The following is a 112,106-nucleotide window of genomic DNA, read 5'->3' on the forward strand; positions in this document are numbered from 1 at the left end:
AGGAACGGACGCTTCCTTTGTACTCACCCGAGAGACTCTCTCGCGGCTTTCCTCCGGGCGCTTCCCTTCGGTCTTGCGTTTCCGACTCTATCAGACTGTTTCCGGTCCGATTTCCTCGGTGCTTTCCAGGTTCCCGCTCTCGCGTTTCCCTTTCCGGCGGTCCCAACATTATCAGAAGGTTTGATCCGGACTGACCGGCCATCAATTTCCGATTCTTCGGGAAGGTGCTTCTTCGAAATCTACGTTTCTAGAAGCTGACAGACACTCACCGTCGCCGAGCCGGTTCAACGCCGAGCTCCAGGCAACTGTTCGAATCTACCTCCCCACACGCTCCGTGTCAACGGCTCCTGTGGGGCGAAGGAGACAGTAGCAGTTCAGTCGCGGCATCCGCACATCAGGCGGCCGTCGGGACGCCGGCACTGCGTTCGGCGGCCTCGACGTCGCCCGTGTCACCGGCGCGGACTGCCCGCCCGCCCAGGACATAGACGTACGCGAGGAACGCCAGCTCGGCGGCGATGCCGATGCCGATGCGGGCCCAGGTCGGCAGGCCGGACGGGGTGACGAAGCCTTCGATGGCACCGGAGACGAAGAGAACGAGTGCGAGACCTATCGCCATGCCCACGGCGGCTCGGCCTTCCTCCGCGAGGGCCGAGCGGCGAGTGCGCGGGCCCGGGTCGATCAGGGTCCAGCCCAGGCGCAGGCCTGTGCCGGCAGCCACGAAGACCGCGGTCAGCTCCAGCAGGCCGTGCGGGAGGATGAGGCCGAGGAAGGTGTCGAGACGGCCCGCGGAGGACATCAGGCCGAAGCCGACCCCGAGGTTGAGCATGTTCTGGAAGAGGATCCAGAGCACCGGGAGACCGAGGAAAACGCCCAGGACCAGGCACATGGCGGCGGCTTGGGCGTTGTTCGTCCAGACCTGGGCGGCGAAGGAGGCCGCGGGGTGACTGGAGTAGTAGGTCTCGTACTCGCCACCGGGGCGGGTGAGTTCGCGCAGTTGGCTCGGGGCGGCGATGGTCGACTGGACTTCGGGGTGGGTGCCGATCCACCAGCCCAGGAGGGTCGCGACGACCGTGGACAGCAGCGCGGTGGGTACCCACCAGTGGCGGGACCCGTAGACCGCGGCCGGGAATCCGTGGGTGAGGAAGCGAGTGACGTCCCGCCACGAGGAGCGTCGGGTGCCTGTCACGGCACTACGCGCGCGTGCCACCAGTCGACTGAGCCGCCCTGTCAGCTGTGGGTCGGGGGCGCTGGACTGGATCAGGGAGAGGTGGGTGGCGGTGCGTTGGTAGAGGGCGACGAGTTCGTCGGCCTCGGCTCCATTGAGCCGACGCTGGCGCCGCAGCAGCGCATCCAGGCGGTCCCATTCGGCTCGGTGGGCGGTGACGAAGACGTCGAGGTCCATCGGTTTGCGTGCTCCTCCGCTGGTTGTCGGCGGCTCGTCATGGATGTCAGCTTGTCGTACTGCGGCGCGATGCGCCCTCAGCTTGGCAGACTGGCCGTTCGCAGGGCAGGTCAGGGAAAGGGCGGCAGGCGTGAGTGAGCTGGTGACGGGCGAGGCGGTGGCGCTCGAGTTGCGCCCTGCGAGGCTGCCCAGCAGGGCGTTGGCCGTGCTGATCGATCTGGCCGTGGCCGTCACCGTGTACATCGTCGTCACGATCGTGCTGGTGGCGTCCACCTCTTCGCTGGACGAGGCGGCGCAGGTCGCGTTGTCGATCGCCACGTTCCTGCTGGTGTTGGTGGGCGGCCCGATAGCCGTCGAGACGCTCAGCCATGGACGCTCGCTCGGGAAGCTGGCGTGCGGATTGCGCGTGGTGCGGGACGACGGTGGGCCGATCCGGTTCCGGCATGCGCTGGTGCGGGGAGCGATCGGAACGGTCGAGATCGTGATGACCTTCGGGGTCGTGGCGTGTATCGCTTCGCTGGTGTCGGCACGTGGGCGTCGGCTCGGCGACGTGTTCGCGGGAACTCTGGTCGTACGCGAGCGAGTGCCGGTATCTCAGGTGCGCTTCGTGCCGCCGCCACCGCCATGGCTGTCCGGGCGCTTCTCGGCGCTTGATCTGTCGGCGGTCCCGGACTGGCTGTGGCTTGCGATCCGCCAGTACCTGACGCGGATGCAGCAGTTGGATCCGCAGGTCGGTTGGACCATGGCTCAGCAGCTCGCCGCCGACCTCGCCTCTCACACGGGGGCCCCGGCTCCCCAGGGCGTTGCCCCTGCGGCATATCTGGCTGCGGTGGTGCAGGAGCGGCAGGCCCGGGAGGTTCAGCGGAACGTCGCCGCCGGAGCGGCTGTGCCGTCGGCCGGCACGGGATCTCCGGATGGCGCGCCAGGCACCTACGGGGCCACGCCGGTGCCGCCTGCTACCGCCCCCGCTCCTGCTCCTGCTCCTGCTCCTGCTCCTGCTCCTGCTCCTGCTCCTGCTCCTCAGCCTGCCGGGCATGTCGCCGGGGCTTCGCCTGCGGTCGAGCGGGAGACGACCGAGCGGTCCGACGACCGTCCCGGTACTGGATTCGCGCCGCCCGCGTAGCTCTGCGGGGCCGCCGGCGCCGTAAGAGTGGCGTGAGTCCGCCGGTCCCCCGCATCGGCCTCAATCGGGCGGAGACCGGAATACCGACGGGGGCGAGTCGAGGTCCTCCAGCTCGATGCCAGGGGCGGCGAGGACCACGTCGCCGGCGATGTGCACCACGTGCTGTTCGCCGGTGTCCAGGGCTGTGACCTGGTACTCCTCCACGGTCAGGGGGCCGTTGTCAGTGGCGTGTGCTTCGATCTTCAGCAAGGTCCAGGACTGGTCCACGGTGCGCGGGGCGAGGACCGGGTCCGTGAAGGCGACGAGGCGTACACGGGTGGCCGAGCTGGAAGGGGTGAGGCGAAGGAGACGGGTGGTGGCGATGAGAAATGCCGGGGAAGTGCCGGTGAAGGCATGGGCGCGCACGTTGCCTTCTGTGGCCTGAGTCCCGGTGGGGTCCGTGCGGACCCAGGTGACGCCGTCGAGGGCGGCGCCGCGGACCTGCCAGCTCGCGGCGTGCAGTTCGAGGCGGATGGGGCGGCCGAGTTCGTCGAGGGTGAGATCGACGGAGCCGCTGTGGTCGCCCGAGGGGGTGGTCAGCTGGGAGACGTAGCGCCAGCCGGACGGACCGGGGGCGCAGTGGAAGTGCTCTTCTGCGAGGTGGGTGTGATCGTGCGGATCATGGAGCGAATAACGGCCGCGGGGCATCGGGGTCCTGGGGCTTGACGGGCTGGTCCGGCCGCGGTGGCCGAAGGGGCAGGCCCCCGACACGGGGGTGCGGGGGCCTGCCTCGGAGGACCTGCTGGTGAGAGCGCGTCAGCGCACCGGCGCGCTCATCATCGGCGGCAGTGGTGCGGTCAGTAGCGGTAGTGGTCGGGCTTGAACGGGCCGTCGACCTCGACGCCGATGTAGGCGGCCTGCTCGGGGCGGAGCTTGGTGAGCTTCACGCCGAGCGCGTCCAGGTGGAGGGCGGCGACCTTCTCGTCGAGGTGCTTGGGCAGCACGTAGACGTCGGTCGGGTACTCGTCGGGCTTGGTGAACAGCTCGATCTGGGCCAGCGTCTGGTCCGCGAAGGAGTTGGACATCACGAACGACGGGTGACCGGTGGCGTTGCCCAGGTTCAGCAGGCGGCCCTCGGACAGGACGATGAGCACCTTGCCGTCGGGGAACTTCCAGGTGTGGACCTGCGGCTTGACCTCGTCCTTGACGATGCCCGGGATCTGCGCGAGGCCGGCCATGTCGATCTCGTTGTCGAAGTGGCCGATGTTGCCGACGATCGCCTGGTGCTTCATCTTGGCCATGTCCGAGGCCATGATGATGTCCTTGTTGCCGGTCGTGGTGATGAAGATGTCGGCCTTGTCGACGACCTCGTCGAGGGTCGTGACCTGGTAGCCGTCCATCGCCGCCTGGAGGGCGCAGATCGGGTCGATCTCGGTGACGATGACACGGGCACCCTGTCCGCGCAGGGACTCCGCGCAGCCCTTGCCCACATCGCCGTAGCCGCACACGACCGCGGTCTTGCCGCCGATGAGGACGTCCGTGGCGCGGTTGATGCCGTCGATCAGGGAGTGGCGGCAGCCGTACTTGTTGTCGAACTTCGACTTGGTGACGGCGTCGTTGACGTTGATCGCCGGGAACAGGAGGGTGCCGTCGCGGTGCATCTCGTACAGGCGGTGGACGCCGGTCGTGGTCTCCTCGGTCACGCCGCGGATCTCCGAGGCGAGCTGGGTCCACTTCTGCGAGCCGTCGGTGATGGTGCGGTTCAGGAGTTCGAGGATGACGCGGTGCTCGTCGTTCTCGGCAGTGTCGACGGACGGGACCTTGCCGGCCTTCTCGTACTCGACGCCCTTGTGGACGAGGAGGGTGGCGTCACCGCCGTCGTCCAGGATCATGTTCGGGCCGCCGGTGGGGGTGTTCGGCCAGGTCAGCGCCTGCTCCGTGCACCACCAGTACTCCTCCAGGGTCTCGCCCTTCCAGGCGAAGACGGGGATGCCCTGCGGGTTGTCGGGCGTGCCGTTCGGGCCGACGGCGATGGCGGCGGCCGCGTGGTCCTGGGTGGAGAAGATGTTGCAGGAGGCCCAGCGGACCTCGGCGCCCAGGGCGGCCAGGGTCTCGATGAGGACCGCGGTCTGGACGGTCATGTGCAGGGAGCCGGTGACGCGCGCGCCGGCCAGGGGCTGTGCCTCGGCGTATTCCTTGCGGATCGACATCAGGCCGGGCATCTCGTGCTCGGCGAGGGTGATCTCCTTGCGGCCGAACTCGGCCAGGGAGAGGTCGGCGACCTTGAAGTCCTGTCGGGTGTCGACAGTCGTCATGGGGAGCTGCTCCTCAGGGTTGGGGGCGCGATGGATACGGCTGGTCTGCGCGGCGGCGGACACAGGAGTGCCCCGAAGGAGGACACAGGCATGCCCGCGTGCGCGCAGCGCAGTCCGTCGGAGGCCCTCTCTCCCTCGGTCGGTCCGCGGTGGGACCGCCCGACCGCCATCAGCAGCGACGTCTGGCTCCAACCAAGCTACACCGGTGGCCCGGGGCATCCCCAGTCCGCCTCCGAACACATCGCGCCATCACATCAGCCGATACTCTCTGCGGCCGCGGGAGTTCCGTGTGGGGAGGAGTGTGTCGGTGAGCAAGGTGCGGAAGCTGGGGGTGGCCGCGGGGGTTCTCGGGCCGCTGGGGCTGTTGCTGCTGATCGGGTCCGTTGTGGGTCTGTGGACGGGGTACCACGGGAGCACCGTACGCAGCGACAGCATGGCGCCGACGTACGAGGAGGGGCAGCAGCTCGTCTACGAGCGCGTCGACGGGACTCGGGTGCGGCGCGGCGACGTGGTGCTCTTCACGGCGCCCGAGCGCTACGGCTTTGACGGCCCCGTCATGGAGCGGGTCATCGGAGTCGGCGGCGATCACCTCGTGTGCTGCACGGGCGAGGGTGCGCGGGAGCGGCTCACCGTCAACGGGAAGCCGCTCGACGAGCGGTACGTGGCGGACGGCATCGCCGACGGTTTGCACCGGCCGTACGACGTGAAGGTGCCGAAGGGGCGGTTGTTCCTGCTCGGCGATCACCGGCTTAACGCGCGGGACTCGCGGTTCTTCGCCGACGACCATGGCGGGACGGTGCCCGTCGGCTCGGTGCGCGGCCGGGTGACGGGCGACTACACGGCGCCGGTGCTGCTCGGCGTCGGCGCGCTGGTCGGGATCCTTGCCGGGCTCACCGGGCTCGGCCTGGGGATCGCTGCTCTGGCCCTGCGGCGGCCGAAGCCGGTTCCGGTGCGGCCGCCGTGGATGGCACAGGTGTGACGGTGTCGGACGGGGGCCGCCGAACGCTCGGCGGCCCCCGTCGCCGTACGTGATCGCCTGCCGGAGATCAGTGGTCGGCGGGGTGTGGTGCCGGTCCTCCGGGGGTGGCCTCGCGGTCGGGGCCCTTGGCGGCCTCGGACTCGCTGTAGATGTCGGGTTCGAGGTAGATCACGCGGGCGATCGGTACGGTCTCGCGGATGCGGGCCTCGGCGGCGTTGATGGCGGAGGCGACCTGGGCGGCGGTGTCGTCGTGCTGGACGGCGATCTTGGCGGCGACCAGGAGTTCCTCGGGGCCGAGGTGGAGCGTGCGCATGTGGATGATGCCGGTGACGGTGTCGCCGTCGACGATCGCGGTCTCGATCCTCTTGACCTGGTCGGCGCCCGCGGACTCGCCGAGCAGCAGGGACTTGGTCTCGGCGGCCAGGACGAGGGCGATCAGGATGAGCAGTATGCCGATGCAGAGGGTGCCGATGCCGTCCCAGACGCCGTCGTCGGTGAGCAGGGCGAGGCCCACGCCGCCGAGAGCGAGGACCAGACCGACGAGCGCGCCGAAGTCCTCCAGGAGGACGACGGGGAGTTCGGGGGCCTTGGCCCGGCGCACGAACTCCTTCCAGGAGAGGTCACCGCGCTGCGGGTTGGACTCCTTGATGGCCGTACGGAAGGAGAAGCCCTCGGCGATGATCGCGAAGATCAGGACGCCCACCGGCCAGTACCAGTGCTCGATCTCGTGCGGGGTCTTGATCTTCTCGTAGCCCTCGTAGATGGCGAACATGCCGCCGACCGAGAAGAGGACGATGGAGACGAGGAAGGCGTAGATGTAGCGCTCGCGGCCGTAGCCGAAGGGGTGTTGGGGGGTTGCCTCGCGCTGGGCCTTCTTACCGCCGAGGAGCAGCAGGAACTGGTTGCCGGAGTCGGCGAGCGAGTGCACACCCTCGGCGAGCATGGACGACGAGCCGCTGAACGCGAACGCCACGAACTTCGATGCCGCGATCGCGAGGTTGGCTCCGAGTGCCGCCACGATCGCCCTGGTACCGCCTGACGCGCTCATGTGTTCGCGTTGTCCCTTCGCCTTCGTCTGTACGCGGGCGCCCGAGGAGGGTCGTCCAAGGACCGGGCCTTTGCCGGGCCTTTGCCGGTGGGCCATTCTTGCAGCCCGGTGTGGCACCAGCGCGTCAGGTATCCACAGGCGTGGTCACACAATCACAGTGGCTCGGAAGAGCGTGCCCGCCCCGGACACCTGCGCCTTCTCGCCCGCCGGCACGAACACGGATTGCCCGGGCGTCAGCTCGTACTCCCCCGCCCGTACCGAACCGGCCGTGCAGAGCAGGATCTGCGGGGTCGCTCGGGTGAGGTCGTGGGGGCCGGCGGCCTCGGGAAGGACGTACCTCGACAGCCGGAACTCGTCGATGGGGGTCTCGTAGACCTCCTCGCCGTCGGGGGCCGCCTCCGGGCGCAGGACGCCGGGGTCGCTCGGCTCGAAGCGGACGATGCGCAGGAGTTCGGGGACGTCGACGTGCTTGGGCGTCAGGCCGCAGCGCAGGACGTTGTCGGAGTTCGCCATGATCTCGACGCCGAGACCGTTCAGGTACGCGTGCGGGATGCCCGCGCCGAGGAACAGGGCCTCGCCGGGCTGGAGTCGGACGTGGTTGAGGAGCATCGCGGCGATGACGCCGGGGTCGCCCGGGTAGTGGTGGGCGATGTCCGCGTAGGGGGCGTAGGCGCCGCCGAGGTGGGTGCAGGCGGCCGTGGCCGCGGCGACCGTGCGGGTCATCTCGTCCGGGTCGGCGGTGAGGACGGCCGTGAGGACCTCGCGCAGGGCCGCGTCCTCGGGGTGGGCGTGCAACAGGTCGACGTACGGCTTGAGGGTGTCCACGCCGAGCCCGTCGAGGAGGTCGGCGGCCTCGGACGGGTCGCGGAAGCCGCACAGGCCGTCGAACTCGGTGAGCGCGCAGATGAGTTCGGGCTTGTGGTTGGCGTCCTTGTAGTTGCGGTACGGGGCGTCGACCGGGATCTTCCGGCGCTCCTCGTCCTCGTAACCCTCCTTGGCCTGCTCCAGGTCGGGGTGCACCTGCAGGGAGAGGGGGGCGCCGGCGGCGAGGATCTTGAGCAGGAAGGGCAGGCGCGGGCCGAACCTGGCGACGGCGGGCCCGCCCAACTCACGCTCCGGGTCGGCCTCGATGACCTCGACGAGCGTGCCACGCCCGGTGCGGGAGGGTGCGCCCGGGTGAGCGCCCATCCACATCTCCGCTTGCGGCTCGCCGCTCGGCTCGATGCCGAGCAGCTGGGGGATCGCGGTGGTGGAACCCCAGGCGTAGGGGCGGATCGTGTTGTCGAGGCGGTCCATGGGGTTCTTTCTGCCGGGTCTTGCTGCGTACGACGGTCAGGGCGCCGTGTCTACGACGGTCAGGGGGCCGTGTCTACGACTGTCAGGGCGTCCTGGGCAAGATCAGGCCCCGGAGGCGAGCGCCAGGTAAACGGCGGCGAAATCCGTCATGGCGATCAGTTCCGCGAGGCTCTCCAAGTCGCCACCGGCCTCCGGCTCCAGCTCACTGATCGGCGTGTCGTGGCTGAGGGCCAGGTCACGGGCGGCGGGGGCGGCGGTGAGGCCACCGATCGGGCGGTCGCGAAGCAGCACCACGCGCGCGTGGAGGGCAGGTGGGTCCTCCACACGGTCGCGGAAGAAGTCGTCGGGGTCGGCACTGGCAGCCAGCGGGCCCGCGAGCAGCGCGCTGTGCGCGGCGAGCGCCTCGGGCAGCTCGGCGACGACCGCCGGGGTGCCGGACAGCTCGGCGAGGGCGGCGGCGAACCGGCGTCCGGCGGGGCCCGCCGAGGTGCCCTCGGTCCAGATCACCGGGAGGGCGTCGGCCAGTTCGGCGGCCAGTGTCTTGGCCGGGTTGCTGTAGGTCGCGATGGCGGGACCGCAGCGCTCGGCGACCTGGTCGAGTCGGTCGGCGACCTTCTCGAGGGCGTCCGGCGGGGAGGTGAGCAGCCCGGTGCGGTCGAGGATCGCCAGCAGCGGGGTGAGCAGCGCCCACAGGACGCCGGGGGCGGACGCGGTGAGGACCTCTTCGTCCTGCTCGTCGTACGGGGCTGTCGCCATCGGGACGAAGAGTCCGTGGGCGCCTTCCACCGCCTCGCTGAGCGGGGTGCGGGCGGGGGCCACGGCGACGACCGTGCAGCCGCGCCGGTAGGCCGCGTCGGCGAGCAGGGACAGTCCCGGCTCGGTGCCGTCGGGGGTGGCGATCAGCAGCAGGTCCACGGAGCCGGCCCAGCCGGGCAGTTCCCAGCGCAGGGCGCCCGCGGCGGGGGCGACACCGGTGGGGGCGAGGCGGGTGACCGGGCTGCCGGGGCCGGCGAGCGTGCCGAGGAGGTCGGCGACGCCGGTGGCGGCGGCGCCGGGGCCCGCGATCAGGACGGCGCGCGGGCGGCCGTCCGGCTTGAGGTCGGGCACCCCGGCCTCGGCTGCGTGCCGCGCGGCGGTGCGGACGCGGGCGCCGGCCTCCGCGGCTCCGCGGAGCAGGCCGCGGTGGTCGGCCGCCGCGAGTGCGTCGGGGGTGTCGAGCAGCGATTCGTCGAGCATGGGCGGCAGCCTCCGGTCGCCGGGTTCGTCGGATGCGCGGTCGTCGGATGCGCGCGTCTCCGGGTCGCCAGGTGGTCGCTTACGCGGGGCGGCGGGCCTCGTCGACGAGGAGGACGGGGATGCCGTCGCGGACGGGATACGCCAGGCCGCAGTCCTGTCCGATGCAGATCAACTCGGCGTCCTGCTCCTTGAGGGGGGCGTGGCAGGCCGGGCAGGCGAGGATCTCCAGGAGGCCGGCTTCGAGCGGCATGAGTGTTCCCTTCGGGAGCGGGCGTGCGCGTACGTGTACCTGTGCGGATGTGCCTGGTCAGGGTACCGCCGGGTCGGGGGCCGCGGCGGGGTTGAGTCGGGCCGGGGTTCGCGGTCGGGTTTCTCGCCCTCTCGTCAGTGGGCTGCCCTCTCTATGCGCACCCGTCAAAGGATGTACACCCGTCAAAGGGCTCCCCCTCTAGGCACTCCCTCCAGAGCGCCCGACCAATGGTCACTCCCTCCAAAGAGCCCGTCCAATGGGCACCCCTTCAGGGACTCCCCAGGCCGGCCCCCGAACCCAGGCCTGTCCTACTCCCGGATGATCCCCAGCACCTCGTCCCGCACCTTCGTCATCGTCGCCTCGTCCCTCGCCTCCGCGTTGAGCCGCAGCAGCGGTTCCGTGTTGGAAGGGCGGACGTTGAACCACCAGTCCGCCGAGGACACCGTCAGGCCGTCCAGTTCGTCCAGGGTGATGCCCTGGACGTTCTCGTACGCGGCGCGGATCGCCGCCAGGCGGGCCCGCTGGTCGGCCACCGTGGAGTTGATCTCGCCGGAGCCCACATAGCGGTCGTACTGCGCCACCAGGGCCGAGAGGGTGCCCTCCTGGCCGCCCAGGGCTGCCAGGACGTGCAGGGCGGCCAGCATGCCCGTGTCGGCGTTCCAGAAGTCCTTGAAGTAGTAGTGGGCGGAGTGCTCGCCGCCGAAGATCGCGCCGGACTTCGCCATCTCGGCCTTGATGAAGGAGTGGCCCACGCGGGTGCGGACCGGTGTGCCTCCCTCCTCCTTGACGACCTCCGGCACGGACCAGGACGTGATCAGGTTGTGGATGATCGTGCCCCTGCCGCCGTTCCGGGCGAGTTCGCGGGCGGCGACCAGGGCGGTGATGGCGGACGGGGAGACCGGGTCGCCGTTCTCGTCGACGACGAAGCAGCGGTCGGCGTCGCCGTCGAAGGCGATGCCCAGATCGGCGGACTCCTCGCGGACGCGCTTCTGAAGGTCGATGATGTTCGCCGGGTCGAGGGGATTGGCCTCGTGGTTGGGGAAGGTGCCGTCGAGTTCGAAGTACATCGGGACGACGTCCAGCGGAAGGCCCGCGAAGACCGTCGGGACGGTGTGGCCGCCCATGCCGTTGCCCGCGTCGACGACGACCTTCAGGGGGCGGATGGAGGTGAGGTCGACGAGGGAGCGGAGGTGGGCCGCGTAGTCCTCCAACGTGTCCCGCCGCGTGATCGTTCCGGGTGTCGCGGCCGGCGCGGGGGCGCCCGACTCGCTCCATCCCTCGACCAGTTCGCGGACCTCGGTGAGGCCCGTGTCCTGGCCGACCGGGGCGGCGCCCGCGCGGCACATCTTGATGCCGTTGTACTGGGCCGGGTTGTGCGAGGCCGTGAACATCGCGCCCGGCAGGTTCAGCGCGCCGGATGCGTAGTACAGCTGGTCGGTCGAGCACAGGCCGATCTCGGTGACGTCCGCTCCACGGGCTGTCGCCCCGCGCGCGAAGGCTCGCGACAGACCTGGGGACGACGGCCGCATGTCGTGCCCGGTCACGATCGCGCTCGCGCCGGTCACCTGGACGAACGCGGCCCCGAAGAGTTCGGCCAGCGGCTCGTCCCACTGGTCGGGGACGACCCCGCGCACGTCGTACGCCTTCACGAGCTGTGAGAGATCAGCAGCCACGGCCAGCCCTTCTGAAAGTCCTGTCGGTCGCCCCAAGCTACCCGTACCGACTGACAGTGCGCCGTGCGGTAGCCGAGTGGACTCCGAGACGTAACCTCAGGTCAGAAGCGGAGGAGCGCCGTCGGGGCACCATCCCGTCCGGTACGGGCGAGCTCTGCTGTCGACTGGAGCCGGCTCAACTCCGGTTGTACGGGGTGTCGACCACTCCAGGTGCCGGGCGCAGTCATCGGCCCCTGCCGCTCACCGAGCAGTTGGACGCCCGGACGGGCTCCGCGGCCGGCCCGCGCGCGGTACGTCGACCAGGACGCCGACGTCTGCCAAGGCGTCCCCGATGTCGGCGAGTTGCGCCGAGACGTAGTTCGAGTTCCTGGACGTACCCGGGCGCCTGCCCGGACCCGTCACCCGGAAAGCGATTTCCCACTTCAGCTTGCGGGACGGTGGTGTCCGCGTCGACAACCCGTCAGTGGGCGGGCGCCAACCAGTGCCCGCTCAGGGGGAGGTGACAGCCCGCTCAGTTGTCGGGCGAGCGCAGCACGCGCAGGTGGCCGCGGCGCGCGACCTCCATCGGGTCCGCCCGGCGCCCCCCGCCGCCGGCCTCGGCCGCGCGCTCCTGGGGGCGTGCCGCCTCGCGGACCGCGTTGGCAAGCGCTTCCAGATCGTCGCCGCTGGGGCGGGCCGGGGCCGAACCGTCGAGGAGACGGACGACCTCCCAGCCACGCGGGGCGGTGAGGCGCTCGGAGTGCTCGGCGCACAGGTCGTAGCAGTGAGGTTCGGCGTAGGTGGCGAGCGGGCCGAGGACCGCGGTCGAGTCGGCATAGACGTACGTCAGCGTCGCGACGGCGGGACGGCCGCAAGCGGTTCGCGAACAGCGACGTACAGGGCTCACGACGTTGGACGGTACCGCACTCTTGAGCGGGCCGCGACGACTCTCCCCCAGGTCACTCCACCGTGTCGTGCTGTGAAACGCCCCACACACCTCTCCGGCCCCACCGCGCTGACCTGCACCGACACCCGCCGCCGAGGGGTCGGACGGTTCCGCACCCGATCATCACTCGACACAAACCCTGCCAATTGCCTTGATATCGAGGGTCGCGCAGAGATATGGAATCGAGCCCAACCTTGGCTGGAATGGTCAACTGGCGGCCTGCCACAGGGGATGACGGCCTGCCGTCCGCAGGGCCGCGTGGAGGTCGGGCCCCCGGGTCCGGCGAGGACTACGCTTCACCAGTGATGGACAACCCCGTAACGCCCCGTGCCGCCGGCCCCGGGCCCCGCCGTCGTGATCGCCACGGACGGGGCATGCGCGGCCCGATCGCGCCACCGCAGGTGCCGCTCGCCGCGAGCCGTGCGGAGGCGTTCGCGGATCTGGTGCAGGACTCCGTGGAGCGGCTGGAACGGCGCTGGCCGCAGCTCGCCGACATCGACTTCCTGGTGCTCGAAGTGCCCCACCTCGACGGGCCGGGGCAGGGCTGGAACGACGAGGCGGTGCCCCTGGGCGGCACGATGGCCGCCCGAGAGGGGCGGCGGGCCCGGGTGGTCGTCTATCGGCGGCCGGTGGAGATCCGCACCAAGGGACGCGACGAGCGGGCGGCGCTGGTGCACGAGATCGTCGTCGAGCAGGTGGCCGAACTGCTGGGGCTGACTCCCGAGACGGTGGACCCCCGGTACGGGGAGGACTGAACCGCACGTCCCGGGAGGGGCGGTCGGCGGGCTGCTTTCCCAGGACGGGACTGCTTTCCCAGGACCGGACTGCTTTGCCAGGACCGGACTGCTCGCCCAGGACCGGTCTACTTCTGCAGCACGGACAGGTCCTCGTCCGCCTCCGGCACCGCCACCGTGCCCCGGTCGTCCGGGAGCGTCTGGATCGTGAAGCCCGGAACGCCCTCCTCCGTGGCCGCGAGGGTGCGGGCCGCGTAGACCGGGCCCCCGGAGACCGTCTCCACCGTCAGCGCGTACGTGCCCTTCAGTCCGCTCGGAACCGGGGCCTCCACGTTCTGCGTGGTGCCCGCCTTGATCGTGAACGTCTTCGACTGGGCCGTACCGCCGTCGCTGCCCGCCGAGGCGGTGACCTTGACCTTCGCGGTGCCGGTGGGGGCGGTCAGGGAGAGCGTGGTGCCCTTGGAGCTGTTGTCGGCGGACGTCGCGCGCGTGCCGACCGGAGCGGTGGCGGGGATGAACGCCGTCTCCTGTTTGTTCCCCCTGCCACGTACGACCCGCAGGGCGGCCACCACCGGCACGGCCTGGTCGGTGGGGGTCAGGATCAGGGAGCCGGCCTCGCCGCGGGTGACGTCACCGAGGTCGACGGCGGTCGTCATACCGGCCTTGACGTGCAGCGTCTCGTTCCCGGCCGGGGTGATCGACCCGGATGGGGAGGCGAGGCGCACCTTCACGTCGGCGTCGGAGTCGCCGGGGGTGAAGGCGACCAGGCGTACGGCCGTGGCGTCCTTCGGGATACCGGGCAGGACGAGGCCGGCGGCCGGCTCCGTGGCCGCGGCCAGCCAGTCGCCGCCGAGCCGGTCGTCCAGGGCCTGGACGGCCGCGCTCACGCGTCCGCTGCGGACGTTCACATGGACGGTGAGGCTCTCCTGCTTCTCGGCCGTGAGCGTGGACAGCAGGACCGGCTCGCTGGAGTGCGGCGGGACCGTGATGCCCTCCCCCACCGTGGTCTGCAGGGCGCCGTCCTTGCCGTAGAGCTCGATATCGACGACGGCGGCGGAGTCGTCGGGGTTGGTCAGGTGCACGTAGTCGGTGCGGTCGGCGGCCGTGCTGGCGCCGGGGAACCAGAACTCCGTGTCAGGGGCGGTGCAGTTGACGCCCTGCAGGCCGCGGCCCGTGCCCGCGGCGACCTCGGTGGTCTCCTGGAGGGCCCAGCCGGGCGCGAACTTGCCCTCCGCGGTGCCGAGAAGCGCGGGGGTGTCGGAGCCCGATGTGTCGCCGGTGGCCGGAGTGCCGGGTTCCTTCGGCGTCAGGACCGGCTTGGCGGCCTTTTTCTTGCCGCCGGCCTTGTCACTCTTGCCGCCCGTACCGTTACCCGACTGCGCGGCGGCGGGTTGCAGTTCGGCCTTTCCGGTGCTCCCGGTGCCCTTGGTGACGGGCGTGAAGGACGTGTACGACGTCTCCGCGAGGTCGGAGAGGCTGGGCGCCGGGCACAGCAGGCTGGTGCGCTCCACGGGCAGTTCGGCGGCCGCCTTCGCGGTGTGGGCACCGGCGGTGTCCGGGGTGTCGAGCACGGCGACCCCGGTGACGGCGGCGAGCGCTGCGACGCCGGCGATCAGGGACACGGTGGTGCGGTTCACTGCTGACTCCCGTCGGGGCGCTGCTCGTTGCCGGTGCCGTGCGGGTGCGGCTGCCGCGCCGGGTCGTACGTCGGGTCGTAGCCCTGCTCATAGCCCTGCTGCGGGTACTGCGCGCCGTAGCTCTCGTCGTAGCTCTCGTCGTACGGCGCCTGCTGCGGCCGGCCGTAGGCGTACGGGTCGTACTGGCCGCCCTGGTACGGGTCCGCCTGGTAGGGCTGTTGGTCGTAGCCGCCCGCCGGGTACTGCTGCGGGGCGTCCGGGTACTGCTCGTTGCCGTAGCCGCCGTACTCCGTGCCCGCATAGCCCGGGGTGTCCCATTCTCCGTAGGACTGCTGCTGCGGGACGGGAGCGGGTGCGGGGGCCTCCTCCGGAGGAGGAGGCGGGAACTCGTCGCTCCGGCCGTCCTCTTCGGCCTCGGCCTGGGCGCGCAGCCGGCGGGCGCGGCGGCCCTCGCCGGCCACCGGCTCCGCGGAGACGACGGGCTCCTCGGGGAGGTCGTCGTCGACGTCCCGGCGACGGCCCGGCAGGGCCAGCACGACGAGGACGACGGCGAGCGCGCCCTGGACCCACAGCCAGACGGTGTGGGTGAAGGGGTCGTCGTAGGTGACGTCCAGTTTGCCGCCGGACGCGGGCAGTTCGAAGCCCTGGGCCCAGCCGTCGACCGTGGTGCGGGTGAGCGGTCTGCCGTCGAGGGTGGCCGTCCAGCCTTCGGCCGCGGTGTCGGCGAGGCGCAGGACCCGGCCGTCGGCGCCGGACGGGACCGTGGTGTGGATGTCGACGGGGCCGGCGGGGACCGTCTGCGGGGCCCCGGACCCGGTGACGACGGTGGCCCGGGCGACCTCCTGGTCGACCCGCCACAGCCCGCTGCCGTCCTGCTGGCTGAGCCGGCTCAGGCCGGGCGTGGCGTCCAGGACGCGGATGACCTCGCGGGGCGCACCCCTGTGGACGAGGACGTAACGCACCGCGAACTTGCCGAGCTGGTCGCTCTGGTCGGCGCCGGAACCGGCGACGAGGTTGGCGACGACCTTGTCGAGGCTGCTGTTCTCTCCGGCGGCCGCGGCGAGTTCGGCGTCGCCGAGGCGGGCGCCGGAGCCGCGGACCAGCATGTAGCCGACATGGGCGTCGGAGTCGCTGTCGAGGACGAGGGTGCGGGCCTGGTCGCTGCCGCCGCTCTCCTCGGCGACGAACGCGGGCACCTGCACGGGGTCGCGCCGCTCCAGCGGGCCGTCGGCCCCGCCGATCACCCAGCCGGCCGCGACGAGCAGCGGGCCCGCGGCCGAGGCGAAGGCGATCAGCGCGGCGACCGGCTGGCGCCAGCCGAAGCTCTGCTCGGCCACCCGCGCGCGTGCCCCGTCGGCGCCGAGGACGGCGGCGGACAGGAGCGCGAGGCCGTAGACGAGGGTGGCGGGGCCGGCCCAGGTGGAGGCGTTGGAGAGGACCGCGAAGATCAGGCCGACGAGGGCGGCGGCCCAGGCCGCCCAGATGCCGAACTGCCGGTCGGTGCGCAGCAGGGCGGCGAGCGCGGCCAGGACGACGCCGATGAGCATCAGTCCGCTGACCGTGCCGGGGCCGCCGGGGCTGATGCCGAGCAGATCCAGGGCGGAGGCCGCCGAGGAGCCGTACTCCAGGCCGGCCTCCTGGAAGAAGCCGAACGAGAGCAAGGTCAGCGACCAGGGCGCGAGGATCAGCAGGGGGGTGCCGAGCTGGGCCAGGAAGCGCAGGCCGTAGGGGGTGATCTCGGCGCGGCGCACGGCCAGCAGGCCGGTGCCGAGGACCAGCGCGATGGGCCAGATGATCGGCGTGAACGCGGTGGTGACGGTCAGGAGCAGGGCGTACGCCCAGGTGGCGCGCCAACTGCCGCGCGCGCCGGAGCTGTTTCCGAAGCCGCCTGCGGCGACGCCCGCGCGCGCGATGAGCGGCAACAGGACGGCCAGGACGGCGGTGCCGAGGCGGCCGCCGGCGAGGGCGCCGGTGGCGGCGGGCAGGAAGGCGTAGACGACGGCGGCCCACGCGCGCAGGAGGCGCGACTCCACCAGCGGGCGGGAGGCGAAGTAGGCGGTGAAGCCGGCCAACGGGACCGAGAAGACCAGCAGGACGGTGACCGCGAGGCCGGTCGAGCCGAACAGCACGGAGGCGAGCATCGCGACCAGCGCGAGGTACGGCGGGGCGGACGGGGTGCCGCCGGCGCCCACCGTGTGCCAGGCGTCCAGATAACGCGACCACAGCTCACTGGAGTCGGCCGGGGCGGGCAGCAGGGCGCCGCCCGCGAGCGCGCCGGAGCGGAGGAGGGCGCGGCAGGCGGCCAGGGACACCAGCAGCAGCACCAGGAAGAGCACCGGGCCGGGTTTGCGCGCGATGCGTTTGACCCGGGCGAACTGCTCGATCTCCAGGAAGTCGGCGTCGTCGCCGCCGGGTCCGGACTCGATCCCGCCGCCGTGCCGTCCGGCGCCGGAGGTCGCATCGGGGTCGGAGCTGCCGAAGAGGTCGCCGACGGCCTGCTCGACCGTGGCACGGATCGTCGCGCCGGGCGGTGGGAACAGCGGCCGCAGTTCCTCCTTGTCGGCGGACGCGCCGCCGCGTCTGCGGCGCCCGGCGAGGATCCGCTCGGGCCGCAGCAGGGTCCCCAGCAGACCGCGGATCTCGTCGACGGCCTGTCCGGGGACCTTGCCGACGAGGTAGGCGACGGTCCGCAGCAGGGTGCCGACGACGACACGCAGCAGCACCCAGGGCAGCAGGGAGGCGCGCGTGTTGACGAGCAGGGTGTAGACCGCGCCGGCCTTGTCGACCTTGTGCGGCGAGGCGGTGGTACGGCCCGCGCAGTCGACGGCGCGGCGCTCGCGCGAGGCGGCCTCGGCGTGGCGTACGACGGCTTCCGGGGCGATCAGGACGCGGTAGCCGGCCGCGTGGGCGCGCCAGCACAGGTCGACGTCGTCCCGCATCAGGGGCAGCCGGCGGTCGAAGCCGCCGAGCTGCTCGAAGACGTCGCGGCGGATGAGCATGCCGGCGGTGGAGACGGACAGCACCGGCCGGACGTGGTCGTGCTGGCCCTGGTCCTGTTCGCGGCGGTCGAGTCCGGTCCAGCGGCGGCCGGAGTGGGCGATGGAGACGCCGACCTCCAGCAGTTGCCGCCGGTCGTACCAACCGCGGAGCTTGGGGCCGACGACGGCGACGTCGTCCCGCCCCAGTTCGTACTCGGTGTCCACGACCCGCAGCAGCTGGGCCAGGGCGTCCGGTTCGGGGGCGCAGTCGTCGTGCAGCAGCCACAGCCACTGGACCGGCTCTCCGTGCGGGAGTTCCGGCAGGTCGTAGGCGTCGTCGCGCCAGCTGCGGGTGACCGGGTCCCAGCCGCTGGGCCGCTTCAGGTACGGCAAATCGTCGGGCGTGAGGACGGGGGCGGTGCGGCCCGCCTCCTCCACGGCCTGGCCGAAGCCGGTGCGCCGGGCGAGGTGCAGCACGTGATCGGCGCCGAGGACGTCGGTGACCAGTCGGGCGGAGTCGTCCGCGCTGCCGGTGTCGGCGCCCACGGCGAACTGCACGGGGCGCTCCTGGCCGAGCAGCCCGGCGAGCGTGTCGGGCAGCCAGCGGGCGCCGTCGTGGGAGACGAGGACCGCGGTCACCACATGACGTGGGAACTCGGGCGGGTGGGCCGGGTCAAACACTGCTGTGGCAGCGCTGTCTTGCTGGGCTGCCGTGTGGCTGTGCACGGACATCGAGGTACGGGCCCCGGTTCGGTGGACTGCGGTGGACGCCTGTGCCCCGAGGGGACGACGAGGTGTCTCGGACGAGCGCCCACACTATCGGCTGGGCACAACGGCAGCCCGCCGCCTGTGGACAACCCACCTGCGACGGGCGGTTCGTGACGAATGTATGTGCTTGTCCATGGACGTACCTGTGGATGTACGGACTGACGCAAGGGGCCGCGCCCTGAGGGTCCGTGCCCTTCGATTCAGACGGCGGCCTTCTTCAGTCTGCGGCGTTCGCGCTCGGACAGGCCGCCCCAGATACCGAACCGTTCGTCGTTGGCGAGGGCGTATTCGAGGCACTCGGAGCGGACCTCACAGGCGAGGCAGACCTTCTTGGCCTCGCGGGTGGAGCCGCCCTTCTCGGGGAAGAAGGACTCGGGGTCGGTCTGGGCGCACAGCGCGCGCTCCTGCCAGCCGAGTTCCTCGTCCGCGTCGTCGACCAGCAGTTGCTGCACCGTCTCGGTCATGTGCGCCCCTCGTCTGTCTACTCGCGTCCCCGTGATGTAGCCGTTACCGATTTCGGCTGAACGACACGAGTGAAATTACAAGTGTGCTGCTCCGGGCGAGTCAAGCCGAGATCTGCTATTGGGCCCCTTATTCACTCTGCGGAACCAAGGCCTAGCGGAAAGTGTTCAAATCGGCATAAACCTTGACAAGCAGATGAGGCCCGAGAGGATGCCCCGCGCCGCACAGTGCCTTTCCGGACCTGTACGGAGAAGGACGCCCAGGAGTTCGATCCCGTTCCGACGCGCGCGTCGAAGCGAACCGGATCACAGTCGGATCACGGGATCGCAACGGGGCTTGCGCGCCCGGTTGTGCGCCATGTGTCCCGGGTGACGCCTGAACAAACCTTTCATCGTGGAGTTGGACCGGATGAGGTGAAACATGTCCCACTTGCCGGGTGTCGAGTTGACAGTGAACGTGTGAACCGATGTCCTTGTGGGCATGCTCGCGAACTTGGCACTCACCTCGACCCGCTCGGCCGGGTCCCTCGGTGCTGCCCACGCTCGCTGTAGCTGTTGTTGCTGTCCCAGCTGTTGAGCCGAACTCGCTCCAGCTGCGTCTGAGTCCACCGCGACTCGGCTGCCGCCTCCTTTGAGCCCTACCAGGGGCGAGCCCCACCCGGGCACCCCTCCCGCCCGCGACCCGGGCGGACGGTACGCGACACCCAGGTCAGCCCCCCACTCTTCCGCCGAGGAAAACCCCACCCCATGAACAGCGACAGCGACCTCCAGATCGCCGGCGACATCCTTGAGGTCCGGCACCTGCTTCAGAGTCCGCGCGAGCACCCGGCCACCGTCGCCGAGTTCGTCGGCCTGTCCCGATCCATCGCCGCCGACCCCTCCCAGTGGGAGCACCTCGTCCGGTACGACGCGACGACACGCTGGTACCACCGGCTGCGTACCGGACCCGGCTACGAGGTGTGGCTGCTGTCGTGGGTGCCCGGGCAGGGCAGCGGACCGCACGACCACGGCCCTTCCTCCGGCGTCCTGACCGTTCTGAAGGGCACGCTGACGGAGCGGACCGAGCGGCGCACGCGCGCGTTGGGGCACGGTGCGCAGCGGGTCTTCGCGCCGGGGTACGTGCACGAGGTGATCAACGACACGCTCGAACCGGCCGTAAGCCTGCACGTCTACTACCCGGGCCTGACCGAGATGCCCATGCACATGCCCGGGCACACGGCCTGCACGGCTCCGGCGACGTACGACGACATCGACGTCGTGAGCGCATGACGCCGGTGGACACGTCGTCACCGCGTGACGCCGGTGGACACGTCGTCACCGCGTGACGCCGGCGGGTGCCGTAACCGCCTGACGCGATGTCGTACCCGCCTGCAAGACTTGGCCCATGCGCATTGTGGTTCTGGCAGGCGGCATCGGTGGTGCCCGGTTCCTGCGTGGTTTGAAGAAGGCCGCGCCGGACGCGGACATCACGGTGATCGGCAACACCGGGGACGACATCCACCTCTTCGGGCTGAAGGTCTGCCCGGACCTCGACACGGTGATGTACACGCTCGGCAGCGGCATCAACGAGGAGCAGGGCTGGGGGCGGGCCGACGAGACCTTCCACCTCAAGGAGGAGCTCGCGGCGTACGGGGTGGGGCCCGAGTGGTTCGGGCTCGGTGACCGGGACTTCGCCACCCACATCGTGCGGACGCAGATGATCAGTGCGGGATATCCGCTGAGTGCGGTGACCGAGGCGCTGTGCGACCGGTGGAAGCCCGGTGTACGGCTGATCCCCATGACCGACGACCGGGTCGAGACCCATGTCGCCGTCGAGGTCGACGGGGAGCGCAAGGCGATCCACTTCCAGGAGTACTGGGTGCGGCTGCGGGCCTCCGTGCCGGCCGAGGCGGTGGTGCCGGTCGGGGCGGAGCAGTCGAAGCCCGCGCCCGGGGTGCTGGAGGCGATCGCGGAGGCGGACGTCGTGCTGTTCCCGCCCTCCAACCCGGTCGTGTCCATCGGCACGATCCTCGCTGTGCCCGGCATCCGGGAGGCGATCGCCGACGCCGGGGTGCCGGTGGTGGGCCTGTCCCCCATCGTCGGGGACGCGCCCGTGCGCGGGATGGCCGACAAGGTGCTCGCGGCGGTCGGCGTGGAGTCGTCGGCCGCAGCGGTCGCCGAGCACTACGGCTCGGGGATGCTGGACGGCTGGCTGGTCGACACCGTGGACGTGGGCGTGGTGGAGCGGGTCGAGGCCGCCGGGATCCGGTGCCGGGCCGTACCACTGATGATGACCGACCTCGACGCGACCGCGCGGATGGCACAGGAGGCGCTGACGCTGGCGGAGGAGGTGCGAGCGGTTTGAGCGGAGTGTCTGGTGTGTCGGGCGTGTCTGGCGGCGGTTATCGGGTCTGGGCGGTGCCCGGGCTGCCCGAGGTGCAGCAGGGCGACGACCTCGCCAAGCTGATCGCCGCCGTCGAACCGGGGCTGGCCGACGGGGACGTCCTCCTCGTCACCTCGAAGATCGTGTCCAAGGCGGAGGGACGCGTCGTCCAGGCGACCGACCGGGAAGCCGCGATCGACGCCGAGACCGTCCGGGTCGTGGCGCGGCGCGGACCGCTCCGGATCGTCGAGACCCGGCAGGGTCTGGTGATGGCCGCCGCCGGGGTCGACGCCTCCAACACCCCTTCCGGGACAGTGCTGTTGCTGCCCGAGGACCCGGACGCGTCCGCGCGGTCGATCCGGGACGGGCTGCGGGACGCTCTCGGCGTCAATGTCGGCGTGGTCGTCACCGACACCTTCGGGCGACCCTGGCGCGCGGGGCTCACGGATGTGGCGATCGGCGCGGCCGGCGTGCGGGTCCTCGACGATCTGCGCGGGGGCACGGACGCGTACGGCAATCCGCTCAGCGCGACGGTCGTCGCGACGGCGGACGAGTTGGCCGCCGCCGGTGACCTGGTGAAGGGAAAGGCCGCCGGGCTGCCCGTCGCCGTGGTGCGCGGATTGCCGCATGTGGTGGCCGAAGGCCACGAAGAGCACGGTGAGGGAGCGCGGGCCATGGTGCGGGGCGCGCGCGACGACATGTTCCGGCTGGGCACCTCGGAAGCGGTACGGGCAGCCGTGACCCAGCGGCGTACGGTGCGGGCCTTCACGGACGAACCCGTCGACCCGGGGTCGGTGCGGCGAGCGGTCGCGGCGGCCGTGACCGCGCCTGCCCCGCACCACACCACGCCGTGGCGGTTCGTGCTGCTGGAGTCCGAAGAGTCGCGGGCCCGACTGCTGGACGCCATGCGGGACGCCTGGATCGCGGATCTGCGGCGGGACGGGAAGTCGGAGGAGTCCATCGCCAAGCGGGTCCGGCGGGGGGACGTGCTGCGCGACGCGCCGTATCTCGTCGTTCCGTGTCTCGTCATGGACGGGTCGCACACGTACGGCGATCCGCGGCGGGACGGGGCCGAACGGGAGATGTTCGTGGTCGCCGCCGGGGCCGGGGTGCAGAACCTCCTCGTCGCGCTGGCCGGGGAGCGGCTCGGGTCGGCGTGGGTGTCGTCCACGATGTTCTGCCGGGACGTGGTGCGTGAGGTGTTGGGGCTGCCTGAGGACTGGGATCCGATGGGGGCGGTGGCGGTCGGGCATCCGGCACAGGAGCCGCCGGCCAGGGCGGAGCGGGATGCCGGGGCGTTCATCGCGGTTCGGTGAGTCCGGGGTTCAGTGAGGCCGTGCGGTGCGTCGGTTCGGTGTGTCCGCTCGGTGTGTTCGAGGTTCGGTCAGCGTGAAGTTCGGTGAGCCTGGGCGTACGGCCTCTTGTTCCTCGTACGAGCGCCTAGTCTCTTAGGAAATCTCAGACGCCCCCTACTTCTCCGGGATCTCATTCGTGGCTGGACGGTTCGCTCCTCGGTCCACGCGTACCACGGTGCGCGGTGGGGAGGTCGTCGTGCCCGCCGCGCGCCGGGGAGCGCCGGTGGCCGCGGGGCGGGTGCGGACGTGGGTGCCGGACGGGCCGCTGGATCTCGGGCTGGTGCTCGGGCCGCTGCGGCGGGGGCCTGCGGATCCGACGTTCCGGGCGATGCCGGACGGTTCCGTGTGGCGGGCCAGTCTCACGCCGGTCGGGCCGGGCACACTGCGGGTCACCGCGGCCGGGGGTGCGGTGCGTGGGGAGGCGTGGGGGCCGGGGGGCGAGTGGCTGCTGGAGCAGTTGCCCGGGATGTTGGGGGCGGATGACGATCCGTCCGCCTTCACTCCTCGGCACCGGGTGGTGGCGATGGCACGGCATCGGCGGCCGGGGCTGCGGCTGACGCGGACCGGGCTGGTGCTGGAGTCGTTGATTCCGTCGGTTCTGGAGCAGAAGGTCACGACGGACGAGGCGTACCGGGCGTGGCGGTTGCTCGTGCGGAAGTTCGGGGAGCCCGCGCCGGGACCTGCGGCGGGCGGGCGGCTGTGGGTGATGCCGGCGCCTCGGACGTGGGCGTTGATTCCGTCGTGGGAGTGGCATCGGGCGGGAGTCGACAACAAGCGGGCGTCGACGGTTCTGCGGGCCGTGCGGGTTGCTGCGCGGCTGGAGGAGGCGGTGCGGATGCCTCCGGCTCAGGCTCAGGCCCGGTTGGAGGTTGTGCCGGGGGTCGGGCCGTGGACGTCGGCGGAGGTCGTGCAGCGGAGTCACGGGGCGGCGGATGCGGTGACGGTGGGGGATCTGCACCTGCCGGGGATCGTCGGCTGGGCGCTGGCCGGGGATCGGTTCGCGGATGACGCGCTGATGCTGGAGCTGCTGGAGCCGTATGCGGGCCAGCGGCATCGAGCGGCTCGGTTGATCTTGTTGAGTGGGCAGGTGCCGGCCCGGCGGGCGCCGCGGATGCCGCGGGGGGATATCGGGCGCTTGTGACGTGCCCGGTGCGGTGACCGTTGCTGGGGGCTCCGCCCCCGGACCCGGACCTACGTCCACCCGCCACCCGACTCGCTCGGGCAAGAGGCCGGGCTTGCCCAGGGCTCCACCCGCAGACCCTCGGGCCTGAGGCCACCCACCGCCCGACCCGCTTCCGCAAGACTCCGAGCCGAGTCCGAGTCCCACCCTCAGACCCACAGCCGCTCGGGCCAGAGGCCGCCCATCGCCCGACCCACTTCCGCAAGACGCCGGGCCGGGTCAGGGGCTTCGCCGGCAGACCCTCCCGGACCCGCGCCCCCACCACCCACTCGCTTGCGCGCCAAGCCGGGCCCGCCTGGAGGTCGCCGGCCCCCGAGGCAGGCCGACCCGTCGATCCGTCTACTGGTCCGAGGAGAACCGCACCGCCCCTGCCGGGATCCGCGCGTCGCACCACACCCGCATGCCGTCCCGGAGTTCGTTGTCGGCGCCGATGACCGCGCCGTCGCCGATGACCGTGCCGGTGAGGATGGAACGTTCCCCCACGCGGGCGCGGGTGCCGATGAGGGAGTCGGTGATGACGGCGCCGGGTTCGATGACGGCGCCGGGGAGGATCGTCGAGCCGAAGACCCTCGCGCCCTCCGCGACGAACGCGCCCTCGCCGACGACCGTACCGCCGGTGAGCTTGGCGTCGGGGGCGACCCGTGCCGTGGGAAGGACCAGGCGATCGCCGCAGCGGCCGGGGACCGCCGGGGACGGGGCGCGGCCCAGGACCAGGTCGGCCGAGCCGCGGACGAAGGCCGCCGGGGTGCCGAGGTCCAGCCAGTACGTGGAGTCGACCATGCCCTGGAGGTGGGCTCCGGCGGACAGCAGGTCGGGGAAGGTCTCCCGCTCCACCGACACCGGGCGGCCGGCCGGAATCGTGTCGATGACCGAGCGGCGGAAGACGTACGCCCCCGCGTTGATCTGGTCGGTGACGATCTCCTCCGGAGTCTGCGGCTTCTCCAGGAACGCCAGGACCTTGCCCGTCTCGTCCGTGGGGACCAGGCCGTAGGCCCGCGGGTCCGTGACCTTGGTCAGGTGCAGGGAGACATCCGCGCCGGTCGTCTCGTGCGTCCGCACCAACGCCCTGATGTCCAGGCCGGTCAGGATGTCGCCGTTGAAGATGAGGACCGGGTCGTCGGGGCCCGAGTGGAGGCGGGAGGCCACGTTGCGGATCGCGCCGCCCGTACCGAGGGGTTCCTCCTCGGTGACGTACTCGATGTGGAGGCCCAGCGAGGAGCCGTCGCCGAAGTGCGGCTCGAAGACCTCCGCGAGGTAGGAGGTGGCGAGCACTATGTGGTCGACGCCCGCCGCTCTCGCTCTCGCCAGTTGGTGCGTGAGGAAGGGGACCCCGGCCGCGCGGACCATGGGTTTCGGCGTGTGCACCGTGAGGGGGCGCAGCCGGGTTCCCTTGCCGCCGACCAGGAGGATCGCTTCTGTCACCTGTCGTCTCCGCTTCCTGCCGGGACCGGCCGAACTGTCTTTCGGCCGGCCAGTGTATGCAGACCGTTGTGCGACGCCTTCGACGGCCGTGCGGCATTCAGCCTCGTGTCCCCCGACGGCGATGAACGTGTCCCCCGAAGCGCCCGGAGCCCGCGGAACCTCCCCGGAACCTCCGAGTCCCCCGAGCCCCCCGGACAGTCCGATAGACCATCCCAAGCCCCGCGCGGTTCCCTTTCCGACCTGTCCGGGACGGTGTCCGAGCCCCCTGGACCCCGAACCGGGTGCTAGCGGCCCTGATAGCGGGCAGCGGTCGTGCGGGCATTGCCGAGCTTGCGGTAGAGCTGCCGGCCGGGGCACTCCGTGGCGAAGCCGTCCCGATGGCCGGAGATCACATCCAGTCGTACCTTCTTGCCCTTTCGGTAGAGATTGCCACCGCCGGACTTCAGATATGTCTTTCCACGCGGATTGCCCCCGTGCAGACCGAGCTTCCACGCCGTGAGGCCGGCGATGGCCTTCACCGCGGCGGCGGGCGGCTTGTGGGAGCTGAAGGTGCCGAGGACGGCGATCCCCATGCTGTTGGTGTTGAAACCGAGCGTGTGTGCGCCCAGGACGGGCTTCGCCACGCCCCCGGCCCGCCCCTCGTAGATGTTTCCGCACTTGTCGACGAGGAAGTTGTAGCCGATGTCGCGCCAGCCCATGCTCTTGACGTGATAGCGGTAGATACCACGGATGACGGAGGGTGCCTGCGCACAGCGGTATCCGTTGCCGGAGGCCGTGTGGTGGACGAAGGCCACGTCGACCTTCTTCGTGTAGACGAACCCGCGCTCCCGCAGCTTCTCGTCGGCGCCCCAGCCGCGCCGGGTCACGATGCGCGGACGGGGTCCGATGTACGGCTTCACGCGCTGCTCCGACGTCAACTTCCCGGACCGCAGGGTCAACAGCTCCCGCTCGGTCGCGCGCCGGCCGAGCGCGGGGATCTCGGTGGCGCCGAGGGAGACCGACAGTTCGGTGTTGACGCGGGAGGCTTCCGCGGCGGCGAGGGCCTCGGCGGGATCGGCGGTCGGGGCGATGTTCCGGACGGCGGCTCGGTGGCCGCCGGTGGCTCGATGGCCGACGGTGGTGTCACCGACGGCGGTGCCGGCGACCCCGGTGCGATGCGCGCCCCCGGTGCCATGCGCACCCCCCGTGTCATCCGCGCCCCCCATGCCATCCGCGACCGCAGCGCCGGCGGTGGCGTGCGCTGCCGTCCGGGCGGTCGGCGGGGCCGCCTCGCCCGGGTCGACCAGTTCGAGGCGCAGTCCGGAGGGGAGGGAGGAGTACGACGTCGTCGACGCGCGAGAGCCGCGAGCCGTTCCTGTCGGCCCGGGCTCGGACTCCGGCCGTACCCGTACCTCCACGCCGTCCGAGTCGCCGACCCACAGCGGGGCCGTCGCGCCGCGCACCGGGCCGGAGGTGCGCTCGGCGGTGTCCGGGTCGGCCGCGTGGTCGGCGTTGTGTGTCTCGACGTCCTGCCAGCCGGACCAGGTGCCCGTGCCGGCCGCGCGGGTGCGGACCTGGACGCGGCCGTGGAGTTCGGCGTCCGGGTCGTCCCAGACCACGCCGACGAGCGAGAAATGCCGTACGTCCCGGCGGGGCAGGCCCTGTTCGGCGGTGGGGCCGAGGGCGCGGTCGCGGGCGAGGGGCACCAGCGGCAGCGACTGCGTGCTGCCGGGCGCTTCCGTGGTCGGCGCCCGTCTCCCGGTCGCCGTGGCCACGTTGACCGCCGGGGCCGCCGCGTCCGGAGCCCTCGCCGGGGCCGGAGCGTGTGCCGCGGCCGCGGGCGGGGTCAGCGGAAGGGCCAGGGCGGCCGCGCAGGTGACACCGATCGAGGAAGCAAGGAATCCACGCATGCTCCTGATCCTGGACATAGTCATACATATCTGTCCATTGGGGAGTTGACGGGACGTCGAGCGGGGTTCCACCGAACCGACTACGGGGCGAGGGCCCGGCGGCTCGAAGCGCGGGGGCGGGCCCGCGTACCCTTCTGCGAGTGAACGCCACCGACCGCACCCCTGCCGACCTGCTGCGTTCCGCGCTCGCCGCGGATCCCGGACGCCCGCTGGTGACCTTCTACGACGACGCCACCGGCGAACGGGTCGAACTGTCCGTGGCCACCTTCGCCAATTGGGTGGCCAAGACCTCGAACCTCCTCCAGGGCGATCTCGCCGCCGCGCCCGGTGACCGGGTGGCGCTGCTGCTGCCCGCGCACTGGCAGACGGCGGTGTGGCTGCTGGCCTGTGCGTCGGTGGGGGTGATCGCGGACGTCGGAGGGGATCCGGCGGCGGCGGACGTGGTGGTGAGCGGACCGGACACCCTGGAGGCGGCACGGGCATGCCCCGGGGAACGGGTCGCGCTGGCGCTACGGCCGCTCGGCGGGCGCTTCCCGCAGGCCCCGGCGGGTTTCGCGGACTATGCCGTCGAAGTTCCGAGCCAGGGCGACCGGTTCGTGCCGTTCGCGCCGGTGGACCCGGAGGAGCCGGCACTGATCGTGGCCGGACGGGAGTTCAGCGGGGCGGAGGTCGTCGAGCGGGCCGGGGCGGAGGCGCCGGAACTGGGGCTCACGGGGCCCGGATCGCGGCTGCTGTCCGGGCTGCCGTACGACACGTGGGAGGGGCTGAACGCGGGGCTCTACGCGCCCCTGGCCACCGGAGGCTCGGTGGTGCTCTGCCGCAACCTCGACCGGCTGGGCGAGGAGGGGCTGGCCAAGCGGATCGAGAGCGAGCGGGTCAGCGTCACGGCACGGTAGAGGAGGGCAGGGCCCCAGCTTGATCTCAGGCACCGGATGCTGGTGCCGACGCACGGAGGGGGCTCCACCCCCAGCCCGTAAGGGCCCTGAACGGACGTCGCCCCCAGCCCCCCATCGGGCCCGAACCGGCCTCACCCCCCCATCGGCCCGAACCGGCCTCACCCCCAGCCCCCCCACATCGCCCCTGAACACACCTCGCCCCCCAACGCCGGACGGGCTGAAATCACCTCCACCGGCGCTGACACCAGCTCTTTCCCCCGTTCGGCCCACCTCCACCCGCCCCCCGCCCCCCACGCGCGCCATCGTCGTAGCAGCAGCCCGCACGACGCTCTCGTACGCCATGAGGGGTGGATCCGACGTGACCGACACCGCAGGCGCGCCCTCCGGACGGAGCGGTGCCGATGCCGGCCTCGGTCCGGGGGTGGGGGCATCGGCCAGTGGGCGGGGGCTGATACGGCGGCGCAGACGGCGGTGGGTGCGCGGGGCGGAACTGACCGTGGTGCTCGTGGTGCTCGCGGCGGGCGGGACCGGGTGGGCCGTGTACGCGAAGCTCGACAGCAACATCACGCCGGACCGGGCGGCCGCGACCGAACTCAGGCGGCACGAGCGGGAGCGGCCGGCCACGCGGGTGCAGGGCGCGCAGAACATCCTGGTGATCGGGTCGGACTCGCGGTCGGGGGGCGACAACCGGCGTTACGGGCGGGACTCGGGGACCGAGCGGTCGGACACGACGATCCTGCTGCACCTGTCCGCCGGGCGGCGCAGCGCCACCGCCGTGTCGCTGCCCCGCGATCTGATGGTGGACGTCCCGAGTTGCGCGCGGCCCGACGGCAGTCGCACCGACCCCATGTTCGTGATGTTCAACTACGCCTTCCAGGTGGGCGGTTCGGGGTGCACGGTCCGGACCGTCGAGCGGCTCACCGACATCCGGATCAATCATTACGTGGTCGTCGACTTCCACGGCTTCAAGGACATGGTGGACGCGGTCGACGGTGTCGAGGTGTGCCTGAAGGAGCCGATCCATGACAAGGACGCCAAACTGAGGCTCCCGGCGGGGCGGGTGACGCTGAACGGCGAACAGGCGCTCGGCTACGTGCGGGCGCGCAAGACCCTCGGCGACGGCAGCGACACCGACCGGATGGACCGCCAGCAGCGTTTCCTCGGCGCCCTCGTCACCAAGGTGCGCGGAAATGACGTGCTGCTGAATCCGGCGAAGCTCTATCCCGTGCTGGACGCGGCCACGTCGTCGCTCACGACCGACCCCGGCCTGGCGAGCTTGCACAGTTTGTACGAACTCGTTCGCGGCGTGCGCCACATCCCCACCGCACGTGTGCAATTCCTGACGGTGCCCCGGGAGTCGTACGTCTACAACTCCAATCGCGACCAACTCGTGGAACCCGAGGCAGAGAAGCTGTTCGAACGGCTGCGCAAGGACGCCCCGATCGAGGTGACACGGAACCCCGGGCGGCATTCGACGGCGAAAAGCGGCAATTCGGCCCCGGATGCCGAAGGCGACTACAGCGCGTACGACGCCGATGACGCCGATGACGCCCATGGAGACCTCCGCGGAGACCTCGGCGCGGACGAGAAGTCCGGCGGAAAGCGTCCCGGCGAACCCGTCGGCGGCGTTTCCCCGGCACCCACGTTCCGGGGCAACACGGCCGCCGAACACCCCTGTGAGTAAAGCAATTGTCAAGGTGGCGAGCCTCCGTCCGATAAAATGAGTGGATTGCCCAGTTGTAGGGAAGTGGAATGCGTCACCGGCGTCGCTTCACGGCTGAGCGTGCGGTTAGTGTGAGCGATCCGGTGCACCCGGCCATGAGGTCCGTCCTGAGGTCGTGCACTGCGTGACCGAGACCGGGCGCCTTTGGAGGGGAAAGGCGCCGCGTGCCCCGACGGAGGAACGGACAACCGTGGACGCGCAAGGCCGTGGGCGGGCGGGCGACATCGACCCCGCAGACCAGTGGGTGCTCAATCCGAACACCGGTGAATACGAACTGCGACTGACCCCTTCCGCACCGCAGTCGGCGGTCCCCAGACCGCGCGCCGCCGTGCCGACCGGAGCGGTCGGCACGGGCAGGGCACGCGGACGTACGGCGACGCCGCCCGCGCCGGGCCCCGCGGTCCCGGCGCCGCGCAGGCGCCGTGGTGTGCCGGAGGAGCCTTTGCCGGGCCGGCGCGGGCGCCGGCCGGTGAAGAAGAAGCCGAAGGCCAAAAAGATCCTGCTGTGGACCGGCGGCACGATGGCTTTCGTACTGGTGGCCGGGACCGGCGCCGCGTACCTCTACGTCGAGCACCTCAACCGCAACATAAAATCCGTCGCCGATGACGGCGCGAGCACCGGCGGCTTCAGCAAGGACAAGGCGATCAACATCCTGTTGATCGGCACGGACAAGCGCACCGGTTCCGGCAACGAGGGCTACGGCGACGCCGGCAGCGTCGGCCACGCCGACACCACGATCCTGCTGCACGTCTCGAAGGACCGGACGAACGCGACCGCGCTCAGCATCCCCCGCGACCTGATCACGGACGTCCCGGACTGCCCGACCACGCAGAAGGACGGCACGACCAAGGTCATCCCCGGCACCACCGGCGTCCGCTTCAACACCAGCCTCGGCCAGGACGACCGGACGCCCAGTTGCACCATGCGGACCGTGACCGAGCTGACGGGGATCAAGCCGGACGACTTCATGGTCGCCGACTTCAACGCGGTCAAGACGCTGACCACGGCGGTCGGCGGGGTCGACGTCTGTCTCGGCAAGGACATCAAGGACCCGGACTCGCACCTGAACTTGAAGAAGGGCACTCAGCACATTTCCGGCGAGACGGCGCTCGCCTTCGTCCGTACCCGGCACGCGGTCGGGTTCGGCGGCGACCTGAGCCGGATCACCCTGCAGCAGCAGTTCCTGAGCGCCCTGATGCGGAAGCTGAAGTCCAACGACACGCTGACCAGCCCGACCAAGATGATCAAGCTGGCGGAGGCGGGCACGAAGGCGCTGACCGTCGACTCCCAGCTGGACAGCATCAACAAGCTGAAGGACCTCGGTCTGGAGCTGGGCAAGCTCAACGTCAAGAATCTGACGTTCACCACCGTGCCGGTGATCGACAACCCGGCGGAGAAGGTGAAGGCGACCGTCGTCGTCAACCCCTCGTCGGCGCCGCAGGTCTTCGACATGATCAAGAACGATGTGTCGTTCACCGAGGTCAAGGCCCAGAAGAAGAAGGAGGCGGCCGCGGTGGCCGCCCGCCTGAAGGGCACCAAGGCGGACGCCTCCCAGGTGCGGGTGCGCATCCTCAACGGCGGCGCGGAGGCCGGCAGCGCGCAGGCGCAGCTGGAGTACCTGCAGAACGAAGCGGGCGTGCTGAAGTCCGAGAACGCCGGCAACGCGCCAGCGGAGCTGAGCAGGACGACGCTTGAGTACGCTCCCGACCAGGCCGACCAGGCCCGACGGCTCGCGGCCATCATGGGGCTGTCCGGATCGGCGTTGAAGCCGGGCAAGAGCGTCACCAACTCCCAGGGCCTGCCCACGATGACGCTGACCCTGGGCAAGGACTTCAAGGGCGCGGGCGAATCGCTCACCACTCCGACAAAGGCGCCGGAGGGAGTCCAGAAGTCCACGGCCGACAAGGTCGAGTGCGCCAAGTGACCTGAGGGGCCTGTCGTACGTCTAAGGGGACGTACGACAGGCCCGTTCAATGGTGCGAGGGTGGGGAGACAGGGGACATGACGCACAGCAGTGTGCACGGGGAGGGGACCCGGCCGGATGTCCGGCCGGACGACGCGGGCCGGGAGGGCGGCCGGCGCGGGGAGCGGTCCGGCGGCGAGGCGGGCGGCGGGGACGGCTCCGGCAGACGCCGAACGGCGGGCGGCCACGGCGGACGGCGCGGCGGGCAGCGGCGCGGCGGGAAAGGCCGCGGGCAGCGGCCCGGGCGCAAGCACCGGGTGCTGCGTTGGTCGGCTACGACGCTCGCGGTGCTGATACTCGGCACGGCCGGCGCCGGATACCTGTACATCCAGCACCTCAACCACAACATCCAGAAGGGCGCGCGCAGCAGCGGCGACTCCAAGGCGCACAAGGCGGAGCCGAACGCCGCCGGCCAGACGCCGGTGAACATTCTGCTGATCGGCTCCGACAGCCGTAACTCCGCCGAGAACCTGAAGCTCGGCGGACACCGGGAGAGCGTGGGCGCTCCGCCGCTGGCCGACGTGCAGATGCTCATCCACCTGTCGGCGGACCGCAAGAGCGCCGCGGTGGTCAGCATTCCGCGCGACACCCGGGTCGACATCCCCAAGTGCGAGGACCCGAAGACAGGCGAGAAATACCCGGCGACCAACAGGATCATCAACGAGACGCTGGCCCGCGGCGGCGCCGGCTGCACGTTGACCACCTGGGAGAACCTCACCGGGATCTACATCGACCACTGGATGACGATCGACTTCGCGGGCGTGGTGAGCATGGCCGACGCCATCGGCGGCGTCGAGGTCTGCGTGAACCAGAACGTGTGGGACCGCCCGCTGCCCAGGGTGTCCGGCGGCTCCGGACTGAAGTTGAGGGCCGGCAAGACGAAGGTGCGGGACGAGCAGGCGCTGCAGTGGCTGCGTACCCGGCACGCCTGGGGCAGCGACCCGCTGCGGGCGCGCGCCCAGCACATGTACATGAACTCGATGATCCGCACGCTGAAGGACCAGAACGTCTTCACCGACACCGGCCGGCTGATGGACCTCGCGGAGGCGGCCACCAAGTCCCTGAAGGTCTCGGAGGAGCTCGGCACGGTCAAGAAGCTGTACGACCTCGGCATGCAGCTCAAGACGGTACCCACGGACCGCATCACCATGACGACGATGCCGACCGTGCAGGACCCGCAGAACAGCGACCACCTGCTGCCCGCCGGCGCCGACGCCGAGAAGATGTGGGCGATGATCCGCGACGACGTGCCCTTCGACGACAAGGGCTCGAAGACGGAGGCGAAGCAGACCGCGAGCGCCCAGAAGACCAGCGAGGACCCCGCCGCGGCGAAGGACCAGATCGGTGTGCTGGTGCAGAACGCCACCCGCACCTCCACGCTCGGCCCGGTCTCCGGACGCGCGGGCGCCATCGCCGACGCGCTCGTCGGCAAGGGCTTCACGAGGGCGGCCCGGGACACCTCGGCGTCCACCTCCGAGGAGCGGACCGTGGTGCGCTACCCGAGCGCCGAACTGGAGGGCGACGCCCAGGCGGTCGCCAAGTCCCTCGGGATTCCGGTGAGTTCGGTGAAGAAGTCGACGGACGTGTCCGGCGTCACGGTCGTCGTCGGCGCCGACTGGCGTACGGGGACGGCGTATCCGGAGGAGTCGGCGCCCAAGGCCGGTGACCTGCCCGACAACTCCGATGCCCTCAACGGGGCGGACACCGGCAAGTGCATGGACGTGTACCCGCCGTACCAGTGGTAGCCGGCCCGCATCTGGCCCTCAACTCCCTTCATCCGCCCCTCAATCCTCAGGAATATTCACTCGACGCGGAAGTGTGCGGATAGTGTGAGCGCTCCAGGTGATCCCCGGCCACGAGATCTGGCCCAGACGGAGGATTCCTACAACGGTGGACACACAAGGCCGTGGGCGGGCGGAGCACATCGACCCCGCCGACCAGTGGGTGTTAAACCCGAAGACCGGCGAATACGAACTGCGACTGGGCCCTTCCGCACCGCAGTCGGCGGTTCCCCGGTCGCGCGGAGCGGGTGCGGGCGGTGCGCGTACGGCGCCGCCCGCGTCCCCCGGGCGTGACGTCCCGTCCCCGCGCAGACGGCCCACCGGGCCGGGGGAGCCGCTGCCGGGGCGGCGCGGACGCCGGCCGGAGAAGAAGAAGTCGAAGGCCAAGAAGGCCCTGTTATGGACCGGCGGCACCATGGCGTTCGTCCTGGTCGCCGCCGCGGGGGCCGGCTACTTCTACCTCCGGCATCTGGAGGGCAACGTCAAGACGACCGACGTCGGTGACGCGGGCGCCGGCAGCTTCAAGAAGGACGAGGCCTTCAACATCCTCGTCATCGGCACCGACAAGCGCACCGGCGAGGGCAACGAGGGCTACGGCGACGCCGGCAGCGTCGGCCACGCCGACACCAACATCCTGCTGCACGTGGCCAAGGACCGCTCGAACGCGACCGCGCTCAGCATCCCCCGCGACCTGATCGTGGACATCCCGGACTGCCCGACGAAGCAGGAGGACGGCACCGAGAAGGTCGTTCCCGGGCTGCGGGGCGCCCGGTTCAACCGGAGCCTCGGCGAGGGCGGCCGGGACCCGGGCTGCACGATGCGCACGGTGAAGGAGACGACCGGCATCCAGCCCGACCACTTCATGATGGCCGACTTCAACGCGGTGAAGACCCTGACCACGGCGGTCGGGGGCGTCAAGGTGTGCGTGACGAAGCCGGTCAACGACAAGGAGTCGAAGCTCGTCCTGCCGGCCGGCGAGTCCACGGTCGCGGGCGAGAAGGCGCTCGCCTTCCTGCGCACCCGGCACAGCTTCGGCAACCGGGGCGACCTGGACCGGATCAAGGCGCAGCAGCAGTTCCTGGGCTCGCTGATGCGCGAGATGTCCTCCGGCGACACCCTCACCAGCCCGACCAAGCTGCTGAAGCTGGCCGAGGCCGCGACCAAGGCGCTGACCGTGGACGAGGCGATCGGCAAGGTCGGCACCCTCAAGGACATCGCGCTGGAGCTGAAGAAGGTTCCGACGAAGAACATCACCTTCACCACGATCCCGGTGAAGGACAACCCCGCCGAGAAAATCCCGGCGACGGTCGTCGTCAACGAGGTGACGGCCCCCCAGGTCTTCCAGATGATCAAGGAGGATGTGTCCTTCACGGAGGTCAAGCAGCAGCAGGTGAAGGAGAAGGCCGAGGTGGCCGCCCGTCTCAAGGGCCCCAAGGCGGACGCCTCCCAGGTGCGGGTGCGCATCCTCAACGGCGGCGCCCCGGCCGGCAGCGCGCAGCAGCAGCTCTCCTGGCTGCAGACCCAGGCGGGCGTCAGCAAGTCCGAGAACGCGGGCAACGCGGGTGTCACCCAGCCGAAGACCACCCTGGAGTACGCCCCCGACCAGGCCGACCAGGCCCGTCGGCTCGCCGACCTGATGGGCCTGTCCGGGGCCGCGATGAAGCCGGGCAAAAGCGTCACCAACGCCCAGGGGCTGCCCACGATGACCCTGACCCTCGGCGCGGACTTCAAGGGCGCGGGCGTCAAGCTCAACGCCGCTTCGGTGAAGACGCCGGACCTGGACAACAAGTCCACGGCGGACAAGGTGCAGTGCGCGAGCTGAGCCGGTGAGCTGAGCGGGACCGCGAGCTGAGCCGGTGAGCTGGCGGGACGGGGGCGACCGTCGGTCCGAGGTCGCCCCCTCGCTTCTCGTCAGCCGGCGGTGGCGTCCGCGTGGACCGCCGGGCGCCGGGAGGCGATGACCTTCCTCGCCAGCGACTTCGGGCTGGTCAGAAAGCCCCAGCCCCACGACATGTGCATGGTGGCGAGAGCCACCGGGATCTGCAGCCGGGCCTTCATCGGCAGCCCCTTGCCCGCGGGCAGGGACCCGAGGACGATCGCCGCGAGATAGCCGCCGGGGATCACGAAGCCCCACGGGGTGAGCGCGGCGCCCACCACGATCCCGGCCGCGATCGCGCACACCGCGGTCGGCGGGGCGAGGTAGCGCAGGTTGATGGAGCCCTCGTGGTAGCGGGCGACGACGTGCCGCCAGCGGCCGTAGTCCTTGTACTGCTTGGCCAGGGCCCGCACGCTCGGCCGCGGCCGGTACGACACCCTCAGTTCGGGCGAGAACCAGATCAGTCCCCCGGCCTCGCGGATCCGGAAGTTGAGCTCCCAGTCCTGGGCGCGGATGAACTCCTCGTTGTAGCCGCCCTGTTGCTCCAGCGCCTCGCGCCGGAACACGCCGAGGTAGACGGTCTCGGCCGGGCCTGCCTCGCCTCCCGTGTGGAAGGACGCGTTGCCGACGCCGATCTTCGAGGTCATCGCGGCGGCGACCGCGTGCTCCCAGTCGTTCTCACCCTCGGCGTGCATGATGCCGCCGACGTTCTGCGCGCCGGTCTCCTCCAGGAGCCGGACGGCGGTCGCTATGTAGTTCGGCGAGAGCATGCCGTGCCCGTCGACGCGGACGACGATCGGATGGCGGGAAGCCCTGATCGCGGCGTTCAGCGCGGCGGGCGTACGACCGGTGGGGTTCGGGACGGTGTGGACGCGCGGGTCTTCCCGTACGAGCTCGGCCGCGATCTCGTCCGTGCGGTCCGTGGACGGACCGAGGGCGATCACGACCTCCATCTCGCCGGCGTACTCCTGCGCGAGGATCGCTTGGACGGCTCCGCGCAGATGCCGCTCCTCGTCGAGGACAGGCATGATCACAGATACGGCGGGGAGCTGCACGTCGGGATTGGCGTTCATAGGGGGATCACGTTACCGCGAACGGGGGACGCCCTTGCGCGCCGCCCGGGAGGTGCCCCGGGTCGCAGATCGTATGGGCCTACGGTGCTCACGATCCCACGTACGGCCCCCCATCCGAGTCGGCCCGGTCCGGCCGGACCGGCCCCAGCGGAGGTGTCCTTCCATGCCCACGCCGCCCCGCCGATCCCCCGCCGCCCGTCCGCCCCAGCGCCGCCCACGGCCGCCCGTACGGCGGAAGAAACCTCGCTGGGCCATGCGGGCGGTGACCATCCTGTCCGTCGTCGTCCTCGCCTCCGCCGGGATCGGCCACGCGGTGGTCACGAGCATCGACGCGGACATCGCCCGGGTCGACCCCTTCAAGGACATGAAGAACCGGCCCCGGGCCGGCCACGGGATGAACGTCCTGCTGGTCGGCACCGACGGCCGTGACCACATCACCGCCGCCGAGCGGCACGCGTACCGGCTCGGCGGCGCGCCCTGCCACTGCACCGACACGATCATGATCGTGCACATCTCGGAGGGCCGGAAGCGGGCGAGCGTGGTGAGCCTGCCACGCGACTCGTACGCCGTGACGCCCGAGCACACCGACCGGACCACCGGGGAACGGCACCACGGCCACCCCATCAAGATCAACGCGGCGTACGCGGAGGGCGGACCGAACCTCACCGTGCGCACGGTAGAGAGCATGACCCATGTGAAGATCGACCACTATCTGGAGGTCGATTTCACCAGCTTCATGAAGACGGTGGACGTGCTCGGCGGGGTGCGGATCTGCACCGTCGAGCCGATGAAGGACACGTACACCGGCCTCGACCTCCGGCCCGGACCGCACGTCCTGCGGGGCGGGCCGGCCCTCCAGTACGTCCGCGCCCGGCACGTCGACGGCGCCTCCGACCTGAGCCGGATGCAGCGCCAGCAGCTTTTCCTGGCCGCGCTGATCGACCGGGCGACCTCCTCCGGGATCCTGCTGAACCCGATGAAGTTCCGGGACGTGGCCCGGGCCGTCCTGGGTTCCGTACGCGCCGACAAGGGCTTCGGCACGGCCGAGCTGCTGGACCTGGGCCGGGCGATGCGGAACTTCTCCCCGTCGTCCTCGGAGTTCACGACCGTACCGATCGGGCGGATGGGATACGTCGTCAAGGGCGTCGGCTCGACGCTGAAGTGGGACCCGGAGAAGTCCGAGCGGCTCTTCCGCTCCCTGCGCGAGGACGAACCGCTGGCCGTGCACCGCCCGAGGAGCAGGGCCGTGCGGGTGGCGGTGGCCCCGCAGCAGATCCGGGTCCAGGTGGAGAACGGGACTCCGACGGACGGGCTCGGCAGCCGGGTGGACGCGGCACTGGCGGCGACCGGGTTCCGTACGACGCGGCAGCCCGTACGCGCGGCGGACCGCGCCGTGAAGCGGACCGTCGTCGCCTACGACCCCCGCTGGGACCGCTCGGCGAAGTCGCTGGCGACAGCCCTGCCGGGCAGCGAGCTGCGGGCGGTGAAAGGGCTGGGGGCGACGCTGAAGGTGGTCGCCGGGGCGGACTTCCGAAAGGTGCGGAAGGTGAAGGCCGAGGATCCGTATCAGGGGGAGTTCGGGGTGATGCGGGGGGACGACGCGGGGTGTGCGTGACGGCCGGGGGCGGCCGGGGCCTGCCGGGTCGGTCAGGGCGGCCGGGGCGGCCGGGGGGATCGGGGCAGTCGGCACCCGGCGCCGGCGACGACCCCGACGCCGAGACCGCAGGGCAGCCGGGGCGGTCGTGACGTCGGGACGCGTCGGGGTTCCGGCCCCGGTGTCCCCGGTTCCACCGTTGGACGTCCCGCGCCCTCAGTCCTCGAACCCGTCCGCCGCCCGTCGCTCCCGCAGCTCCAGGATCTCCCGGCGGCGGGCCAGGCGGTGGGTGCGGCGGATCTGGGCCTCCTGGTTGCGGCGCTTGTCCCGCTCGGTCTCCGGGAGCGCCGGAGGCACCCGGCGGGGCTTGCCGTCGGCGTCGACGGCGGCGAAGACGAGGTAGGCCGAGCCGACATGGGTGGCCGGGGTGGACTCGTTCCAGCGCTCGGCCAGCACCCGCACCCCGACCTCCATCGAGGTCCGGCCGGTCCAGTTGACCTGGGCCTTCACATGGACAAGGTCGCCGACCCGGACCGGCTCCAGGAACGCCATCTCGTCCATGGACGCGGTGACGGCGGGGCCGCCGCTGTGCCGGCCGGCCACGGCGCCCGCCGCGTCGTCTACCAGCTTCATGATCACTCCGCCGTGGACCGTGCCCAGGAGGTTGGTGTCGGCGTGGGTCATGATGTGGCTCAGCGTGGTGCGGGAGGCCGAGATCGGCTTGCCCGGGATATCCGGAGTTTCCGATTCCGCAGTGGGGGCCTGGTCTGTCATGGCCTCCACCTTATGCGGACGTGACAAGCCGGGATTTTGTGTCAGCTTCGCAACAGCACTGCCCTTATTTTCCGACGAACCTTGTAAGGGGCGTACCTCCGCCCTGCACACTGGGCCCCATGAGCGATTGGCCCGAGGCAAGGTCCGACGACAACCGTGGCAGCCGGTACGGACGCGGCAGCGCGAGCGCACAGCCCGAGAGCGCCCGCGTGATGCGGCAGGTCCGCCGCGGTCCGGCGGCGCCCCCCGGGCAGGGAGGGTACGGCCCCGGCCCCGCGTCCCCGCCGTACGCCGGCGGGGTCCCGCAGCAGCCGTCGTACGTCAACGGCGGTGACGACTCCGCCTACGGCAACGGGTACGACAGCGGCTACAACACCGGCCAGGTCTACGGCGGCGATGGCGCCGGCGGTCCGGGCGGCCCCGGCGGCGGCCGTGGTCCGCGGCCCGCGCCGAACTGGCGCCGCCGGATCAAGTGGACGGCGATCACCGTGACGACCCTGCTGGTCGTGACCACCGTGGCCACGTACTTCTGGGCCGACTCCAAGCTGAACCGCGAGGTCGACCTGTCCAAGGTCATCGACCGGCCCGAGACCGGCGAGGGCACGAACTACCTGATCGTCGGCTCCGACAGCCGCGCGGGCATGTCCTCGGAGGAGAAGAAGAAGCTGCACACCGGGTCCGCCGAGGGCAAGCGCACGGACTCGATGATGATCCTGCACACCGGCGGCAACGGCGACACGCTGATCTCGCTGCCGCGTGACTCGGACGTGGAGATCCCGACGTTCGTGGGCTCCGAGTCCGGCAAGACGTACAAGGGCACGGGCCGCCACGTGAAGCTGAACGCGGCCTACGCCGAGGACGGCCCCGAGCTGCTGGTGCGCACCGTCGAGTTCAACACCGGCCTGCACATCGACCATTACGTGGAGATCGGCTTCGCCGGCTTCGCGAACATCGTGGACGCGGTCGGCGGGGTCGAGATCGACATCCCGAAGGGCGGCATGAAGGACACCAAGTCCGGCGCCGACTTCGCGGCGGGCAAGCAGACCCTCAACGGCGAGCAGGCCCTCGCCTTCGTCCGTACCCGGTACGCGCTGGCGGGCTCCGACCTGGACCGCACGAAGAACCAGCAGAAGTTCCTCAACGCGCTCGCCAACCAGGTCGCCACCCCCGGCACGATCCTCAACCCGTTCAAGCTGTACCCGACGATGGGCGCGGGACTGGACTCGCTGATCGTCGACAAGGACATGGGCCTGTACGACCTGGGCAAGATGTTCTGGGCGATGAAGGGCGTCAACGGCGGCGACGGCACGTCGATGAACATGCCGATCTCCGGCTCCACCGGAGGCAACCTCGTCTGGGACAAGGCCAAGGTGAAGACCCTGGTGGACGAGCTGAAGAACGACGAGAAGGTCACGGTCAAGTAGGCGGCCCGGGCGGCAACGGAGCACCGTTCGACGCGGTGCTCCGCCGCGTCGGGACCAGGGGCTGTCCAAACGACAGCCCCTGGGGCACCCCGGTGGGGTGCCCTGGGGTGCGGCGGGTGGGTCACGTCGTGGCGCCCGCCATCGTCCGGCAGGTCTGCGCGCAGCGGCGGCAGGCCTGCGCGCAGGCCATCATCTGGGGGTCGTCGGGCATCGACATGCAGGCCTCGGCACACATGTCGCAGGCCTTGGCGCACAGGGCGCACATGTCGGCGGACATCGGGGAGCGGCGCATCATCATGTCCGAGCACATGCGGGTCGTCTCGGAACAGTCGATCAGCGCGCGCATGATCTGCATCTGGGCCTGGCCGCCGCCCTTCTGCATACAGGAGCTCATCGTCTCCTCGCATGCGCTGTGACAGGCCATGCACGCCTCGATGCAGTCCTGGGTCTCCTTGCTGAGTTCGGTCGTGGTGGGTTGCATGGTTCCTCCTCCGGTGGCGGGAACCGCGGGATCGGACCCCGCACCTCCGTCCTACGCCCGTCGGCGCGTGTCCGCCACGGGGCGGACGGAGGGAATCCGAAGAGGGAAACCAGAGGGGAGCTCTACGGGAGGTTGCGGGCCATGACGATGCGCTGGACCTGGTTCGTGCCTTCGTATATCTGCGTGATCTTCGCGTCGCGCATCATCCGCTCCACCGGGTAGTCCCGCGTGTAGCCGTAACCGCCGAGCAGCTGGACCGCGTCCGTGGTGACCTCCATGGCCACGTCGGAGGCGAAGCACTTGGCGGCGGCTCCCAGGTAGGTGAGGTCGGCGTCGCCGCGTTCCGAGGCGGCGGCGGCCTGGTAGGTCAGGGCGCGGGCGGCGGAGACCTTCATGGCCATGTCGGCGAGCATGAACTGGATGCCCTGGAAGTCGGCGATCGGCTTGCCGAACTGCTTGCGCTCCTTGACGTAGCCCTTGGCGTAGTCGAGGGCGCCCTGGGCGATGCCGAGGGCCTGGGCGGCGATGGTGATGCGGGTGTGGTCCAGGGTCTTCATCGCCGTGGCGAAGCCGGTGCCCTCCTCGCCGATCATGCGGTCGGCCGGGATGCGCACGTTGTCGAGGTAGACCTCGCGGGTCGGGGAGCCCTTGATGCCGAGCTTCTTCTCGGGGGCGCCGAAGGAGACGCCCTCGTCCGACTTCTCGACCACGAAGGCGCTGATGCCCTTCGAGCGCTTCGACGGGTCCGTCACCGCCATCACCGTGTAGTACTCGGACTCGCCCGCGTTGGTGATCCAGCGCTTCACGCCGTTCAGCACGTAGTGGTCGCCGTCACGGACCGCCTTCGTCTTCATGCCGGCCGCGTCGGAGCCGGCGTCCGGCTCGGACAGGGCGTACGAGAACATCGCGTCGCCCTTGGACAGCGGGGAGAGGTACTTCTTCTTCAGGTCCTCGGAGCCGGAGAGGATCACCGGGAGCGAGCCCAGCTTGTTCACCGCGGGGATGAGCGAGGAGCTCGCGCAGGCACGGGCGACCTCCTCGATCACGATCACCGTGGCCAGCGCGTCGGCACCCGCGCCGCCGTACTCCTCCGGTACGTGCACCGCGTGCAGGTCGGCCGCCACCAGAGCGTCGTGCGCCTCCTGCGGGAAGCGGGCCTCCTCGTCCACCGCGGCGGCGTACGGGGCGATCTTCGCCTCGGCCAGTGAACGGATCGCGTCACGGAGCATGTCGTGCTCCTCGGACGGGCGGTACAGGTCGAAGTCAGCCGATCCGGCCAAGGTCTCTCACGCTCCAAAGACGCTGCGATGCTGGCGCTAATTACCGTTAAGTAACTCAAATTTTAGGGGTCCGCCCATCCGAGTGATACGTGACCTTGGCGACAAAGGGAAAGCTGCCCGTCAAGGCTCGTACGCACACCCCGACTATGCTCTCCACCGCACGCCCGCGGCCGTCCCACCTGGAGCACCCATGAGCCTCAAGATCACCGTGATCGGTACCGGCTACCTCGGCGCCACGCACGCCGCGGCCATGGCCGACCTCGGGTTCGAGGTGCTGGGGCTCGATGTGGTGCCCGAGAAGATCGAGATGCTCCAACGGGGCGAAGTCCCCATCTACGAGCCCGGCCTGGAGGATCTGCTGCGCAAGCACGTCGCCGGGATCGAGGGCTCCACCGGCCGGCTGCGGTTCACCATGGACTTCGCGGAGGCGGCGGCCTTCGGTGACGTCCACTTCGTGTGCGTGAACACGCCCCAGCGGCACGGTGAGTACGCCTGCGACATGTCGTACGTCGACTCCGCGATCGCCTCGCTCGCCCCGCATCTGACCGGGCCCGCGCTCGTCGTCGGCAAGTCCACGGTGCCGGTCGGGTCCGCCGACCGGCTCGCCGCCTACCTGGCCGCGAACTCCCCGGCCGGCGCGGACGCCGAGCTGGCCTGGAACCCGGAGTTCCTCCGCGAGGGCTTCGCGGTCGAGGACACGCTGCACCCGGACCGGATCGTGGTGGGCGTACGCAGCGAGCGGGCGGAGAAGCTGCTGCGCGAGGTGTACGCCGGTCCGATCGCCGACGGCTCCCCTTTCGTCGTCACCGACTTCCCGACCGCCGAGCTGGTGAAGACCTCCGCGAACTCCTTCCTGGCGACCAAGATCTCGTTCATCAACGCGATGGCGGAGATGTGCGAGGCCGCCGGCGGCGATGTCGCCAAACTGGCCGAGGCCATCGGGTACGACGACCGGATCGGCAGGAAGTTCCTGCGGGCCGGAATCGGCTTCGGCGGCGGGTGTCTGCCGAAGGACATTCGCGCCTTCATGGCCCGTGCCGGTGAACTCGGTGCCGACCAGGCACTGACCTTCCTGCGCGAGATCGACTCGATCAACATGCGCCAGCGCGGTCAGATGGTGGAGCTGGCCCGGCAGGCGCTGGGCGGCGGGCCTTTCCTGGGCAAGCGGATCGCGGTGCTCGGTGCCACCTTCAAGCCGGACTCGGACGACGTCCGGGACTCGCCCGCGCTCAATGTCGCCGGGCAGATCCACCTCCAGGGCGGCCAGGTGACGGTGTACGACCCGAAGGGCATGGACAACGCCCGCCGGGTCTTCCCGACGCTCGGCTACGCCGACTCCGCGGTGGCGGCCGTACGGGGCGCGGACGCCGTACTTCACCTCACCGAATGGCGGGAGTTCCGTGAGCTGGACCCCGCGGCGCTCGGCGAGGTCGCGGCGACCCGGCTGATCCTGGACGGGCGCAACGCCCTCGACCCTCAGTTGTGGCGGAAGGCCGGCTGGACGTACCGGGCGATGGGCCGGCCGAAGGCCTGAGCCGTTCCGATATCGAGTTCCGCGAATTCCCGACGGGTTTGCGGCAGGTTCGGGAATTCTCGCGGGTTCGGTGAAGAACCGATGTGCTCCGCGGATTTTCTCTGTGCGAATTTCGCCGTCCCTGCGGACGGCGAGCTCCCCCATGGACAACTACCCGCCTGGCAGGGGCCCTTCACACCCACGGCACATGCAATCCGTCCGCATAATCATCATCACGAGTTCGAATTCCATTCGAGCGATATGCGGAATCGACCGTTCTCACAGGTGGGCCCCCCATGAAAGAGAGGCAGGCAACAATCGGTTAACCACCGCGTAGCGACGCGGAATCCCCCTTCCACTCCACTGGTCGTCATTCGCCACACCCTTCATGTGGATTGAACCGACCATGCCAGGAGAGAAAATGCCCTTGTTCCGTAGGGCGGAGTGGCCAGGGGATCACCGCGACGAACTGGTGGCGGGGGCGCTCGTCGGTGCCGTGGTGATCGTGCTGGGTTACGCGTCGGGCATCGGCGCCCCCTCCGCCTCCGGAGAGGCCGCCGTCTCCCCGACCCCGCCGCCCGCGGCCACGGCACCGGTGAGCCCCACGCCGGCCGCTCCGGGCGGGGCGGGTGCCCAGGACGCGGGAGCCGGCGCGGGCCAGTTCCCGGCCGGCGGCGGTGCGTTGCCCGGCTACGGCGGGATCGGCGGGGACGCCGGTTACGGCAGCGGTGGCCCGGTGGGCGGCGTCGGCGGCGTCGGCGGCACGGGCGGTACCGGCGGGGCCGGTCAGCCCGGCCCGTCGAGCGCCCCGCCCACCGGTTCCGCCTCCCCCACGCCCACCCCGTCCCCCTCGGGCTCCACGCCCGGTGACGACACCTGCCAGGAGGGCGAGGTCACCCTCGCGCGGCCGCTCCTCGGCGGGCTCACCGAGCCCGTGTTCGGGCTGCTCGACGGCACGGACGAGACGCCCGAGCCGCAGCCCTCGCCCTGTGTCGGTATCGCCCCCGTCTCGCTGCCCGGGCTGCTCGGCATCGACGCCTCCCCCCAGCCGGAGGCGACCCCGTGACCCGAAGCCTTCGGCGCACCCTGCTCCTGTTCCTTCTCACCCCGCTGCTCTACGCCCTGGTCGGCGCGCCCCAGGCCGCCTTGGCCCACACGGAACTGGTGTCCTCCACCCCCAAGGACGGCGCGCACCTCAAGAAGGCACCGGACCGTCTCACGCTCACCTTCGACGAGCCCGTCGCCCTCGACGACGTCCGGGTGCTGACGGTGGACGGCGACCGGCTGCCGGTGACCCGGGCGGCGAAGGGCGGCACCCGTGCCGTGCGGGTCGCGCTCGCCGCACCGGAACACGGTGACCTCGCCGTCGTCTGGTCCGTCGTCGACGAGGAGGACGGGCACCCCTCCTCCGGCCGGATCGCCCTCAGCATCGGCGCACCGGCCGAGAAGGCCGCCACGACCGGCGGCGACCAGGCCGCGTCCCCCGTTCCCACACCGTCCCCCTCGGTGCGCAAGGGCCTCGTCGCCGCCCGCTGGACCGGCTATCTCGCCCTCGCCGTGTTCCTCGGCGGGCTCGGCTTCCTCGTGCTGCTGTGGCCGCGCGGCGCGGACGAGCCGCGGGCCCGGGCGCTGCTCGCGCTCGCCTGGACCGCCGGACTGCTGGCGACGGTCGTCAGTGTCGGCCTCCAGGGCGCGTACACCACGCTCGGCGGCTTCCGGGACGCCCTGCGCCTGGAGACGTACGCCGACATGCTGACCACCGAACCGGGGATCGTGCTCGCCGCGCGCACCCTGCTGTGGGTGCTGGCGGCCGTGGTGCTCGGCGCGCTGCTCCAGGGCGGGGCCCGCACCTCCCGCTCCCCGGGCTGGCGGGTGGGCGCCCTCGCGGTCACCTTCGGCCTGCTGCGGACCACCGGGATGACCGGCCACAACTCCGAGGGCGGCGAGCCCACGTGGGGCGCGGTCGCCGACTTCGTCCACCTGCTCGGCGCCTCCCTGTGGATCGGCGGACTGGCCATGCTCGCGCTGGCCGTACTGCCGCGCAGGCGGGCCGGGGAGCTGGCGGAGGTGGTACCGGGCTACTCGCGGCTCGCGGCCGTGAGCGTCACCGGCATCGTCTGCGCCGGGCTGGTGCTCGCCTGGCAGGTGGTGGGCTCCTACCACGCCCTGCTGCACACCTCGTACGGGCAGCTGCTGCTGCTCAAGACGGTCGTTCTCGGGTGCGTCCTGCTCGCCGCCTACGCGAGCCGACAGTGGGTGCGCACCCGCCTCGATCTCGCCGTGCTGTTGCGCGGCGACGCCGCCACCGTGCGGCCCTTCGGCTACTCGGTCGCGGCCGAGACGGGGCTTGTCCTCGTCGTGCTCGCCGTGACGAGTCTGCTGGTCACGGCCGACCCCGGCCGCTGAACTCTCCACAAGCACAAAGGAGTTGTAGTGAAGCAGAACAATGAAACCGGTGAACGGCGGCGCACGCCGCCCACCGGGAACCGGGGCCTGCTGGTCGCCGGGGTGGGTGCGGCGCTGGCCGCCGTGCTCAGCCTCGGACTGCTGAGCGCGCTCTCGGGCTCCAAGACCGACTCGGTGCAGAACGCGGGCGCGGCTCAGGCGCCCGCCGCTGCCGCCGAGGCCCGGCCGGCCGCCGCCGCCAAGGCGGACTACCAGGTCGACATCATGGGCAACAAGTTCGGCAACGGGAAGCAGCTCGTCGTCGAGGTCGGCCAGACCGTGCAGTGGACCAACCACGACAGCGTGCCGCACACGGTCACCACGACGAAGGCCCCGGTCAAGTTCGACTCGGGCACCCTGAACAAGGGCGACTCGTGGTCGTACAAGTTCACCAAGGTGGGGACGTACGAGTACTACTGCGCGGTGCACCCGGACATGGTCTCGTCCGTGAAGGTCGTCGCGGCCGGTGGCGGAGGTGGCGGTACGACGCCGGCGCCCACCCCGACGACGGCTCCCACGGGCACGCCCACGACCGGCCCCACGGCCACGCCGACCGGAACGCCCACCACGGGGCCGACCGGCATGCCGATGCCGACCGGCACCGGTGGCACGGGCGGCGGTTCCGGTGACGACGAGCAGTGCGCCAGCGCCAAGGACGTGCTGATGCCGATCCTCCAGCACCTCTACTCGGCGCACCTGGAGCGGTCGCCGGGCGAGCAGGTGCAGGACGCGCTCGCGCTCGACTCGTACATCAAGACGCACACCGTCTGGGTCGAGAGCATCCTCAAGCCGGCCGTCGCAGGTGGCAGCACGGTGCTCGACAGCACGCTCAGCACCCTGCTGAACCACGTCAACAACGCGCACCTGGGTGAGTCGCTCGGACAGCAGGTCACCGACCTGCTGAACGCCGACAGCTACGTGAAGATGCACACCGTCTGGGCCGGGCAGATGCTCACGCCCACCACGGACTTCATCACCGACAACTGCTGACGCGATCCGCGACACGGAAAGACGCCGCTCCGGCCGGGGCTCAGCCGGCCGGAGCGGCGCCCGTGTCCATTCTCCACGCCCAAGCCACGCATCGGGAACCGCATTCCAAGGAGACCGGGATGACGACCGTCACCCTGCCCACCGTTACTCCGCCACCGGACTCGCGCGGCGACGCCGACCGCCGGTGGCCCCTGCCCGGCCGGTACACCGTGGCCTCCGGCCGCTCGCTCGTCGAACTCACCGCCTGGTACGGGCCGTTGCCCACGCTGCGCCGCCGCGTGGCCCTGGCGGGGGCGAGCCTCACCGTGCCCGACCGCTCCACCGAGGCGGAGTCCGGCACCGCGTCCGACGCCGCCCTCGCCGACACCTTCGCCGAGACGGTGCCCGGCCCCTCCTCCGGCACCGGCCTGCCCTCGTTCCGCTTCGAGTTCGGCGGCCGTGACCTCACGGCCTCCCTCGTCTCCGAGCGGGTCGACGAGGCGTACGGCCGGCTCCAGGTGACCGGTGACCTGGAGGTGAACGGCGTCGCCTTCCCCGTGCTGCTCAAGCTGCGGGTGGTCGAGCGGACCGACGACCGGCTGCTCGTCGTGGGCCGGGCCCGGCTTCCGTACCGGCTGCTGCGCCGGGCCACGGGGTTCGGGTTGCCCTGGCGCAGGCCGGCCACCCGGCTGCGGCTGCTCGTCGCGGCGGAGTTCGCGTGAGGGCGGCCGGGACGGCACGGCGTGCGGCCCGGGGCGCCGCCGTGTCCGCCGTCCTCACCCTCGTCGCCCTGCCGTTGCTGCCGTTGCTGCCGGCCCAGCAGGCGTCGGCTGCCTCGTTCAGCGTGACCATGAAGGGGTACGCCTTCTCGCCCGCGAGCCTGTCCGTCCCCGTCGGCTCCACGGTGACCTGGACCAACCAGGACACGGCACCGCACGACGTGAAGACCACCTCCGGCCCGGTCTCGATCCACTCCCCCATGCTGAACAAGGGCCAGAGCTGGAGCTTCACGTTCAGCACGGCCGGGTCGTACGGCTACTACTGCACCGTCCACCCGAACATGACGGCCGGCATCACGGTCCGCCCGGCGGCACCGGCACCGACGCACGAGCACAGCGGAGGCTCGAACTCCTCGAACTCCTCAGGCGGGTCGGGCTCGTCGGGCTCGTCGCGGTCCTCCGGCGGCTCCTCGGCGGGAGGCGGGGCGACGACACCGACCCGAGCCCCGGCAGGCGGCTCCGCACCGCCGATGGACATGGGCTCGTCCTCGTCCCCGTCCGCCAGCGCCCCGGGAGCGGCCGCGCCGCAGACGTCCCCGTCATCGCAGGGCGCGCCGGCGGCGCAGATGCCGGCGACCCAGACCACGGCCTCGACGGCCCGCCCCCTGGACCCCCTGCTCGTCCTGGCCGGCATCGTCGCCGGGGTAGCGGTGCTGTGCCTGCTGCTGGTGGGATCCAGGGCTTCGGCGCCCCGGAAGGAGGAGGGGTAGGGGATCGCCGGGGCGGTACGGGGCTTGACCGCCGGTCACGCCTTGGCCCGATAGCGCCGCATCTTCGCGCGGGCCCCGCACACCTGCATCGAGCACCAGCGGCCGCGGCCGGCCGGGCTGCGGTCGTAGTACGCCCAGTGGCAGTCGGGAGCCTCGCAGGCCTTGAGGCGGGGCCAGGTGCCGTCGGCGAGGGACTGGGCGATGGCCGCCGCGACTCGGGAGAGCAGGGAGCCCTCGTCGGCCGCGGCGAGGGTGGCTGAGCCGTCGGCCGTGTCGACGGTCACCACCAGCGGGGCCGCCGCCAGGAGTTCGCCCAGCGGGGTCACCTCGCGGTGCGGGGGGTGGCCCGCGTGGGCGAGGAGGGTCGCCCGGAGGGACTCGCGCAGTTCGCGTGCCCCGGGTACCTCGTCCTCGGACAGTCCGAACCGTGCCCTGGCCTCCGGCCCGTCCAGCGAGTCGGCGTCCGACTCGATGTCGAGGGTGTTCACCAGGGACTGGACCAGGGCCAGACCGCCGGGCGCGGGCGATCTCTCACTCATGCTTGCGACGTTACCGCTTATAGGGGTGCATGCAGTAACCGTTACTGGTTACTCTGCTCTACAGGTAACCGCGACTTCGAGGAGGAAGTCATGCCGCTCGCCAAGCTGGACGTCGTCGTCCTGGACTGCCCCGACCCTCACGCCCTCGCCAGGTTCTACGCCGACGTGCTCGGCGGCACCGTGGAGGACCAGGGAGAGTGGGTGGACCTCAAGCTGCCCGACGGACAGGCCCTGGCGTTCCAGGCCGCCCCGGGGTACGTACCGCCGAAGTGGCCCTCTCCCGACCACTCGCAGCAGTTCCATCTGGATCTCACCGTGCCGGACCTGGACGCGGCCGAGAAGGAGGTACTGGCGCTGGGCGCGAAGCCGCTGGACGTCGAGGACCGCTCGCGGACCTTCCGGGTTTACGCGGATCCGGCGGGGCACCCGTTCTGTCTCTGCGCCGGCTGAGCTGCTGACCCGCTGAACTGGGAGGAGAGGATCTCATGGCACCCGTGGCACGTATCCGTTCCGTGGTCGTCGACTGCCCCGACCCGCGAGCGCTCGCCGAGTTCTACGCGCAGGTCGGCGGCGGCACCCCCGAGGCGGAGGACGACGACTGGGTCGTCCTGCGCGTCCCGGACGGGCCGCGGCTGGCCTTCCAGCGGGCGCCCGGCCTCACCGCGCCGGAGTGGCCGCGCGCGGACCGCAACGCGCAGCAGTTCCACCTCGACTTCGACGCGGGGACCACCTGGGAGGAGATCGACGCGGCGGAGGAGAAGGTCCTCGCGCTGGGGGCGCGGGTGCTGGACCGGGAGGACTACGAGAAGAAGGACTTCCGGGTGTACGCCGATCCGGCCGGCCACCCGTTCTGCCTGTGCCGGATCGACCCGCTCTAGGACCGGGACGTCAGCCGTCCAGGTCGGCGATCTTCGCCGTCGACGGTTCTCGGCGCAGCTGCGCGGCGCGGGCGGTGAAGTCGGCGCCGCGCAGCACGCGTTGGACGTTGCCCCAGGTCAGCAGGGCGACGTCGGGCTCGCTCCAGTCGCGCTGGAGCAGTTCGGCGATGAGGTTCGGATAGCAGGAGGCGTCGCCGAGTTCCTGCGGGTGGGCGGTTCCGGAGTCGTAGGTGCCGGACAGGCCCACGCACTGCGGACCCGCGAGCGTCCGGACCCGGTCGAGGTGGTCGGCGACGTCCCGGACGGTGGGGCCGGTCTGCTCGGCGGTCAGCGGCACCATGCACAGCCCCTGCGCGGCGCCCAGTTCGGCGAGCAGGTCGTCGGGGAGGTTGGCCGGGTGGGGGCGCAGGGCGCGGGCGGCGGAGCGGGTGCACACGACCGGCGTCTTGGACAGCGCGAGGGCCCGCCTGATGGTCTCCTCGGAGGCGCCGGAGAGGTCCGCGACCACGCCGAGGCGGTTCATCTCACGCAGCATCTCCTCGCCGAACCGGGTCAGCCCGGCCTCGCCGGCCCAGGACACCCCGGACAGGGTGAGGACGCGCAGGCCGAGCGCGCTCAGGGAACGCAGGATGCCGAGGGAGTCGCCGACGGCGGCGGCTTGGGCGGGCCCGAGCAGTACGGCGATCCGGCCGCAGTTGCGGGCGTCGGTGGTCTCGCCGGCGGTGCAGGCCAGCCGCAGGCCCTCCGGGTGCCTGCGGACGACCGTCTTGACCAGGTCCAGCTGTTCCAGGGTGGCGCCGACGGCCCGGTCACCGTCGAGGCTCTCGGGCAGGTGCAAGGACCCCAGCAGCGCGCCGACATGGCCCTCGCGCAGCCGCGGTACGTCCGTGTCGACGGCGCTCTCGCCGAGCTCCAGGTCGTACCAGGGCCGGTGGCGCAGCGCCCAGGGCAGCCCGCTGTAGCCGTCGGCGACGGGATGGGCGGCCAGCAGGGCGTGGGCCCGCTCCAGGGGCGTGCCGTCCGGGTCGGTGACGGGGACGTACGGCGCCTCGAAGGGGTCGGGGAGGGGCTCCGTCAGGTCGTCGAGCTCGCCGGCCTCGGTGATGGGGTGCAGTTCGTGCTGGAGGTCTGCCATGGCGGGCTCCGTATGTCGTGATCCTTTGCCGTGAACTGTTGCCTCGGTCCTTTGCCGTGATCGCGCCTGATCGCAGTACCGCCACCGTCCCACGGAGCCAGGGGGCCTTCCTGGTGGGCGGGGCGTTCGGGGTACCGGACGGGCACCATCGCGGCTGGATCGTCGTCCTCTCGTACGTGAACTTTCAAAGTCCAACCCCCGTCCGTGCCCTGGTGATCGACGCGGACCCCCGCACCCGGCCGCTGATCACGGAGCTCAGCAAGCTGGGCTTCGAGGTGTACGCGGCCAGTCGCGGCCGGTTCGCGATCCCCGTCGGCCGTTCCACCCGTCCCGACGTCGTCGTCCTGTCCGTGGCCCTGCCGTACGACGAAGGCCTGGAGACGTACGACGGGCTGCGCGCCGCCGGGGTGAACGCGCCGGTGCTGTTCCTCTCCGGCGACGACGACCCGCGGGCCGGGACCGCGGTGCGCCGGGTGATGACGAACGCCGACGGCCATGTCACCAAGCCGTTCGCCCTCGCGGACGCGCTCGCGCGCCTTCAGGAGCTGATGGCCCGGGATCTGGCCGACGAGAGCCGGCTGCTGCGCAGCGGGAACCTCACGGTGCACGCGGAGCGCCGCGCGGTCTGGCGGGACGGCAGCCGGGTGAAGCTGTCGCTGCGGGAGTTCGAGCTGCTGAGCTGCCTCATGGACAACGCCGGCCAGGTGGTCACGAAGAAGCAGATCCTGGAGCGGGTCTGGGGGACACCGTCCCGCTCCGGGGTCGTGGAGACGTACGTCTACTACCTGCGCCGCAAGCTGGGCGACGAGAGCCAGTCGCTGATCCGGACGGTCCGCGGCGTCGGCTACACGATGCCGCGCGGCTGACGCCGAGCCCGTCGGCTCTCCCTCCGGAGACTTCAGCCGTCCAGCGACTCGATCGTCGCGTTGGACGGCCCCCGTGTCGCCCGCAGGTCCCGGGCCACGTCCTCCGCCGCGCCCAGCACGCGGACCGCGTTCTGCCAGGTCAGCTTGGCCAGGTCGGGCCTGGACCAGCCGCGGTCGAGGAGTTCGGCGATGAGGTGGGGGTAGCCGGAGACGTCGTTCAGGCCGTCAGGGGTGAAGGCGGTGCCGTCGTAGTCGCCGCCGATGCCGAGGTGGTCGATACCGGCGACCTCGCGCATGTGGTCCAGGTGGTCGGCCACCGTCGAGACCGTGGCGACCGGGCGGGGGTTGCGCTCCTCGAAGGCCCGGTGGACCTTCATCGCCTCGGGGGTGGTGTCGAGGTGGTGGAAGCCGTGCGCGCTCATGTTCTCGTCGGCCGCGGCCGTCCAGTCCACGGCCGCCTGGAGGACGAACTTCGGCACGAACGTCACCATCGCCATGCCGCCGTTGACGGGAAGGCGTTCCAGGACGTCGTCCGGGACGTTGCGGGGGTGGTCGCAGACCGCCCGGGACGAGGAGTGGGAGAAGATCACCGGGGCGGCCGACGTGTCCAGCGCGTCCCGCATGGTCGTGGCGGCCACGTGCGAGAGGTCGACCAGCATGCCGAGGCGGTTCATCTCCCGTACGACCTCACGGCCGAACGCCGACAGTCCGCCGACTCCCGGTTTGTCGGTCGCCGAGTCCGCCCACGCCACGTTGTCGTTGTGGGTGAGCGTCAGGTAGCGCACGCCGAGCCGGTACAACGCCCGCAGCGTGCCGAGGGAGTCGGCGATGGAGTGGCCGCCCTCCGCTCCCATGAGCGAGGCGATACGGCCCTCGTCCCGGGCCGTCTCCATGTCCGCCGCCGTCAGCGCCGGGCGCAGGTCCCGCGGGTAGCGCGCCAGCAACTGCCGTACGCAGTCGATCTGTTCCAGCGTCGCCGGGACCGGGTCGGGCAGGTCCGAGCGGACGTACACCGACCAGTACTGCGCGCCGACGCCGCCCGCGCGCAGCCGGGGGATGTCGGTGTGCAGGTGGGCGTTCTGGGCGGTGGCGATGTCGCGGGCGTCGAGGTCGTAGCGGACCTGTTCGCGCAGCGCCCAGGGCAGGTCGTTGTGGCCGTCGACGACCGGGAACTCGCGCAGGAGTTCCCGGGCGCTCTCCACGGAGTTCACGGCCGTCACTGCCCGAAGCCGAAGCCGTTGCCCGACCCCTCGGCCTTGGCGCGCAGCCGCTTGCCCTTCTCGGCGGCCTGGTCGTTCAGCTCCTGCTGGAACTCCCGCATCCGGCCGAGGAGTTCCTCGTCGTGCGTGGCCAGGATCCGGGCCGCGAGCAGACCCGCGTTGCGGGCGCCGGCCACGGAGACCGTGGCGACCGGGACACCGGCCGGCATCTGCACGATCGACAGCAGCGAGTCCATGCCGTCGAGGTACTTCAGGGGCACCGGGACGCCGATCACCGGCAGCGGGGTCACGGACGCGAGCATGCCGGGCAGGTGGGCCGCGCCGCCCGCGCCCGCGATGATCACCTTCAGCCCGCGCTCGGCCGCCTGCTCGCCGTACGTGATCATCTCGCGCGGCATCCGGTGCGCGGAGACGACGTCCACCTCGTACGCGATCTCGAACTCGTCGAGGGCCTGGGCGGCGGCCTCCATGACGGGCCAGTCGGAGTCGGACCCCATGACGATGCCAACAACGCTCATTCGGTGATCGTGCCTCTCAGGTAGCCGGCTGCGTGACGGGCGCGTTCCAGCACGTCGTCCAGGTCGTCGCCGTAGGTGTTGACGTGCCCCACCTTGCGGCCGGGCTTCACGTCCTTGCCGTACATGTGGATCTTGAGCTGGGGGTCGCGGGCCATGCAGTGCAGGTACGCGGAGTACATGTCCGGGTAGTCGCCGCCCAGGACGTTGACCATGACCGTCCACGGGGCGCGCGGGCGCGGGTCGCCGAGCGGGAGGTCGAGGACGGCCCGGACGTGGTTGGCGAACTGGGACGTTATCGCGCCGTCCATGGACCAGTGGCCGGAGTTGTGCGGGCGCATCGCGAGTTCGTTGACGAGGATGCGTCCGTCGCGGGTCTGGAACAGCTCGACGGCGAGGTGGCCGACCACGTCCAGTTCCTTGGCGATGCTCAGTGCCATCTCCTCGGCCCTCAGGGCCAGGCCCTGGTCGAGGTCGGGAGCGGGCGCGATCACCGTGTCGCAGACACCGTTGACCTGCTGGGACTCCACCACCGGGTACGCCACAGCCTGGCCGTGCGGGGAGCGCACGACGTTGGCGGCCAGCTCGCGGACGAAGTCGACCTTCTCCTCGGCAAGGACGGGGACGCCGGCACGGAACGGTTCCTCGGCCTGAGCCACGTTGTCGACGACCCACACGCCCTTGCCGTCGTAACCGCCGCGGACGGTCTTGAGGACGACGGGGAAACCGTCCCCCTCGGCTCCCTCGGGAAGACCCTCCGCCGCGAACGCGGCCACGTCGGCCGGGTCGCTCACGATCCGGTGCCGCGGGCACGGCACCCCGATCGCGTCGAGTCTCGCCCGCATCACGCCCTTGTCCTGGGCGTGCACGAGCGCGTCCGGGCCGGGGCGGACGGGGATGCCGTCCGCCTCCAGCGCCCGGAGGTGCTCGGTGGGGACGTGTTCGTGATCGAAGGTGATCACATCGCACCCGCGCGCGAAGTCACGCAGCGTGTCGAGGTCGCGATAGTCGCCGATGACGACATCGCTCACGACCTGCGCCGCGGAATCCTGGGGAGTGTCACTGAGAAGCTTGAACCTGATGCCCAACGGGATGCCCGCTTCGTGTGTCATACGCGCGAGCTGGCCACCGCCGACCATGCCGACTACCGGGAACGTCACGCTCCTAGGGTATCGGCCGCGCCATGGTGGCCGGTTTCCCGCCCTCCGAGCCGGTCTTTGCCGAGCTATGAGGCAGTCCACAGGCGATCACTCATGGGGGGTGGTTAGCATGGCTGAGTTGACGAAAACCTAGGGACGGGGGCCTGGAAAGCCATGGGACGTGGTTCCTCAAGGCTCTCTACGACGCCGCGCAGTGCGGCGCGGCAGCGGATCGACCGGCTCCTGCGTGAGGCCGCCAAGTTCGGCGCGGTGGGCGGCGCGGGGGTGCTGGTCAACCTGCTCGTGTTCAACCTGGTCCGGAACTCGACCCATCTGCAGGTCGTTCGGGCGAGTGTCATCGCGACCGTCGTGGCCATCGCCTTCAACTATGTGGGTTTCCGGTACTTCACCTACCGTGACCGCGACAAGGGCGGCCGTACCAAGGAACTCACACTGTTCCTGCTGTTCAGCGCGGTCGGCCTGGTGATCGAGAACGGTCTGCTCTACACGGCGACGTACGGTTTCGGCTGGGACAGCCCGCTCCAGAGCAACATCTTCAAGTTCGTCGGCATCGGCGTCGCGACCCTGTTCCGTTTCTGGTCGTACCGCACCTGGGTGTTCAAGGCGCTGCCCGCCAAAGAGGCGGTGGCGAGCGCGGAATCGTTCCTGGCGACGGAAGTGAAGAAGCGGCGGACGAAGCAGCCCCTCCCGTAGCCCGGTTCTCCGGCCCTCCAGCGGACCGTCGGCTCCCGTACCCCGTTCCCTCGTTCTCCGGCCTCAGCGGACCGTCGGCTCCCCGTCGTCCGGTACCGGTGGTTTCCTCGCCGGCGTACGCGACAGGAACAGGCCAAACACCGGCGGCTGGGTCTGGAGCATCTCCAGGCGGCCCCCGTCGGCCTCCGCGAGGTCCCGGGCCACCGCCAGTCCGATGCCGGTGGAGTTGCGGCCGCTGATCGCCCGCTCGAAGATCCGCGCCCCGAGGTCGGCGGGCACCCCGGGCCCCTCGTCGGTGACCTCGATGACCGTCTGGTTGCCGGTGACGCGGGTGCGCAGCGCCACCGTGCCGCCGCCGTGCATGAGGGAGTTCTCGATCAGCGCGGCCAGCACCTGTGCGACCGCGCCCGGCGTACCGACCGCCGTCAGGTGCCGCTTCCCGGAGCTGACGATGGCCCGGCCGGCGCTGCGGTAGGCGGGGCGCCACTCGGCGAGCTGCTGCTGGATGACCTTGTCGAGGTCGAAGGTGACGGCGGAACCGGTGCGCGGGTCGCGGGAGTTGGTGAGCAGCCGCTCGACCACGTCCGTGAGCCGCTCGACCTGGGTCAGGGCCACGTTCGCCTCCTCCTTCACCGTGTCCGGGTCGTCGGTGAGGGTGATCTCCTCCAGCCGCATCGACAGCGCGGTCAGCGGCGTACGGAGCTGGTGGGAGGCGTCGGCGGCGAGCCGGCGTTCCGCGGTGAGCATGCGGGCGATGCGCTCGGCGGAGGAGTCCAGCACGTCGGCGACCCGGTCCAGTTCGGGGACGCCGTACCGCTTGTGCCGGGGGCGCGGATCGCCCGAGCCGAGGCGTTCGGCGGTCTCCGCGAGGTCGGTGAGCGGGGAGGCGAGCCGGTTGGCCTGGCGGATCGCGAGCAGTACGGCGGCGATCACCGCGAGCAGCGCCACCAGCCCGATGATCAGCAGGGTCCGGCCGACCTCCTTGGTCACCGAGGAGCGCGGCTCCTCGACGAGGACGGTCTCGCCCTTCTCGCCCTCCGCCTGGCCCCGTATGACGTCGCCGACCGGCCGGGTGCCGACCTCGATGTCGGGCTTCCCGGGGATCCGGATCACGGCGTACCGTTCCGGCGCGACCTGGCCCCGCAGCACCCTCGCGTCGACGGTCCCGGAGGCGATCAGCCGGCTTTCGACGATGCTGGCCAGTCGCTGCGCCTCGGAGTCCACCTTCTCCTGGGCGCTGGTGGAGATGGTGCGGGTCTCGACGATGACGAGGGACACGCCGAACACCGCGATGACGACGAGCACCACGGCGAGGGTGGACTGGATCAGTCGACGGCGCATGACCTCTTACCTGTGCCGGTGGGACGCCTTCCCGGGGGGCGCGGGCGGGGGCTCAGCTCTTCTCGAACCGGAAACCCACACCCCGCACGGTGGCGATGTAGCGCGGGTTCGCCGCGTCGTCGCCCAGCTTCTTCCGCAGCCACGAGATGTGCATGTCGAGCGTCTTGGTCGACGACCACCACGTGGTGTCCCAGACCTCCCGCATCAGCTGGTCGCGGGTCACGACCCGTCCCGCGTCGCGCACCAGGACCCGCAGCAGGTCGAACTCCTTGGCGGTGAGCTGGAGCTCCTCGTCCCCCATCCATGCCCGGTGCGACTCCACGTCGATCCGCACCCCGTGGGTGGCCGGTGCCTGGGCGGGTTCGGCGGCGCCGCGCCGGAGCAGTGCCCGGACCCGGGCGAGCAGTTCGGCGAGCCGGAAGGGCTTGGTGACGTAGTCGTCGGCGCCCGCGTCGAGGCCGACGACGGTGTCCACCTCGTCGGCCCGCGCGGTCAGGATGAGGATCGGCACGGTGAGGCCCTCGGCGCGCAGCCGGCGGGCCACTTCGAGGCCGTCCATTCCGGGCAGCCCCAGGTCGAGCACGACCAGGTCGACGCCGCCCTGCGCTCCGGCGTCGAGCGCGGTGGGGCCGTCCTCACGCACCTCGACCTCGTACCCTTCCCGGCGCAGTGCGCGGGCCAGCGGCTCCGAAATGGACGCGTCGTCCTCGGCGAGCAGTACACGGGTCATGAGGTGATGGTAGTCCGCGCAGGCCAGGAGCTGGGTGTGATCGACAGTCGGTCCTTCTTACCTTTCGGCTTACTGATGCGAACCTGTGCCTGTGGGGTGATAACTCCGCGGAGACCTTGGAAAGGGTGCGTACGGTTCCCTTCTCACCTGTGATTCACCTCTCAAGTCCTTCCATTTCCGCTTCTGTCCTGCCGTATGGTGAATGAAAGCCTGTAGCACCGCGGGGACCTTTGGCGAGGAGTTGACGCTGAAGGTCTCTTTTGTGTGCTGGGCCGGTCACCCGCCGGCCTCGAAAGGAAAGCACCCCAGCAAGGATCGACCATGGCGTCCAGCCTGACGAAGGGCTCGGTGACTCCGGGCACCCCCGGTTCCGAGCGGACCTTCTTCGGCCACCCCCGCGGACTGGCCACTCTCTTCATGACCGAGATGTGGGAGCGATTCTCCTACTACGGCATGAAGGCCCTCCTCGCCGTCTACCTGCTGTCCGGCGGCCCAGACGCCGGCAAGGGCAGCATGGGCGGCGGTCTGGCCATGAACGTGGCCACCACCACGATGATCGTCTCCGTCTACTCGGCGATGGTGTACCTGCTCACCATGCCCGGCGGCTGGCTCGGTGACCGCCTCTGGGGCCCGCGCAGGACGGTGGCCATCGCCGCCGTCACGATCATGGCCGGCCACCTCGTGCTGGCCCTGCCCGGCGGTCAGGCACCGTTCTTCGCAGGCCTGGCGCTGGTCGCGGTCGGTTCGGGTCTGCTCAAGGCCAACATCTCCACGATGGTGGGCCACTTGTACGACGGCCCGGACGACCCGCGCCGCGACGGCGGCTTCACGATCTTCTACATGGGCATCAACGTGGGCGCGTTCTTCGCCCCGCTGGCCATCGGCACCGTCGGCCAGGAGGTCAACTGGCACCTGGGCTTCGGCATGGCCGCGGTCGGCATGGCGATCGGCCTCGCCGCGTTCCTGCTCGGCACCCGCAACCTCAGCCCGAAGAGCAGCGTCGTCCCCAAGCCGCTGGCGGCCGAGGAGCGCGCGGCCTGGCTCCGCAAGGGTCTGATCTGGGTGATCGCGGCGGCCGTCTTCTACGGCGTCGTCGGCGTCACCGGCCACTTCACCCTGAACTGGGCGATGATCCCGCTCACCGTCATCGGTCTGGTCGTCCCGGCGGGCGTGCTGCTGCGCATCAAGCGGGACAAGGAACTCTCGGCAAGCGAGCAGTCGAAGATGACCGGCTACATCTGGTTCTTCGTCGCGGCCGCCGTGTTCTGGATGATCTACGACCAGGGCGCCTCCACCGTCCAGGCGTTCGGCGAGGGCAAGGCCGCCGGCTCGCTGCTCGGATTCGACTTTCCGTCCTCCTGGTACCAGTCGCTGAACCCGCTGTTCATCATGGCGCTGGCCCCGGTGTTCGCCTTCCTCTGGGTGTGGCTGAACCGGAACGGCAAGGAGCCGAGCACCATCGTGAAGTTCTCGATGGGTCTGGTCCTGGTCGGGGTGTCGTTCTTCTTCTTCCTGATCCCGCTCGGCATGGCGGCGAACGGCACCGCGGTCAGCCCGATGTGGCTGGTGGGCATCTACTTCATCCAGACCGTCGGTGAGCTGTGCCTCTCCCCGGTGGGCCTGTCGGTGACGACGAAGATGGCCCCGGCGAAGTACGCAAGCCAGATGATGGGCGTCTGGTTCCTCGCGGTCACCGCGGGCGACTCGGTCACGGGTCTGCTGTCCAACCCGGCCGTCGCCGGTGTCGACCTCAGCGGCACGCCCGCGGTGTTCGGGGAGGCGGCGCTGGCCGCGCTGGCCGGGTTCGCGGTGTGGATGTACCGGCGGAAGGTGAAGTCGCTGATGGGGGATGTTCGCTGAGACCTGCCGCCTGGCTGAGGTGACGGAGGTCGTCGCACCCACGTGGGTGCGACGACCTCTCTTCGCACGGTCCCCGCGCCTCTCCAGGCCGGCTACCGCGCCCTCCGGCCCGGCATGAACGTGAACACCGCGCCGCCCAGGAGGACCGCGGTCCCGGCCACCAGTCCCAGCGCCTTCAGGGCACCGTTGCTCTCCGCGCCCGTCTCGGCCAGTCCCCCGTTGGGCGTCGTACCGGAGGAACCGCCCGAGGAACCACCGGAACCGGAGGAGCCCGCCGAGCCTCCGCCGGACGCCCCGCTCGCCTGTTCCTCCGTGTTCAGCGTGAGCGAGACCTCCGACTTCGTCGGTGTGCACGTCGTGGTCGTGCCCAGGGCCTTGACCGTCAGGACACCCGGCGACAGCGTCGACTCACCGCTCGCCCCCGGCTTGTACGTCCCCGTCAGGTCCGGGATCGCGATCGGGTCGCCCGACTTGATGGCCCCCGCGTTCACCGGGCCCTCCACATGCACCGTGCCCTTGTCGGAGCCGCCCAGGACCACCTCCATCGACGGCTTCACCGAGCCCGCCGGAATGTCGGCCGGGCTGTCCATCACCGACTTCTCGAACCGTACGGTCAGATCGAAACTCCCGCCGCTCTTCCTGGCGTTGATCTGCACGGGCGAGGTCGCGTCCTTGTCGCCGATGGGCGTCTTGCAGGCGTACGGCACCTGGACGGCCTTGCCGGTGAAGTCGGTCTGCCCGGCACCGCCGCCGGAACCCCCGGTGTCCGTGCCCCCGCTCCCGCTCTCGGAGGCGGTCGGTGTCCCGCTCGGTGTGTGCGTCGGCGTCGGGGACGTACTGCCGGTCGGGTCAGGGGTCCCGCTCGGCGGCGGACTCCCCTCCCCCGCCGTCACGTTGATGGTCGCGGCCGGCTGCACGGCCGCCGTCGGCGCGCACTTCGTGTCCGTCGACATGGCGTTGACGACGTACGCGTCCGGCGTCAGCGTCAACTGCCCCGGCGCGGTCGGCTTCAGCGTGCCCTTCATGTCGGACAGCACCATCGCCCCGCCCTTGGGGATCGCCGGGTTCTCCCGCGGCCCCCGCATCGCCACGTCGGCGGACTGCGCCCCGGCGACCTTCAGCGTCCCCGACGGCTGGACGGAGTTCGCCGGCAGGTCGATGATGTCCGGGTTCTTCGAGGCGGCCTGCACGAACTTCCAGACCACCTGCACCTCCTCGCCGACCTTCGCGGTGACCGGTGCGGTGATCTCCACCTTGGTGGTGCCGTCGATCGGGTCGAGCCCGATCCCGGCGGGCGGGACGCACCTCGTCGCGTACGTCACCTCCGCGGCCTGCGCCGGACCCACGGCCACCCCGAGCAGGGCCCCGGCCCCGCCCAGCACCAGCGCGAGGCCCGCGGCACCCGTTCCTCTCCGTCTGCCGGCCGGCAGGACTCTCCTTCGCTCGCTCACGTCGGTCCCTTCCTGGTGGGAGTCGTAGGACTCGTGGAAGTCCCAGGACTCGTCGGAGTCACAGGACCCGTGGGAGTCGAGGGACTCGTCGGAGCCGTAGGACTCGTCGGACTGTCGTCGTGCGGTGCGGAGAGTCGACCGGCCGTACCCGGATCGGCGTCCGGGGTGAACCACGGCAGGGTCGAAGCGGATGGGGGTGCCCGGTGCGCGGCCTCGGAGGGCTTCAACCCGGGCAGGCGCAGGGCGAGTTCGGACAGCGGCAGTCCGATGCCCCGGTGCCGGATCCCGCCGGCCCGGCGCGGCCGGACACGGTCCACGACCGCCATGCCGGCCCGGAACACCGCGGCCGGTACGACCAGGCCGACCAGGACCCAGAACAGGGTCACGCCCCAGGGCCGCCCCACGCCCCAGGGCTGCTCGGCGAGGACCTTCCCGCCGTACTTGAGGGAGACGGTGTAGTCGCCGTGCGCGCCGCCCGTGAGCTCGACGGGCAGTTCGATCCGCGCCTTCCTGCCCGGCTGGATCGTGCCGCGCCACTGCTGTTCCTCCCACTGCGGGGCGAACACGCCGTGGGAGGTGCCGACCTGGAAGACGGGGTCCTTGACGGCGGAGGTCCCGACGTTGCCGACGGTCAGGACGAGGGTGCGGGCGGGCGGCGCCCCGAACCAGGTCAGCAGCCCGCCGGAACCGTCGAGCCGGGTGTCCGTGAGCACGGACAGGCGTCCGCCGGCCGGTTCCGCGGGCAGCGGTTCGACGGCGTGCCCGGCGACCTGGAAGACCGCGTCGGCCTCGGCCTTCGCCCCGGTCACCGTCGCCACGTGCACCACGCACGGACACGGCACCGGCGGCTCGGCCACCGGCAGCTTCCGGCTGAACCGGCCCTGACCGTCGGTCGTCACGGCCCGGCCGTCCGCGTTGGCGCAGGAGTTGGTGCCGCCGACCACTCCCCGGGACGGCTCGGCCTGCCCGCAGACCAGGATCATCAGCAGTGCCCGTTCCCGCCACCCGCTGCCGGTGACGGTGATCGAACCCCCGGTCCCCGCCTGCGACGCGGACAGCTTCACACTCGGCCCGTCGGCCGCCGCGGCGACGCCCGCCCAAGGCGTCAGGAGCAGTGCGAGCAGCAGCGCCAGCACCGGAATCCGTACCCTCCCGATCACGTGCTCGCTCCCGTCAACTCGGCTTGGTGGTCCGGGCAGGGGGCCGCCCCGCCGCCTTTGTCGCTACGGCGTCCACGCCGCCGTACGACGACGAGGGCACCGCCCGCCGCCACCGCGCTCCCCGCGCCCGCCACCGCACCCCACGGCACGAACCGCGCCGGTACGAGGGCGGTGTCCTGTGCTCCGCCGCCGGCCGTCACCGTCAGCCGGACGTCGACCGCGTCCAGGGCGGGCCGGCTCGGCCACGGCTCGGTGAGGCGGAGGCGGCGGCCGGGGGCCAGTTCGACGGGCAGGGTGCGCGGGGCGCGGTCGAGGACCGGGCCGAACAGTCCGTCCGCCCGCACGGCGAGGGTCGGTACGAGGACGGTCGTACCCCGGTTGACCAGCTCGTACGCGATGCGGTCACCGTGCACGGTGACGTGTTCGACAGTCAGCGCGGACAGTTCCGGCCCGTCGGCGCGGAGCGTGAGCGGCACGGTCCGGGACCGGCCGTCGGTGTCGCGGGCGACGATCGCGCCGGAGCTGTCGCCGGGGGCGGCGTCCTCGGGGACGCTCACGGTGAAGGGCACGTCGGCGCGGGTGCGGGCGGGCACCCGGACGGACGGCCCGGCGAAGGAGATCGCCACGCCGGTGCCGCTCAGCCGTACGGTGACCGCTCTCCCGCTCCGGTTGGTCACGGACACCGTGTCCTGCAGGACCGTCCCGGGCGCGCCCTCGGCGTAGAAGGCGGGCCGGCCGCCGCCGGACGGCGCGAGGGACCAGCCGTCGGCGACCGGGGCCGCGGAGGCAGCCGGGGCTGCATGCGCGGTGGGCGCGCTGAGCGCGGCGGAAGCGGTGGCGAGCAGCGTCAGCAGGGACAGGCACAGGACGCTGAGGGCTCGGTCGGTGGACGGCATGGGCGGCTCCGGCGGTCGTCACCAACGAGGGATCAGCGGCGGGCCGCCTGGTTCCGCCGGGTCAGCCACAGCACCCCGGCCGCGCCCGAGAGCAGCACCGTGCCGCCGAGCGTGCCGAGGGCGATCGCGGAGTCCTCGGGACCGGTCTGCGGGAGCGCGGCGCCGGAGTCACTGCCCGCGTCACTCCCCGAGTCGCTACCGCCCTGGGTGCCGCCCGAGGAACCCCCGCCCGCCGCCGTCACGTCCAGGGACAGGGACGGCTTCGGGTTGTTCGTCGGTGTGCAGGTGGTCGTCGTACCCAGCGCCTTGATGGTGAGGACGCCCGCCGTCAAGGTGACCTTGCCGCTCTTCTTCGGGGTGTACGTCCCCGACAGGTCGCTGACCTTGATGGGTGTGTTGGCGGGGATCGCCTCCTGGTTGGCGGGCCCGGTGACGTTCACCGTCCCGCTGTCGGCGCCGCCGAGCTTGACGGTGGCGCTCGGGTTCATCGCGCCCTTGCCCAGTTCGACCGGGCTGGAGGAGACGCCCTTCTGCCACGACATGGTGAGCTTGTAGCCGGCGCCGCTCTTGACGCTCTTGATGTCGATGGGCGAGACGGCGGTCTTGACCCCGATCGGCGTCTCGCACCGGTAGTTGACGTCGACGACCTCGGCGTGGGCTGCGGGGGCGGCCATCAGCACCGCCGAGCCGGCCAGGGCCGCGACGGACGCGAGCGCGGCGGTTCGTTTCTGGTACGTCCGGTTCGACACTGTCCCCTCATTCCTGCAGGCGTTCCTGAAGGTTCCTGACGGCACATCAGATCGGCCGTCAAGGTACGCCCGGGGCCCGGAGGAGGGAAGACACAGGGAGCGCCGGATCTGTGGTGATCCGGCGCGGGTGACGTGACGTACGAAGAAGAGTCGGAGGTCAGGTCGAACCGCGGGTAACCCTAGGTCGCAGGTCCCAGGGCTGCCCGGGGCTACGCAGGTGCGCCCAGCTCGGCCCATACCGTCTTGCCGGCGACCCCCGGGGCGCGCAGGACGCCCCAGTCCAGGCACAGCCGCTGCACGATGAACATGCCGTGACCGCCGGGGCGGCCGGCGCGGTGCGGGGTGCGCGGGGCCGGCTGGCCGGTGCCCTTGTCGGAGACCTCGACGCGGATCACCTTGTTGTCGCAGGCGATCCACAGCTCGTCCGGCCCCTCGGCGTGCAGGCAGGCGTTGGTGACCAGTTCGGACACGACGAGCAGCACGTCCTCAGCGGCGGCCCGCTGGTCGGCGGTGGCGGCGGGCAGCCAGCCCCACGCGTACAGCGCCTGGCGGGTGAAGTCGCGGGCGAGCGGCACGACCCCGCTCTCGCCACGGAAGCTCAGTCTGCGGACCTGACGTCCCCCCGACGACACGGCCGCGCCCCCACCGGACGCCCCGGTCGCCGGCACGCCTCCCTCGGACGCCCCGGAAGCGCCGCTGGGCTCCGGGCCGCGGTCGCCCGGCGGATAAGGCCGGGTGGTGCTCATCAGCGCTTCACCTCACCGATTCACCAGTTCACGATTCTCAACATCACTGCTCAGCCGGTACGACCGATCGGACTCCCGCACGGTCACCGGGTTCCCACACAGTCAGTACGGATGTCTCCTGCCCGAGCCGACCGGTCGAACACCCCTGTCTTTCGACACGAAGGCGTGCCGACCCGAAAGCGACGGCCCAGGGGGGAGGAGCGAGGCATCAGCCCGGCCCGGCCACTCAACCGGCCTCTTCGGCCTCGCCCGGCTCGCCGGCCAGAGCCGCTTCCAAGGTGTCATGGACAGTGAAGACCGCATCCGCCCCCGTAATCTCGAAGACTCGCGACACAACGGGCAGCATCCCCGCCAGATGCACCCCACCCCCGGCCGCCTCCGCCTTCAGTCGCGCACCCAGCAGCACGTTCAACCCTGTGGAGTCGCAGAACTCCAGGCGTGAGCAGTCGACCACCAGTCGGCTGAATCCCTTGGCGAGGCAGTCGTCGAGGGGCTCGCGCAACAGATCGGCGGTGTGGTGATCCAACTCACCCGCCGGGGTCACGACAGCACTAGAGCCCTCTTCTCGCACCTCCACCAGAAGCCGGCCCGACTGTGCGCTGCCGACTGTCCCGCGGTCCATGCGTCTCTCTCTCCCGACGTCGTGGCTGCTGATGACGCCCTCGAACACTACGCCTTCTCCACACTCCCCGACACCCGAACAATCACACGCAAACGGACATATACCAACAGAACACACTTGCGGAGGGCTCGGGAAAGCGGGTAGGGCTAGTAAGTACACGCACCCGACACGGCCGGCTTTGGAGGCGCCGCACACCGCAGTGCACGGAACTGGCTTCGGCAGCCTTATGCCGAGAACGATGGAGGACATCATGTCACCCCGGCTCGACGCATCGCATACCCATCAGGCGACGTCGACATCCCCCCCGGAACATCTGGATCCCATCGGGCACGACAGCGACGTACGTCCCGACGCGGACGACGTACTCGCCGGCCTCCCGGAGATCCCGCCTTACGACGAGGTGGGGCCGGTGGACGCACGGGCCCTGTCCAAGACCCTCTTCGCGCGGCTGGAATCGCTGGAAGAAGGCACCCACGAATACTCGTACGTCCGCAACACGCTCGTCGAACTCAACCTCGCCCTCGTGAAGTTCGCCGCCTCCCGCTTCCGCTCCCGCAGTGAGCCGATGGAGGACATCATCCAGGTCGGCACCATCGGCCTGATCAAGGCGATCGACCGCTTCGAACTCAGCCGGGGAGTGGAGTTCCCCACTTTCGCGATGCCAACCATCGTCGGCGAGATCAAGCGTTTCTTCCGCGACACCTCCTGGTCCGTACGCGTCCCGCGCCGGCTCCAGGAACTGCGGCTCGACCTGGCCAAGGCCGGTGACGAGCTGGCCCAGAAGTTCGACCGCGCGCCGACGGTGGGCGAACTCGCGGAGCGCCTCGACCTGTCGAAGGAAGAGGTCGTCGAGGGCATGGCCGCGTCGAACGCGTACACCGCCTCCTCGCTGGACGCCCAGCCGGAGGAGGACGACGCCGAGGGCGCCCTCGCGGACCGTATCGGCTACGAGGACCACGGAATCGAAGGCATCGAGTACGTCGAGTCCTTGAAGCCCCTGATCGCCGAACTTCCCTCCCGGGACCGCACGATCCTGTCCCTGCGCTTCGTCGCGGGCATGACCCAGTCCGAGATCGGCGACGAACTCGGCATCTCGCAGATGCACGTGTCCCGGTTGCTGTCGCGGACGCTGGTGAAGCTGCGCAAGGGCCTGACCGTCGAGGAGTGACGGTGATGTCCGAGGAGTGACGGTGGCGTCCGCCGGGGTCGCACATCCGCCAGCACGGCAACCCGGGCCGCTCCGGCCCGGGTTGCCGTGCGGCGGGCCCCTGCGGAGCCGTCGGCTGAAAGCTTGCTGTTACCCGGGGGAACCCCTTTCCCCCAAGGCCCCCGTCCATCACTATGGGCACCCTTCACCGACTGGCTGGTACGTCAGGACGGCCGGACGGGGCGGCGGCAGGGTGGCAGGAGGCGGGCGGATGGCTCGGGCCGACGGGACCGACGACGAGGTCGGGAACGCGGGCGGTTCCCATGGGAGCACGTCTGTGTACGCGGGCGCCTCTGACGCACGCCTCACCGAACTCCTGCGCGCCGACACGGCCACCGCCTACCTGGGCCTCCAGGAGCTCCGCGCCCGGCATCGCCCGTCCGTCCTCGCCTACGCCCGCCTGTGCGCGACCAGCGAGTCGACGGCACGGCAGTTGGCGGCCCAGGCGTTCACGCTCGCGGCCCGCGAGACGGCCCGGGGCACCGACCCCGGCGTCCCGTGGCGCCACCGGCTCCTGCTGCTGACCGGGCGGGTGGCCGCGTCCTGGGCGGTGGACGAGCGATCGGCGGGCCTCGACCCGGGCCTGCTGCGGGTCCTGAACACCGCGCTCCCCGACGGCCCTCCCCCACCCCTGCTCGCGCCCTTCCAGTCCCTCCCTTCCCGGGCGCAGGGCCTCATCTGGTACGGCGTCGTCGAGCGGGAGCCGACGGACCGCACCGCCGCCTACCTGGGCCTCACCCGAGAGGACGTCACCTACGGCACGGACCAGGCCCTCCAGGCCATGGCCCAGGCCTGCCTCCGCGCCCGCCTCGCCGCGTCCGACGATGCCCGCTGCGGCGACTTCCGCCGCCTGATCGAGGAGGCGGTACGGCCGGAGACCCCGCGCGCGAGCCCCGACCTGGACGCCCACATGGCGCACTGCGCCACCTGCACGACGGCGTACGAGGAACTGACCTCCCTGCGCGACACCCCGCGCACGGCGCTGGCGGAGGGCCTGCTGCCGTGGGCGGGGACGGCGTACGGAGCACGTGAGGCGGCGGGACCGGGTGACGGGTCCCGGCGGGCGGGGCGACGCGGCGGTGGTGCTTCGCGCGCGGCAGGTATCCGGAGCGGTAGCGGATCCCGCACGCCGGCCGGCATCTGGCCACCGTCCAGACGCCTCGCGCTCGCCTCGGCGGCCCTCGGTGTCGCCCTCGCCCCGCTGCTGATACTCCTGCTCACGCAGGGCAACGGCTCACCGTCCGGCGACGCGGCGGGCGCCGAGGTGAGCACGCCGACGACTCCACCCCGGGTGACGGTGACCGCGACGCCCTCGCCGCCCCCGTCCCCCTCCGCGACCAGCAAGCCGCCGTCCCCGACGAGAAGTTCGCCCCCACCGCAACCGACCAAGTCCGCGAGCCCGTCCCCGACGCGCAGCACGCCACCGCCTCCACCGCCTCCCCCGCCGGGCAGCGCCTACGCCCAGGTGGTGAACCTCGCCTCGGGCCGCTGCCTGGACGTCGACGGCGACCTCAAGAACGGCACGGATGTCGTCACCGCCCCCTGCACCGCCGCCTCGACCCAGCGCTGGCGCGTCGACGCGGACCGGGGTGTCGTGCAGTCGTCGGCAGACTCCGACTTCTGCCTGGACAGCCGGGGTGACGTGGACAAGGGCGTCGGCATCTGGGAGTGCGACTCGGTCGACGGGAGTCACGGCGAGAATCTGCGGTTCACCGTGGACAGCGACGGCGTGATCCGACCGGCGATCGCGATCGAGACGGCGATCACTCCGGATGGCGGTAATGGGGGTGCCGGGGTGTCGCTGGTGGCGTTGAGCGGGGGCGCGGGGCAGCGATGGCGGGCGGGGGCGAGTTGAGGCACCCCCACTCGGCGACCGGGCCTGTCAGAGGCGCTCGGCGAACAGCTCCGAGGCATCGGTGACCTGGTAGGAACGGTCAAGCCAGGTTTCGAGTCGGTCCAGGTCGGTTGAGGAGAGGACACGGTCGCGAACCTCGTCGGGCACGCCGATCTGACGCCACCGGAGGACACGCAGAACACCCTCGGCTCGCTCTTGAGCCCGGCCCTCCCTTCGGCCTTCCTCCCGGCCTTCCTCGCGCACCTGCTCGGCCAGCGGGTGCCGCCAGAAGTAGTCGATCCCTGTCACGGCTCAGAAACCCTCGCCGAACAGCTCCGCCGCTTCGGTGACCTGGAAGGAACGGTCCAGCCAGATATCGAGTTCATCCATGTCGGTGGTGGAGAGGATGCGCTCGCGGACGGAATCGGGGACATCGATCCGGCGATGCCGGAGACTGCGAAGGATCATCTGCGCCCTCTCCAAGGCACGTCCTTCCTCTCGTCCTTCCTCTCGTCCTTCCTCTCGTCCTTCCTCCCGTCCTTCCTCCCGGCCTTCCTCACGCACCTGCTCCGCCAGCGGGTGCCGCCAGAAGTACTGGATCGCTGTCATCAGGTCCCTCCACATCTGCTGGGCCTGGCGGTCTGCCAGGCATGAGTCGACGAACTGCACGAAGACCGCGGCGCTGTCCGCGTCGATGGTCCGCAGGGCGGCTGCCAGGGACTCCAGTATGGCGGCGGCCTGCGGGCCGCGACCATGTGTCATCGCCGAAAGCACCGCAAGGGGTACGTCCCGTTCGGCCTCCCGCTGGTCTGCGATCACGGGCACATTGCCCGGCCCCAGCACGAACGGGCGCACAGTCAGCGAAGGGCACCCGCGCACGCCGAGATGAATGGGCTCCGCCGCCCAGCGAGCCGTGGCGCTGTTCTGGGTGATGACGATGAGTACGGGTTCACAGCGGAACTTCTCGTACAGGTAGCTGAGGTAGTACGGCCAGCTGCCGCGTTTCCTCTCGTCCGGCTGGCCCTGCGACTCGACGACCAAGAGGTAGGCCCCCTCGTCGGTCTCCGCCCGCAACAGCGTGTCCACACGTCGCTCGACCGGCTCGATCTCGGTGAGGTCGACGTTCATCGCAGCGAACTCGCGCGGCTCGGGAAACGGGATGTGCAAGACGTCTTGCAGGGCACGAGTCAGCAGCGCGGGATCCTTCTGGAAGATCCGATGCAGGGCTTCGTGCGACGAGCCGACCATCAGCTCTCCTTCCTGTCTGACGTGATCAACGATCTAGGCGGCGACCAGGGTGAGGTGGGCCGCCGGGCGAGGTGGCAGCGGAGCTGCCCCTTTTCCCAGCGACCTCCTCCCGAACCCGTCGTGCGACGTTAATCGCAACGGGCTCTCCAGTGACTGCCGTGAGCTGCGGCTTCGCGTCCAACGTGGATGCCGTCGTGGCAGGTTGAGCAGACCACGAGTGTCTTGCGTCGTTTCCTGGCCATGAGGGCTGCCCAGTTGGGTTGTTCCTGCCCGAGCCGGTCGAGGTCTGCGAGCTTGCGGATCTGGTGGACCTGGATCTTCTCGGTCTGTCCGCAGAGTTCGCAGAAGCCTGCCAGCAGCCGCCTGGTCAGCTCACGCCGACGAGGGGGACTGTGGGCAGGGTCGCGGTCCTTCAGGACTGCGGACTTCTGCCGTTTGAGTGGAATGCCACCGAACTGTGCGATCAGCGGTTTCCTGCTCGGGGCACGGGTGATGCTGGCCTGGAGACACTTGCGAGGCCCGGCCGGGGTGTCGATGGTGACCTTGTACTTGCGGGCCATCTTCGACATGGTCGAGCGATGCTTGTTCGCCAGGGAGCACAGCAGCGAGGACTGCATGACCCAGTGCAACCGGTTCAGTCGGAAGACGTCACCGGCGAGCAGGTAGTACTGAACGATTCCGCGGTACCTGGCGCCGTAGATGCTGACGATGGTGTAGTCGTCGTAGTTGAGCATCGAGGTCTGTCGCGCGAATTTTCCGCGTTTCAGGTACGGGGTGCATTTGGCCTTGATCACGTCCTTCGGGACGTGCAGTTCAACGGTGCCGTTGACCGACCGACGCTTGCGCCTGCGGCCTGTTCTCCGTTCTGCCCTGCTGTCGTTCTTGTGGATCGTGATCTCGTATCCGAGGAATCTCGCCCTGCCGGTTCCGGCGTGGGTGATCAGTGTTTTCTCCTGTGACAGTTCCAGCTTGAGATCGTCTCGCAGGAACTGAGTCATGCGCTGTTTGATTTCCTCAGCTTCAGCCTTCGGTCCGGTGAACCCGATTAGGATGTCGTCGGCGTATCTCACATAGCGTAGGCGGCGATATCCCGGGTCGGACATGTCCTGGCTCGGGAGGCTGTGCTGCCGCTTGCGCAGAGCGCGCACTTCGGCGCGGTTTCCGCGCCTGCGTGCCCGCAGGATGGCCGCTTCGACCTCGCGGTACTCAGGGTTCCTCGCCCTGAGCTTTCCACGGGTGTATTCCGGCATGAGGACTGTTTCGACGAATGTGTCCAGCTTATGCAGATAGATATTGGACAGGATGGGTGAGAGAACCCCACCTTGTGGTGTGCCACTGAGGGTGGCGTTCCATGTCCAGTCCTCCAGGTATCCGGCTCGGAGCATGTTCTGCACGAGTCGCAGGAACCGGTTGTCGTGGATTCTTTCAGCCAGGATTCCGAGCATCACCTGATGGTCAAGTGAGTCGAAGCACTGGGAGATGTCGCCCTCGATGAACCAGGTTGTCCCTGTCCACACCACTGCCACTTGGCGTAGTGCCGAGTGGCAGCCTCGGTCGGGACGGAAGCCGTGGGAGTGGTCGGAGAACTGCGGCTCGTAGTACGCCTCCAGCAGGAGGCGCATCACCTCGCCGACCAGTTTGTCCGTCCATGACGGCAGGCCCAGCGGTCTCCTCTTCCCGTTCTTTTTCGGGATGTAGGTCCGCTGCACTGGCTCGAATTGAAAGCGCTCGTGACGTAGCGCATCGATGATGCGTTCAATCTTGTCCAGTGACATGCCGTCTGCGGTTTCCCCTGAGACCCCGGGCGTCATCGCCCCCTGGTTGGAGTAGATGCGTCCGTGGGCCATCAGATACAACTGCGGGTTGAACATCTGTCGATACAGCTCATTGCATGGCAGGTTCCGCCTGCCGCGTTCACGGAGGATCTCAAGCACCGCTTCGGCGTTCTGCATTTCGCATACCTCCCGGTCTTGTTTGATCCCACATCACCTGTGCCCCTTCGCCCTGTTTCCGGTTTTCCCGGACTCCTTGGCAGGTCGTTACTTCTGCGACTACTACGGGCACTCCGTCACCATGGGGCTCGCGCCCTTTAGGTGATCCCCTGTTTCGTCTGAATGTACGTTCTAGCGCGATTTAGGCGCCCCATTCATCTCCTTGAATTCCCTCACTGGGAATCGCCCCGTCCCCTGGAGTTGCACGGGCCGTGCAACATAGCCCGTGCAGAGAACGGCGCCGGCATCAGGTATCTTTCCGGCGGACCTGTCTTTTAGTCGACTGGAGATTGGGGTTCAGGCAATCCAGCTTTCGCCATGTCGCGCGGGTCTCGCGATGCACCGTCCCTAATACCTGGACCCGGTCACCGCTTTCCTGACATGCTACGGTCCCCTCTGTCTTTCGACTTCAGGTAAGTCATTGGACCCAGGGATATCCTCCAAATCCCTCCCGGCTCAGCCGGGGATACATTCAGGCGCCTCCAGGGCGCACTCACACCACACGTACTTGCCGCGGCTGCCGTTCCTCGACAACGGCTGCCAGCCCCACAGGTCGGCGCAGGCGCGGACCAGTGCAAGGCCCCTGCCCGCCTCGGCGTCCATGAGGTCCAGCAACTCACCGGGCGGTTCGGGGGGTTCGGGGTCCGCATCCCACGCACCGATCCGCAGCACGCCCGCCGACCAGCGGACGCGGAGGTTCGCGGGGCCCTTCGTGTGGAGTACGGCGTTGGCGACCAGCTCGGTCGCGAGGAGTTCGGCGGTGTCTGCGAGGCGGATCAGGCCGTGCAGGGTGAGGATCAGACGGAGGGTGCGGCGGCAGACGGTGACGGCGCGGGGGTCGTGCGGGATGGAGAGGGAGTATTCCCAGGGTTCTGACTCGGTTCCGGTTCCGGTTTCGATTTCGGGCATGCGGCAGCTCCAGGTGGGGGTTCGGGGGATGTGAGTGCGGTGGCATTGCCGCAGCCGTCATGGCAGGACGGAGTGGTGCGCTTCCGCAGCGTGTGCGTCGCATCACAGACGGTAGGGTAGTAATTCCTACCCTTGCAAGCCACTCGCGTAATCTGACACCCGAACGAGGAGTCGCAGAGAGGCAGTTGCCCGGATGACCATGCGGAACCAGCCCACCGCGCGCCAAGTGCGCCTGGGCGCCGAGCTACGCAGGCTGAGGGAGGCAGCGGGGTTGTCAGCCAAGGAGGTCGCAGGCCTGCTGAATTCGAGCTCGACACACATGAGCCAGATCGAGGCAGGCAGCTCCGGCATCAGCGAGGAGCGCCTGCGCAGGCTGGCGGCGCACTGCGCCTGCGCGGACGAAGCGCTGGTCGAAGCCTTGGTGACAATGGCGGTCGATCGGACCCGGGGTTGGTGGGAGGAGTACCGAGGCGTGCTACCGCCGGTCTTCCTTGACGTGGCCGAGTTGGAACATCACGCGACCTTCTTGCGCGAGGTCGTGATCACCCACGTACCGGGGCTCATGCAGACCCCGGACTACGCCCGCGCCGTCTTCGGGTACATGGTCCCGGAGCTGCCTCCGAGCGAACTGACCCCCCGCGTCGAACATCGCATGCAGCGCAGAAAGGCTCTCGAAGGCGAGAACGCAGCGACGTACGAGACAGTCATCCACGAGGCGGCGCTGCGGATCCGCGTCGCCGACCGCAAGGTCGCCCGTGCCCAACTCCTCGAAGTCATCCGCAACATAGAGGAAGAACGGGCAACGGTACGCGTCGTCCCGTTCGACACGGATGGATTCGCCGGTGCCAGCAGCGCGATGATGTACGTCGGCGGACCGCTCGCCCGGCTGGACACAGTGCTCCGGGACTCACCCCATGGGACAGCCTTCGTGGACACCGGATCCCAGCTGGAACGCTTCCGACAGCTGTTCCATAAGGTGGAGAAGACAGCACTTGGCCCGGCTGCATCCCGGGACTTCATTCACCGAATCGCAAAGGAACTGTGAGGCGTCAGCATGGCCCAGGCCGTCCAGTGGCAGAAGTCCTCCTTCTCTGAAGGCGGCGACGGCAACACCTGCGTCGAACTCGCCGCCGCCCCCACCACCCTCCACCTCCGCGAGAGCGACACCCCCGACACCGAACTCATCACCACCACCGCCCCGTTGGCGAACCTCATACGCGGCGTGAAGGCCGGCCTGTTCCGCACAGCCTCCTGATCACACAAGGTGAAGCCACGGCGATCAGCCGTGAATGGTGTTGAGCACGGAGGCAAGCTTTTCGGGCGCACTGATCATTGCCATGTGACCGGTGTCGAGATCGATGACGTCGGGCCGAAGCAGCGCGATGGACCGTTGCTGGAGTTCCTCGACGTAGCATCGGTCCCGCGTGAGGTGCACGTACGTCCGGGGGATCTCGCGTCTGTAACCGCTCAGGTCCACGGTCTCGCTCAGCAGGGCGGCGGAATCGTCGGCAAGCCGGTCCAGGGTGGACGTGGCGGTCGCCTCGTCCATGTCGTTGCACAGCATGACGGCGGCGCCCTCGCGGGTCTGGTGGTAGACGCCGTCGGCGATGGACTGCTCCACCAGGTGCCGCACTTCGGGATCGATCTGGTCAAGCACCCGGGTTCTGTCCGTCGGCACCACGGCCGACACGAGGACGACGTGGCGGATCCGGTCGGGTATGAGGTCCAGGACGCGCGGGATCGTGACTCCCGCGAAGGAGTGACCGACGAGTACAACGTTCCGCAGGTCCTTTGCCTCGACGTCCTCCCGGACCGCGTCGGCGCAGTCCGCGAGAGTGACCGTGCCCAGGTCGGTTTCGGCCCTGCTCCCTCGCCCCGGAAGATCGACCGCCAACGCTTCCGCACCGAGGTGCGGGATCAGCTCGTCCCAGCAGTTCGCACCGAAGCTCGCACCGTGGATGAGAACGAACGCCATGGTTGACCTCCTCGTCAACGACTTCGACCGAAGCTTAAGTGAATTCAGTTCTGTTTAGGAGGTCTGTGGCAGAGCAATGAGAGACAACGCATGGATCGGTTGGGGTCGCTCATGCCGCAGGGTCTCGGAGAGTGCGACGAGGTGGCCGCGGTCGGGGCCCTTCCCTCACACTCGGACGCCGTTTCGCCACACCTGACGAACCAGAGGTACCCCGGGCCGGTACGCCAGGTGCACATGGCTCGGGGCGTCAAGGAGGATCAGGTCGGCGCGAGCGCCGGAGGTGAGGCGGCCGACGTCCTCCCGGCGCAGCGCCCGCGCGCCGCCCGCCGTGGCCGACCACACCGCTTCGTCCGGGGTCATGCCCATGTCCCGTACCGCGAGCGCGATGCAGAACGGGACGGACGAGGTGAACGACGAGCCCGGGTTGCAGTCCGTCGACAACGCGACCGTGACGCCCGCGTCGAGGAGGCGGCGGGCGTTCGGCCAGGCGGCGCGCGTGGAGAACTCGGCGCCGGGGAGGAGCGTCGCCACGGTGTTGCCACCGGCCATCGCGTCGACGTCCGCGTCCGTGAGGTGGGTGCAGTGGTCGGCGCTGGCCGCGTCCAGTTCGACGGCGAGCTGCACACCCGGGCCGTACGACAGCTGGTTGGCGTGGATGCGCGGGTGGAGCCCCTTCGCCTTGCCGGCGGCGAGGATCGCCCTCGCCTGGTCGCCGTCGAAGGCGCCCTTCTCGCAGAAGACGTCGATCCAACGGGCGTACGGCGCGCAGGCGTCGAGCATCTCTCCGGACACCAGGGCCACATACGCGGCCGGGTCCTCGGCGTAGTCGGGCGACACGATGTGGGCGCCGAGGTAGGTGACCTCGTCCGTGTGGGCGGCGGCGATGCGCAGCGCGCGGGACTCGTCGGCGACCGTCAGGCCGTAGCCGGACTTGGTCTCGAAGGTGGTCGTGCCCTGGCGGAGGGCCTCGGCGAGGTAGCGGGTGAGGTTGGCCTCCAGTTCGGCGTCCGTCGCCGCGCGGGTCGCCGCGACGGTCGTACGGATGCCGCCGGCGCTGTAGGCCCGTCCTGACATCCGTGCGTTGAACTCCTGCGTGCGGTCGCCCGCGAAGACCAGGTGGGAGTGCGAGTCGACGAAGCCGGGCAGGACCGCCCGGCCGCCGGCGTCGACCCGGTTGTCAGTGGCGGGTGCTTTGCTTGTCTCACCGGTCCACGCGATGCGGTCGCCGTCGATGACGACGGCCGCGTCCTGGATCAGACCGAGGGGAGAACCGTCACCCAGGGAGGGGTCGTTGGTGACCAGCGTGGCGATGTTGGTGATGACAGTGCTGCTGCTCATCGTGTCCTCGTGGGTGCGGGCTCGGGCGTCGGTGGGTTTCAGGAGCGCAGGGCTTCGACCGCGGCCGCCAGCGCCTGCGGCGCGTCCGGTACCAGTGTGTGCGCCCCGTCGCGTACGACGTGCCGTCCACCCACGATCGTGTGCCGTACGTCCGCCGCGGTCGCCGCGAATACGGCCGTCTCGGCGCCGAGCCTGGGCACCGGCCCGGCTGTTCTGACCGAGTCGAGCGCGATCGTCGTGAGGTCGGCGAGCGCGCCGGGCTCGATGGCGCCCGCGGTGTCCCAGCCGAGGGCGGCGTGACCGTCGGCGGAGGCGGCCCGCAGCAGCGCGGCGGCGGTCCAGTGGCCGCGGGTGCGGGTGCGCAGCCGCTCGTTCAGCTCCATCGCGCGCGCCTCTTCGAACAGGTCGATGACGGCGTGGCTGTCGGAGCCGAGGGAGAGCGGGGAGCCCGCCCGCTGGAGGGCGACCGCGGGGCCGATGCCGTCGGCGAGGTCGCGTTCGGTGGTGGGGCACATGCAGGTGCCGGTGCCGGAGCCGCCGAGCAGGGCGATGTCCTCGTCGGTGAGGTGCGTGTTGTGGACGCCGGTGGTGCGCGGCCCGAGGACACCGTGGTCGGCGAGGAGCCGGGTGGGTGTGCACCCGTGGGTGGCCTGGCAGGCGTCGTTCTCAGCGGTCTGCTCGGACAGGTGCACATGGAGCGGGGCCCGCCGCTCCTCGGCCCACCGCGCCACCGTCGCCAGCTGGCCGGCGGGCACGGCCCGCACGGAGTGGATCGCCGCTCCGATCCGTGCGTGATCCCGTTCCTTGAGAACTGAACAGCGTTCGGCCCAGGCGTCCGCGCTGCCGTCGGAGAAGCGGAGCTGGTGGGTGTTGGGCGGCTGCCCGAAGCCGGAGGACAGGTAGGCGGTGTCGAGGAGGGTGATCCGGACACCGGCGTCTGCGGCGGCCTGGATCAGGGCCTCACCCATCGCGTTCGGGTCGGCGTACGGGGTGCCGCCGGGGGCGTGGTGCACGTAGTGGAACTCGCCGACGGCCGTGACGCCGGCCAGGGCCATCTCGGCGTACACGGCCCGGGCCAGGGCGAGGTAGGTCTCGGGGGTCAGCTTGTCGGCGAACGAGTACATGAGCTCGCGCCATGTCCAGAAGGTGCCGGAGCCGACCTGGACGGTGCCGCGCAGGGCGCGGTGGAAGGCGTGCGAGTGGGCGTTCGCGAGGCCGGGGAGGGTGAGGCCGCGCAGGACTTCGGCGCCGGAGGGCGGGGCGGGGGTGTCGGTCCGGACGGCGGTGATCCGGCCGTCCGCCGCCGCGGCGGAGCCGCTTGTCGACACCGTGACGGCCACACCCGGCTCGACGTGCGTGCCGAGCCAGGCGTGCTCCAGCCAGTACGTGCGGCTATCGGTCACCTGCAGGCCAGCCCTTCCAGTACGTCGGCGAGTGCGAGTACCCCGGCCACGCAGTCGTCCTCCGCGGCGAACTCGGCCGGGGAGTGCGAGACGCCGGTGGGGTTGCGTACGAACAGCATGGCGGTCGGGATGCGTCCGGAGAGGATCCCGGCGTCGTGCCCGGCACCGGTGCCGAGGACGGGGACCTTGAGGTGGGTGGCCTCGAGGTCGGTGTCCTTGCCCAGGATGCGGGCGAGTTCGTCGCGCAGGGCGTGGTCGAACTCGACGACGGGCGTGAAGGACTCCCGGACGATGTCGAGGTCGACACCGTGCTCCCGCGCGTGGGCGCGGGCCGCCTCCTCGATCCCGGCGACCACGGTGTCGAGGGACTCCTGGTCGGCGGCGCGGGAGTCGAGCCAGCCGCGCACCAGGGAAGGGATGGCGTTGACGCCGTTGGGCTCGACGGCGATCTTGCCGAAGGTGGCGACGGCACCGGCGAGCCGGGCCTCGCGGCGGGCGGCGAGCACCGTCTCGGCGTACGGCAGCATGGGATCCCGCCGGTCGGCCAGCCGGGTCGTCCCCGCGTGGTTGGCCGCGCCGCGGAAGTCGAACCGCCAGCGCCCGTGCGGCCAGATGGCGCTCGCGATGCCGACCCGGTCGCCGCTGAGGTCCAGCGCCCGCCCCTGCTCGACGTGCAGCTCGACAAAGGCACCGATCCGGGCGAGCCGCTCCGGGTCCGCTCCGATGGCGTCGGGGTCGTATCCGGCGGCCTCCATGGCGCGCGGCAGGGTCACCCCGTCCCCGTCGGTCAGCAGGTGCGCCTGTTCGACGGTGAGCTGCCCGGCGGTGAGCCGGGACCCGACGCAGGCGAGCCCGAACCGGGCGCCCTCCTCGTCACCGAAGTTGACGATCGCGAGCGGCCTGGTGAACGTGACGCCCCGCGCGCGCAGTTCGTCGAGCGCGGCGAAGGAGGACACCACCCCGAGGGGCCCGTCGAAGGCCCCGCCATCGGGAACGGAGTCGAGGTGGGACCCGGTGACGACGGCGTCCCCCGCGGCCGGATCGCCGAGCCAGGCCCACTGGTTCCCGTTCCGGTCGAGCTCGTAGGCCAGCCCGCGCGCCTCGGCCTGCTGCTTGAACCAGGCCCGGCATTCGGTGTCGGCGGCGGTCCAGGCGTAGCGGCGGTAGCCGCCGGAGTCGGGGTGGCGGCCGAGGGGGAGCAGTTCGCGCCACATGGACTGGAAGGAACCACCGACGACAGCGTGTGCAGAGCCGTTTCGCGCGCCGGAACGGTCAGGCACACCCGATCCTCCACCCGCCCCAGACCGCGCCGCATGGGCTGCCGCGCCCGGCGCAGGCTGTGGGCAGTCGTTCCGCAGGGCGGAACGGGTGGGCACAGCCGGACCCGCACCCGGCGACGAGGCCTCGGCCCGCACCGGACGGTGGCCGCCCCGCTCATCTCCCGGAAGGGTCACGCGTCGTCACCCTCGCGCATGGGAACCCGCACGCCCCGCTCGTCCGCGGCCGTCTCCGCGATGTCGTACCCGGCGTCCACGTGCCGGATGACGCCCATGCCGGGGTCGTTGGTCAGCACCCGGCGGAGCTTCTCGCCGGCCAGCTTCGTACCGTCGGCCACCGAGACCTGCCCGGCGTGGATGGACCGGCCCATGCCGACCCCGCCCCCGTGGTGGATGGACACCCACGACGCGCCGGACGCCACGTTCACCATGGCGTTCAGCAGCGGCCAGTCGGCGATCGCGTCGGAGCCGTCGAGCATGGCCTCGGTCTCGCGGTAGGGGGAGGCCACCGAACCGGAGTCGAGGTGGTCGCGGCCGATCGCCAGCGGTGCCGCCAGCTCGCCGCTCGCGACCATGTCGTTGAACCGCTCGCCGGCCTTGTCCCGCTCGCCGTAGCCGAGCCAGCAGATCCGGGCGGGCAGCCCCTGGAAGTGGACGCGTTCGCCGGCCATCTTGATCCAGCGGGCGAGGGACTCGTTCTCGGGGAAGAGGTCGAGGATCGCCTTGTCGGTCTTGGCGATGTCGGAGGCCTCGCCGGACAGCGCCGCCCAGCGGAAGGGGCCCTTGCCCTCGCAGAAGAGGGGACGGATGTAGGCGGGGACGAAGCCGGGGAACGCGAAGGCCCGCTCGTAACCGGCGAGTTGGGCCTCGCCCCGGATCGAGTTGCCGTAGTCGAAGACCTCCGCGCCGGCGTCCATGAAGCCGACCATCGCCTCGACGTGCCGGGCCATGGACTCGCGGGAGCGCGTCGTGAAGCCCGCCGGGTCCTTGGCCGCGTAGGACGCCATGTCGTCGAAGTCGACGCCGACGGGGAGGTAGGCCAGCGGGTCGTGGGCCGAGGTCTGGTCGGTGACGATGTCGATGGGGGCGCCCTCGGCGAGCATGCGCGGGAGCAGCTCGGCCGCGTTGCCCAGGAGGCCGATGGAGAGCGGGCGGCGGGCGTCGCGGGCCTCGACGGCGAGCTGGAGGGCGTGCTCCAGGGAGTCGGCCTTCACGTCGAGGTAGCGGTGCTCGATGCGGCGTTCGATGGCGCGGGGGTCGCAGTCGATACAGATCGCGACGCCGTCGTTCATGGTCACGGCGAGCGGCTGGGCGCCGCCCATGCCGCCGAGGCCGGCGGTGAGGGTGATCGTGCCGGCGAGGGTGCCGCCGAACTTCTTGGCGGCGACGGCGGAGAAGGTCTCGTAGGTGCCCTGGAGGATGCCCTGGGTGCCGATGTAGATCCAGGAACCGGCGGTCATCTGGCCGTACATGGTCAGGCCGAGGGCTTCCAGGCGGCGGAACTCCTCCCAGTTGGCCCAGTCGCCGACCAGGTTGGAGTTGGCGATGAGGACGCGCGGGGCCCACTCGTGGGTCTGCATGACACCGACGGGACGGCCGGACTGGACCAGCATGGTCTCGTCCTGCTTGAGGGTCCGCAGGGTGCGGACCATGGCGTCGAAGGAGCGCCAGTCGCGGGCCGCCTTGCCCGTGCCGCCGTAGACGACGAGCTTGTCGGGGTGCTCGGCGACCTCCGGGTCGAGGTTGTTCTGCAGCATCCGCAGGGCGGCTTCCTGCTGCCATCCCAGGGCGCTCAGTTCCGTACCGCGCGGTGCTCGTACGGGGCGGGGTCCTGACATGGTCTGCCTCCCAGCGGACTGTTGCTGTCGTTATTCGTTATTCACATCCTGACGCTCTGAATAGAGCTAGTCAATACATCAGGGCTTCGGCGTTGGCCCTCCTTGGATGTTTGGCTGGAGTGCATGGGCCCGGACACCGACCGACGGGGGATGTTGTGAGCAACGCCGACGAGCGTCATGGGAGCCAGGTCGAAGGCGGCGGTGACGGGATGCGGGTCGTCCGCCGGGACGCGGCGGTCCGCGCCGCCGTGGAGCAGGGGCTGCTGGGACCCGACTCCCCCATCGTCGGCCTGCTCGACGTCACCGGCATCCGGGAGTCGGCGGCGCGGCTGCGGGCGGCTTTCGACGAGGTCACCGCGCCCGGCACGCCCGTGCTGCACGCCTTCGCGGTGAAGGCGACTCCGCTGGTGCCGGTGCTGCGGCTGCTGCACGAGGAGGGAATCGGCGCCGAGGTGGCGAGCCCTGGCGAGCTGGCGCTGGCGCGGGCGGCGGGGCTGCCACCGGGGCGGACGGTTCTGGACTCGCCCGCCAAGACCCCGGCCGAGCTGCGGGAGGCGCTGGCTCTCGGGATCGCGGTCAACGCCGACAATCCGCAGGAGCTGGACCGTATCGACGCCCTGATGCGGTCGGCGCCCAGCCGCTCTCCCCTGGGCATCCGGGTGAACCCGCAGGTCGGGGCGGGGGCGATCGAGGCGCTGTCCACCGCCACGGCGACCTCGAAGTTCGGGGTGGCGCTGCGGGACGAGGGGGCGCGCGAGTGGGTGGTGCGGGCGTACGCCGAGCGCCCCTGGCTGTCCCGGCTGCACGCGCACACCGGCTCGCAGGGCGTCCCTCTCTCCCTGATGGCCGAGGGCGTGGCGCAGACGTACCGGCTGGCTGAGGAGATCAACCGGCGGATCGGTCGGCCGCAGATCGACACCATCGACATCGGCGGCGGGCTGCCGGTGAACTTCGTCTCGGACGTGACGACACCGACGTACGCGGAGTACGCGCGGGCGCTGAAGGAGACGGTGCCGGGGCTGTTCGACGGGCGGTACGGGCTGGTGACGGAGTTCGGGCGGTCACTGCTGGCCAAGCACGGGACGGTGGTGGCACGGGTCGAGTACGCCAAGAGCGCCGGCGGGCGGCCGGTGGCGGTGACGCACGCGGGCGTGCAGGTGGCCACGCGGACGGTGTACGTGCCGGGGGCGTGGCCGCTGAGGATCGCCGCGTACGACGCCAAGGGGCGGCCGAAGGAGGGGCCGGAGGTGGTGCAGGACGTCGCCGGACCGGCGTGCTTCGCGGGCGACCTGCTCGCCCAGGCGTATCCGCTGCCGCTGCTGGCGCAGGGCGACTACGCGGCGGCGCTGGACACGGGTGCGTACTACTTCGCCCACCACTACGCGTACAACTCCCTCGCCCGGCCCGGCGTTTACGGCTTCGCCCCGGACGGGGGCGGAGGGATGGCCTTCGCGACCGTGCGGGAGGCGCAGACCGTCGAGGAGATCGTGGCCGAATCCGGAGGGGCGCACGCCGACGCGCTCACCACCCTCCGCGCGCCTGGGCACCGTTGACGCACCCCGGTAGAGCTGCTGGTCAACTGGTCTGCGCAGCAGGCCAGTTGACCCACCTTAGTCACTCGCCGCATGTTCCACCGGAAAATGCCAGAACACTCACCCCTCGCGCACACGTTGCGTAGCTTCGGCGTCACTCAGCCGAACCCCAGGCGGGAGGGGAATCACGGTGCCCGGAATCGACGAGTGCCTGCTGGAAGCCATGCGACTGCCCGGTGCCCGGGGCGCCGCACTGGTCGACTGGACGAGCGGACTGGCCCTGGGCATCGTCGGGGAGTCCCCGGGCGGCGACCATGAGACGGCCGCGGTGGAGGCCGCGGAGCTCGCGCGGCTGGCCGCCGAGCAACACGCCTTCGCACCCGAAGCACCCCAAGCGCCCGAAGTACCCCGAGCGCACCAAGCGCCCCAAGCGCCCCAAGCGCTCCGAGTACTCCAAGCACCCCGAGCATCTGACGGCGTCGGCTCCGGCCGCCCGGAGAGCGCCGGAGGGGCGGGCGGGGCCGACGAGGCCGACGGCCTCGGCGGTGATCCGCCGATCGAGGACCTCATCGTCAGCAACCGGGACAGCTACCACGTGCTGCGGTTCGTGCCGACGTCCTTCGACAGCAGCGTGTGCCTGCATCTGTGGCTGGCCCGCTCCGAGGGCAATCTCGCGCTGGCCCGCATCCGGCTGGCCGAGATGGCCGGGCGGCTGGTGCTGGGATGACCGCCGTGCAGACCACGCCACCGCGCCGGCTGCCGGTGCGGGCCAAGGCGGCGGCCCGGGACCGGGGCTGGGGCGGCGTCTCACCGATGCTGACCCGGCTCGCCGAAGAGCGGGCCACCGGCGTCCTGGTCCGTGAGCGCGGCACGCTCCACCTGGCGGGAGGCCGGGTGGTACACGCCGAGAGCCCGGCCTCGCCCGGCCTGGACGTCCTGCTCACCGCCCGCGGCACGCTCGACGCCGGTACCTGGCGGCAGGCCCTGACCGAGACCGGCGACCGGCACCGCGCCGGCCACCTCCTGGTCGACGGCGGGCACCTCGCCCCGGGCGCCCTGGACGTGTGCCGGCTGGTCGCGCTGTACGACGCGGCGTACTTCGTCCTCGCCCCCAGCAGCACCCCGGGCCGCTTCCGCTACGTCCCCGAGGACGGGCCCGGCTGCCCGTGCCCGGTGCCGGTGGCCGCCGTGGAGCGCGAGACGCTGCGCCGCCGCGACCTGCTGCACCGCATCTGGCCCGACCCGGCCACCGACGAGGCGCCCCTCGTCCGTACCCACCGTCCCGCGTCCCCGACGCCCACGGCCCGCCAGCGGGCGGTCCTGGCGCGCCTGGACGACGTCCGGACGGCGGCGGACATCGCCCGGGACCTGGGCCGCCCGGCGTTCCACACCCTGGTGGACCTGCGGCGCCTGGCGGCGGCCGGAGTGATCGCGCCCCGCCCCCCGGCCCCCGCGCCCACGTCCATGCCCCCGCCCGCCCCCCTGTCCGTCCCCGAGGTCATCGATCCCCACATCACGTTGCTGAAAAGGCTCAGGGATGCGCTGGAGGCCCTTTGACCGACAGCGGACCCGAGCCGAAAGGAGAGACCTGATGGCAGCGGACCCCCACATACAGCCCGGCATACAGGCCACCCCACAGACCGGCACACAGCTTGGCCCGCACCCCGACATCCAGGAGGAGTTACGCCGGCTCAGAGCCCGCGTGCCCCAGCTCACCGGCGCCCTCGCGACCGGCCCCGACGGGCTCGTCCTCGCCCAGGACACCCCCGGCATCGCTCCGCAGAACCTGGCCGCGCTCACGACGAGCGCCCGCGAACTCGCCGTACGGCTCACGCAGGCGGCCGGCCAGGGGGACGACCAGGGGGACGGCCAGGGGGACGACCAGGGAGACGGCTTCCGCGAGCTGCTGGTGCGGGGTGGACACGGCTATGTGGCCACGTACGCGGCGGGCCGCACCGCTGTCCTGACGTTGCTCGCCGAGGACCGCGTCCCCGTCGGCAGGCTCCACCTGGAGGGCCGCCGCGCCGGCGTCCGTATCGGCGAACTCGTCGACGCCCGGGCGCCCGACACGGCCGAAGCCCCCGTCGAGGTCCCCGTCGAGACCCCCGCCAAGGCCCCCGCGAAGCAGTCCCGGCCGGCCGCGAAGGCCGGCCCCGCCCGGGCCAGAACCGCGCGCACCCCGCGCGCCACGACCACCAACACACGCAGCACAACCGACAGTTGAACCGAGGGAGACCGTCATGGCCAACACCGAAACCGCACTGAAGGAAGCGCTCGCCTCCATCGAGGGCGCCACCGGCGTCGCGCTCGTCGACTACACCAGCGGCATGGCGCTGGGCACGCTCGGCGGCGGCAAGACCTTCGATCTCAATGTCGCCGCCGCAGGCAACACCGACGTGGTCCGCTCCAAGATGCGCACCATGGAGCACCTCGGGCTCAAGGCCCAGATCGAGGACATCCTGATCACGCTGTCCGACCAGTACCACCTGATCCGCCTGATCAGCGGCCGCGGCGGCAACGGCCTGTTCCTCTACCTCGTCCTGGACGCCAAGCGGTCCAATCTGGCGATGGCCCGCCACCAGCTGAGGAAGATCGAGGAAGAGCTGGAGGTCTGACCGCCGGCGATCAGACCTGGAGGTCTGACCGCCGGCGATCCGCTCAGCCTGTCCTAGACCAGGGCCGCGGTGCGGCGGCGCGCTCCTCCGGGGGCCGCGTCGCCCGCCGCGATGCCGGTGCTGCGGTAGGCCTTGACCGTCTTGCCGGCCGGACGCCCGCCGTCCGCGCCGAGCCAGTCGACGCGCACCCACAGCAGCGCTTCCCCGTCCCGCTCGCGCCGCCCGAGCCAGGCGGCCTTCAGCCGCAGCCCGGCGCCGCATCCGGCGAGCAGCATGCCCCCGGCGGTCGGCACGGCGAACGCGCTGCCCAGCGCGGCGGCGAAGGCCAGCAGCAGCCACCAGCGGTGTCCCCGGCGCCAGTTGCGCACGCTCACCGCACGGTCCTGGAGCACGTCGTGCTTGCCTGCGCGGGCGGCCGAGCGGGCCAGTTCGGCGTACCGCCTGCGCCGCCAGTACGTCACCCCGACGCCCGCGATGACGAACATCGCCGCGCCCGCCAGTACCCCGATCCGCCGACCGGTGATGCCCGGCACCAGCAGTCCGATGCCCGCCGCGAACACCCCGAGCCACCACAGGGGCGCGGCTCCGGCCCGTACGACGACCGCCACCCGAGCCAGACCTTGAGCTCTGCGATCTCCGCGTGCCACGTTCCGCCTCCTCGTCGCCTCAGCACAGCCGCCCGGACACCGGGACGGCTTTTCTGGTCGAGCAGATTAGCGAGCGAACGTGAGACAAGTCTGAGAAGTCGCCAAGACCGCCGTCACGCCGCCCTCAATCCACGAACAGCCCCCGCACCGCCGCCTTCGCGTCGAACTCCTCCAGCCGGGCCTGCGCGTCGGGCAGGCCGTCGCACATCGCCTCCAGCAGGACCCGGCCCAGCAGCATGGGCGCGCAGGCGGTGTCGAAGGCGAGGCCGGTGCCGACGGCGGCGGGCAGGAGGAGGTCGGAGACCTTGGCGACGGGCGCGAAGGCGGAGTCGGCGACGGTGACCACGGTCAGGCCCGCCTCCTTCGCGTAGGCGAGGGTGTCCACGACCTCGCGCGGGTGCCGGGGCAGCGCGAAGCACAGCAGCGCCGAGGCGCCCGCCCGTACGGCGGCGTCGATCCGGTCGTGGATCATCGTGCCGCCCTCGTTGAGCAGCCGTACGTCCGGATGGACCTTGGCGGCGAAGTACGCGAAGCCGTACGCCTGGGAGGCCGCCGCCCGCAGCCCCAGTACGGGAAGCGGGCGCGAGGCCGCGAGCAGGCGCCCCGCCTTCCGCACGGGCCGCGGGTCGGACAGCACCTCCGCCAGGTGCCGCAGGTTCTCGATCTCGGCCTCGACGGCCTGCTGGTACTCGTTGTACGAGGCGGTGTCCCCGGCCGGTTCGGCCGGCGCGACCTCGCGCAGGTGCCGGCGCAGGGCCGGGTAGCCGTCGAAGCCGAGCGCGACCGCGAACCGGGTGACGGACGGCTGGCTGACCCCGGCCAGCTCGGCCAGTTCCACGCTGGACAGGAACGGCACGTCGGCGGCCCGCCGCACCATGCTGTGCGCGATGCGCCGCTGGGTCGGCGTCAGCCGGTGTCCCTCGAACAGGGCCTGCAGCCGCACAGCGGGACTGTCCGGCACGCCCGCACCCACGACCGAGCCCCCGTCCGGCACGACGCCACTCCCTTCGGCCACCGATCCACTCCCTTCGGCCTGGGAGTCACTCCCGTCCGCCACGGTCACCCTCCCGTACGACGTGTCCGCGCCGGCGTCCCACGCACCCGCGCCGGCGTCCGACGCACCGACGACCCCGTCCGGCGCGCCCGCGCCCCCGTCCCCCGCACCCGGGTTCCCGTCCGCCCTCATGCCTCGCTCCCCCTCCAGATCTCCGTGAACCGGTCGAGCAGTGCGGCCGCCGCCGTCACGTCCTGTGTGAGCGGCCGGTCGGCCGGGTCCTCGTCGAGCACCGAACCGGCGAGTTCCAGCGCGCGGCCCACCGGAAGGTCCGGGTCCGGCACATGACCGCGCTGGCGCAGCGCCCGTACGGCGGCGACGAGTTCGCAGCCGACGACGAGCCGGTACGCACCGCACGCGCGCAGTGTCTGGCGTGCGGCGAGCGAGGCGAAGCTGGCCTGTTCCTCGACGCCTCGGGAGAGTACAGCGTGGCCGAGGGAGGCGGGCGCGGAGAAGGCCCGCAGGTCGCCGAGGGCGGCCCCGGCGGCGTACTCCAGGATCATCACGCCGGAGGAGGCGGGCTCCGGGTCGGCGAGGAAGGGCCGCAGCCTGGTGAAGACGGGCTCGTTCAGGGTGGACAGGCGGGACGTCGACAGGCGCGCGACCTGCGTGAGCGCCAGCCTGAAGTGGTCCAAGGCAAGGGCGAGTTGAGCCTGGTAGAAGCCGCCGTGGTGGTAGGCGGCCAGGTCCTCGGGGCAGATCAGCGGGTTCTCGGCGGCCGCGTTGATCTCTATCGCGAGGACCTCCTCCAGGGCGTCGGCGGCGTCGTGGGCGGGACCGTGGATCTGGGGCAGGCAGCGGAAGCCGTACGGGTCCTGGATCCGGCCGAGCGGCGGGGTGGGCCGGTCGGCGGCGCCGATCAGCTCCCGCATCCGGCGGGCGACCTCGCTGGAGCCGCGGTGCGGGCGGGCGGCGTGCACGGGGGCGGCGTATGCCTCGTGGGAGCCGTCGACGGCGAGCAGGGAGAGGGCGCCGACGACCTGGGTGGCCTCCAGCAGGCCGCGCAGTTCGTGCAGGGCGAGTGCCGCCTGGCCGAGGGTGAGGGCGTTGCTGCTGATGAAGGCCAGGGCGTCGTTGTTGTCGAGGGGCTGCGGCTCGGGCGCGCCGGTCCCGCGCCAGGGATGCTCCCCCGCGAGCGCCAGCCCCGCCTGCGCCAGTGCCGCGATGTCGCCGGTGCCGACCGAGCCGAACTCGTTCACCACCGGGTGGGCCCCGCCCTCCAGCGCCTCGCACAGGGCCGTGACGACGGTGGGCCGTAGGCCCGCGCCGCCGGCCAGCAACTGGTTGGCGCGGACCGCGAGCATCGCGCGGACCTCCCGGGCGGGGAGTTCCTCGCCGATGGCGCCGGCGTGGCTGCGCAGCAGGCGCAGCCCGTGTTCGGTGGCCGCCTCGGTGGGCACGTCCTCGTTCCGGTTGGCGCCGACGCCGGTGGAGCGGCCGTAGACGCGGCCCGTGGCGGCGATCTGCCGGGCGGCGTCCCAGGAGGCCTCGACGCGCCGCATCCCGTCGCTCCCGGGGACCGGCCGCGCGGCCCCGTCGGCGAGCCGTACGACATCGGCGACGCCGAGGCCGACCCCGTCGAGGACGACGAGGGCCGCGCCCGTAGTCCGCGACATGTCCACGATGCGAGACGACATCAAGCCCAAATCCTCCCTGAACCGGACAGCTGATCTTGCTCTTCGGTCATCCGTTACCTCGGATTAACACCAAGGCGTTGACAATCCATTCACCCAGGAACAACTCTGCATGACGTTATACAGCCGGGCAAGGGACAACTCATGATCCAGTTCGACGCGGTCCACAAGCGCTTCCCCAACGGCACGACAGCTGTCCACGACCTCACCCTGGAAATGCCGGAAGGCGGCGTGACCGTCCTCGTCGGATCCTCCGGTTGCGGCAAGACGACCACCCTGCGGATGGTCAACCGGATGGTCGAACCGACCTCCGGCACCATCCGGGTCGGCGGCAAGGACGTCACCGAGCAGGACGCGGCCGAGCTGCGCCGCTCCATCGGGTACGTCATCCAGCAGTCGGGGCTCTTCCCGCACCGCACGGTGCTCGACAACATCGCCACGGTCCCGCTGCTGCTGGGCCACGGCCGCCGCAAGGCCCGGGCCCGCGCGGCCGAGCTCCTCGAAACCGTCGGTCTGACCGCCGAGTCCGGCCGCCGCTACCCGCACCAGCTCTCCGGCGGCCAGCAGCAGCGGGTCGGCGTGGCCCGCGCGCTCGCCGCCGACCCGCCCGTGCTGCTCATGGACGAGCCCTTCGGCGCGGTCGACCCGGTCGTGCGCACCCAGCTCCAGGACGAACTGCTCAGGCTGCAGAAGGAGTTGAACAAGACCATCGTCTTCGTCACGCACGACGTCGACGAGGCGGTACGGCTCGGCGACCGCATCGCGATCTTCCGCACCGGCGGCCACCTCGTCCAGTGCGCACCGCCGACCGAACTCCTCGCCCGGCCCGCCGACGACTTCGTCGCCGACTTCCTCGGCGCCGAGCGCGGCCTGAAGCTCCTCTCGCTGAAGACCCTCGCGGACGTCCCCCAGGGCCCCGCCCCCGAGGGCGGCACCTGGACCCTCGTCCTCGACGCGGCGGACAAGCCGGTCCACTGGGCGTCGCAGGACGCCGAGATCCCCGTACGACCGCTCACGGACGACGACTCCCTGCTCGCCGCGCTCGACGAGTCGGTCGCCTCGCCCACCGGCCTGATCGCCCGCGTCGACGCGAACGGCGTCCTCACCGGCGTCTCGTCCCGCGACGACATCCACACGCACGCCGGACGGGCCCACACGGAAGCCCGCGCGGACGCTCCCTCGGAGACGGGGGCGGCCGCATGAGCGTCGACTGGTCGTGGATATCCGGCCACACCGACGACCTCACCAGCCTCACGGTCTCCCATCTCCAGGCGGCCCTGACCGCGGTCCTCCTCGGCCTGCTGATCAGCCTCCCCCTCGCGGTGGTCGCCCACCGGATCCGCGCCCTGCGCGGCTTCCTCCTCGGCCTGTCGAACGTCCTGTTCACGATCCCGTCGATCGCGATCTTCGTCCTGCTCCTGCCGGTCAGCGGCCTCACCCGCACCACGACCGTCATCGGGCTGACGGTGTACACCCTGGTCGTGCTGCTCCGGAACACGGTCGAGGGCCTGGACTCGGTCCCCGCGAAGACCAAGGAGGCCGCGAAGGCGATGGGCACGCGCCCCCTGCGCACGCTCCTCACCGTCGAGCTCCCCCTCGCGCTCCCCGTGATCATGGCGGGCGTCCGGATCGCGACGGTCATGTCGATCTCCCTGGTCTCCGTCGCGACCTACATCGGCGACGGCGGTCTCGGCCAGCTCTTCACCGACGGCTTCCAGCGCAACTACCCGACCCCGGTGATCGTCGGAGTGGTCCTCACCCTCCTCCTCGCGGTCGTCGCGGACGCGCTGCTGGTCGCCGTCCAGTACGTCCTCACCCCGTGGAAGAGGCGGCGCGCCTGATGTACGAACTCTTCAAGAACCTCGGCGGCTGGCTGACCAGCGGCACCCAGTGGGCCGGCTCGGACGGCATCGCCCACCGCCTCGCCGAGCACCTCCAGTACTCGCTCCTGGCCACGCTCATCGCGACCGCGATCGGCCTCCCCCTCGGCCTGCTGATCGGCCACACCGGCAAGGGCGCGTTCCTCGCGATCAACCTGGCCTCCTTCGGCCGCGCCCTGCCGACCGTCGGGCTGGTCGTGCTGGTCTTCCTGGCCGGCGGTCTGTCGATGCTGCCGGTGTACGTCGCCCTGGTCGCCCTCGCGGTCCCGGCGATCGTCACCAACACGTACGCCGGGATGACCGCCGTCGACCCGGACGTGAAGGACGCGGCGCGCGGGCAGGGCATGCGCGCCCACCAGGTCCTCTTCCAGGTGGAGCTGCCCCTCGCCCTCCCTCTGATCATGACCGGCCTGCGCCTGGCCCTCATCCAGGTGGTGGCCACGGCCACGATCGCCGCGTACGTCTCCTTCGGCGGCCTGGGCCGCTACGTCTTCGACGGCCTCGCCCAGCGCGACCTCGTCCAGGTGCTCGGCGGCGCGGTGCTGGTCGCCGCGGTCGCCGTCGTCCTGGACCTGGCCCTCTCCGGCCTCCAGCGCTTCCTCTTCCGCCACCGCACTGCCTAGGGGACCCCCTGATGACCCGAACGACCCGAATGAACCGGCGCACGCTCCTCGGCGCACTGGCCGGAACCGCCGTCGCCGTCCCCGTCCTGTCCGCCTGCTCCAGCGGCATCACCTCCCTCGACAGCCAGGGCGGCGGCTCCGGGGGCGGCGGCTCCAGCAAGGGCGGCGTCACCATCGGCACCGCCAACTTCACCGAGAACCAGGTGCTGGGCTACCTGTACGCCGCCGTCCTGGAGAAGGCCGGCGTGAAGGTGAAGGTCCGCCCCAACCTCGGCACCCGCGAGATCGTGATCCCCGCCCTCAGGGGCGGCGACATCGACCTCCTGCCCGAATACCAGGGCGCCCTGCTCAACTACCTCGACCCGAAGGCCACGGCCGCGGAGGAGGGCGCCATGCAGAACGCCCTCACCCTCGCGCTGCCCAGCGGCCTCCAGGTCCTCCCCTACGGCACCGCCGAGGACTCCGACGCCTTCGTGGTGACCCGCGAGACGGCGCGGAAGTACGGGCTGACCTCGCTGGCCGACCTGAAGAAGCAGAACGGCAAGCTGGTCATCGGCGCGGCCCCCGAAGTGAAGAAGCGGCAGGTGGGCGCGGTCGGCCTCAAGGACGTCTACGGCGTCGAGTTCAAGGAGTTCAAGTCGCTGGACTCCGACGGCCCGCTGGTCAAGGGCGCCCTGAAGAAGGGCGACGTGGACGTGGCGAACCTCTTCACCACGGACACCGACATCGAGGCCAACGACTGGGTGGTGCTGACCGACCCTCAGAATCTGATCCCGAGTCAGCACATCGTCCCCCTCATCGCCGACCGCAAGGCCGACGACACCGTCCGCAAGGCCCTCGCCCGCCTCGGCAACGTCCTCACCACGGCCCAGCTCACCGAGCTCAACCGCCAGGTGGACAAGGACAAGAAGGACCCGGAGGACGTGGCGAACACGTACGCGAAGCAGCACGGTCTGGCGAAGTGAACGGCACTGGGGATCCCCCGCCCGGACAGGGGGGCTAACCCCAGTGCACGGGCCGTCCCGGCTCTTTACCGTGGAGTCCATGACCGGAATGGACGCGCGGGACACCGAGCTGAAGAAGGAACTCAACGCCTCCCTGCAGGCCCGCAGGGAGTTGGGGGAGGAGTACGAGTCCGCGCTGGTCGACTCGTTCCTGGAGAAGGTCGACCAGCGCATCGACGGCGCCGTGGAGCGCCGGGTGCGCCGGCAGATGGCCGAGCAGCAGATGGTGGCGGCCCGGGGTTCCCGGTCGCCGAGGCCCACGGACTCCTGGGGTGAGCGCTTCGGCTTCGGCATCGTCTCGCTGGTCCTGGCGATACCGCTGTCCGGGATCGGCGGCGGCGTCGCCCATCTGCCCGGGCTGCTGGTCACCTGGGCCGGCATCGTCGGCGTCAACGCCTTCCAGGCCGTCCGCACCCACCCGGAACTGTTCCGGGGCCGCCGTGACCGCGGGTCCTCCAAGGACGGCGACTGGCAGGAATGACCGGGCCGGGCTCACGCCGGGCGGGTCGGCAGGACCATGCTGCTGGACGGCATGAGCGAAGCCCGGCCTTCGTCCTGGGCCACGGATGGACGTACCGGCCCGAAACCCCTCGGCGACGCGCTGAAGGGCTTCAGCCGCATGGCCCCGCCCTGGTCGGGGAACTCTCCCCCAAGAGCGACGACTTGCGCCGCCGGTGGGCCGGCCACCAGGTCACGGAGGGCGCATACGGCGTGAAGAGGGTCCGGAACAGGACCTCGACCCAGGCGGGCTGACCGGCCCGGTCGGAAGGGGGCCGGAGAGAGTTTGGCGCGGGGACCGCCGCACCCCCGGTAAAGGGGGGCGGGACGACGGCGGTCCCCGCGAAGGACGCGGGCCGGGTCAGGGCCGGGCTTGCGCGTCCGGGCGTCCATGGAGGTCCGGGAGCCGCTCCGGAGGTCCTTGGACGTTTCGGTTGCCGGTGGGGCGGGGAGCCGCTCCCGCCCTGCCGACATCCACTAATGTGCCGGACCCGTGTTAAGCGTGTGCTGCGTGGACGTGACGCGCTCGTACCACTTCTGCGAAGTCCTCCAAATCGGCCGTCGGCCACAAGTTCGCCGCCGCCAGGGCCTGTTCACCGCACGTTTACCGTTACTTCCCGCTCTTGGCGAGGAAGGCCAGCAGGTCCTGCCGGCTGATCACACCGGTCGGCTTGCCCTCGACGAGGACGATCGCCGCGTCCGCCACGCCCAGCACGGACATCAGGTCCCCGACCGGCTCCCCGGAGCCCACCTGGGGCAGCGGCGGCGACATGTGCTTCTCCAGCGGGTCCTCCAGGGAGGCGGCTTGCGCGAACAGGGCGTTGAGCAACTCCCGTTCCACGACCGACCCGACGACCTCGGCCGCCATGACGTCCGGGTGACCGGCGCCGGGCTTGACGATCGGCATCTGCGAGACGCCGTACTCGCGCAGCACCTCGATGGCCTGCCCCACGGTTTCGTCCGGGTGCATGTGGACGAGGGACGGGATGGCGCCGTGCACCTTGTCGTTGAGGACGTCGGCGACGCGGGCGCTGGGGCCCTCGTCCTCCAGGAAGCCGTAGTCGGCCATCCACTCGTCGTTGAAGATCTTGCTGAGGTAGCCGCGCCCGCTGTCGGGAAGGAGGACGACCACCACGTCGTCCTCGCCGAGCCGCGCGGCGACCTCCAGCGCGGCGACGACGGCCATCCCGCAGGAGCCGCCCACCAGCAGGCCCTCCTCCTTGGCGAGCCGGCGGGTCATCTGGAAGGAGTCCTTGTCGGACACCGCGACGATCTCGTCGGCGACGGTCCGGTCGTAGGCGGTCGGCCAGAAGTCCTCACCGACGCCCTCGACGAGATACGGCCGCCCGGACCCGCCCGAGTACACGGAGCCCTCGGGGTCGGCGCCGATGACCTTCACCTTGCCGTCGCTGACGTCCTTCAGGTAGCGCCCGGTCCCGGAGATGGTGCCGCCGGTGCCCACACCCGCCACGAAGTGGGTGATCTTCCCCTCCGTCTGCTCCCACAGCTCGGGGCCGGTCGAGTGGTAGTGGGAGAGCGGATTGTGGGGGTTGGAGTACTGGTCGGGCTTCCAGGCGCCGGGGGTCTCCCGGACCAGCCGGTCGGAGACGTTGTAGTAGGAGTCCGGGTGCTCCGGGTCCACGGCGGTCGGGCAGACGACGACCTCGGCGCCGTACGCCCGCAACACGTTGATCTTGTCGGTGCTCACCTTGTCGGGGCACACGAAAATGCACTTGTACCCCTTCTGCTGCGCCACGATGGCGAGGCCGACGCCGGTGTTTCCGCTGGTCGGCTCGACGATCGTGCCGCCGGGCTTGAGCGCCCCGCTCTCCTCCGCGGCCTCGATCATCCGCAGGGCGATGCGGTCCTTCACGGAACCGCCGGGGTTGAAGTACTCCACCTTGGCCAGGACGGTCGCCCTCATGCCCTTGGTCACGCTGTTGAGCCTCACCAGCGGGGTGTTGCCGACGAGGCTGATCATCGAGTCGTGGAATTGCACCGTTGTCTCCGGATGCTTGCAAAGAAAGTGGTCGTGACTGTTCCGCCAGCCTATGGGTTCCCGCGACCCGTGGCGGTCGTTCACCCAGCGTTGAGATTGGGCGACGGTCCGTACGGGGCAAGGAGTGGTTGTACGGATTCGAGGAGGTGGCGGCGACGTATGACGAGGATGTCGAGGGCGAGGGTGGCCCGGCGGATCGCGGCCGGTGCCGCGTACGGCGGTGGCGGGATCGGGCTGGCCGGCGCGGCGGCCATGGGGCTGCTGCTGGCGGAGGTCCGGCTGGCCAGGCGGCAGGTGGGCAACGGCACGGTGCCGCACGTCCCGCACGCGGAGGGCCGCTACGGCCATGTCTACGCCGTCCCCGACGAACCGCCCCTGCGCCTGGTGATGCTGGGCGACTCCACCGCCGCGGGCCAGGGCGTCCACCGGGCGGGCCAGACCCCGGGCGCACTGCTGGCGTCCGGCCTCGCGGCGGTGGCGGAACGCCCGGTGGAACTCCGTAACGTCGCCCTGCCCGGGGCCACCTCCGACGACCTCGACCGCCAGGTGGCCCTGGCCCTGGCGGAACCGTCCCTGGTGCCCGACATCTGCGTGATCATGATCGGCGCGAACGACGTCACCCACCGGATGCCGGCCACCCGCTCCGTCCGCCACCTGTCGACCGCGGTACGACGGCTGCGCACGGCCGGCGCCGAGGTGGTGGTCGGCACCTGCCCTGACCTGGGCACGATCGAGCCGGTGCAGCAGCCGCTGCGCTGGCTGGCCCGCCGGGCCTCCAGGCAGCTGGCGGCGGCCCAGACGATCGGGGTCGTCGAGCAGGGCGGCCGTACGGTGTCGCTGGGAGACATGCTGGGCCCGGAGTTCGCGGCGAACCCGCGGGAGCTGTTCGGCCCCGACAACTACCACCCCTCCGCGGAGGGTTACGCCACGGCGGCGATGGCGGTCCTCCCGACGGTCTGCGCGGCCCTGGGCCTGTGGCCGGCCGACGAGGACCGCCCGGACGCGTCCCGCCGCGAGGGCTTCCTCCCGGTCGCCCGAGCCGCCGCGGAGGCGGCGTCGGAGGCCGGTACGGAGGTCGCGGCGGCGGTACCGAGCGGCCCGAAGGGGCCTTGGGCGTTGCTGAAGCGCCGCCGGCGCCGGAGGGTCCCGGTGGCGGAGCCGGCGCCCGTCACGCCGTCGTCCTGAGAGCCCTGGTCCCCTTGAGGGCCTTGAGGGCCTTGAGGGCCTTGAGGGCCTTGAGGGCCTTGAGGGCCTTGAGGGCCTTGAGGGCCTTGGGAGGTTTGGGAGGCTTGGGAGGCCAACAAAGCAAGCGCTTAGAAAACTGCGGTCAGAGTCACACGGCCATACCCGTGACCGAGACCATACGTGCGGGTAACTTCCCACACAGCGCCCTGCCCGCCCCGTAAGTCAATGGAGCCGTCATGCCCGAAGCCGTGATCGTCTCGACCGCCCGCTCCCCCATCGGCCGCGCTTTCAAGGGCTCCCTCAAGGACCTGCGCCCGGACGATCTCACCGCCACGATCATCCAGGCCGCCCTCGCCAAGGTTCCGGAGCTCGACCCCAAGGACATCGACGACCTGATGCTCGGGTGCGGTCTGCCCGGCGGCGAGCAGGGCAACAACCTCGGCCGTATCGTCGCCGTGCAGATGGGCATGGACCACCTTCCCGGCTGCACGATCACCCGGTATTGCTCCTCCTCCCTCCAGACCAGCCGGATGGCCCTGCACGCCATCAAGGCCGGCGAGGGCGACGTCTTCATCTCGGCGGGCGTGGAGATGGTGTCCCGCTTCGCCAAGGGCAACTCCGACAGCCTCCCGGACACGCACAACCCCCTCTTCGCCGAGGCCGAGGCCCGCACCGCCGAGGTCGCCCAGCAGGAGGGCACCACCTGGCACGACCCGCGCGAGGACGGCCTCGTCCCTGACCCGTACATCGCGATGGGCCAGACCGCCGAGAACCTCGCCCGCCTCAAGGGCGTCACCCGCCAGGACATGGACGAGTTCGGCGTCCGCTCGCAGAACCTCGCCGAGGAAGCCATCAAGAACGGCTTCTGGGAGCGCGAGATCACCCCGGTCACCACCCCCGACGGCACGGTCGTCGCCAAGGACGACGGCCCGCGCCCCGGCGTCACCATGGAGGGCGTGGCGGGCCTCAAGCCGGTCTTCCGCCCCGACGGCCTGGTCACCGCCGGCAACTGCTGCCCCCTGAACGACGGCGCCGCCGCGGTCGTCGTCATGAGCGACACCAAGGCCCGCGAGCTCGGCCTGACCCCGCTCGCCCGCATCGTGTCCACCGGTGTCTCCGGCCTCTCCCCCGAGATCATGGGCCTGGGCCCGGTCGACGCGAGCAACCAGGCGCTGCGCCGCGCGGGCCTGACGATCGACGACATCGATCTGGTCGAGATCAACGAGGCCTTCGCCGCCCAGGTGATCCCCTCCTACCGCGAGCTCGGCATCCCGCTGGAGAAGCTGAACGTCAACGGCGGCGCCATCGCCGTCGGCCACCCCTTCGGTATGACCGGCGCCCGCATCACCGGCACGCTCATCAACTCCCTCCAGTTCCACGACAAGCAGTTCGGTCTGGAGACGATGTGCGTCGGCGGCGGCCAGGGCATGGCGATGGTGATCGAGCGCCTGAGCTGACCTCCACCCAAGTCGCCAACTCACCGTAGCGATATGGGAACTCAACGCGACGATTCGGCCCAGAACCCGGAAACCTCCAGGGTTCTGGGCCGATTTGTGATCCAATCTCCCCCAGGATGTGACCTATCTCCCTTGGAAAAGGGATTTACGCAGGTCAACCCCACTTCAACAGCACACATGGGGCCCACAGCCCTGTCCGGTTCGTGACGTTACGCACTGACAGGGGGTTAGTCCGCCCTTCAAGCTGATGTAGGAAGTCGGGGGTCGACTTTGAACCGGGAGTACGTCAGTGAGCGCCATGCCGATCGCCTTGCTGGTCACCACGGCCGCCACGGGCGCCGTGGGCGTCGCCGTCCTGCGCACCCTCATGGCGCTGCGCCGGCAGGTCGCCGCCCTGCACGCCGAGTTCGCCAGGAACAACGCCACGGACGCGCGGGGCCTCGTACCGGCCGCCCGTGCCGCGGCCGACGTCGACGAGATACGCGCCGCCGTGGCGGAGGCCCTCGCCGAGGAGCGTGAGCGCGAGCTCGCCGAGGCGCGTGCCTTCTGGGCCGCCCAGGAGGCCCATGGCGCCTGCGACCCGCCCTCACTGCTGGGCCTGCCCGACAGCGAGCTGTTCCTGCCCCGGCAGAGCGATTTCGTGGGTCTGGAGCCCCTGGAGTCGGTCACCGAGCCCGCCGACACCGACGAGTTCGCCGGCGACTCCCCGGAACTGGCCGCCGCCCGCCGCCGCCACCCCTCCCACCCGGACTTCGTCCCGGTCGCCTCACCGGCCGTCAACGACCATGAGCGCACGGTGGCCGCCCTGGAGGAACTGGCCTCGTCCGCCACCGAACTGGCCGACGTCCGTCCCGGCCCCCTCGGCACCCTCGACGTCTACGTCTTCGCCGACGGCACCACCCTCTGCATGACCCCGGGCCACCGCGAGACAGCGGAGCGCCTCGCTGCGGCCCTGCGCGCCGGCGAAACCCCGTTCCTGCTCGGCGGCTCCGGCATCTCGGGCGCGTACACCCTGACGTTCGCGTGCGGCGAGGAAAGCGTCTACATCCTGGCGGACAGGGTCATAGCGAGCCTCTAGGTGTACTGATCACGGGCTCTCACACCCCCGCCCTCTTCTGCGCCTCCTCCACCAACCGCACAGCCTCAGCGACCTGCCCCTCGTCCTCCAGAACGAGGGCCAGGTCATGCACGGCGACGGTGATCTGATCGGCGGCGGCGAACATCCCCGCGTCCGGCATCACCCGAGGCTCGCCCTCCGGCGCCTCCAGAACCTGCGCCCACCGGGACAACTCCCGGGCCAGCCCCAGGGCTTCCGCGGCAGCGCCCCGCTGCAGGCGGCTCTGCGGTGCCGCCCGCAGCAGGTCGGCAAAGTGATCCACGGCACGGGTCAAAGGCGTCGTATCCACCACGCGGCGAGCGTATCGCGCCGCACCGGGACTGTTGCCAACAGGCGAACAGTCAGGCACGGTGACCTGAAGGACCGGCTTACATCCCCTTTGCGTCCGGAGGCGCCGATGTCCCACGTCCTCTCCGAGGAGACCCACCGCAACATGCTCGCCCGCATCCCCCACTGCACCGGTCGTGAAGTGTCCGACTGGCTGCGCACCGTCGAAGAAGGCCCGGCTCTCTTCCGCTTCGAGGAAAAGGTCAGCTGGCTTCGCCACGAACACGATCTCGCGTACGGCCACGCGAAGGCGATCGTCCACGAGTACGACCTGAGGAGGGCCGCGCGCAAGTTCGTCTAGGTGCGCACCGCGGCTGAACGCCAGACGCCGACAGACGACAAGGGGGCCCCGGTCGTGACCGGGGCCCCCTCCGCGACTACCGCCGGGCGGACTAGTCGTTGTTGAGGATCGAGATGAGCCTCAGGAACTCCATGTAGATCCACACCAGCGTCAGCGTGAGCCCGAAGGCCGCCAGCCACGCCTCCTCGCGCGGAGCGCCGTACGCGATGCCGTCCTCGACCTGCTTGAAGTCCAGCGCCAGGAAGCACGCGCCGAGCAGGATGCCGACGACTCCGAAGAAGATGCCGAGCGGGCCACTGCGGAAGCCGAGGCCGTCGCCGCCGCCGAAGACCGCGAACAGCAGGTTCACCACCATCAGCAGGACGAAGCCGAGCGCGGCCGCCATGACGAAGCCGTAGAACCGGCGGTTGACGCGGATCCAGCCCGCCTTGTACGCGACCAGCACGCCGGCGAAGACCGCCATGGTGCCGATCACGGCCTGCATGGCCGCACCGTCGGCGATGCGGTTGTCGACGATGTTGGACAGGACGCCGAGGAAGACACCCTCGAACGCGGCGTACGTCAGGATCAGCGCGGGCGAGGCCTTGCGCTTGAAGGACTGGACGAAGGCCAGGACCATGCCGATCAGCGCGGCACCGATGCCGATGCCGTACGACCGGCTGATGTTCGCGTCGTCGATCGGCAGCAGCGCCCAGGCGAGCGCGGCTGTGACGATCAGGACGCCGAGCGTGGTGCCGGTGCGCAGGACGACGTCGTCGATCGTCATCCTGCCGGTGGTGGCCGGGGCCTGCGGCGGTGCGCCGTGCTGCAGGTCCTGCTGCGCGTACGGGTTCTGGGCGTACGGATTGCCGCCCTGCGGCTGCGCGTACGGGTTGCCCTGCGTGCCTACAGCTGCGCCCCCGGCCTGCGGCGCGGTGTTGAAGCCCGCGTAGCCGTTGTCGCGGCTGAACCCCCGTCGCGAGAAGACCGGGTTGCTGCTCCTCATTTCACTCCTCCATGGCCACCCTCGTGACCTTGGCTCAAGAGTAATAGGTAGGCAAAGGATTGACCCTAGTGCTTGAGGAGGATCTTTCCCTCGTCGTGGTGCGCAACACGCTACGCGGGCGAGTGATTCCTCCCATCGGAGGGGTCCCTCCGACGGCGCTCAGTCGAACGGGAACCCGGTGTACGCCTCGGCCAGGTCGGTCTCGGCAGCCCGGGAGGAGGCGATCCGCTCCAGGCGGGCCAGCTGGAGGCGGTCCTCGAAGCCAGTGGCGTCGGGGACGCGGTGCAGGAGGCTCGTCATGTCGTAGGAGAACCGTTCGGCCTGCCAGACGCGCCGCAGGCAGGTCTCCGAGTAGGCGTCGAGCAGGTCCGCCGAGCCCTTCTCCCGCTCGTGGATCAGGGCCCGCGCGAAGGTCACGACGTCCCCGACGGCCAGGTTGAGCCCCTTGGCGCCGGTGGGCGGCACGATGTGGGCGGCGTCGCCGGCCAGGAAAAGGCGGCCGTACCGCATGGGCTCGTGGACGTAGGAGCGCATCGGCGTGACGGACTTCTGGGTGATCGGGCCGCGCTCCAGCCGCCAGTCGTCGGCGGTCTCGAAGCGGCGCTCGAGTTCCGCCCAGATGTCGTCGTCGCTCCAGGTCCCGGCGTCCGTGCCCTCGGGGACCTGGAGGTAGAGGCGGGAGACGGACGGGGAACGCATGGACAGCAGGGCGAAGCCGCGGTCGTGGCGGGCGTATACCAGTTCGTCGTGCGAGGGCGGCACGTCGGCGAGGATGCCGAGCCAGCCGAAAGGGTACGTCCGTTCGAACACCTGGGTCAGCTCGGACGGGATCGCCGCGCGGGCCACGCCCCAGAAGCCGTCGCAGCCGACGACGTAGTCGCACTCCAGGACATCCTCGCGGCCCTCGTGCCGGAAGCGGACGCGCGGGCTGTCGGTGTCGGCGCCCTCGACAGCCAGCGCCTCCGCCTCGAACAGAAGAGGGCCGCCCTCGGCGAGCTGGAGAGCGATCAGGTCCTTGCAGACCTCGGTCTGGGCGTAGACCATCACGGACCGCCCGCCGGTGAGGGCGGGGAAGTCGACGCGATGACGCTGCCTGGCGAACCGGAGTTCGATGCCGTCGTGGCGCAGCCCCTCGCGGTCCATCCGGCCCCCGGCGCCGGCCTCGCGCAGGACGTCGACCGTGCCCTGCTCCAGGATCCCGGCCCGCTGCCGGTGCTCGACGTAGGCGCGGTCGCGGCTCTCCAGGACGACCGAGTCGATGCCCGCGTTGCGGAGCAGCCGGGCCAGGAGGAGTCCGGCCGGGCCGGCTCCGATGATGCCGACGGTGGTGCGCATCGACCAGCCTCTCTGTTCGCTCGGCGAAGTGTGCGACATACGCGCTCGGGCGACTGTGTTCGCACAGTGAAATTTCCTTCACTTGTCTTCGGGCATGAGTCTGCGACGGCATGCGCCCGCTGTCAACGGTCATGCCGTGAACTCCTCACTGCAGGGCGCGGGGGCCACAAGCGCCCGGAGCCGGACTGACACCTGACCCGTCCGGCGCCTCACCGGGCTTCGGCTGCGGCCGGAGCGCCACGGCCACCGTCCGCAGGTGGCTTCACCCCACCTCCTGGGCCTCTAGGAGGCGCGCAACGCCTGACGCCATTGGTCGGTGACGGCGTGACGCAGCCGTGCGGTGTCGACGGTATGGGGGTCGAGGAGGCGCTGCAGTCCGATACCGCGCAACTGTCCGACGACCGCGACGGCGACGTCGTCGGGCTCGATGTCCGGACGTACGTCGCCGTCGGTGATCGCGGCGGCGACATCGTCGCGCAGGTCGTTGCGGAATGCCTCGTCGCGCTCCCGGAAGATCGGGGCCAGTTCGGAGGCGGTGGCCGCTTCGGCCCACAGCAGCAGGAACGCCCGGTGCGTCGTTCCGGCGTCGCCGAGGGCGCCGACGTAGCCGTCGATGAGCCGCAGGAGCCGGTCCAGTCCGGGTGGGAGCTCTTCGAGTCCGGGCACGAAGCCGGCCTGCGTCGAGCGGGCCAGCCGGTCGAGCAGTGCCTGCTTGGATCCGAAGTGGTGGGTGACGATCCCGCGGCTGTAGCCGGCCTGTTCTCCCACCCGCGCCAAGGTCAGCGATCGCACCCCGTACTGGACGACCAGTTCGGCGGCCGCGTTGAGCAGTGCGGATTCGGCCTGCTCCCTGCGCTCTTGCTGAGTACGGCGAATGGTGACCATGCGGGCACCCTAACAAGAAACTTGCGTGTCGACTGACAAGTATGTGAGTGTGATGTCTCCGAACGACCTTCTGACCTGGAGCCTTGAATGATCGAGATCGAAGACCGCGACCTGGACGTCCTGCTCGCTGAGGACCCGGGCGGTCCCGTGGTGATGCTGAACCTTCTGCGTTTCCGTCCGGACGGCGGCCGGGAGAGCTACCAGCGCTACGCCGACGCGCTCGGCGTAGCGATCAACGCGCGCTACGGGCTGCGGGTGGAGTACCTGGGCGCCGGCGGGCGTGCCCTGGTCGCCGAGGACGGGCAGGCCTGGGACATGGTCGCGCTGGTGCGGTACCCGAACCGGCAGGCGTTCGTGGACATGATCCGCGACCCCGAGTACCGCGCGGCGGCCCACCTGCGCAGCGAGGCGCTGGTCGAGGCGGTGCTGCAGCCGACGTCACCGATCGGGGCGTGAGCACGGTGCCGGCCGTGTTCGTCCACGGAAATCCCGAAACGGACGCCATATGGGACCCGTTGCTCGCCGAGCTCGACCGCGCCGGTTTTCCCCGAGCCGGCCTGATCTGCCTCTCGCCGCCCGGTTTCGGCGCGCCCCTGCCCGAAGGCTTCGGTGCCACGGTCGGCGCATACCGTGACTGGCTGATCGGAGCGCTGGAGGACATCGGGGAACCCGTCGACCTGGTCGGTCACGACTGGGGCGGGGCACACGTGGTGAATGTCGCCGTCAGCCGGCCGGAACTGCTGCGCAGCTGGGCGAGCGACGTCCTCGGGATATTCGACCCGGACTACGTCTGGCATGAGCTGGCTCAGCGTTGGCAAACCCCCGGAGTCGGAGAAGCCGACGTCGCCGAGCGGTTCGGCGCGGCCGTCGGGACGCGCACGCGATCGCTCGTCGAGCGCGGCATGAGCAGACCGGTGGCCGAGCACATCGCCACGGCACAGGACGAGACGATGGGCCGGGCGGTGCTCGCGCTCTACCGCTCGGCCGCACAGCCGGTGATGGCCGGGCTCGGCCATCACCTGGAGCAGGCCGCGCGACGGCCTGGCCTGGCCCTCCTCGCCACCGAGGACCGCCTGGTGGGCACCGACCTGCAACGTCGGCGCGCGGCCCGCCGCGCGGGCGCCCGCGTCGACACCCTGGACGGGCTCGGCCACTGGTGGATGACCCAGGACCCGGCGCGCGGAGCCCGCGCTCTGACCGCGTTCTGGACGCGACGCTGACGGGTCGTGCCGAGGACACTCGGGGCACGCGCGCTGACGGGGCGTCCCGCATGGCGTGCCGCGGGCGCAGCCTGCCAAGGGGGCAGCGCGGGCCTGATGATGCTCGACCGCCGTCCTCGGTCGGGTGTGGCGGTACGTCAGGTATGAGTGTCCGCGCCGGATGCGTCCGGCGGCCCAGCCCGGGTATGGCGCCGTCCGCCAAGTCAGGGCTGGGCAAGGCAGTCACCCCAGAGTGTGGCCAGCCGTGCCGGGATCTCGTGGATGGCGGCGCAGCCCCGGGGGTCGCGCGGGAGGCCGTCACCGGCTACGAACGTCCACGCGCTGCCCTTGGCCTTGGTGAAGTACTTCTCCGCACCCCCCTGGTCCTGGAGCTGGACCAGTTCGTTCTCGGTGGCATCGGCCGTCGGTGTGAAGGAGGCCCCCGCGTAGAGGACGCCGTCGCACTGGCCGTAGTAGAAGGTGCCCTTGACCGGTGCGATGTGCACCAGCCCCGGCTGCGATCGCCGGTAGGCCAGGGTCACCGCGTCCTTGACCTCGGGTGGCACCTTCAGGGAACGGCAGAGCGGTGAAGAGGTCGACGGGTGTGTGGCCGCCGGGTTGTCCGGCACCGCGCTGGGGGTCTTCGGGGTCACGGCCGGCGGGGCCGTGGACGTGGCCGGAGTGGTGGGGCTCACGACCGCCTGGGGCGGAGAGGCCTGGTGGGAGTGGCCGATGACGGCGAGAGTACCGCCGCCCACCGCGGCAACCAGGGCGACGGCCAGCGCGGCGGTGGCCGTCCGGTGACGGCGCCGTAGCTCGTCGCCGCGAGCCCGGACCACTGCGGCCGGCCGGGCGCTGGTCCGCGCGGCGAGTTCCTCGGATCCTGTCTGGAGGATGGCCTCGAAGTCCTCAGTCATGGTGGTGCGCCTCCTGACCGGCGGAGCCGGGGACGTCGGTTGCGGCAGCGGGACCGGTGGCGGGTGGTGAGACCGCCGGCAGCAGACCGGGTGGGCGGGCGGCACCGTCCGGGCCCTCGCCCGCGATGTCGGACAGGTGCTGCGCCATCGATTGACGCCCACGTGACAGCCGGGCCTTGACCGTCCCCGGCGCGACTTCGGTTTCCCGTGCGGTTTCCTCGACGGACAATCCGACCAGGTGATGCAGCACGATCGCCCGCCGTTGCTCGTAGGGGATGCGCCGCAACGCCGCGACGATCGCGACGTAGTCAGCGCTGACGCCGCGCACCTCGTCGGGCACACCGTGCCGGCGGTGCGCAGTGAGCCGGTTGACCCCCTTTCGCCAGACGCTCACCCGGATACGGCAGGCCACCGAACGCACCCACGCCCCCGGGTCCGCATAGCCGGACACCTTCTCCCAGTTCTGCCAAGCCCGCGCGAATGCTTCCTGCACCAGGTCCTCGGCCTCGGCGAGGCTGCCGGTCATCGCATACATCTGGCTGGTCAACCGACGGACATGGGCGGCGTAGAAATCGTCGAAGACGCGCGCATCGCGCATTGCCCCCTCCAGTGACTGATGTGAGGGGTCGTGCCCTCAACGCCTTGTCACGCCCGAGGGGGGTGCACGGTTGCACGGGCGGCCGAGCGGGAGACGCGCGCGGAGTTGTCGGCGTGGGAGGACCGGCTGGTGCGCTGGGGTCCGGTTGTCGCTCGGGGTGGACAAGATGCGACAAACAGGACGGCCCGCCTCCATGAGGCGGGCCAGGTCGTCTGGTGCCCGGGGTGGGATTCGAACCCACACTCTTCCGCGTTTAAGGCGGTTGCGTCTTCCAGTTGCGCCACCCGGGCCGAAGCTCACAAAGCGGCGTGCTGAATCGCGGTCACTGGCAGTTCGGTCATATGTCCCCTGGCGTGCGATCTGCTCTTTGTTCAAGCCGTGAAGGCTCGGCATGACCACCCTCCCCCACGGCGGCCCGCCGGTACGAGTGGGAAATCGGTCAACACTCTTGGTCAGGACAGGAGGTGACGGCTGGTCACGGCACCGAGCCTACTGGTTGCCGAACGAGCACAAAGGCGAACGCCCGCCCCGGCGCACAGGGCGGGCGCCCGACCAGGGATCGGACTGTTCGTCCGGTGGGTCCGGCTGGGACGGGAGGACCGGCGGGCCGGGCGAGACAGTCAGCTCCGGCGCGGGCGGTGGCTGCGGGACACACGGCTCGATGCCGGGGCGGAACACGGCCAGGCGGCCCTTCGTCTGATCGGCGACGCCCCGGAGACCGCCGCCGCCCGTTATCTCCGGGCACGGGTTCGGGTCGGGGGCAGCACGCACGGCTGGAGGACACGGACCCGGGACACCTGACCCGACCCCAAGCCAGCGGTCGTCCGCAGCAGACAGTAGCCGCTCTCCTGATGAGCGGAGCTGATCGTCTTCCCGCCGAGCTGCTCCTCAGGTGTCTGTGATGTGAGACTTCGCCATTCAGCCCACCGCTCCGCCGCCTCCCGACCGGCCTCGTCACCGTCGAAGCGCTCCGCCTGCCCATCACCGTCTCTGGAGCCGCCCAGGCGCCGTCGGACGCGGTGACCGGTGACCACCCCGTCCTGGTTCTTCATCTCTTGATGTATTATATGACAACCCGTCAGAGGGGCCGTGCGCCGACGGTGCGCCAACGACACGCATGAGTGACTCGGCGAATCAGCCTTTACGCCAGATCAGGCGCCGTGGGCGTGGAAGTGCCCGGAGCCGGACTTGAACCTGACCCGGCACCCCTTCTGACCTGCGGCGATGCCGTGACCTCGTCGAACGCACCCGCATCCGCCCGTATCCTCACGCCTGACGCCGTGTTGGTGCACCAATTGATGCACGCCCTGCCGCACCCCCCGAGCGGGCCGGTAGACACGGGAAGCAGGTTGAGCGACCGGTTCCAGGTGGCCGGGAGAATCTTGGCTGAATGGGCATGCACTGCATCAGATCTGACTGGGCATCAGGGAAAAACGGCGGGCCCGACAGTAGGCCTGTCGGGCCCACCCCGTGAGTCCGATACCTCACCGCGGAGCAAGGGTGCCGGACTCGCTCGACGGCTCCGGTCGCCTGGCTTTGCGGAGCAAGGGCCAGGGCCGCCTCGCCACTCCCTCACACGGAGAGGTGGCGAGTCATATAGCGGAACATGGCAGATCGGGATCAGACAGCCATCTTGCACACATCAGTGCGCCTTGAAGGGCTTTCCCGAGGCAACCATCTCGTACCTCTTATAGCCATACTCACGCATTCGGACATTCGTGCGAGCATGCAGCTTTATGGATGAAGGGCGACGTCAGCCCCTCGGCCGCGCACAACCGGTCGGACGCCTGCGGCGTCCTGCGACCGGGCCCCCACGGAACCCGATCGCACACGACGTCACCCTGCGGGGCGAAGCCCCCTTCCTGGGGTTGGCGCCGGTCGCGCCGTGGTACGCCTCGGCGACCTCCCCCCATCTCTTCGCTGATCTTCAGAATGCGCAGCAGGCGGATGTCGCCGGCCTCGGCCGGGGCACCTCCTCGTCCAGCCAGCCACGCAGCCGCTGTACCTGATCCGACATGCGGTCAGTCATCTCGTTCCTCAATCTCGTTGTGTGCGGTCAGAGCAGGACAGGTCGAGCAGCACGGCCGCGAACGCGAGCAGCACGCTGTACCCCGGTGCGGCCGTCCGCCCTCATGTGCGCACCGAAGTTGGTGATGCTCACGGAGGCGTACGAGATGGTAGCGCCGTCGTCGCGCGCTTCAGGTTCCACGAGCTTCTCCAGGGTCAGAACAGGACGGACACCGTGAGCAGTTGCGCAGGGAGCGGGCGGGCGTGGTTGCCCCGGCCAGGGGAGACATAGACGTTCGGCGGGGGCAGGCCTTGAGGGTGCCGAGTCACGGCTCCGCGATCAGTCCGGCGACGACGGCCGCGGCGACCGTGAGGAGTAGGACGTAGACGACCTGAGCGCGGGCGCTCGTGTATATCGGCACGCTGTTGCCGGACGGTCCCGGCAGCGGCGACGCCACGTCGGCCCAGACGCGCTTGCCCCAGTTCAGTGGGTCGGTGCCCCACTGTTGCGAGAGGGCGTCAACGATGGCCAGGCCCCGGCCGTGGTCCTCGTCGTCGTTCGCGTCGGCCAACGTGGGCAGGGTGCGGCTTCGGTCGATGACCGCGACGCGCACCTGGTCGTCACCAAGACGACGCAGGGTTACCCGGAATTTGTCCTCCTGCGCGTGCAGGACTGCATTGGCGGCGAGTTCGGAGACGATCAACTCGGCCGTATCGGCGAGATCCGGCAACTTCCAGTCCAGCAGAGCGGCGTGCACGAACCGGCGCGCGGAGGGCACCGATTCCGGGGCCCGGAGGAAGGTCTTCGTCACCACCGGCGTGCCATCCTCGGCCACTGGTCGGCGACCCGCCACGATTTGGTGAACGGTCACGGGGACTCCACAGGTAAGAGGTTGCGGGGCCCGCGCCCCAGCCGCAGTGGCGACTCCCACGGCGGGGGCGGGGTCTTGGGGTGGGGGTGGGCGGAAGGCAGTTCAGTTCGTGCCGGGGTTGACGGCCTGCGCACAGTCCGGGGTGCAGATCCAGAGGACGAACAGGAAGCCTCTGTGCCGGACCTCGCACCACTTGCGGCCGCTCGTCCCCAGGCGGCGGGCGCACCGCGCGCAGTCGACGGCTATCTGTTGACGGGGACAGAGTGGTGGAAGGCCGGGAGGACGGGTGCCGGCTGGCCCGGCGGGCTGGTTGCGTACACAACGCTCATTGGTCGGCGTCCTCGTCGTGCGTGCCCGGATACTCGTACATGGTCACCAGCGCCCGGCACACAGTGGCGAGGTTGAAGACGTGCGTAGCCTGTTCACTCGCGCCTGGACAGGGCCGGGAGTCGACGTCTGCGCGGGCCCGGTTCGGAACGTGCTCAGCGAGTCTCTGGCTGCTCGGCTCCCATGCGAGGGACGACGGCGCGCACCGCGCGGATCAGCAGCTCGGCATGTCCGGCGAGTTCACCCTTCAACGTCTCAAGGATCTCGGGGGTACTGGTCGTGAGGTTCAGGGCGGTGTCGCAGGTCCTGCGGATTGTCGCCGCGTCTACCGGCAACCTAGTCTCGTCTGCAGGCCTGATCACCGCGGCGGTCACGGCTCCTCTCCCAACCGCTCCCGGCCGCGCCCGATTAGTGCGTTGACCCCATCGACGTCACACAGTTGGCCCGGCTCGCTCATGGGGACAGCCCAGTACCCGTCGGTGACTGTGTAGGTCGTCCGTGCGACGGGCGGCACTCCCAGCCAGTGGCCCCACGCCAGACACTCGGCGTCCCGGTGCTTCCAGCGCAGGCCCGTGCTCGGGGGGCACAAGCGCGTAGTAGCAGGTGAGGCCGCGCGCCCCCCATTACCTTCTTCGTGGCCCCGCAATGGGGCTCCCGGCCTCTGGAGCCGGCATGACTGGTCCCCCCTGTCGAACGCATGGCCCGGGGGGGTGTCACCAGCTCCGGAGGCATCGACAGACCGCTGATTAGGGGCATGACCACCGGCGTGTCCGCAGGTCGGGAGGCTCTTCGTAATGTGGATGTGGCGATCGGTGCCGTGGGATGGCCGGGCGGGAACGACCGAGGGACGCACGTGATCGACGTCAGCGACATCGGCGCCTTCCTTGGCCTGGACGTCGGCAAGGGCGAACACCACGCCACCGCCGTCACCCCAGCCGGGAAGAAGGCCCTCAACAAGCGGCTGCCCAACAGCGAGCCCAAACTCCGCGAGGTCTTCGGCAAGCTCAAGGCCAAGCACGGCACCGTGCTCGTGGTCGTCGACCAGCCCGCCTCGATCGGCGCCCTGCCGATCGCGGTCGCCCGTGACATGGGCTGCGAGGTCGCCTATTTGCCTGGCCTGACAATGCGGCGGATCGCTGACCTTTACCCCGGCGAAGCCACGACCGACGCCCGCGACGCGTTCATCATCGCCGACGCAGCCCGCGCGATGCCTCACACGCTCCGCTCCATCGAACTCGCCGACGAGACGGTCGCCGAGCTGGAAATGATCGTGGGCTTCGACGACGACCTGGCCGGCGAGGCCACCCGCATCAGCAACCGGCTGCGCGGCCTGCTCACCCAGATCCACCCGCACCTGGAGCGAGTCCTCGGCCCGCGAATCCAGCATCCGGCCGTCCTGCGGCTGCTGGACCAGTTCGGCTCCCCGGCCCAAATCCGCAAAGCCGGACGCCGACGCCTGGTCAGCCTGATACGTCCGAAGGCCCCGCGCATGACCGAGCGACTGGTCGAGGACATCTTCACGGCTTTGGATGAGCAGACCGTGGTGGTGCCCGGCACCGACGCGGCCGCGGCCGCGCTGATCGTCCCCAGCCTCGTCAACTCGCTCCAAAACGTCCTCGACCAGCGGAAACTCCTCGCCACACGGATCGAGGAACTGCTGGAGGACCACCCTCTTTCGAAGGTCCTGACGTCCATGCCGGGGATCGGCGTCAGGACCGGAGCGAGGATCCTCATCGACGTCGGCGGCGGCAGCAATTTCCCCTCCGCCGCCCGCCTGGCGGCCTACGCAGGTCTCGCTCCCGCGACCCGCAGTTCCGGCCCCTCGATCCGCGGCGAGCAACCCTCCCGGCGAGGAAACAAGCAGCTCAAACGGGCCTTCTTCCTCTCCGCGTTCGCAGCCCTGGCTGACCCGGTCTCCCGGACCTACTACGACAAGAAGACCGCCCAGGGCAAGCATCACACCCAAGCCCTGCTCTGCCTCGCCCGACGACGGGCCGACGTCCTCTTCGCCATGCTCCGCGACGGAACCTTCTGCGAGCCCCAACCCGCGGCGGCCGGGTGAGGGTTCAGACCGATCAATCAGTCCTCCGGCCGAAGTCGCTGACAAGCGGCCTCAAGCCGCTGGTCGTAGTCAGGCGCGAACAGCTCAGGAAGCGCTTTGTCCAGCGTTCCGGCGATTCGGTGGATCGGGGCCCAAACCGCCGGATCGTCGACAACACGACGGAGGTCCGTCATCTGCAGCTTCTCCAGCCAGTGCGACAGCACCAGTGCCTCGTCACTCGTGAGCTTGATCGTCACCTGGCTATCGCTCATGCACCCCCCTACGGCCTGGCCTCCACCCTCAACCACACGAACCTACTGGTCTCCGGCCTTGGCCAAACACATAGGGGCACCCCCCGTCCAGGACTCCTGGCATAGCGCGACGCGGCGTCCTGCGGGGCGGACCGCTCACCGTCGTTCCCGCTGTCCGGCACCGTCACGACGGGCGGTGGTCAGGAGGGCCCAGAGCCGACGGTGAAGTCGCCGCGCACGGTGCCGACTTGGATGGCGTTTCCCTTGACCGTGCTGTGGGAGATCGCCTGGGTCACTTGTACCGCCCGCTCTTCGGGCACCTGGCTCCTGGCTTGCTCGATCAGCCCTTCAAGCTGCTCACGCGCCTCGGGATACTCCTCCAAGAAGTCCTGGAGCCGGGTCTGCCACTGCCCCGCGACCTGGCCGAGCACAGCGTCATCGTCCTGGGCCGAAGCCTGCGCGACCGTCGCCGCAGCCGCATCCAGGCGCGCGAGCGCGCGGTTCTCACCATCCGCGTCGCCCCGGCCCAGCAACCCCCCGAACGCGTCCCGCACGCCCTGCCAGGCGTCGCCCGCCATCGCCGTCACCAGCGTCGTACCACCCGCCTGCGCGAGCGCGACCACCCAATCCAGCACCCCGACCCCCTGCCGTCACCGGCGGTGGCGAACGACCGGCCACCGTTTTCACGAACACACTAAGCCCACCACGCAGGACATTGACGGGAAAACAGCCCATCCGACCCAACCGGCGACGCGCCTTACGGCTCCTCGCACCATGGTCGGTGACCGAGCCGCCGCTGCCGAAGCATGGCCCTTTCGGCAGCGGTGGTTGCCAAGTCCGCCATCGCCTGGCTGCACTGCTCCCGCCACCTACGCACCGGCTGGGAGACGCGAGACGACAGGCATGACGCCCTCCTCCAGCAAGGCCGGGTCCTGTCGTAGGACCCGTGTGTGCAGGGAGCGCAGTGCGGGCCCCGGATCCGCGCCCAGCGCCTCGGCGAGCCGTTGCCGTGCCTCCTCGTACACGGCGAGCGCGTCCGCCGGGCGGCCGGTGCGGCACAGGGCGAACGTCAGCAGCTCGGCGAGACGTTCGCGCAACGGGTGTGCCGCGACGAGCCGGACGAGTTCGTGGACGTGCTCGAAGGACCGGCCCAGGGCGATCTCGCCCTCCAGCCGCGCTTCCAGGACCGTGAGCCGCTTCTCGGCCCAGCGCAGCCGTTCCGCCGTGAGGTACGGCGCCCGCAACCCCTCGGCGAAGTCGCCGCGCCACAGTTGCTCGGCCTGCCGAGCCAGTTCGACCGCGTGCCGCACCTCGCCGGTGTCCCGTGCCGCGAGCGCCTCTTCCACCAGCCGCCGCCGCTCCGCCAGGTCGTCGATACGCACGCCGGTCAGCCGGTATCCGTCGCCGGTCCACGACAGCTGGGGCCCGTCCCCGAGCGCGCGGCGCAGTCCGGAGACGTACTTCTGCACGAGGTTGCGCACATGCACCGGCGGCGCCCCGCCCCAGACCGCCTCGACCAGACCGTCGTACGAGATCGGGCCGCCCTCCTGGAGCAGCAAGACGGCGAGCACCGCGCGCTGCTTCGGCGGGCCGAGCGGGATCTCGACGCCGTCGCGCAACGCGCGCAGCGAGCCGAGCAGTTCGATGCGCAGACCGTGCGATGCCGCCCCGGGCATCCCCTCACCCATGCGTCGAGCGTATCCCGGTGCCCGTATTCCAGCGGACCTTCCAGCGACGGGCCGAAGGTGGCCCGGCACCCAACCCTCCGCAACCCCGTTGGAAAGGCCGCCCCATGCTCACCCGGCTCGGCCGACTGGCCGTGCGGTACAGCCGTGCCGTGCTGGTCGGCTTCCTGCTTGTCTTCCTCGGCCTCGGCGTCTACGGCGCCGACGCCCAGAACGACCTCGACCTTGCGCGCTGGAGTTCCCCCGGCACGGAATCGGTGCACGCCGTCGACGCACTGCGCGACGGATTCCGCACCGGCAACCCCAACCTCGCCCTCCTCGTCACGGCACGCGACGGCGACGTGGACAGCGCGCGCACCGACGGGGCGGCCCGCGAACTGGCCGCAGAAGTGGAGCAGTTGCCCCTCGTCACGGACGTCACCTCCTACTGGGACGCCGACAGCCCGGCCCTGCGCTCCGAGCACGGCCGACGCGCCCTGATCCTCGCCCGGCTCGACGGCACCGCCACCGAGACCCGCCAGGAACTCGCCACGGTCTCACCCCGGTTGACCCGCACCACCGCCGAACTCGACGTGCGCGTGGGCGGCCAGGAGGAGATCTCACGGCAGGTCGGCGAGGTGGCCCGCGCGGACTTCCTGCGCGCGGAGGCCTTCGCGCTGCCGGTCGTGCTGCTCCTGCTGGTCCTTCTCTACCGGCGGACTGTCGCCGCCCTGCTGACGGTCGCGGTCGGGCTGTTCTCCGTCGTCGGCACGCTCGCCGGGCTGCGGGTGATCGCCCAGTTCACGGAGGTGTCGACGTTCGCCGCGAACCTCGCGCTCGTCCTCGGCCTCGGCCACGGACCGGGCATCGACTACAGCCTGTTCGTCATCAACCGCTACCGCGAGGAGCATGGCGCGGAACGGGGCCGGCCGGAAGCCGTGCTCGGGGCGACCGTCGCGGCAGGACGCACGGTCTCTTCAGCGGTGTCACCGTCGCGGTGTCGCTGTGCGCGCTGCTGGTGTTCCCGTTCTTCTTCCCGAGCTCGTTCGCGTACGCGGGTGTTCTCGTCGTCCTGACGGCGGTCACCGGAGCAGTGCTGTTCCTGCCCGCCGCGCTCGCCCGCTGGGGCCACCGCGTGGAGCGCCCCGACCCGCCCGCGTCCGGCTTCTGGCACCGCGCCGTTCTAGGTGTACTGCCCAGGCAGGTTGGTCAACCTGGTGATGGGCGGTTTGCCGCCGGTCGCGGTGTGGGGGCGGTGGTGATTGTAGTGATGGAGCC

General features: G+C 70.7%; 102 protein-coding genes and 1 tRNA gene. 47 read left to right on the plus strand and 56 right to left on the minus strand.

Translation table 11 applies throughout. From position 1 onward, the window contains the following. Positions 1-394: 394 nt before the first annotated feature. Entirely contained in the window at positions 395-1,402 is a 1,008-nt protein-coding gene (locus ACIBK3_RS43190; RefSeq protein ID WP_399373832.1) for a stage II sporulation protein M, read from the minus strand. Positions 1,403-1,532: 130 nt separating this feature from the next. On the opposite strand from ACIBK3_RS43190, the gene ACIBK3_RS43195 reads away from it, so the two are divergent. After that, positions 1,533-2,525, plus strand: a complete 993-nt coding sequence (locus ACIBK3_RS43195) for an RDD family protein (protein WP_399373833.1) — start codon at positions 1,533-1,535, stop codon at positions 2,523-2,525. A gap of 60 nt (positions 2,526-2,585) precedes the next feature. Here ACIBK3_RS43195 and ACIBK3_RS43200 read toward each other — a convergent pair whose 3' ends face one another. Together ACIBK3_RS43200 and ahcY are read right to left on the minus strand one after the other, a co-directional pair. After that, the gene (locus tag ACIBK3_RS43200; RefSeq protein WP_399373834.1) at positions 2,586-3,212 is read right to left on the minus strand and encodes a hypothetical protein; all 627 of its coding nucleotides are present in this window, start codon (positions 3,210-3,212) and stop codon (positions 2,586-2,588) included. Positions 3,213-3,361: 149 nt separating this feature from the next. Continuing rightward, positions 3,362-4,819 carry an adenosylhomocysteinase gene (gene ahcY, locus ACIBK3_RS43205; RefSeq protein WP_399373836.1) on the minus strand — a complete coding sequence of 486 codons (1,458 nt, stop codon included), beginning with the start codon at positions 4,817-4,819 and terminating at the stop codon, positions 3,362-3,364. A 307-nt stretch (positions 4,820-5,126) separates the two neighbouring features. On the opposite strand from ahcY, the gene lepB reads away from it, so the two are divergent. Beyond that, positions 5,127-5,798, plus strand: a complete 672-nt coding sequence (gene lepB / locus ACIBK3_RS43210) for a signal peptidase I (protein ID WP_399373838.1) — start codon at positions 5,127-5,129, stop codon at positions 5,796-5,798. A 67-nt stretch (positions 5,799-5,865) separates the two neighbouring features. On the opposite strand, the gene ACIBK3_RS43215 is transcribed toward lepB, so the two are convergent. From ACIBK3_RS43215 to ACIBK3_RS43240, 6 genes are all read right to left on the minus strand, one after another. Then, positions 5,866-6,846 (minus strand): cation diffusion facilitator family transporter, encoded by a 981-nt coding sequence (locus tag ACIBK3_RS43215; protein ID WP_399373839.1) that lies wholly within the window; start codon positions 6,844-6,846, stop codon positions 5,866-5,868. A 144-nt stretch (positions 6,847-6,990) separates the two neighbouring features. Beyond that, on the minus strand, positions 6,991-8,142 hold the full coding sequence (gene manA, locus ACIBK3_RS43220) for a mannose-6-phosphate isomerase, class I (RefSeq protein WP_399373841.1): 1,152 nt from the start codon (positions 8,140-8,142) through the stop codon (positions 6,991-6,993). Between the two features lie 102 nt (positions 8,143-8,244). Next, positions 8,245-9,378, minus strand: a complete 1,134-nt coding sequence (locus ACIBK3_RS43225; RefSeq protein WP_399373842.1) for an SIS domain-containing protein — start codon at positions 9,376-9,378, stop codon at positions 8,245-8,247. 79 nt (positions 9,379-9,457) lie between these two features. After that, the gene (locus tag ACIBK3_RS43230) at positions 9,458-9,628 is read right to left on the minus strand and encodes a Trm112 family protein (RefSeq protein ID WP_399373844.1); all 171 of its coding nucleotides are present in this window, start codon (positions 9,626-9,628) and stop codon (positions 9,458-9,460) included. 308 nt (positions 9,629-9,936) lie between these two features. Continuing rightward, positions 9,937-11,301, minus strand: a complete 1,365-nt coding sequence (locus tag ACIBK3_RS43235) for a phosphomannomutase/phosphoglucomutase (RefSeq protein WP_399373846.1) — start codon at positions 11,299-11,301, stop codon at positions 9,937-9,939. A 511-nt stretch (positions 11,302-11,812) separates the two neighbouring features. Then, a complete protein-coding gene (locus ACIBK3_RS43240) occupies positions 11,813-12,187 on the minus strand; it encodes a DUF3499 domain-containing protein (RefSeq protein WP_030946019.1) in 375 nt (124 codons plus the stop codon). A 344-nt stretch (positions 12,188-12,531) separates the two neighbouring features. On the opposite strand from ACIBK3_RS43240, the gene ACIBK3_RS43245 reads away from it, so the two are divergent. After that, complete coding sequence (locus tag ACIBK3_RS43245; RefSeq protein WP_399373847.1) at positions 12,532-12,981, plus strand: metallopeptidase family protein; 450 nt, start codon at positions 12,532-12,534, stop codon at positions 12,979-12,981. 107 nt (positions 12,982-13,088) lie between these two features. On the opposite strand, the gene ACIBK3_RS43250 is transcribed toward ACIBK3_RS43245, so the two are convergent. The 3 genes from ACIBK3_RS43250 to ACIBK3_RS43260 form a co-directional block, all read right to left on the minus strand. After that, the gene (locus tag ACIBK3_RS43250; RefSeq protein ID WP_399373848.1) at positions 13,089-14,597 is read right to left on the minus strand and encodes a DUF5719 family protein; all 1,509 of its coding nucleotides are present in this window, start codon (positions 14,595-14,597) and stop codon (positions 13,089-13,091) included. Continuing rightward, a complete protein-coding gene (locus ACIBK3_RS43255) occupies positions 14,594-18,307 on the minus strand; it encodes a glycosyltransferase (protein ID WP_399373849.1) in 3,714 nt (1,237 codons plus the stop codon). Before ACIBK3_RS43255 ends, ACIBK3_RS43250 begins: the two co-directional genes overlap by 4 nt. A 236-nt stretch (positions 18,308-18,543) precedes the next feature. Beyond that, positions 18,544-18,807, minus strand: a complete 264-nt coding sequence (locus ACIBK3_RS43260; protein ID WP_010034659.1) for a WhiB family transcriptional regulator — start codon at positions 18,805-18,807, stop codon at positions 18,544-18,546. Between the two features lie 744 nt (positions 18,808-19,551). Here ACIBK3_RS43260 and ACIBK3_RS43265 point away from each other — a divergent pair. The 4 genes from ACIBK3_RS43265 (at position 19,552) to ACIBK3_RS43280 (ending at position 23,662) form a co-directional block, all read left to right on the plus strand. Further along, entirely contained in the window at positions 19,552-20,073 is a 522-nt protein-coding gene (locus tag ACIBK3_RS43265) for a cysteine dioxygenase (protein WP_399373851.1), read from the plus strand. A 115-nt stretch (positions 20,074-20,188) separates the two neighbouring features. Further along, positions 20,189-21,148 (plus strand): 2-phospho-L-lactate transferase, encoded by a 960-nt coding sequence (cofD, locus tag ACIBK3_RS43270; RefSeq protein ID WP_399373853.1) that lies wholly within the window; start codon positions 20,189-20,191, stop codon positions 21,146-21,148. A gap of 14 nt (positions 21,149-21,162) precedes the next feature. Beyond that, positions 21,163-22,482 carry a coenzyme F420-0:L-glutamate ligase gene (locus ACIBK3_RS43275; protein WP_399373855.1) on the plus strand — a complete coding sequence of 440 codons (1,320 nt, stop codon included), beginning with the start codon at positions 21,163-21,165 and terminating at the stop codon, positions 22,480-22,482. A 175-nt stretch (positions 22,483-22,657) separates the two neighbouring features. Further along, a complete protein-coding gene (locus tag ACIBK3_RS43280; protein WP_399373856.1) occupies positions 22,658-23,662 on the plus strand; it encodes a DNA-3-methyladenine glycosylase family protein in 1,005 nt (334 codons plus the stop codon). A gap of 378 nt (positions 23,663-24,040) precedes the next feature. On the opposite strand, the gene ACIBK3_RS43285 is transcribed toward ACIBK3_RS43280, so the two are convergent. Next, positions 24,041-25,123 (minus strand): sugar phosphate nucleotidyltransferase, encoded by a 1,083-nt coding sequence (locus ACIBK3_RS43285; RefSeq protein ID WP_399373858.1) that lies wholly within the window; start codon positions 25,121-25,123, stop codon positions 24,041-24,043. Positions 25,124-25,407: 284 nt separating this feature from the next. Then, complete coding sequence (locus ACIBK3_RS43290) at positions 25,408-27,012, minus strand: peptidoglycan recognition protein (protein WP_399373859.1); 1,605 nt, start codon at positions 27,010-27,012, stop codon at positions 25,408-25,410. 140 nt (positions 27,013-27,152) lie between these two features. Between ACIBK3_RS43290 and ACIBK3_RS43295 the strand changes: the two genes are divergently transcribed. The 5 genes from ACIBK3_RS43295 (at position 27,153) to ACIBK3_RS43315 (ending at position 35,197) form a co-directional block, all read left to right on the plus strand. Continuing rightward, positions 27,153-27,908, plus strand: a complete 756-nt coding sequence (locus tag ACIBK3_RS43295) for a TIGR03089 family protein (RefSeq protein WP_399373861.1) — start codon at positions 27,153-27,155, stop codon at positions 27,906-27,908. Between the two features lie 358 nt (positions 27,909-28,266). Continuing rightward, positions 28,267-29,592 carry an LCP family protein gene (locus tag ACIBK3_RS43300; protein WP_399373862.1) on the plus strand — a complete coding sequence of 442 codons (1,326 nt, stop codon included), beginning with the start codon at positions 28,267-28,269 and terminating at the stop codon, positions 29,590-29,592. 229 nt (positions 29,593-29,821) lie between these two features. Further along, positions 29,822-31,555 carry an LCP family protein gene (locus ACIBK3_RS43305; protein WP_399373864.1) on the plus strand — a complete coding sequence of 578 codons (1,734 nt, stop codon included), beginning with the start codon at positions 29,822-29,824 and terminating at the stop codon, positions 31,553-31,555. A gap of 77 nt (positions 31,556-31,632) precedes the next feature. Further along, positions 31,633-33,339, plus strand: coding sequence for an LCP family protein (locus ACIBK3_RS43310; protein ID WP_399373866.1), 1,707 nt, complete (start codon positions 31,633-31,635; stop codon positions 33,337-33,339). Positions 33,340-33,484: 145 nt separating this feature from the next. Continuing rightward, positions 33,485-35,197: an LCP family protein gene (locus tag ACIBK3_RS43315; protein ID WP_399373869.1), complete on the plus strand. Its 1,713-nt coding sequence runs from the start codon at positions 33,485-33,487 to the stop codon at positions 35,195-35,197. An 89-nt stretch (positions 35,198-35,286) separates the two neighbouring features. On the opposite strand, the gene ACIBK3_RS43320 is transcribed toward ACIBK3_RS43315, so the two are convergent. Beyond that, complete coding sequence (locus tag ACIBK3_RS43320) at positions 35,287-36,324, minus strand: glycosyltransferase family 2 protein (RefSeq protein WP_399373870.1); 1,038 nt, start codon at positions 36,322-36,324, stop codon at positions 35,287-35,289. Between the two features lie 163 nt (positions 36,325-36,487). Here ACIBK3_RS43320 and ACIBK3_RS43325 point away from each other — a divergent pair, with 163 nt between their 5' ends. Then, complete coding sequence (locus ACIBK3_RS43325) at positions 36,488-37,939, plus strand: LCP family protein (RefSeq protein WP_399373871.1); 1,452 nt, start codon at positions 36,488-36,490, stop codon at positions 37,937-37,939. Between the two features lie 195 nt (positions 37,940-38,134). On the opposite strand, the gene ACIBK3_RS43330 is transcribed toward ACIBK3_RS43325, so the two are convergent. Continuing rightward, the gene (locus ACIBK3_RS43330; RefSeq protein ID WP_399373873.1) at positions 38,135-38,692 is read right to left on the minus strand and encodes an acyl-CoA thioesterase; all 558 of its coding nucleotides are present in this window, start codon (positions 38,690-38,692) and stop codon (positions 38,135-38,137) included. A 119-nt stretch (positions 38,693-38,811) separates the two neighbouring features. Here ACIBK3_RS43330 and ACIBK3_RS43335 point away from each other — a divergent pair, with 119 nt between their 5' ends. After that, positions 38,812-40,116 (plus strand): LCP family protein, encoded by a 1,305-nt coding sequence (locus tag ACIBK3_RS43335; RefSeq protein WP_399373875.1) that lies wholly within the window; start codon positions 38,812-38,814, stop codon positions 40,114-40,116. A gap of 121 nt (positions 40,117-40,237) precedes the next feature. Here ACIBK3_RS43335 and ACIBK3_RS43340 read toward each other — a convergent pair whose 3' ends face one another. After that, positions 40,238-40,597, minus strand: a complete 360-nt coding sequence (locus tag ACIBK3_RS43340) for a four-helix bundle copper-binding protein (protein ID WP_399373876.1) — start codon at positions 40,595-40,597, stop codon at positions 40,238-40,240. A gap of 122 nt (positions 40,598-40,719) precedes the next feature. Beyond that, positions 40,720-41,877 carry an acyl-CoA dehydrogenase family protein gene (locus ACIBK3_RS43345; RefSeq protein ID WP_399373878.1) on the minus strand — a complete coding sequence of 386 codons (1,158 nt, stop codon included), beginning with the start codon at positions 41,875-41,877 and terminating at the stop codon, positions 40,720-40,722. Positions 41,878-42,067: 190 nt separating this feature from the next. On the opposite strand from ACIBK3_RS43345, the gene ACIBK3_RS43350 reads away from it, so the two are divergent. The 6 genes from ACIBK3_RS43350 to ACIBK3_RS43375 all read left to right on the plus strand — a co-directional run bounded on the left by ACIBK3_RS43350 (position 42,068) and on the right by ACIBK3_RS43375 (position 48,293). After that, on the plus strand, positions 42,068-43,411 hold the full coding sequence (locus tag ACIBK3_RS43350; RefSeq protein ID WP_399373880.1) for a UDP-glucose dehydrogenase family protein: 1,344 nt from the start codon (positions 42,068-42,070) through the stop codon (positions 43,409-43,411). A 400-nt stretch (positions 43,412-43,811) separates the two neighbouring features. Further along, positions 43,812-44,456 (plus strand): hypothetical protein, encoded by a 645-nt coding sequence (locus tag ACIBK3_RS43355; protein WP_399373881.1) that lies wholly within the window; start codon positions 43,812-43,814, stop codon positions 44,454-44,456. Further along, positions 44,453-45,796, plus strand: coding sequence for a copper resistance CopC/CopD family protein (locus ACIBK3_RS43360; RefSeq protein ID WP_399373883.1), 1,344 nt, complete (start codon positions 44,453-44,455; stop codon positions 45,794-45,796). The genes ACIBK3_RS43355 and ACIBK3_RS43360 overlap by 4 nt, the downstream gene beginning before the upstream one ends. 27 nt (positions 45,797-45,823) lie before the next feature. Then, on the plus strand, positions 45,824-46,825 hold the full coding sequence (locus ACIBK3_RS43365; RefSeq protein ID WP_399373885.1) for a plastocyanin/azurin family copper-binding protein: 1,002 nt from the start codon (positions 45,824-45,826) through the stop codon (positions 46,823-46,825). Positions 46,826-46,944: 119 nt separating this feature from the next. Next, the gene (locus tag ACIBK3_RS43370) at positions 46,945-47,526 is read left to right on the plus strand and encodes a hypothetical protein (protein WP_399373886.1); all 582 of its coding nucleotides are present in this window, start codon (positions 46,945-46,947) and stop codon (positions 47,524-47,526) included. Continuing rightward, positions 47,523-48,293 (plus strand): cupredoxin family copper-binding protein, encoded by a 771-nt coding sequence (locus tag ACIBK3_RS43375; protein ID WP_399373887.1) that lies wholly within the window; start codon positions 47,523-47,525, stop codon positions 48,291-48,293. The genes ACIBK3_RS43370 and ACIBK3_RS43375 overlap by 4 nt, the downstream gene beginning before the upstream one ends. A 35-nt stretch (positions 48,294-48,328) precedes the next feature. On the opposite strand, the gene ACIBK3_RS43380 is transcribed toward ACIBK3_RS43375, so the two are convergent. Then, positions 48,329-48,832, minus strand: a complete 504-nt coding sequence (locus tag ACIBK3_RS43380) for a CGNR zinc finger domain-containing protein (protein WP_399373888.1) — start codon at positions 48,830-48,832, stop codon at positions 48,329-48,331. Between the two features lie 90 nt (positions 48,833-48,922). Between ACIBK3_RS43380 and ACIBK3_RS43385 the strand changes: the two genes are divergently transcribed. Together ACIBK3_RS43385 and ACIBK3_RS43390 are read left to right on the plus strand one after the other, a co-directional pair. Then, on the plus strand, positions 48,923-49,282 hold the full coding sequence (locus ACIBK3_RS43385) for a VOC family protein (RefSeq protein ID WP_399373889.1): 360 nt from the start codon (positions 48,923-48,925) through the stop codon (positions 49,280-49,282). Positions 49,283-49,317: 35 nt separating this feature from the next. Then, positions 49,318-49,710 (plus strand): VOC family protein, encoded by a 393-nt coding sequence (locus ACIBK3_RS43390; protein WP_399373890.1) that lies wholly within the window; start codon positions 49,318-49,320, stop codon positions 49,708-49,710. A gap of 10 nt (positions 49,711-49,720) precedes the next feature. Here the strand turns inward: ACIBK3_RS43390 and ACIBK3_RS43395 are convergent, their stop codons facing one another. Next, the gene (locus ACIBK3_RS43395; protein WP_399373891.1) at positions 49,721-50,845 is read right to left on the minus strand and encodes a dipeptidase; all 1,125 of its coding nucleotides are present in this window, start codon (positions 50,843-50,845) and stop codon (positions 49,721-49,723) included. A 56-nt stretch (positions 50,846-50,901) separates the two neighbouring features. Here ACIBK3_RS43395 and ACIBK3_RS43400 point away from each other — a divergent pair, with 56 nt between their 5' ends. Further along, on the plus strand, positions 50,902-51,711 hold the full coding sequence (locus tag ACIBK3_RS43400) for a response regulator transcription factor (protein WP_399373892.1): 810 nt from the start codon (positions 50,902-50,904) through the stop codon (positions 51,709-51,711). Positions 51,712-51,743: 32 nt separating this feature from the next. Here the strand turns inward: ACIBK3_RS43400 and ACIBK3_RS43405 are convergent, their stop codons facing one another. From ACIBK3_RS43405 to ACIBK3_RS43415, 3 genes are read right to left on the minus strand one after another with little or no spacing between them, the layout of a single operon-like run. Next, positions 51,744-52,922, minus strand: a complete 1,179-nt coding sequence (locus ACIBK3_RS43405; RefSeq protein WP_399373975.1) for a dipeptidase — start codon at positions 52,920-52,922, stop codon at positions 51,744-51,746. A gap of 5 nt (positions 52,923-52,927) precedes the next feature. Beyond that, complete coding sequence (gene purE, locus ACIBK3_RS43410) at positions 52,928-53,449, minus strand: 5-(carboxyamino)imidazole ribonucleotide mutase (RefSeq protein ID WP_399373894.1); 522 nt, start codon at positions 53,447-53,449, stop codon at positions 52,928-52,930. Beyond that, a complete protein-coding gene (locus ACIBK3_RS43415) occupies positions 53,446-54,606 on the minus strand; it encodes a 5-(carboxyamino)imidazole ribonucleotide synthase (RefSeq protein WP_399373896.1) in 1,161 nt (386 codons plus the stop codon). Before ACIBK3_RS43415 ends, purE begins: the two co-directional genes overlap by 4 nt. A gap of 153 nt (positions 54,607-54,759) precedes the next feature. On the opposite strand from ACIBK3_RS43415, the gene ACIBK3_RS43420 reads away from it, so the two are divergent. Beyond that, entirely contained in the window at positions 54,760-55,299 is a 540-nt protein-coding gene (locus tag ACIBK3_RS43420) for a GtrA family protein (RefSeq protein ID WP_399373898.1), read from the plus strand. A gap of 63 nt (positions 55,300-55,362) precedes the next feature. Here the strand turns inward: ACIBK3_RS43420 and ACIBK3_RS43425 are convergent, their stop codons facing one another. Together ACIBK3_RS43425 and ACIBK3_RS43430 are read right to left on the minus strand one after the other, a co-directional pair. Beyond that, positions 55,363-56,640, minus strand: coding sequence for an ATP-binding protein (locus ACIBK3_RS43425; protein ID WP_399373899.1), 1,278 nt, complete (start codon positions 56,638-56,640; stop codon positions 55,363-55,365). 52 nt (positions 56,641-56,692) lie between these two features. Further along, complete coding sequence (locus tag ACIBK3_RS43430) at positions 56,693-57,370, minus strand: response regulator transcription factor (protein ID WP_399373901.1); 678 nt, start codon at positions 57,368-57,370, stop codon at positions 56,693-56,695. A gap of 321 nt (positions 57,371-57,691) precedes the next feature. Here ACIBK3_RS43430 and ACIBK3_RS43435 point away from each other — a divergent pair, with 321 nt between their 5' ends. Beyond that, positions 57,692-59,230, plus strand: coding sequence for a peptide MFS transporter (locus ACIBK3_RS43435; RefSeq protein WP_399373903.1), 1,539 nt, complete (start codon positions 57,692-57,694; stop codon positions 59,228-59,230). A 92-nt stretch (positions 59,231-59,322) separates the two neighbouring features. Here the strand turns inward: ACIBK3_RS43435 and ACIBK3_RS43440 are convergent, their stop codons facing one another. From ACIBK3_RS43440 to ACIBK3_RS43465, 6 genes are all read right to left on the minus strand, one after another. Further along, positions 59,323-60,681 carry a hypothetical protein gene (locus ACIBK3_RS43440; protein WP_399373904.1) on the minus strand — a complete coding sequence of 453 codons (1,359 nt, stop codon included), beginning with the start codon at positions 60,679-60,681 and terminating at the stop codon, positions 59,323-59,325. After that, a complete protein-coding gene (locus tag ACIBK3_RS43445) occupies positions 60,678-61,841 on the minus strand; it encodes a hypothetical protein (protein ID WP_399373905.1) in 1,164 nt (387 codons plus the stop codon). The genes ACIBK3_RS43440 and ACIBK3_RS43445 overlap by 4 nt, the downstream gene beginning before the upstream one ends. Further along, positions 61,838-62,737 (minus strand): hypothetical protein, encoded by a 900-nt coding sequence (locus ACIBK3_RS43450; protein WP_399373907.1) that lies wholly within the window; start codon positions 62,735-62,737, stop codon positions 61,838-61,840. Before ACIBK3_RS43450 ends, ACIBK3_RS43445 begins: the two co-directional genes overlap by 4 nt. 32 nt (positions 62,738-62,769) lie before the next feature. Continuing rightward, positions 62,770-63,486: an LPXTG cell wall anchor domain-containing protein gene (locus tag ACIBK3_RS43455; protein ID WP_399373909.1), complete on the minus strand. Its 717-nt coding sequence runs from the start codon at positions 63,484-63,486 to the stop codon at positions 62,770-62,772. 209 nt (positions 63,487-63,695) lie between these two features. After that, the gene (locus tag ACIBK3_RS43460; protein ID WP_399373911.1) at positions 63,696-64,232 is read right to left on the minus strand and encodes an ATP-binding protein; all 537 of its coding nucleotides are present in this window, start codon (positions 64,230-64,232) and stop codon (positions 63,696-63,698) included. Between the two features lie 226 nt (positions 64,233-64,458). Beyond that, complete coding sequence (locus ACIBK3_RS43465) at positions 64,459-64,854, minus strand: STAS domain-containing protein (protein ID WP_399373976.1); 396 nt, start codon at positions 64,852-64,854, stop codon at positions 64,459-64,461. 238 nt (positions 64,855-65,092) lie between these two features. On the opposite strand from ACIBK3_RS43465, the gene ACIBK3_RS43470 reads away from it, so the two are divergent. Both ACIBK3_RS43470 and ACIBK3_RS43475 read left to right on the plus strand, forming a co-directional pair. Then, positions 65,093-66,022, plus strand: a complete 930-nt coding sequence (locus ACIBK3_RS43470) for an RNA polymerase sigma factor SigF (RefSeq protein ID WP_399373913.1) — start codon at positions 65,093-65,095, stop codon at positions 66,020-66,022. 250 nt (positions 66,023-66,272) lie between these two features. Next, positions 66,273-67,916, plus strand: coding sequence for a ricin-type beta-trefoil lectin domain protein (locus tag ACIBK3_RS43475; RefSeq protein WP_399373914.1), 1,644 nt, complete (start codon positions 66,273-66,275; stop codon positions 67,914-67,916). Between the two features lie 27 nt (positions 67,917-67,943). On the opposite strand, the gene ACIBK3_RS43480 is transcribed toward ACIBK3_RS43475, so the two are convergent. From ACIBK3_RS43480 to ACIBK3_RS43495, 4 genes are all read right to left on the minus strand, one after another. Then, the gene (locus tag ACIBK3_RS43480; RefSeq protein ID WP_399373916.1) at positions 67,944-68,204 is read right to left on the minus strand and encodes a hypothetical protein; all 261 of its coding nucleotides are present in this window, start codon (positions 68,202-68,204) and stop codon (positions 67,944-67,946) included. A 3-nt stretch (positions 68,205-68,207) separates the two neighbouring features. Beyond that, positions 68,208-69,143 carry a hypothetical protein gene (locus tag ACIBK3_RS43485; RefSeq protein ID WP_399373917.1) on the minus strand — a complete coding sequence of 312 codons (936 nt, stop codon included), beginning with the start codon at positions 69,141-69,143 and terminating at the stop codon, positions 68,208-68,210. 128 nt (positions 69,144-69,271) lie between these two features. Beyond that, positions 69,272-71,095, minus strand: coding sequence for a reverse transcriptase domain-containing protein (locus ACIBK3_RS43490; RefSeq protein WP_399373918.1), 1,824 nt, complete (start codon positions 71,093-71,095; stop codon positions 69,272-69,274). Positions 71,096-71,590: 495 nt separating this feature from the next. Beyond that, positions 71,591-72,043 carry an ATP-binding protein gene (locus ACIBK3_RS43495; RefSeq protein ID WP_399373919.1) on the minus strand — a complete coding sequence of 151 codons (453 nt, stop codon included), beginning with the start codon at positions 72,041-72,043 and terminating at the stop codon, positions 71,591-71,593. A gap of 193 nt (positions 72,044-72,236) precedes the next feature. Here ACIBK3_RS43495 and ACIBK3_RS43500 point away from each other — a divergent pair, with 193 nt between their 5' ends. Both ACIBK3_RS43500 and ACIBK3_RS43505 read left to right on the plus strand, forming a co-directional pair. Further along, positions 72,237-73,088, plus strand: coding sequence for a helix-turn-helix domain-containing protein (locus tag ACIBK3_RS43500; RefSeq protein WP_399373921.1), 852 nt, complete (start codon positions 72,237-72,239; stop codon positions 73,086-73,088). 9 nt (positions 73,089-73,097) lie between these two features. Next, positions 73,098-73,298, plus strand: coding sequence for a DUF397 domain-containing protein (locus ACIBK3_RS43505; protein WP_399373922.1), 201 nt, complete (start codon positions 73,098-73,100; stop codon positions 73,296-73,298). 24 nt (positions 73,299-73,322) lie between these two features. Here the strand turns inward: ACIBK3_RS43505 and ACIBK3_RS43510 are convergent, their stop codons facing one another. From ACIBK3_RS43510 to hutU, 5 genes are all read right to left on the minus strand, one after another. Beyond that, positions 73,323-74,018: an alpha/beta fold hydrolase gene (locus ACIBK3_RS43510; RefSeq protein ID WP_399373924.1), complete on the minus strand. Its 696-nt coding sequence runs from the start codon at positions 74,016-74,018 to the stop codon at positions 73,323-73,325. A 165-nt stretch (positions 74,019-74,183) separates the two neighbouring features. After that, on the minus strand, positions 74,184-75,356 hold the full coding sequence (gene hutI / locus ACIBK3_RS43515) for an imidazolonepropionase (RefSeq protein ID WP_399373926.1): 1,173 nt from the start codon (positions 75,354-75,356) through the stop codon (positions 74,184-74,186). A 38-nt stretch (positions 75,357-75,394) separates the two neighbouring features. After that, positions 75,395-76,759 (minus strand): formimidoylglutamate deiminase, encoded by a 1,365-nt coding sequence (locus ACIBK3_RS43520; protein ID WP_399373927.1) that lies wholly within the window; start codon positions 76,757-76,759, stop codon positions 75,395-75,397. Next, entirely contained in the window at positions 76,756-77,973 is a 1,218-nt protein-coding gene (locus ACIBK3_RS43525; RefSeq protein WP_399373978.1) for an allantoate amidohydrolase, read from the minus strand. Before ACIBK3_RS43525 ends, ACIBK3_RS43520 begins: the two co-directional genes overlap by 4 nt. A 236-nt stretch (positions 77,974-78,209) precedes the next feature. Continuing rightward, entirely contained in the window at positions 78,210-79,874 is a 1,665-nt protein-coding gene (gene hutU, locus ACIBK3_RS43530) for a urocanate hydratase (RefSeq protein ID WP_399373929.1), read from the minus strand. A 209-nt stretch (positions 79,875-80,083) separates the two neighbouring features. Between hutU and ACIBK3_RS43535 the strand changes: the two genes are divergently transcribed. The 5 genes from ACIBK3_RS43535 to ACIBK3_RS43555 all read left to right on the plus strand — a co-directional run bounded on the left by ACIBK3_RS43535 (position 80,084) and on the right by ACIBK3_RS43555 (position 84,021). Further along, positions 80,084-81,427 carry a diaminopimelate decarboxylase gene (locus ACIBK3_RS43535; RefSeq protein WP_399373980.1) on the plus strand — a complete coding sequence of 448 codons (1,344 nt, stop codon included), beginning with the start codon at positions 80,084-80,086 and terminating at the stop codon, positions 81,425-81,427. 169 nt (positions 81,428-81,596) lie between these two features. Further along, positions 81,597-82,133 (plus strand): hypothetical protein, encoded by a 537-nt coding sequence (locus tag ACIBK3_RS43540; RefSeq protein WP_399373931.1) that lies wholly within the window; start codon positions 81,597-81,599, stop codon positions 82,131-82,133. Beyond that, entirely contained in the window at positions 82,130-82,963 is an 834-nt protein-coding gene (locus ACIBK3_RS43545; RefSeq protein WP_399373932.1) for a transcriptional regulator, read from the plus strand. Before ACIBK3_RS43540 ends, ACIBK3_RS43545 begins: the two co-directional genes overlap by 4 nt. 34 nt (positions 82,964-82,997) lie before the next feature. Further along, complete coding sequence (locus tag ACIBK3_RS43550; protein ID WP_399373934.1) at positions 82,998-83,630, plus strand: roadblock/LC7 domain-containing protein; 633 nt, start codon at positions 82,998-83,000, stop codon at positions 83,628-83,630. Positions 83,631-83,646: 16 nt separating this feature from the next. Next, positions 83,647-84,021, plus strand: coding sequence for a hypothetical protein (locus ACIBK3_RS43555; RefSeq protein ID WP_399373935.1), 375 nt, complete (start codon positions 83,647-83,649; stop codon positions 84,019-84,021). A 53-nt stretch (positions 84,022-84,074) separates the two neighbouring features. Here the strand turns inward: ACIBK3_RS43555 and ACIBK3_RS43560 are convergent, their stop codons facing one another. The 3 genes from ACIBK3_RS43560 to ACIBK3_RS43570 all read right to left on the minus strand — a co-directional run bounded on the left by ACIBK3_RS43560 (position 84,075) and on the right by ACIBK3_RS43570 (position 87,359). Next, a complete protein-coding gene (locus ACIBK3_RS43560) occupies positions 84,075-84,668 on the minus strand; it encodes a hypothetical protein (protein ID WP_399373937.1) in 594 nt (197 codons plus the stop codon). A 124-nt stretch (positions 84,669-84,792) separates the two neighbouring features. Then, on the minus strand, positions 84,793-85,854 hold the full coding sequence (locus tag ACIBK3_RS43565) for a MurR/RpiR family transcriptional regulator (RefSeq protein WP_399373938.1): 1,062 nt from the start codon (positions 85,852-85,854) through the stop codon (positions 84,793-84,795). Further along, positions 85,851-87,359, minus strand: coding sequence for an aromatic amino acid ammonia-lyase (locus tag ACIBK3_RS43570; protein WP_399373939.1), 1,509 nt, complete (start codon positions 87,357-87,359; stop codon positions 85,851-85,853). The genes ACIBK3_RS43565 and ACIBK3_RS43570 overlap by 4 nt, the downstream gene beginning before the upstream one ends. A gap of 141 nt (positions 87,360-87,500) precedes the next feature. Between ACIBK3_RS43570 and ACIBK3_RS43575 the strand changes: the two genes are divergently transcribed. From ACIBK3_RS43575 to ACIBK3_RS43595, 5 genes are all read left to right on the plus strand, one after another. After that, positions 87,501-88,559 carry an ABC transporter ATP-binding protein gene (locus ACIBK3_RS43575; RefSeq protein WP_399373941.1) on the plus strand — a complete coding sequence of 353 codons (1,059 nt, stop codon included), beginning with the start codon at positions 87,501-87,503 and terminating at the stop codon, positions 88,557-88,559. Next, complete coding sequence (locus tag ACIBK3_RS43580) at positions 88,556-89,197, plus strand: ABC transporter permease (protein WP_399373943.1); 642 nt, start codon at positions 88,556-88,558, stop codon at positions 89,195-89,197. The genes ACIBK3_RS43575 and ACIBK3_RS43580 overlap by 4 nt, the downstream gene beginning before the upstream one ends. After that, positions 89,197-89,859: an ABC transporter permease gene (locus tag ACIBK3_RS43585; RefSeq protein WP_399373944.1), complete on the plus strand. Its 663-nt coding sequence runs from the start codon at positions 89,197-89,199 to the stop codon at positions 89,857-89,859. The genes ACIBK3_RS43580 and ACIBK3_RS43585 overlap by 1 nt, the downstream gene beginning before the upstream one ends. 29 nt (positions 89,860-89,888) lie before the next feature. Beyond that, positions 89,889-90,824, plus strand: coding sequence for an ABC transporter substrate-binding protein (locus ACIBK3_RS43590; RefSeq protein ID WP_399373981.1), 936 nt, complete (start codon positions 89,889-89,891; stop codon positions 90,822-90,824). Positions 90,825-90,912: 88 nt separating this feature from the next. Further along, positions 90,913-91,344 (plus strand): hypothetical protein, encoded by a 432-nt coding sequence (locus ACIBK3_RS43595; RefSeq protein WP_399373983.1) that lies wholly within the window; start codon positions 90,913-90,915, stop codon positions 91,342-91,344. Positions 91,345-91,971: 627 nt separating this feature from the next. On the opposite strand, the gene ACIBK3_RS43600 is transcribed toward ACIBK3_RS43595, so the two are convergent. Next, the gene (locus tag ACIBK3_RS43600) at positions 91,972-93,360 is read right to left on the minus strand and encodes a cystathionine beta-synthase (RefSeq protein ID WP_399373946.1); all 1,389 of its coding nucleotides are present in this window, start codon (positions 93,358-93,360) and stop codon (positions 91,972-91,974) included. Between the two features lie 159 nt (positions 93,361-93,519). Between ACIBK3_RS43600 and ACIBK3_RS43605 the strand changes: the two genes are divergently transcribed. From ACIBK3_RS43605 to ACIBK3_RS43615, 3 genes are all read left to right on the plus strand, one after another. After that, entirely contained in the window at positions 93,520-94,545 is a 1,026-nt protein-coding gene (locus tag ACIBK3_RS43605) for an SGNH/GDSL hydrolase family protein (RefSeq protein WP_399373948.1), read from the plus strand. Positions 94,546-94,781: 236 nt separating this feature from the next. Continuing rightward, on the plus strand, positions 94,782-96,002 hold the full coding sequence (locus ACIBK3_RS43610; RefSeq protein WP_399373950.1) for an acetyl-CoA C-acetyltransferase: 1,221 nt from the start codon (positions 94,782-94,784) through the stop codon (positions 96,000-96,002). 298 nt (positions 96,003-96,300) lie between these two features. Then, positions 96,301-97,080, plus strand: a complete 780-nt coding sequence (locus ACIBK3_RS43615; RefSeq protein WP_399373985.1) for a hypothetical protein — start codon at positions 96,301-96,303, stop codon at positions 97,078-97,080. Between the two features lie 19 nt (positions 97,081-97,099). Here ACIBK3_RS43615 and ACIBK3_RS43620 read toward each other — a convergent pair whose 3' ends face one another. Further along, entirely contained in the window at positions 97,100-97,411 is a 312-nt protein-coding gene (locus ACIBK3_RS43620; protein WP_399373951.1) for a hypothetical protein, read from the minus strand. Between the two features lie 105 nt (positions 97,412-97,516). Between ACIBK3_RS43620 and ACIBK3_RS43625 the strand changes: the two genes are divergently transcribed. Then, entirely contained in the window at positions 97,517-97,747 is a 231-nt protein-coding gene (locus ACIBK3_RS43625; protein ID WP_030680263.1) for a DUF4287 domain-containing protein, read from the plus strand. Between the two features lie 91 nt (positions 97,748-97,838). Here ACIBK3_RS43625 and ACIBK3_RS43630 read toward each other — a convergent pair whose 3' ends face one another. The 3 genes from ACIBK3_RS43630 to ACIBK3_RS43640 all read right to left on the minus strand — a co-directional run bounded on the left by ACIBK3_RS43630 (position 97,839) and on the right by ACIBK3_RS43640 (position 100,952). Further along, on the minus strand, positions 97,839-98,732 hold the full coding sequence (locus ACIBK3_RS43630) for a Bax inhibitor-1/YccA family protein (protein WP_399373953.1): 894 nt from the start codon (positions 98,730-98,732) through the stop codon (positions 97,839-97,841). A gap of 159 nt (positions 98,733-98,891) precedes the next feature. Then, entirely contained in the window at positions 98,892-100,067 is a 1,176-nt protein-coding gene (locus ACIBK3_RS43635; RefSeq protein WP_399373954.1) for a 4-hydroxybenzoate 3-monooxygenase, read from the minus strand. Positions 100,068-100,349: 282 nt separating this feature from the next. Then, the gene (locus ACIBK3_RS43640) at positions 100,350-100,952 is read right to left on the minus strand and encodes a TetR/AcrR family transcriptional regulator (protein ID WP_399373955.1); all 603 of its coding nucleotides are present in this window, start codon (positions 100,950-100,952) and stop codon (positions 100,350-100,352) included. A gap of 87 nt (positions 100,953-101,039) precedes the next feature. Here ACIBK3_RS43640 and ACIBK3_RS43645 point away from each other — a divergent pair, with 87 nt between their 5' ends. Both ACIBK3_RS43645 and ACIBK3_RS43650 read left to right on the plus strand, forming a co-directional pair. After that, positions 101,040-101,408 (plus strand): DUF1330 domain-containing protein, encoded by a 369-nt coding sequence (locus ACIBK3_RS43645; RefSeq protein ID WP_399373957.1) that lies wholly within the window; start codon positions 101,040-101,042, stop codon positions 101,406-101,408. Further along, positions 101,405-102,172, plus strand: coding sequence for an alpha/beta fold hydrolase (locus ACIBK3_RS43650; RefSeq protein ID WP_399373959.1), 768 nt, complete (start codon positions 101,405-101,407; stop codon positions 102,170-102,172). The genes ACIBK3_RS43645 and ACIBK3_RS43650 overlap by 4 nt, the downstream gene beginning before the upstream one ends. 203 nt (positions 102,173-102,375) lie before the next feature. Here the strand turns inward: ACIBK3_RS43650 and ACIBK3_RS43655 are convergent, their stop codons facing one another. From ACIBK3_RS43655 to ACIBK3_RS43675, 5 genes are all read right to left on the minus strand, one after another. Further along, positions 102,376-103,068 carry a hypothetical protein gene (locus tag ACIBK3_RS43655; RefSeq protein ID WP_399373961.1) on the minus strand — a complete coding sequence of 231 codons (693 nt, stop codon included), beginning with the start codon at positions 103,066-103,068 and terminating at the stop codon, positions 102,376-102,378. After that, the gene (locus ACIBK3_RS43660; protein WP_399373962.1) at positions 103,061-103,666 is read right to left on the minus strand and encodes an RNA polymerase sigma factor; all 606 of its coding nucleotides are present in this window, start codon (positions 103,664-103,666) and stop codon (positions 103,061-103,063) included. The genes ACIBK3_RS43655 and ACIBK3_RS43660 overlap by 8 nt, the downstream gene beginning before the upstream one ends. A gap of 213 nt (positions 103,667-103,879) precedes the next feature. Then, positions 103,880-103,956 (minus strand) — tRNA-Leu (locus tag ACIBK3_RS43665). Positions 103,957-105,999: 2,043 nt separating this feature from the next. Then, the gene (locus tag ACIBK3_RS43670; RefSeq protein WP_399373964.1) at positions 106,000-106,545 is read right to left on the minus strand and encodes an ATP-binding protein; all 546 of its coding nucleotides are present in this window, start codon (positions 106,543-106,545) and stop codon (positions 106,000-106,002) included. 482 nt (positions 106,546-107,027) lie between these two features. After that, positions 107,028-107,246, minus strand: a complete 219-nt coding sequence (locus tag ACIBK3_RS43675; protein WP_399373965.1) for a hypothetical protein — start codon at positions 107,244-107,246, stop codon at positions 107,028-107,030. Positions 107,247-107,725: 479 nt separating this feature from the next. Between ACIBK3_RS43675 and ACIBK3_RS43680 the strand changes: the two genes are divergently transcribed. Then, positions 107,726-108,934 (plus strand): IS110 family transposase, encoded by a 1,209-nt coding sequence (locus ACIBK3_RS43680; RefSeq protein ID WP_399373967.1) that lies wholly within the window; start codon positions 107,726-107,728, stop codon positions 108,932-108,934. Between the two features lie 17 nt (positions 108,935-108,951). Here the strand turns inward: ACIBK3_RS43680 and ACIBK3_RS43685 are convergent, their stop codons facing one another. From ACIBK3_RS43685 to ACIBK3_RS43695, 3 genes are all read right to left on the minus strand, one after another. Continuing rightward, positions 108,952-109,185: a hypothetical protein gene (locus ACIBK3_RS43685; protein WP_399373969.1), complete on the minus strand. Its 234-nt coding sequence runs from the start codon at positions 109,183-109,185 to the stop codon at positions 108,952-108,954. A gap of 179 nt (positions 109,186-109,364) precedes the next feature. Beyond that, positions 109,365-109,799, minus strand: coding sequence for a hypothetical protein (locus tag ACIBK3_RS43690; protein WP_399373970.1), 435 nt, complete (start codon positions 109,797-109,799; stop codon positions 109,365-109,367). A 234-nt stretch (positions 109,800-110,033) separates the two neighbouring features. Next, positions 110,034-110,852: a BTAD domain-containing putative transcriptional regulator gene (locus ACIBK3_RS43695; RefSeq protein WP_399373971.1), complete on the minus strand. Its 819-nt coding sequence runs from the start codon at positions 110,850-110,852 to the stop codon at positions 110,034-110,036. Between the two features lie 104 nt (positions 110,853-110,956). Between ACIBK3_RS43695 and ACIBK3_RS43700 the strand changes: the two genes are divergently transcribed. Beyond that, entirely contained in the window at positions 110,957-111,904 is a 948-nt protein-coding gene (locus ACIBK3_RS43700; RefSeq protein ID WP_399373973.1) for an MMPL family transporter, read from the plus strand. Positions 111,905-112,106 lie beyond the last annotated feature (202 nt).

The sequence above is a fragment of the Streptomyces sp. NPDC050287 genome, from assembly GCF_044459385.1.
Taxonomy (GTDB): domain Bacteria; phylum Actinomycetota; class Actinomycetes; order Streptomycetales; family Streptomycetaceae; genus Streptomyces.

What these genes read in the sequence shown, in the direction of transcription:
- ACIBK3_RS43630 (WP_399373953.1), bottom strand. Translation starts at nt 98,732, where the DNA reads ATGAGGAGCAGCAACCCGGTCTTCTCGCGACGGGGGTTCAGCCGCGAC.
- ACIBK3_RS43590 (WP_399373981.1), top strand. Translation starts at nt 89,889, where the DNA reads ATGAACCGGCGCACGCTCCTCGGCGCACTGGCCGGAACCGCCGTCGCC.
- ACIBK3_RS43290 (WP_399373859.1), bottom strand. Translation starts at nt 27,012, where the DNA reads ATGCGTGGATTCCTTGCTTCCTCGATCGGTGTCACCTGCGCGGCCGCC.
- ACIBK3_RS43335 (WP_399373875.1), top strand. Translation starts at nt 38,812, where the DNA reads ATGAGCGATTGGCCCGAGGCAAGGTCCGACGACAACCGTGGCAGCCGG.
- ACIBK3_RS43655 (WP_399373961.1), bottom strand. Translation starts at nt 103,068, where the DNA reads ATGACTGAGGACTTCGAGGCCATCCTCCAGACAGGATCCGAGGAACTC.
- ACIBK3_RS43190 (WP_399373832.1), bottom strand. Translation starts at nt 1,402, where the DNA reads ATGGACCTCGACGTCTTCGTCACCGCCCACCGAGCCGAATGGGACCGC.
- ACIBK3_RS43320 (WP_399373870.1), bottom strand. Translation starts at nt 36,324, where the DNA reads ATGAACGCCAATCCCGACGTGCAGCTCCCCGCCGTATCTGTGATCATG.
- ACIBK3_RS43230 (WP_399373844.1), bottom strand. Translation starts at nt 9,628, where the DNA reads ATGCCGCTCGAAGCCGGCCTCCTGGAGATCCTCGCCTGCCCGGCCTGC.
- ACIBK3_RS43610 (WP_399373950.1), top strand. Translation starts at nt 94,782, where the DNA reads ATGCCCGAAGCCGTGATCGTCTCGACCGCCCGCTCCCCCATCGGCCGC.
- ACIBK3_RS43215 (WP_399373839.1), bottom strand. Translation starts at nt 6,846, where the DNA reads ATGAGCGCGTCAGGCGGTACCAGGGCGATCGTGGCGGCACTCGGAGCC.
- ACIBK3_RS43460 (WP_399373911.1), bottom strand. Translation starts at nt 64,232, where the DNA reads ATGAGCACCACCCGGCCTTATCCGCCGGGCGACCGCGGCCCGGAGCCC.
- ACIBK3_RS43450 (WP_399373907.1), bottom strand. Translation starts at nt 62,737, where the DNA reads ATGCCGTCCACCGACCGAGCCCTCAGCGTCCTGTGCCTGTCCCTGCTG.
- ACIBK3_RS43490 (WP_399373918.1), bottom strand. Translation starts at nt 71,095, where the DNA reads ATGCAGAACGCCGAAGCGGTGCTTGAGATCCTCCGTGAACGCGGCAGG.
- ACIBK3_RS43615 (WP_399373985.1), top strand. Translation starts at nt 96,301, where the DNA reads ATGCCGATCGCCTTGCTGGTCACCACGGCCGCCACGGGCGCCGTGGGC.
- ACIBK3_RS43330 (WP_399373873.1), bottom strand. Translation starts at nt 38,692, where the DNA reads ATGACAGACCAGGCCCCCACTGCGGAATCGGAAACTCCGGATATCCCG.
- ACIBK3_RS43565 (WP_399373938.1), bottom strand. Translation starts at nt 85,854, where the DNA reads ATGAGGGCGGACGGGAACCCGGGTGCGGGGGACGGGGGCGCGGGCGCG.
- ACIBK3_RS43380 (WP_399373888.1), bottom strand. Translation starts at nt 48,832, where the DNA reads ATGAGTGAGAGATCGCCCGCGCCCGGCGGTCTGGCCCTGGTCCAGTCC.
- ACIBK3_RS43550 (WP_399373934.1), top strand. Translation starts at nt 82,998, where the DNA reads ATGGCAGCGGACCCCCACATACAGCCCGGCATACAGGCCACCCCACAG.
- ACIBK3_RS43555 (WP_399373935.1), top strand. Translation starts at nt 83,647, where the DNA reads ATGGCCAACACCGAAACCGCACTGAAGGAAGCGCTCGCCTCCATCGAG.
- ACIBK3_RS43385 (WP_399373889.1), top strand. Translation starts at nt 48,923, where the DNA reads ATGCCGCTCGCCAAGCTGGACGTCGTCGTCCTGGACTGCCCCGACCCT.
- ACIBK3_RS43265 (WP_399373851.1), top strand. Translation starts at nt 19,552, where the DNA reads ATGAACAGCGACAGCGACCTCCAGATCGCCGGCGACATCCTTGAGGTC.
- ACIBK3_RS43425 (WP_399373899.1), bottom strand. Translation starts at nt 56,640, where the DNA reads ATGCGCCGTCGACTGATCCAGTCCACCCTCGCCGTGGTGCTCGTCGTC.
- ACIBK3_RS43420 (WP_399373898.1), top strand. Translation starts at nt 54,760, where the DNA reads ATGGGACGTGGTTCCTCAAGGCTCTCTACGACGCCGCGCAGTGCGGCG.
- ACIBK3_RS43340 (WP_399373876.1), bottom strand. Translation starts at nt 40,597, where the DNA reads ATGCAACCCACCACGACCGAACTCAGCAAGGAGACCCAGGACTGCATC.
- ACIBK3_RS43430 (WP_399373901.1), bottom strand. Translation starts at nt 57,370, where the DNA reads ATGACCCGTGTACTGCTCGCCGAGGACGACGCGTCCATTTCGGAGCCG.
- ACIBK3_RS43470 (WP_399373913.1), top strand. Translation starts at nt 65,093, where the DNA reads ATGGAGGACATCATGTCACCCCGGCTCGACGCATCGCATACCCATCAG.
- ACIBK3_RS43660 (WP_399373962.1), bottom strand. Translation starts at nt 103,666, where the DNA reads ATGCGCGATGCGCGCGTCTTCGACGATTTCTACGCCGCCCATGTCCGT.
- ACIBK3_RS43580 (WP_399373943.1), top strand. Translation starts at nt 88,556, where the DNA reads ATGAGCGTCGACTGGTCGTGGATATCCGGCCACACCGACGACCTCACC.
- hutI (WP_399373926.1), bottom strand. Translation starts at nt 75,356, where the DNA reads ATGAGCAGCAGCACTGTCATCACCAACATCGCCACGCTGGTCACCAAC.
- ACIBK3_RS43525 (WP_399373978.1), bottom strand. Translation starts at nt 77,973, where the DNA reads ATGTGGCGCGAACTGCTCCCCCTCGGCCGCCACCCCGACTCCGGCGGC.
- ACIBK3_RS43350 (WP_399373880.1), top strand. Translation starts at nt 42,068, where the DNA reads ATGAGCCTCAAGATCACCGTGATCGGTACCGGCTACCTCGGCGCCACG.
- ACIBK3_RS43260 (WP_010034659.1), bottom strand. Translation starts at nt 18,807, where the DNA reads ATGACCGAGACGGTGCAGCAACTGCTGGTCGACGACGCGGACGAGGAA.
- ACIBK3_RS43605 (WP_399373948.1), top strand. Translation starts at nt 93,520, where the DNA reads ATGACGAGGATGTCGAGGGCGAGGGTGGCCCGGCGGATCGCGGCCGGT.
- ACIBK3_RS43475 (WP_399373914.1), top strand. Translation starts at nt 66,273, where the DNA reads ATGGCTCGGGCCGACGGGACCGACGACGAGGTCGGGAACGCGGGCGGT.
- ACIBK3_RS43575 (WP_399373941.1), top strand. Translation starts at nt 87,501, where the DNA reads ATGATCCAGTTCGACGCGGTCCACAAGCGCTTCCCCAACGGCACGACA.
- ACIBK3_RS43225 (WP_399373842.1), bottom strand. Translation starts at nt 9,378, where the DNA reads ATGCTCGACGAATCGCTGCTCGACACCCCCGACGCACTCGCGGCGGCC.
- ACIBK3_RS43485 (WP_399373917.1), bottom strand. Translation starts at nt 69,143, where the DNA reads ATGGTCGGCTCGTCGCACGAAGCCCTGCATCGGATCTTCCAGAAGGAT.
- ACIBK3_RS43255 (WP_399373849.1), bottom strand. Translation starts at nt 18,307, where the DNA reads ATGTCCGTGCACAGCCACACGGCAGCCCAGCAAGACAGCGCTGCCACA.
- ACIBK3_RS43700 (WP_399373973.1), top strand. Translation starts at nt 110,957, where the DNA reads ATGCTCACCCGGCTCGGCCGACTGGCCGTGCGGTACAGCCGTGCCGTG.
- ahcY (WP_399373836.1), bottom strand. Translation starts at nt 4,819, where the DNA reads ATGACGACTGTCGACACCCGACAGGACTTCAAGGTCGCCGACCTCTCC.
- ACIBK3_RS43370 (WP_399373886.1), top strand. Translation starts at nt 46,945, where the DNA reads ATGACGACCGTCACCCTGCCCACCGTTACTCCGCCACCGGACTCGCGC.
- ACIBK3_RS43625 (WP_030680263.1), top strand. Translation starts at nt 97,517, where the DNA reads ATGTCCCACGTCCTCTCCGAGGAGACCCACCGCAACATGCTCGCCCGC.
- ACIBK3_RS43390 (WP_399373890.1), top strand. Translation starts at nt 49,318, where the DNA reads ATGGCACCCGTGGCACGTATCCGTTCCGTGGTCGTCGACTGCCCCGAC.
- ACIBK3_RS43545 (WP_399373932.1), top strand. Translation starts at nt 82,130, where the DNA reads ATGACCGCCGTGCAGACCACGCCACCGCGCCGGCTGCCGGTGCGGGCC.
- ACIBK3_RS43695 (WP_399373971.1), bottom strand. Translation starts at nt 110,852, where the DNA reads ATGGGTGAGGGGATGCCCGGGGCGGCATCGCACGGTCTGCGCATCGAA.
- hutU (WP_399373929.1), bottom strand. Translation starts at nt 79,874, where the DNA reads ATGTCAGGACCCCGCCCCGTACGAGCACCGCGCGGTACGGAACTGAGC.
- ACIBK3_RS43645 (WP_399373957.1), top strand. Translation starts at nt 101,040, where the DNA reads ATGATCGAGATCGAAGACCGCGACCTGGACGTCCTGCTCGCTGAGGAC.
- cofD (WP_399373853.1), top strand. Translation starts at nt 20,189, where the DNA reads ATGCGCATTGTGGTTCTGGCAGGCGGCATCGGTGGTGCCCGGTTCCTG.
- ACIBK3_RS43500 (WP_399373921.1), top strand. Translation starts at nt 72,237, where the DNA reads ATGACCATGCGGAACCAGCCCACCGCGCGCCAAGTGCGCCTGGGCGCC.
- manA (WP_399373841.1), bottom strand. Translation starts at nt 8,142, where the DNA reads ATGGACCGCCTCGACAACACGATCCGCCCCTACGCCTGGGGTTCCACC.
- ACIBK3_RS43325 (WP_399373871.1), top strand. Translation starts at nt 36,488, where the DNA reads ATGCCCACGCCGCCCCGCCGATCCCCCGCCGCCCGTCCGCCCCAGCGC.
- ACIBK3_RS43245 (WP_399373847.1), top strand. Translation starts at nt 12,532, where the DNA reads ATGGACAACCCCGTAACGCCCCGTGCCGCCGGCCCCGGGCCCCGCCGT.
- purE (WP_399373894.1), bottom strand. Translation starts at nt 53,449, where the DNA reads ATGAGCGTTGTTGGCATCGTCATGGGGTCCGACTCCGACTGGCCCGTC.
- ACIBK3_RS43640 (WP_399373955.1), bottom strand. Translation starts at nt 100,952, where the DNA reads ATGGTCACCATTCGCCGTACTCAGCAAGAGCGCAGGGAGCAGGCCGAA.
- ACIBK3_RS43200 (WP_399373834.1), bottom strand. Translation starts at nt 3,212, where the DNA reads ATGCCCCGCGGCCGTTATTCGCTCCATGATCCGCACGATCACACCCAC.
- ACIBK3_RS43465 (WP_399373976.1), bottom strand. Translation starts at nt 64,854, where the DNA reads ATGGACCGCGGGACAGTCGGCAGCGCACAGTCGGGCCGGCTTCTGGTG.
- ACIBK3_RS43685 (WP_399373969.1), bottom strand. Translation starts at nt 109,185, where the DNA reads ATGAGCGATAGCCAGGTGACGATCAAGCTCACGAGTGACGAGGCACTG.
- ACIBK3_RS43495 (WP_399373919.1), bottom strand. Translation starts at nt 72,043, where the DNA reads ATGCCCGAAATCGAAACCGGAACCGGAACCGAGTCAGAACCCTGGGAA.
- ACIBK3_RS43535 (WP_399373980.1), top strand. Translation starts at nt 80,084, where the DNA reads ATGCGGGTCGTCCGCCGGGACGCGGCGGTCCGCGCCGCCGTGGAGCAG.
- ACIBK3_RS43310 (WP_399373866.1), top strand. Translation starts at nt 31,633, where the DNA reads ATGACGCACAGCAGTGTGCACGGGGAGGGGACCCGGCCGGATGTCCGG.
- ACIBK3_RS43635 (WP_399373954.1), bottom strand. Translation starts at nt 100,067, where the DNA reads ATGCGCACCACCGTCGGCATCATCGGAGCCGGCCCGGCCGGACTCCTC.
- ACIBK3_RS43595 (WP_399373983.1), top strand. Translation starts at nt 90,913, where the DNA reads ATGGACGCGCGGGACACCGAGCTGAAGAAGGAACTCAACGCCTCCCTG.
- ACIBK3_RS43585 (WP_399373944.1), top strand. Translation starts at nt 89,197, where the DNA reads ATGTACGAACTCTTCAAGAACCTCGGCGGCTGGCTGACCAGCGGCACC.
- ACIBK3_RS43570 (WP_399373939.1), bottom strand. Translation starts at nt 87,359, where the DNA reads ATGTCGTCTCGCATCGTGGACATGTCGCGGACTACGGGCGCGGCCCTC.
- ACIBK3_RS43395 (WP_399373891.1), bottom strand. Translation starts at nt 50,845, where the DNA reads ATGGCAGACCTCCAGCACGAACTGCACCCCATCACCGAGGCCGGCGAG.
- ACIBK3_RS43435 (WP_399373903.1), top strand. Translation starts at nt 57,692, where the DNA reads ATGGCGTCCAGCCTGACGAAGGGCTCGGTGACTCCGGGCACCCCCGGT.
- ACIBK3_RS43355 (WP_399373881.1), top strand. Translation starts at nt 43,812, where the DNA reads ATGCCCTTGTTCCGTAGGGCGGAGTGGCCAGGGGATCACCGCGACGAA.
- ACIBK3_RS43505 (WP_399373922.1), top strand. Translation starts at nt 73,098, where the DNA reads ATGGCCCAGGCCGTCCAGTGGCAGAAGTCCTCCTTCTCTGAAGGCGGC.
- ACIBK3_RS43510 (WP_399373924.1), bottom strand. Translation starts at nt 74,018, where the DNA reads ATGGCGTTCGTTCTCATCCACGGTGCGAGCTTCGGTGCGAACTGCTGG.